Origin of the sequence: Clostridium sp. ZS2-4 (genome assembly GCF_026719745.1) — a bacterium.
Classification (GTDB): Bacteria; Bacillota; Clostridia; order Clostridiales; family Clostridiaceae; genus Clostridium_H.
Genome location: NZ_JAPPRQ010000136.1, coordinates 1 through 103,114, shown reverse-complemented (window position 1 = coordinate 103,114; position 103,114 = coordinate 1). Strand labels below are relative to the sequence as shown.

Below are 103,114 nucleotides of genomic sequence, written 5' to 3'. Positions count from 1 at the left end.
CAGTTTTATAGGTTAATATTTTTTGAAAATATAAAAAAACATGACGGGCTAAGTCCGCCCAAAATAAAATAGGGATAATATTACTTGATAACCAAAGATTGCGCCATATAAATTTTTACTGTGACTTATATGACAAAAACGGTATTAGATTGCTCTAATACCGTAACAAGGTTATATATATTTTCATTTCATGGCATCTGTATCACATCAAATTTAAAAACTTAATTAATCTTTCTGTCTTAGGATTATTGAAAAACTCTTCACTTTTACCATGCTCTATTATTTTTCCATCTGCAATAAACAACATATAATCACATGTTTTCTTAGCAAATTCCATATGATGTGTTACCATAATCAAATCTTTTCCTTCTGCTTTCACTTCATAAATAGCACTTAGAACTTCCTCTGTAAGTTCTGGATCAAGTGCCGATGTAGGTTCATCGCATAGTAATATTTGTGGTTCTGATGATAATGCTCTTATTATCGCAACTCTCTGCTGCTGACCTCCCGACAATTGATTAGGTTTTTTATTCATATGCTCCTTCAGCAAAAACCTTTCAAACAATTTTTCTGTAATTTTATTTGCAATTTCTTTATTTTTGCCATGTACTTTTATTAATGGCAGTTTGACATTTTCTTTTGCTGTTAAATGTGGAAAAAGATTGTATGCTTGAAATATTACCCCTACTGTCTTTCTATATTCATTCAAATAATTTTCTTCATTTTTCAATGTTGTATTATTTATTTCAATGGTACCACTGTCTGTATTTTCTAACCCTGCTATTAATCTTAATAATGTTGATTTTCCTCCGCCAGAAGGTCCTATTATTCCTAATGAATGTATATTTTCAAGCTTCAAGTTTATTTCTTTAAGTACCTTTTTATTATTATAATCTTTACATATATTATTCAATTCAATCCTCATAACTAAATGCCCTTTCAAGTTTTTTAGATATTATGGATATTGGTATAGTAATTAATAAATATCCCACTCCTAAAACTGTTAGATTCTCAAAAGTCCTAAAATTAATAGAATCAACTTCTAATACATTCATTGTAAATTCACTAACTGCTATAACTGATAATAATGATGAGTCTTTTACCAGTGATGATATTTGACCAGCTAAAGCAGGCATTATCCTTTTTACTACTTGTGGAATAATTATATAGATATACTTCTGTAATGTAGTAAACCCTAAAGCTTTTGAGGTTATATGTTGAGATTGCTCTATACTTTCCAATCCCCCTCTTATTATTTCTGTTACATAAGCTCCTGTAAATATTGATAATATAATTATACCTAATAAATATTTATTACTTATTTGAAAAGCTGTAGCAATTATATAGTATAAAAAATAAATCTGAACTAAAAAAGGTGTTCCTCTTATAATTCCTATATATCCTTTTGCAAAATAGTTAAGTGCCAATATTTTTGAGTTTAAGAATAGTGTTGTAATTATTCCTATTATCAATGACACTATCATTGAAAAGAAACTAATTATTAATGTTACCCCAAACCCTTTTATCAGTTTATTTTTATACACAAAGACACCTTTCCACACAAATGTGTAGTCCAATTTATTAATTGAATATATTATTATCAATATAAATATTCCTATAACTATCATAAGATTAATTACTTTTTTTATTTTATTCATGATTTATCCTTCTCTCTATTTAGAGCCAAAAAAGAATGGTATCTTTCTTTTATCAAACTCTTTCTTTATGTCACCTAAATATTTATCTGATAATTTTTCAAAGCCTTTTTGCTCTTCGTATTCTTTTAAAAATGTATTTATATTATTTCTTAATTCAGAATCTCCTTTTCTTAATGCTATTCCCCAGTATTCATAATCATTGAAAGGTTCAAGCAGTGCTTTTGTACTGCTTTCATATTGCTGCCAGTTCTTAAATATAGTCATTTGGTCATATATAAAAGCATCAGCCCTTCCCTGTGCTACTTCTAATACACATGCTGTCTCTTTGTCAAATACCAATATTTCTGCATTTTTTAAATTTTTCATGGCATAAAAATAACCTGTGGTTCCCTTTTTCACCGCTACCTTCTTGCCTTTATGATTTAAATCTTTAATTGAACTAACAGCAGAATTTTTGTTAATTAACAAAGCTAAATATGCTTTACAATAAGGTTCAGAAAAATCTACAGTATTTTTCCTTTCTTCTGTAATAGTCATTGAAGATAATACCATATCAACTTTTTTAGTAGTTAGTGATGGAATAAGTCCTGAATAAGCAATATTTTCAATTTTAACTGTTCTACCAAGGTATTTACCAAGTTCATTAGCTAAGTCAATGCTTATCCCAGAAGGTTTCCCATCTTTATCTGTTGTTTCAAATGGTGGGTAAGCTAATTCCATACCTACAACTAGTGTGTTGTCATCTTTGCTGCTGCAGCCTGATGAAATTATCATTGTAACTATTAGCATTACAATTATCATTGATATTTTTTTCATTATTATTTACCCTCCATATATTTGTAGAACTTTATATTTCATTTTTTTATATTTTATTTTTTATCTTTATAAAATATGAATAAAAGTATATATTGCTATGAAGGCGTTTTTCTTCAATAAAAATTCTGCCTAGTCAACTAACTTTTTATAATTATAAAAATACACTAGAAAAAAGTCAATTAAAGTAACTTTCCACTACTCTAACTGACTTTTTAAAATACTTTTATTACATATAATCACACTTACATGATATAGGACATATTACACTAATTTAAGTTATTAGTTGCGATAATTGCCTTAGCTCTGCTTTCAGTAGCAAAGTCCATAACCGTAATACCAAATTTTCCTGAAGTATTTGCAGTAAAGAATTTTTCCATATTAGAATTTATCTCCTTTGCAACACCATATATATCTGGTATACCAAACGCTAATGGTCTATATCCGCTGCAGTGATTGATATACCACCAATCCCCACTGTTTTGGTTAGCTTCATTGTACATATCTTCAATTTTACACCATTTTTCATCATTATCAGGAACTTTATATTGATCTTGAATTTTTACTTTTGCAGCATTTTCTATGGTAAAAGTAGTATTATCTTGCCACTTTGTTAAATCAATACCTTTGGGTAAATTTACTGCATCAAATCTTCTCATAAGAACTATTTTACCTCTTGCTTTACCTAAAGTAGGAATTGTATCAGTTAAAAGCCATTTATCTGGATTTTTAGCTCTATAATAATCAAATGTTTCTTCAAATGTACGTGTATTTCCTACTGATGTATGCTCTGGTTTTATACACATTATAATAGCTTCACTTGGGTTATTATTTAAAAAAGGTATGCATGCATTTAAGACATCATCAAAATTAATATGTTGATGTACACTTCTGCAAAATAAAAAACTAAATAAGTAATGTTCCAAAAAATAAACATGGCATACTGACCATTTCCGTGTTATATAAAAGTTACCACACAATTAAACACACGTAAGGTTATCAGTATGCCAAATAAAACTACTAATCATATTATATCCATGCTAAAAGAAAAATTTACAACTACTTAAATGATGTAAACTATGGTTTGTATAATCTTATTTGTACGCTTCTAATGTCTTTAATAAAATTTCAGTATCGAAAGGTTTCCTAATATAACTCTTAGCTCCTAGTGCTATACATTCATCTTTCACATTTTCGTGTCCTACTGCTGATATAATAATTACAACTGTTTCAGGATTAATTTTCATTATATCAGTTAACACATGAATACCATCCATCGTAAATTCAGACATGTTCAAGTCTAAGACTACAATATCTGGCTTTTCATTCTTGAATACCTCTATTGCATCCTCTTTACCTGATGCCTCAAATATGTTATGGAAACCTCCTTTTTCAATAATTTTTTTTACAAACATTCTCATATACGATGAATTGTCAACTATTAATACCTTTTTCATATTAAAAACTCCTTTACATCTATGATTTTTAAATACACCCTAGTGAAGCAAATCTTTTATTTTAGCCAAAAGTCTAGCACATTCATCTATTTCCTGTTTCAAAGCTGCCTCCTCTAACTTTATTGCTAATTCATGAATAGAAATTATTCTTAGAGTTCCAGACGAACCTTTTAACTCGTGAGTCACCCCCACTAATTTTTCAAAATCATTGTTATCTATAGCATCATTAATATCTTCCAATAAATTAGGTAGACATTTTATATATTCTTCAAGTATTTCTCTTGCATCATCTTTTTTAAGTCCTGTGGTTTCAACAAAGTAATTAATATTATTCTCTATTATATTATTATAGTCGGTCACAAGCTCTCTCTCTTTAATGTTGGCTTCTATCATGTTAAACATAGTATCAAAATTAATAGGCTTACTCATATAGTCGTCCATTCCAGCATCAATACACTTTTCACAATCCCCCTCCATAGCATTAGCAGTCATTGCAATAATTGTAGTATGCTTTTTCTCCCCTTCAAGCAACCTTATTTTAGATGTACATTCATACCCATCCATTACTGGCATCTGGCAATCCATAAAAACAACATCATAATCTTTTTCTGATACTGCTTTTAATGCTTCCATACCATCCACCGCCACATCACAAGTCATATCATGGGATTTTAGCATACTTATAACGATTTTACGATTCATTTCATTGTCCTCAACCAATAAAATCCTAGGTTTTAATGCATTATTAACTTCTTTAACTATATGCTTCGTTATAACTTGATGTTCTTCTTCATCTTCTTTTTTCAAACCCAATACTATAGCAATACAACCAAGTAAGTCGTCTCTTCTTACAGGTTTACCCAAATATGATGAAAACCCATATTCTTTTGCAGCCTTTGCATCTCCTTTTTGAGTTACTGAGGTTAGAAGTATCAGTTTAGTATCCTTTGCAAAAGGTATTGTTTTTAATGTAGTTGCAAGTTCATACCCACTCATGTCCTGCATTTGGTAGTCTATGATAGCAACACTTATTTTGTTTTTTGTATTTTCATTTGAAAGAATTGTTGTAATGGCACTGGCAGCATCCTTAGCTTCAAATACCTTCAAGCCAGTTCCTTGAAGGTATGAACTAACAATTTTCCTATTATTCATATTACCATCAACAATCAAAATATTCATATCTTGAAGCTTTGCAAACGCAAATTTATGTTCTGAAGCTCCTTTAGCAATCTTCAATCTTACATCAAATTTGAATGTAGCCCCTTCCCCTAGTATACTTTCAACACAAATTTCACCGCCCATCATTTTGACCAATTCATTAGATATCGCAAGTCCAAGTCCTGTTCCACCATACTTTCTAGTCGTAGAAGCATCTGCCTGACTAAAATATTGAAAGATTGTATTAATATGATCCTTATGAATTCCAATTCCAGTATCCTTCACTTTAAAGCTAAGTACAGCTATTTCATTCTCTTCCTCTAAGCAATCAACGGTAATAGAAATGTTACCTTGTTCGGTAAATTTTACTGCATTACTTATAAGATTGTTTAATACCTGCCTAAGTCTTGATGGATCGCCAACAACCGCTTCAGGAACACCTGCTTTGATCATAGTATAAAGTTCAAGACCTTTTTCTGCCGCCTTAGGTGCAAGAAGTGAAACCGCATCTTCAATAGTATTTCTTAAATTAAACCTAATTTTTTCCATGGTTAGCTTTCTAGCTTCTATCTTTGAAAAATCCAATATATCATTAATTATATGTAATAATACCTCTGAAGCAGATTTTGCTTCACGTATAAATTCTTTTTGTTCTAAAGACAGATTAGTTGATTGTAATAATTCTAAAAATCCAAATATTCCATTCATTGGTGTTCTTATTTCGTGAGACATATTTGCAAGGAATTGGCTCTTCGCTATATTTGCTGTTTCTGCCTGTTCTTTTGCCTTGTTAAGCGACCTTTCAGCGAGCCTCTGCTCTGTAATGTCCTCAGCAGTGCAAATAAGATACTTAATATTGCCAGTTTCATCTCTCTGAGGCTTACTTTTAATTTTAAGTAGTCTGTTTTCACCTTTCCAATTCTTAATTTCAAGCTCTTTTTCTGCTGGCTCATTCTTTTGAAACAACTCCCAGTTATTTGCAGAAAACTTATTTGCAGTATCTATATCAAATATGTCATATAAGTCCTGATATTCTAAATCACTTTTCTTCTTGCCAAAAAACCTTGCATGAGCTTCATTAACAGTTGCATAAGAAGTAACATTACTTAAAGCCCAAATCTGTGATTCAGAATTATTAAGTAACATTGCTTGTCCATTAAGTGTTGATTCATATGCTTTTTCCTTTGCAATCCTTGCTCTTGTATATGAAAAAGCCTTTGAAATATCTCTTAATATCTTGATTTGAGCTTCTTCCCATATCATAGGCTTGGATAAACTTTCATAGCCTACGAATCCAATTAACTTGTTTTTGCTTTTCAATGGAACTATAAGAGAAGATTTTATTCCTTCCTTTAAAAAAACTTCTGCTTCAAATACAGCTTCAGAAGGAAATTCCTCCATATTATTTATTGCAACAAAATCATTATTCTTAATCTCACGAATCAACCATGGAAGAGCATAAACTACTTCTTCCTCCTGCGTTTCTCTTTTTGGACTTATATCTTTCTTATTCCATTGACATTCTATTTGCATAAAAGTAGGGTCTTTAGAAAAATAATATATATATATCCTATCCAAATCAAAAAATAAACCGATTTTCTCCAATGATTTTTTTAGCTCAATCTGATAATTAATACTGTCTACATCTAAAAATTTCTGAAAAGTATCATTAATTAGTTTCAGACAATCATTGGAATACCTAACATTTGTGTAATTGCCTTCACCACTCATAAAATCCTCCCATAATTTAAAGTTCACAGGTCTTTGTAATAAAAAGAGTTAATTCTTTTAATAAATCAATTTCATAAGGTTCTAAAAGTAATTTTCCATCTTTATCATATATAACTTTTACCACAGGTCTCATTGGCATTGAGCTGTTTTGCTTTACTACTAAACCCTTTTCATTTGAACTTAGAATAACTCCACTACCTGTTGGAAAAGCAGCTATGTTAATAGTGAATTTTTTCACCATTTCTGCATCAAAATAAATATTGCTCATACCTACAAGATATTCAATAACCTCTTGCACACTTTTACCTTTCTCAGAATTTCTACCTGATATCAAATTATCAAATACATCACATATAGACACTATCTTTGCAATTTGGTTTATTTCATCACCTTTTAATTTCAAAGGATATCCACTGCCATCACTTCTTTCATGATGCATTAATGCAGCTACCTTGACGTATGCATTCCAAACATACTGCTCCCCTAAAAAATCATAACCAACCTTTGGATGCATTAATCTAATATATTTATCTAATTCTTCCTTAGTCTTAAAATCTGCTAAAAGTTTCTTATCATTCATAATTTTTATCTTACCTATATCATGAAGTAATGCACCCGTAGCTATATCTTTAAGCTTCAACATACTGTATCCCATATGAGTTCCTATTATTGTAGACATCACGCAAACGTTTACAGAATGCGAATATATATTATTATCACCTGCACTTATTTCTGCAACATTTATCAAAACATTTTTATTTGATAGTACATCTTCAATGACTGCATTTACCGAATTCATAACACTACTATTATCAGTTTTTCCTTCACGACAATAGCTTTCAATCATTCCCTTAACAGCACATTTACTCATTTGCCTTGTCTTTTCAGAAATGCTTTCTTCAATAATCACATTTTTTGATATGTCATCATCAATGTATACTGAATTAATTCCCATTTCTTTAATTTTTTCAATATAATAAGGCTTTAATTTTACTCCAACATTAAGTAAAACCCTACCTAATTCATCGTAAATCTGCCTTCCAAGGATTTCATCTCCCTTCAGGCTGAAAACACCAACAACTCTCATATATCCCTCCAACTAAAATAATTAATTTTTTACTGGATAGTGAAAAATTCTTATAAAAAATAAATATCTTTCACACTAAAATATAGTATTCCTTTACCAACTAAACACAAAAGAAAAACACCCTCAGTAACAATTATTATTTAATATATTAACACACTCCTATACTTTTAACTACATAAAAGACGTATAAAATAAATACAATTACTCTATATTAACTGCACTTATAGTTAAAGTATCTTTTATTTTTTTCTAGATGTTATATAATATTAACATAATATATTTCAGGGAGGCTTCAGTTTTTTATGAATAATATATTGACAGAAGAAAACATAAAAAAATTAAGAGAAGAATTAGACTATAGAATGACTGTGAAAAGAGCGCAAATAGCAAAAGAAAAATTAGAGGCTGCTGCACATGGCGATAGATCAGAAAATGCAGAATATAAAGAGGCTTGTAGAAACTATAGAGAAAATGATAATAGAATTCAATATTTATTAACTATGATTTCAACAGCAACTGTAATAGATGATAACAATGTTGATAAATCAATATTAGGAATTAATAGTAAAGCTAGAATTAAATTTGTAGAGGATGAGGATGAAGATATTGTATCATTAGTAACTACTATGGATTCATCCCCTGAAAATATGTGTATAAGTATAGAATCAGATTTAGGAAAAGCATTATCAGGCAGAAAAGTTGGAGACATAGTTGAAGTTGATGCTCCCGGAGAAAAATATACAATAGAAATATTAGAACTACTATAAGAACTTATTTCTTAAGCTTAAAAAGCAAGTTGATTATATCCTTGTTCTTGGTTCTGGACTTATTGGTGATAGAATTCCTCCTTTATTACAAAGTCGATTGAATAAAGGAGCTTAAAGTTTTAAACATTTTTATAATGGCAAATCAAATATTGTTGGTCCAATATTTCAAAAAATGAATTTCGTTTCAATAAATAATTCACAATTCCATTGACGAATTATAAATTATAAAGTAAAATGAAATAAATTCAAAGTTAAATTTCAAACACTTAATATAAAAGCCATGATGGGAAGAGTAGTTATTATGAGGTAGTCAAAGCGAATCAGTGGTGGTGAGAGACTGATACGAAGCAAATAATGAAGAACATCCCGGAGCTTCCAAACGAAATTTATTAAGAGTAGTCTTGGACGGAGCCAAACCGTTACAGCTTGGACAGTATCGAATTACTATATTATATAGATTAATTCCGTACTGATTGAAGGGAGCTTTATAGGCTAATTTAGGTGGTACCGCGGAAGTATAAGTCTTTCGTCCTATTTTTATAGGATGAAAGGCTTTTTTTATAACTAAGGAGGAATATTAATATGTGTACAATTATGTGTTATACAGGAACAGATATGAAACATGAAAAATTTGCAGAGGCATTGCAGAGAACTGAATCAAGAGGACCAGATATGACAGAAATTCTCACTTTACCATCTGGTATTTTGGGATTTCAAAGACTTGCTATTATGGATTTAAGCTTTAGCGGAATGCAGCCATTCACAAGAAATACAGATGCATCCATCTGCAATGGTGAAATTTACGGTTTCCGTGAAATCAAAAAAGAACTAATAAAAAAGGGACATAAGTTTATTTCTGATAGTGATTGTGAAATATTACTTCCAATGTATTATGAATATGGACTAGATATGTTTTCAAAATTAGATGCAGAATACGCAACTGTTATCTACGATGGAAAAAAGAACAGTTTCATCGCAGCAAGAGATCCAATTGGAATTCGTCCCCTATTCTATGGCTATTCTCAATCAGGTAAAATCATATTTGCAAGTGAATCTAAAAACTTAATTGGTCTTACACACAAGATTATGCCATTCCCACCAGGACATTATTATGCTGATGGTAAATTTACATGCTATTGTGATATCACAGCAACAGAGGGTGATTATTTCAAGGATGACTTAGAAATTATTTGCAATGAAATTCATGATAAATTTGTAGCTGCTGTTGAAAAACGTATGGATGCTGATGCTCCTGTAGGTTTCTTGTTAAGTGGTGGCTTAGACAGCTCATTAGTATGTTCAGTTGCTCAAAAAATGTATCCTGAAAAACCAATTAAAACATTTGCCATAGGTATGACTGAAGATGCAATTGATTTAAAATACGCACAGGAAGTTGCAGATTACATTCATAGCGATCATACCGTTATTTATATGACAAAAGAAGAAGTGCTTGAATCACTTGATGAGGTTATTAAACTTCTTGGAACATACGATATCACCACAATAAGAGCAAGTATGGGAATGTATTTGATCTGTAAGAAAATACATGAGATTTCTGATGTCAGAGTGCTTCTAACCGGTGAAATTTCCGATGAATTATTCGGCTATAAATATACTGATTTTGCCCCAAATGCAGAAGAATTTCAAAAGGAATCACAAAAGAGAGTCCGAGAGCTTTATATGTACGATGTACTTCGTGCAGATCGTTGTATTAGCTCAAATTCTTTAGAAGCAAGAGTACCATTTGGAGATTTAGACTTTGTAAAGTATGTTATGGCCATAGACCCTGAAAAGAAATTAAACAAATACAACATGGGTAAATATCTTTTGAGACATTCGTTTGAAGGCGATTATCTTCCTCATAATATTTTATACCGTGAAAAAGCAGCATTTAGCGATGCTGTAGGGCATTCTATGGTAGACTATTTAAAAGACTATGCAGAAACATTCTATAGCGATGAAGAATTTGAAAAACTTTGTGAAAAGTATAAATATCACTCTAAACCATTCACAAAGGAATCATTACTATACAGAGAAATATTTGAAAAATACTATCCATGGCAAGCAGAAATGATAGTAGATTTTTGGATGCCAAACAAAGAGTGGGAAGGCTGTGACGTAGATGATCCTAGTGCTAGAGTATTATCAAATTATGGTACCAGCGGTAAATAATTAAGATACCTAAAATACCATGCTTCAAATTCTAGAAACTCTTTATTATAGATTAAAGTTAAACTCTCTTTTACTTGTTATTGGTTAACCATTAATAACCTTATATAACTTAATAAAAAGGTAACTCCTAGAAACGGTAAATATTCTGTAGAAATGTTGATAGACAAAGAACTTTTCTATAAAAAGTTTATAACTCTAAAATGAAAACGATACTTAAAATTTCAGTATGGTTTTCTATGTATGTCTAATAACTTAAATTTTGATACAATTTAGCCACTTTCTCAATAAGATTATTGATTTTATTATCGCTAAATTGTATAGTGTTTCTGCTAAAAGGTGCACATCAACAAGACCTACTCTTCTTTCTGAATTATTTTTCCGCTCGCTATTTCATCTTTCAATAATTCATATACATAACTAGCACTTTCTCTGTAAATACCTGTTTCTGCATCAGTTAACTTTTCAAAAACAATAGAATTATATACTGTTTCCATAGCATCTTCTAATTTATAATTTTCTTCTTCACACAAATACTTTATTAAATCTTCAGTTATACCATCAATAAGTTCTTTAATCACATTCATTATTATTTACCTCCAAAAAATTTTAGATACTGTATAGCTTTTTGGGTATGAAATGAATATTGATTTGAAAATTTCTTATAGCTCATTTCTTTTACTAATACATTAATATCTATTAATCCTCTAGTAAAGATTCTAAACAATAATGCCAAATCATCATCTGCTACTGGTCCTGCAACTATATCATACTTATTATCTATATTGCAATTTTTACTATTTATTTCTTTAAAATTTCTATCCCTATTGTTTAATACACAAATAGCCCATTCTTTTGTAGGTGATTCAAAGGATTTTATATTTAATTTGTTAGATGAAATTATATTTTCATCAAAATCAAATACAGTTACCTGGGGTGTTCCTCCATAGATTTTAGCTACTCTTTTTGCCATTAGTTCAGCTTGTTCTTCAATGGCTGTACAATAGAATCCTTTTCCAAAATCTTTATATGGTCTACATTTATCTAAATTAATATCTGAAATTATTACATTGGAACCATGATACAACTTCATATCAAATATCCCCCATTATTTTTTGAAACTAAAATCATATCCTCTATTGCATCTTCAATGCTTAAAGTATGCTCAATCTCATAATTTTCAATTAAAAAATTTAAAGCATTATATTTTTTCAAATAATTATAGGAATCTTTGTAGGTAACTGAAAATTTATCTGCAAATTCAGCTACACATACAACCATATAATCTATTTTATTTTTTTCTTCCCTACTCATAAAATCACCTTTTCTAATAATATTAAAATAAATATATTAATATTATTATACAACATTTATTTTTTATCTACTATGAATAACTTATAAAATGTAGCTTTTCAAAATAGAAATTTAGTCCCTCATCAAAAGCAAAACATACTACAGAATTATCTACTTTCTCATCAAAACATGTAGCTAAACTCAATAATTTTTTCTTCCTCCATATATTAGTAATTTTATCTTTATTTAATACCATATTTTTATCTCCTATACTTTTTTATTTGATACAGCCACCATGAAAAATACATTCATACACCTTTTTATCATTGTAAAATATTTCCTCATATCCCTCGAACCATTTAAATTCACCTTTAACAATGCAATGATACTTATATTCACCATTTTCATATACCAAAGGTCCACGATATGGATGTTCCTTTGGCACAAGAAGTAATGCCTCTTTTAGAAAATCTCCATTAAATACATCCTCAAGAATTCTTCCAATATAATTCATTGACCAAATTGGTACATCATTCTCCCATAAGGCCTCTGCCCCAGCAAAACTTTTACCACCAATGTATGTATCTATATATTTTAAGTTATCTTCAATATAATGTAGATCATGAGAATTAGGTCTTGAAGGTGATGCTTCTTCTCCTTTTCCTGCATAAGTCTTCTTTTTAGCTCTACATAAAAATTCGATTATGTCTCCACCTATTTCATTTATATGTACTTTTTTATTTTCAAAACAACATCCACTATCATTATCTCTTACTAACTTATCAATGCTAATTTTAAATAAATCACTTAATTGTATTAGCTTATCTAAATCTGGATAGGATTTTCCACCTTCCCATTTTGCAATAGACTGTCTTGATATACCGATTTTTTCTGCTAAATTCTCTTGTGATAATCCTTTTTCTCTTCTTAGCATTTGTAATTTTTGTTGAAAACTCATCTGTATCACCTCTATTCCAGTATACTAAATCAAGTTATTTATTACTATCAATCAACAATAACAATTTTGACAACTATCAGTTGCACCAAATGTTACTGCTGAAAGTACACACCCTCACCATAAAAAATGCTCCCCCCTCACTTCAAAATCTACAGGGGTGTGCATTCAAATAATAAAAACCCAAACTTCCAATCTTAAAACTTTAAAAATCCCAACTTCAACTTCTTTTAAAAACACGAAAAGCCCTTGAAATCGAGGACTTTCTATTATATCAATATTATATTTATGTATGTCTTGAACGTTGAAAAAAGACGCCTCTTAAAGCTGATGTGTCCTTAGCGGCAGGATATACTTTCAGTAATTAATTTTTTGTATATGGTATATCAGATTTTTCTATATCATCTATATCAAATTCTATACTTTCCAGAAATTCCTTAAGTCCTATTTCATTTAAGTCATTACAAGTTGGACTCATAGTAATCTGTTCTATTGTTTCTTTATTTATTGGGATTTCAATATATGGAATTAATTTATTGTTCCTTGTTCTAAATTTTTTAATTTGAGATAGTACATTGTAGCCTTGTTCCATCTCATCGCTCCAATAATTTTGAATACGAGATCTTTAAGAATTAACAGCTATAAATCAAACAAATCAATTGATGAATCAAATATAATATCTTCGTCACAAAAAGCTACTGATATTGCATATATGGCTTTATTAGTATTGGGTACTATCCATGCTTTCTTTGCTTCATTCCATCTGCTACCTTCTATTGTTTTTATTGCTGAAACATTATCATAGCTATAATTAAAGCTTACCATTATATAGTTATCATTAACTTTTCCAATTGTAACAGCCATTATTTTTACCACTCCTTATTAAATTCATAATTTTTAAATATATTATATTAATATTATCATGTTTTTTATTTCTTCTAAATTGTGCACACCCCTTGTACACTTTTGCACACAGGTGTGCATTTTTGTTAATTTTATCCTGTTGAAAGCCTATTTTCACTTTGATTTTACCTTTACTTTTATTTCAAAAAACACGAAAAGCCACTAAAATCAGTGACTTTCTATTGTATCAATATTTAAGTTTATGTATGGTGGAGGCGAGGGGAGTCGAACCCCTGTCCGAAAGTAGTCACACCACAGCATCTCCGAGCGCAGTCAGTAATTTAACATTCCCTCCATGAGACTCCTACTGACAGGATTCTCACTTTAGTAGCTTCATAAATTCCGTTCCATCCTCAAAGCTTTGGATGGCTCGGTTCCCCACTAGTTGGCGCCCTATCCCAAGTCGTGGGACTCTCGGGTAGAACGAGCAGCTACTAGGCTGCTATTGCAAAATTATTTTCTGCGTTTACATTTAGTTCCCAGTTTTTTAACGCGGGTCCAGGAAACCCTCGGCTCGCTTCCGCAGATCAACATACCCCCGTCGAAAGCCAAATACGCCCCCATGTATATATTTAACAGTTAATAATTAATAGTTTTTAGTTATTAATAACTACATATCTACCAATTGTACTAACTGTTTAAATCTTTATCTTAATAATTACATGGAATGTATTAGCATCAACATTGATATATCATGTCGTAAGCTCTCCACTATTTAGTTTTATTATCTATCATTTATTGTTCCTTAGTGCATAATCAATTTTACTACACATATTCTCTTTTGTAAAGTGACATATTTAGTATCTATTTCTTTCTTTTAACTGTCTGTCTATATCTCTTTTTGCAGCTTTTTCAGCTATTGTATGTCTCTTATCATAGTTTTGTTTACCTTTTGCCACACCTAATGCAACCTTGACTCTACCTTTTTTTAAATATAGTGACAGTGGAATTAAAGTATATCCTTTCTGACCTGTATAACCTAATAAAATATCTATTTCTTTTTTATGAAGAAGTAATTTTCTATTTCTTAAAGGATCTTTATTAAATATATTTCCTTGTTCATAAGGGCTTACATGCATATTATATACAAATACCTCTCCATTTTTAACTTGAGCATAGCTATCTTTTAAATTAGCTTTTCCTGCTCTTATAGATTTAACTTCTGTTCCTACAAGTGCTATACCTGCTTCAAAAACTTCCTCTATAAAATAATCATGTCTGGCTTTTCTATTTTGTGCAAGGGTATTATCACCTTTTTTATTTTTACTCATATGAACACCTACTTTATTATACTCAATTGTAATACTTAATTATACATTATTAGCATAATCAAGTCAACAATATGAAAATCAGGAGTTTTACAACCCCTAATTTCTAGGTTTACTTAATTTGCTTAAAATTTCTTCTGATGCTTTTTTAGTATCTTCATAACCTAAAATAGCAGATATAACAGAAATTCCATTTACTCCTGTTTCCATAATCTCTGCAGTATTGTCTTTATTTATACCACCTATAGCTACTGAAGGTATTTTTATTTTGTTGGTAATTTCTTTTAAACCTTCTAATCCTATAGGTTCATCTATATCTTTTTTTGTTCCTGTATAAAATATTGCTCCAATTCCTAAATAATCTGCTCCTAATTTTTCAGCTTCCAATGCCTCTTCTATGTTTCCTGCTGAAATCCCTATAATTTTGTCTTCTCCTAAAATTTTTCTTGCCACTTCAATAGACATATCACTTTGTCCTAAATGCACTCCTGCTGCATCAACAGCCAAAGCAATGTCTATCCTATCATTTATTATTAGTGGAACATTATATTTATCTGTTACCTCTTTTATTTCCTTAGCAACATTATAAAATTCTCTTGTAGAGGCATCTTTTTCTCTAATTTGTACAATAGTTACTCCACCCTTTATTGCTTCCTCTACGCATTCTTTTAAACTCCTGTTCTTTATTATATTTCTATCCGTAATTAGATATAAGCTATAATCTATATTCATTATATTTCTCCTTCTTTCTTTTTATACTGGTAACTGGTAACTGGTTACTGGTTACTGGCTACTACTTTTATAAACTTCCTGCTTTGTTATATAAATCAACAAAATGCCCAACCGGTCCAACTCCTTTTCCTATAGAAAAAGAATTTTTTATTACTTTGCTTATATATTCTTTTGAAAGCTTTACAGCTTCTTCTACCCTGTGCCCCCTTGCAATATAGCTTGCAATAGCAGAAGATAGTGTACATCCTGTTCCATGAGTATTTTTAGTATTTATTCTATCTCCATCAATAGTTAAAAATTCTCCATCATAATATAAAACATCTTTTGCATCATTGCATCTGTGCCCACCTTTAACCAGCACATATTTAGGTTTATATTCTAAAATTTTTAATGCAGCTTTTTTCATATCATCTTCTGAAAATATTTTCATACCTGTAAGTTCTTCAGCCTCTGGAATATTTGGAGTTACTATATCCACTATAGATATTAATTTTTTTAGTTCATCTATTGCCTCAGGCTTTAAAAGATAATAACCACTTTTTGATATCATAACTGGATCTAATACAATATTTTTAATTTTATATTCTATTAATATTTCTCTTATAGTTCTTATAATTTCAGAGTTAGAAACCATACCAATCTTTACAGCATCAACTTGTATGTCATCAAAAATTGCTCTCAACTGTGCTTCTACTATTTCTTTTTGTATCTCTTGTACAGCGGTTACACCTTGAGTATTTTGAGCTGTTACTGCTGTAATAACACTCATACCATAAACACCTAATGCACTCATTGTTTTTATATCAGCCTGAATTCCCGCTCCACCGCAGCTGTCAGACCCTGCAATAGTCAATACTTTTTTCATATACATCATCCACCTTTGTTTATTAAAAGTAAAAGCATATATACAATATTGCATACATGCTTAAATAGAGCCATTGTAACATAAATAAAACTCCTCTACCTAATAATGTAAAGGAGTTTTTAATCACATAAGCTCCTTCATATAGATATCTTAAATCTTCATCCAATCTTTTAAAACAGGTTGGTATCCTATTTTTAATAAGTCTTGTTTTACTTCTTCTACACTTCTAGGATCTATTATTTCAAATTGAGGATCGCTTTGCTCATCTGAAGTATGTCCACCTACTTCAGTAGTTACTCCTGCTGATATCTTATTAACTCCTAATGGTATAAGATTATTTTTAAATTCAGCTTTTTCTCTTGTAGTCATTGTAATTCCTGCTCTTGGCAAAAATAATCTGCTGGCTAATATCATTTGAGTAATATTTTTATCACTTACCTCATGAACATCTGTAAATGTTCCTGCATGTCCTCTTATTCTTGGAAGAGCTACTGCTACATCAACATCAGAATATTTATCTTGGAGATATTTAGCATGAAGTCCTACTTGGAAAAATTCACGCCTCCAATCATTTAATCCTAAAAGAGCACCTACACATACATTTCTCATTTTAGCTCTACAAGCTCTCTCTGGTGCATCCAATCTGAATTTATAATTCTTTTTAGGTCCTGCAAGGTGAACTTTATCATATATTTCTTCGTCATATACTTCTTGATATATAGACATGCTGTCCACTCCAGCTTCAACCACCTGGATATATTCTTCTTCTGTAAGAGAATATACTTCTATCGCTATGGAATCAAAATATTTCTTTAATAACTTAACAGAATCAACTATATAAGAAACTGGTGTTTCTTTTCTTGATGAACCTGTTAAAATAATAATATGTCTTAACCCTGTATCATAAATCTTTTTAGCTTCTTCCTCTATTTCTTCCATTGTAAGTTTTTTTCTAACTATATCATTATCATGATTAAATCCACAATAAACACATTTATTTGCACAATAATTTCCTAAATACATTGGTGTATAAAGAAGTACAGCTTTTCCAAAATTCTTTAATGTAAGCTCGTATGCTTTTTGAGCTATTTCTTCAAGGTATCTTTCAGCTGTTGGAGACAACAAAGCTAAAAAATCATATTCATCTAATTTACGGCTGTTTATTATTCTAAATATATCGTCTTCAGTTATTCTTTCAAAAAAACTTTCAAAATCAAACTCCTTATACTTTAAACATTCTTCATATACACTCATTTTTATAATTCACCTTCTTTATTTAGGAATCCTGTTAAAGGTGAAGATGCACTAGCATATTTTCTTACAGCTCCTGTTTTTGCAACATAAGCCATTCTTCCTGCTTTTACTGCAAAATTAAAAGCTTCAGCCATTTTAACAGGATCTCCTGCAGTAGCTATTGCTGTATTTACTAAAACTGCTGCTGCCCCCATTTCCATAGCTTCAGCAGCTTCAGATGGCTTACCTATACCTGCATCTACAACTATTGGAAGATTTATTTCATCAATTAAAATTTGAACCATTTCTTTAGTTCTTATACCTCTATTAGTTCCAATAGGTGCTCCTAAAGGCATAACTGCTGATGCACCAGCTTCCACTAATCTTTTAGCATCCATTAAATCCGGATTCATGTAAGGTAAAACAATAAATCCTTCTTTAGCTAAAATTTCTGTTGCTTTAATCGTTTCCAAGTTATCTGGAAGCAAGTATTTATTATCAGATATTACTTCAATTTTAATCCAGTTTCCACACCCACTAGCTTTAGCTAATCTTGCAATTCTAACTGCTTCTTCAGCATTTCTAGCTCCAGAGGTATTTGGAAGAAGAATTCTGTCCTTAGGTATGTAATCTAGAACATTTTCCTCTTTAGAAGTTATATCAACTCTTCTTAGTGCCATAGTTATTACTTGAGATTCTGATTTCTCTATAACCTCTGTAAGCATTCTTTTATCTGGAAACTTCCCTGTTCCAGTAAACAATCTATTTTTAAGTTCTACTCCACCGATTTTTAAATTTTCCATAATTCACACTCCTATATATTTTTTTCTCCCATGATTAATCTTAAAACAGTATTAGCTTGATGATTAGCTGCAATAGCAACTCTTGGTGCCATCAATCCACATCCTGGTTTAGCTTCATGAGTTTCATCCCCAATTAAATAAAAATTATCATTAATTTTTTTAGTTATTATAGTATTATTCGAAAAATAACCAGCCATTCCAGAAGCTGCTACTACGATTTTATCGCTTCTTTTGCTCAAAATCATATTAACTAATACAGCTTTAGCCTCAGGATTATCAAAAGCCTCAACTACAATATCCACATCTCCAAAAATATTTAACACATTTTTTTCTGTAATATATTCATTTTTGATTTCTACTTCTACAAAAGGATTTATTTCTGAAATAAGCTGCTTCATAGCCTCTGTTTTACTCATTCCAAGGTGCTTTATCAAATACTGCTGCCTGTTTAGATTACTGGGTTCAACTATATCAAAATCAACTAATATAAGTTTGCCTATACCTAACCTTGCAAGAGATACTGCGGCATTTGAGCCAAGCCCACCCAATCCCGCTATTCCTACACAAGCATTTTTTATTTTTTCATGAACCCTTGGAGTATGTCGTGCAACTAAAAGATTTTCTAGTTCTTCTTTACTTGGAACTTCTCCTTTTTTTATCAGAGTCAGCTTATCATTCTCTTTTAAAACAAAATCTTCTTTTATCATAAATCCATTCAAAATAACAACATCTGCATCTTTCTTAAAAACATCTCTAGCTTGATAAGCTGTAGCATTATCCTTCATGATTACATTTTTTTCATTTAGAAATATATTCATTTAATCATCCCCCACCTACAAAGCTTATAATTTCAACCTTGTCTTCTTGGTTAAGTATAAATTCATAATATTTTTCCTTTGCAATTATTTCTAAGTTAACCTCTACTACTACCTTGTCCATATTTAAATTAAGTTTTTTCAGAAGTTCTTCCATAGTTATTCCTTCATCAAAATTCATCTCTTTACCATTAATTATCATATTTTTCTACCCTCCTCTTATGTTTGTGAATATGTTTATACACTTATAAAAACTTCTCACAATATTCTGATTATAACTTTTGCTGCTTCACTCCAAAACTAAGCTTATTTTATTTTTTTAATTCCATTTTAAATGAATGTTGGTTTTTATATTCATTTAAGACACAGCCTATTTTTCAATAGCTTTGCAGCCATATATGGATCTTCAGCTGCCATAATATAAGACATAACTGCAGCTCCATGGGCACCAGCAGCAATAACATTCTTAATATTTTTTTCATCAATACCGCCTAAAGCTATTACAGGTATATTTACACTTGATGCGATAGATTTAATAAAATCAACACCTCTAGGCTTTAATCCTTTTTTGCAATCTGTTTCATATACATGCCCTGCAAGTATATAATTTGCTCCATTTTTCTCTGCTGATACTGCTTCTTCCAAACTATGTACTGATACACCTAGCAACCCATCAAATTTATATTTTTCTTCCATGAATTTTTTAAATCCAATATGAAATCCTGCAGCTTTTATTTTCTTTGCCACTTCTATGTTTCCATTAATAATTAACCTTACATTTTTATCCGCTATAATGTCTTTAATTTTCTCTGATGCTAACATCAATTCTTCAAAAGACAAATCTTTTTCCCTAAGAATAATAGCATCTACGCCACCTTCAACAGCTTTCTGTACAACACTGTATAAATTGCCATATTTCACAATGTTTCTATTTGTTATAAGATATAACAATTCTAGTCCTCCCCATTTAAAATATACGCCTTTTGTCCTAACCATTTCTCTCTTATTTTTATTAATAGAAAAAATAAAAGCTTACCCGAAGGCAAGCTTTTATATAAATATCTTAAATTTACTCTAATCAAAATCAAAATTAAAATATTATTTGCTTTTCCTACGATAATACTAATTATTTCAGGTTCAAAGGATTCCGATATAAATCGGTCTCAGCCACTTGGCACTCCCAGCATCTTTTACTTTATTAAATTTTACACATACATTATAACTTATTATACTATAATTGTAAAGCTACTAAAAATAGCTTATTCTTTATTATAATAATTGAAATTCTTCAACTTCAGTCTGTTGATTTCCTTTTTCAAATTGCTCTAATTTTGGAGTAGCATTGTCATTATTTTCTTCTTCTATTTTCTGTTTTACAACATCAAAATAAACTTCATGAGCATCCATATCAACCTTGGATACCTTTATTCTTACTTCATCTCCAAGTCTATAAATATTCTTAGTTCTCTCTCCTATTAAACATAAGTGTTGGTCATCATATACATAATAATCATCATCCAAAGTACTTATATGAACTAAGCCCTCTACTGTATTCGGAAGCTCAACAAACATTCCAAAATTAGTAACTGATGAAATTATTCCCTCATATTCTTCTCCTATTCTTTCACTCATATATTCAGCTTTCTTCAAATCATCAACTTCTCTTTCAGCCTCAACAGCAACTCTTTCCATATCGGAGGATTGTACTGAAGCATAGTCAACGGCTTTTTCAAGCTGTTTTATTCTACTTTCATCTATAGTTCCATCTAAGGATTCTTTAATTATTCTGTGAATAATTAAATCTGGATATCTTCTTATTGGAGAAGTAAAATGACAGTAGTATCTTGCTGCAAGACCAAAATGTCCTGAACATTGTGGTGCATATCTAGCTTGCTGCAAAGAACGTAAAAGAAGTGTATTAACTACTGTTTCTTCTTTCTTTCCTCTTACTTCTTCAACAATCTCTTGGAGAGCCTTTGGATGAACCTCTTTGCCCATCTTTACAAAATATCCTAAATTATATGCAAACTCCTTAAATCTTTGAAGCTTTTCTTCATCTGGATCTTCGTGAATTCTATATACGAAAGGTAGTTTAGTCCAAAACATATGTTCAGCTATAGTTTCATTACAAGCTAACATGAATTCTTCAATAATTCTGTTAGCGATAGCTCGTTCATATGGTTTTATATCAATTGGTTTTCCATTATAATCTAAAATTATCTTACATTCTTCAAAATCGAAATCAATTGCGCCTCTTCCTATTCTCTTTCTATAAAGTATCCCACATAACTCTTCCATAAGTTTGAAGTCTTCATATAGATAGTCATATTTTTCTATAAGCTCTTGATCTCCATCTCTTAACATCTTTGTAACATCAGTATATGTCATTCTTTCATTAGTTTTAATTACACTCTTTGTTATTCTATAATCTACAACTTTTCCCTCTTTGTTTATTTCCATAAAGCAAGTCATTGCAAGTCTGTCTACTCTAGGATTTAAACTGCAAATTCCATTGGATAATTCCTTAGGAAGCATTGGTATAACTCTATCAATCAAATAAACTGAGGTAGCTCTCTTTAAAGCTTCTTTATCTAGAGGATTATTTTCTCTGACATAATGAGTTACATCTGCAATATGCACTCCTAAATAATAATTTCCATTGGCTAACTTTTGTATTGATACAGCATCATCTAAATCTTTAGCATCTGCTCCATCAATAGTTACCATCCTTAAATCTCTTAAATCTTCTCTTTTTCCATATTCCTCTTCCCTAATTTCATTTGGTATTTTTTCTGCAAACTTCTGAACCTTTGGCGGGAACTCTTCAGGAAGCTTAAATTTCTTGATTATAGTTAAAATATCTATTCCTTTTTCACCTTTTTTACCCAGTATTTCTTTAACTCTACCTTCTGGATTTCTTCTCTTACCCGGCCATTCAGTTATCTCAACTATTACTATATCTCCAGTTTTAGCCCCATTTTTATCAGCCTTTGGAATAAATATGTCATGATTTATTCTTTTATCCTCAGAAACTACAAATCCAAAGTTTTTGCTATCTTCGTATACTCCTATTACAGTTTTATTTGCTCTTTCAAGAATTCTTATGATTTCGCCTTCGCACTTTTTCCCACTGCTATCTTGTTTAATAATTTTAGCTATAACTCTATCACCATTCATGGCACCATTCATAAATGAAGATGTTATAAATATGTCTGGTCTATCCTCTTCAGGTATGACAAAACCGAAACCTTTCTGATGACCTTGAAGTTTTCCTATGATAAGTCCCATTTTTTCGGGTATACCGTAGAGCTTAGTGCGAGTTTTTATTATTTGCCCATCTTTCTCCATATCTTTCAATGAATCCTTAAACTCATCAAGATCACGCTTAGATATGCCAAACACTCTCCCCAATTCTTGTATGTTCATAGGCTTATAGGCCTGTTCTCGCATAAAATTTAAAATAACTTCTCTAATATTCATATTTTTCCCTCCAATCTTTCTATCCTATTTATAATAAACTATCTTTATTTATTTTTTACTAATTTCAGGTATAATATTCAGAAATTTATTTTATAGGTAACATTGATTTATACTACAATAGTATAGTATATAGGAAATAGAGTCAAACATTTCTATATAGAATAAAATTGCGCGGCAATTTTATTCTAGTAACCAGTAGCTAGTGACCAGTAACCAGTGAAGGAAGTTTTCCTAAATTCAAATAAAGAAAAGAGCAAGAACATAGATGTTTTCTATATTTTTGCTCTTTTTTATGTCTATTTTTATCAATTTAAATTCTTTAATTATTTTTTCTTTCTGGCTACTGGTTACTGGCAACCGGCTACTATAAGAATGTTGCATCGCAACATTCTTATTTAAATAGGTTCAAAAGAATTCCTCCATGTTCTGCTATTACTGCTGCAAAAACTAAAGATACTATTGTCATGAGCTTGATTAAAATATTCATAGCAGGACCAGATGTATCCTTAAATGGGTCTCCTACTGTATCTCCAACAACAGCTGCTTTGTGGGCATTGCTGCCTTTTCCACCATGCACTCCACTTTCAATATACTTCTTTGCATTATCCCATGCTCCACCTGAATTGGCCATCATTATTGCCATTAGTACTCCTGATGATACTGCACCAGCTATCAATCCTCCAAGAGCTTCTACACCAAGGAGTAGACCTATTCCTATTGGTACAACAATTGCAAGTATTCCTGGAAGAATCATTTCTTTTAATGCTGCTGTTGTTGAAATATCAACACATTTTTTATAATCAGGCTTTTCTTCACCTTCCATTATTCCTGGCATTTCTCTAAATTGGCGTCTAACTTCTTCAATCATTTCATTAGCAGCTTTTCCAACAGACTCCATTGTTAAAGAACCAAATAAGAATGGAAGCATAGCTCCAAGTAATAGACCTACAAGTGTAGCAGGCGTTAATAAATTAATAGCACTTAACTGTGTTTTTTGTGCATATGAAGCAAATAAAGCTAAAGCTGTAAGTGCTGCTGACCCTATGGCAAATCCTTTTCCTATGGCAGCTGTTGTATTACCTACTGAATCCAATTTATCTGTAATTTCTCTTACACTTGGTGGAAGTTCTGACATTTCAGCTATACCCCCTGCATTATCAGCAATAGGACCATAGGCATCAACAGCAACTGTTATTCCTGTAGTAGAAAGCATTCCTACTGCCGCAAGCGAAATTCCGTATAATCCCATAGAAATATCACTTGCTCCCCCCATAATATAGAAAGAAAACAACACTCCTATTGATATAAATATTATTGGTGTCATTGTAGAATACATTCCAACAGCAAGCCCAGATATTATAGTAGTTGCTGAACCTGTTTCCGATTGCTTAGCTATCTTTTTTACATATTTATATTCAGAAGCAGTATATATTTCCGTAACTTTACCTATTAACGTACCAACAACCAACCCAGCGAGTATTGCCCCAAAAGCCTTATAATGTCCAAAAATTTTATTACTAAGCATAAATGAAGCCACTATAACAATTATTCCACCAATATATGTTCCTGTATTAAGTGCTTTTTGAGGATTATCACCTTTACTTCTTCTTGCAAAAATAATACCTATTATTGAAGCAATAATACCAACTGAAGCTAAAGTTAAAGGAAACATTATTTTGGTTTGATCATTTGTAAATAGAAAATATCCCAAAGTTAAAGCTGAGATTATTGAACCTACATACGATTCAAACAAATCAGCTCCCATACCAGCAACATCCCCAACATTATCTCCAACATTGTCTGCTATAACTGCTGGATTTCTTGGATCGTCTTCAGGTATTCCTGCCTCAACTTTACCAACAAGATCTGCCCCTACATCTGCTGCCTTAGTATATATTCCTCCGCCTACACGAGCAAATAATGCTATGGAACTTGCTCCAAGTCCAAATCCAGTTATAAAATTAATATCATTACCAAAAGCCAAATAAAATATGCTAAGTCCCAAAACTCCTAATCCTACTACTGATAACCCCATTACTGCTCCACCTGAAAAAGCTATTTTTAAGGCTTTACTTTGACCAGATCTAGCAGCCTCTGCAGTTCTTACATTGGCTTTAGTAGCTACTTTCATTCCAAAATATCCTGCAAAGATTGAAAATATTGCTCCAAACACAAAACAAATTGCAGTTTTAAAGTCTATGGCTAATGTTATAACAACAGCTACTATAACAATAAAAATAGATAAGTATTTATACTCTCTTTTTAAAAACGCCATAGCTCCTTCCTGAATGTACCCAGCTATCTCTTTCATCCTATCATTTCCTGAACTTTCTTTAGTAATTTCATTACTGAAAACAAATGCAAAAACTAAAGCTAAAATTCCACATATAATTGGCAAATATGAACTCATTTTTTCTCCCCCTTCTCCTTTATATTTGCCTTCCCAAGATGCTAAAAATTCTTTAGTTTTGGTAATAATTGTTAATTAAAATTAACTTACACTTATTATACATCATTAAATATTTTTTTTCTATAATTTTAACCTAATTTGTAATAATTTTACATATAATTTAAGCATTTATCTCATATCTGCTGCTTCTATAGGCAGATAGTTAATCGGAGCTGCAACAATAAATAAGAGTTTCTAAACTCCATATAAATATTAAAATTCTCTTTACATTTATTACTGAAAATTACAAAAAATAAAACATATAGACCTTAAAAGGTTTATATGCTTTCTCTTAAATTAATTATGTATTACATTGATAGATATATGCTTTAATTTTATTTCATTAAAGTCAAAGCTATTGTAATTGCAGCAAATAGTACAGCCATAATTACAGTTGTTTTAGCTAATACAGCTTCATATGTTTTTGTTTTATTCTTAGAAAAAAATGTTTCTGCTCCTGAAGATACTAAGTTGAATCCATCAGATTTTCCTGGTTGCTTCAAAATAGTTATTATTAATATTAATGATATAATTATTTGAGCAGCTACTAAAAATGTATGCATCACATACACCTCCTAATTATCCAGCATATTTATGTTAAATTGCTTAATTTACGAAACACTTAATATTTTATCATAATGAAAAAGAAAAAACAATAAAGTAGCTTATGAAAAAATAGAGTCACAATACAAAGTTTGTGACTCTATCCAAATATATTATAATTTTAACATGGGCAAATCTATTAAATCGATAGTTTATTTATATTATTTTTTTATATTATAGAAAGCCTTAAGTCCTCTATATTCTCCCATATCTCCTAGTTCTTCTTCAATTCTTAGTAATTGGTTGTATTTAGCAACTCTTTCACTTCTTGAAGGAGCTCCAGTTTTGATTTGTCCTGCATTTACAGCAACAACTAAATCAGCTATTGTTGTATCTTCAGTTTCTCCTGATCTATGAGATACTACTGCAGTATATCCAGCTCTTTCAGCCATTTCTATAGAATTTAAAGTTTCTGTTAATGTTCCGATTTGATTAAGTTTTATAAGAATTGAGTTTGCAACTCCTCTTTCAATTCCCATTTCAAGTCTCTTAGTATTAGTTACGAATAAATCGTCTCCTACTAATTGAATTTTTCCGCCAAGTTTTTCAGTCATGATTTTCCAACCTTCCCAATCTTCTTCAGCCATACCATCTTCGATTGAGATTATTGGATATTTTTCTACTAAGTTAGCGTAGAAATCAACCATTTCTGCTGGAGTTAAAGTTTTTCCTTCTCCTGTTAATTCATACATGTTAGTTTCTGTATTGAAGAATTCAGATGAAGCTGGGTCTAAAGCTATGAACATTTCTTTTCCTGCTTCATAACCAGCTTCTTTTATAGCTTCAATTATAACTTGAATAGCTTCTTCATTGCTGTTTAAGTTTGGAGCGAATCCACCTTCGTCACCCACACCAGTAGCTAATCCTTTTTTATTTAATATTCCTTTTAATGTATGGAATACTTCTGAACACATTCTTAAAGCTTGAGAGAAGCTTTCTGCTCCTGCAGGCATTATCATGAATTCTTGAAGGTCAACGTTGTTATCAGCGTGTGATCCACCATTTAATATGTTCATCATAGGTACTGGTAAAACTTTTCCGTTTACTCCACCTATGTATTGATATAATGACATTCCTAAGTATTTAGCAGCTGCTTGAGCACATGCAAGAGAAACTCCTAGCATAGCATTTGCACCTAATTTACCTTTATTTTCAGTACCATCTAGTGCTATCATAGCTTTATCTATTGCTACTTGATTAAGTACATTCATTCCTACTAATTCATCAGCAATGATTGTATTTACATTTTCAACAGCCTTTAAAACACCTTTTCCTTTGTATACTGATTTATCTTCATCTCTTAATTCTACTGCTTCAAATATACCAGTTGATGCTCCTGATGGAACTGCTGCTCTTCCTACTGTACCATCTTCTAATTCTACTTCTACCTCTACAGTTGGGTTAGCTCTTGAATCTAAAATTTGTCTAGCATAAACGTCTATGATTTCTACATATTGTTTCATTAAAATCTCCTCCTCAAAAAATATTATTTATGTTACAACAATGAACAAATCTAATTTTTTTAACTCAGCTTTATTCTATGCTGCTCCTTGGCATTTTATTTAATAATACTTTTACCAGTCATTTCTGACGGTATTTCTTCTTCCATTACAGTAAGCATTGTTGGTGCTATATCTGCAAGGATTCCATCTTCTCTTAATTTTTTACCTTTTGCTTCTTCCGATACATAAACAAACGGTACAAGATTTGTTGTATGAGCCGTCATAGGATTACCATTAGAATAATCTATCATTTGCTCACAGTTACCATGGTCTGCTGTGATAAATACTGTTCCATTTTTCTCTAATATTTTATCCACAACTTTGCCTAAACATTCATCAACTGTTTCAACTGCTTTAACAGCTGCCTCTACAATTCCTGTATGTCCTACCATATCAGGATTTGCGTAGTTAAGTATAATTACATCATACTCATCAGTATCTAATCTATTTAATAATTCTTCTGTTACTTCATAAGCACTCATTTCAGGTTTTAAATCATAAGTTGCAACCTTTGGTGAAGGTATTAATGCTCTGTCTTCACCTAGATTAGCTTTTTCAACTCCTCCATTAAAGAAGAAAGTTACATGAGCATATTTTTCAGTTTCAGCAATTCTTAATTGTTTTTTGCCTAACTTACTTATATATTCTCCTAAAGTATTAACATATACTTCAGGTTTGAAAGCAACTTCTACATTTTCAATAGTCTTATCATACTCAGTCATAGTAACAAAAGTCAAATCTAAATTTTCTCTTTTGAAACCATTAAATGCTTTATCATTTAACGCTCTTGTCATTTCTCTTGCTCTATCCGGTCTAAAGTTAAAGAATATAATTGAATCTCCATTTTTGATAACATCTGTAGCTTTATCACCTTTAGTTATAACTGTTGGAAGAACAAACTCATCTGTTTTATTATCATGATAAGAACGTTCTATAGCTTCTTTTGCACTGCTTGCGTATTCGCCTTTACCTAAAGCTAAAGCATTATATGCAAGTTCTACTCTTTCCCATCTATTATCTCTATCCATAGCATAATATCTTCCTGAAACAGTAGCTATACTACCTATACCAATTTCTTTCATATAATCTTCAAGCTCTGCTGCATATTTTATTGCTGATGAAGGTGGAGTATCTCTACCATCTAGGAAAGCATGTACATATACTTTTTCTAACCCCTTTTTCTTAGCAAGCATTAATAAACCTTTTAAATGTTCAATATGAGAATGTACTCCACCGTCAGATAATAATCCTAACAAGTGAAGAGAAGAATTATTCTTAAGAGCATCGTCTACAGCTTTTACTAAAGCTTCATTTTCGAAGAAATCTCCATCCTCAATAGATTTTGTTATTCTTGTAAGAGCCTGGTATACTATTCTTCCAGCACCAATATTTAAGTGTCCAACTTCTGAGTTACCCATTTGACCGTCTGGGAGTCCTACCGCTAAACCACTAGCTCCTACTTCTGTATGAGGATATTCATTCCACAATCTAGTGAAATTAGGATGTCTAGCTGCTTTAACTGCATTACCATCTTCATGGTTTGATATACCAAATCCATCTAAAATCATAAGCATTACTGGATTTTTAGCCATTCTTCTCACCTCCGTTAATCAGTTTACAATAACTAAATTTTCCATATTAGAATTCATTTAACTGTAAACTTTCTGTAGTTTATTTATCAAAATTTACAATCCCTGCAAAATCTTCTGCTTTTAATGAAGCTCCACCGATTAATCCACCGTCAATATCAGATTTTGCCATTTGTTCTTTTATTGTAGATGGTTTAACTGAACCACCATATTGTATTCTCATTTTGTCCGCTACTTCTTTTCCAAACATTTCTGCAACAACGCCTCTTACGTAAGCTATTGTTTCATTTGCTTGATCAGCAGTAGCTGTTTTACCTGTTCCTATTGCCCATATTGGTTCATAAGCTATAACTAATTTTTCAATTTGTTCTACTGTTAAACCAGCTAAATCAAGTTTTATTTGTCTTCCTAAAACTTCTTCTGTTATGTTTCCCTCTCTTTCTTCAAGAGATTCTCCTATACAAAGTATTGGAAGTAAATTATGTTCAAAAGCTTTTTTCACTTTTTTATTTAATGCTTCATCAGTTTCATTGAAGTATTGTCTTCTTTCACTATGTCCTAAGATAACATATTCTACTCCCATTTCTGCAAGCATAGCTGGTGCAGTTTCTCCAGTAAATGCACCACTTTCTTCAAAATGCATATTTTGAGCTCCAACTTTTATATTAGTTCCTTTAACTGCTTTAACTACTGCATCTAAGCATACAGTTGCTGGGCAAACTACTACATCACAGCTTACATCCTTTACTAATGGTTTTAATTCTTCAACTAATTTTAATCCTTCTGAAACAGTTTTATTCATTTTCCAGTTTCCTGCTATAATTGGTTTTCTCATTTTAAACACCCCGCACTTTTTTTGGTTTTAAGTTGAAAATAGCTATTTATTATTCTATACTCTCAACTTTTTGATATTACATTTTATTTTAGTAACCAGTTACCAGTAATCAGTAACCAGTAAAGGATGTTTTGCTAATGCAAAACTTTAAATTTAGTAAAAGAACTATTTACCCACATTGTAGCTTGCTACAATTGTGAATCTAAAAATTAAATTCCACTTACTTCTTTCCATAACTGGTTACTGGCTACTGGTTACTGTGATAAATAGTCTGTTAAGACTATTTATCACTTAGTGCAACTATTCCTGGTAATTCTTTTCCTTCTAAGAATTCAAGTGAAGCTCCACCACCTGTTGAGATGTGAGTCATTTTGTCTCCGAATCCTAATTGGTTAACAGCAGCAGCACTATCTCCTCCACCGATTATTGTTGTAGCATCAGCTTCAGCCATAGCTTCTGCAACAGCTATTGTTCCTTTTGCAAAATTAGCAAATTCAAATACTCCCATTGGTCCATTCCATACAACAGTCTTTGCACCTCTTACTGCATCAGCATAAAGTGCTGCACTCTTAGGACCTATATCTAATCCCATGTATCCTTCTTGGATATTTTGATTTTCAGTTACAACTGGTTCAGTTTCAGCTGAAAATTCAGCTCCAACTATATTGTCTACAGGAAGTAAGAACTTAACTCCTTTAGCTTCTGCTTTTTCAATCATTTCTTTTGCATATTCAATTCTATCTTCTTCTACAAGTGATTTTCCGATTGTATATCCTTGTGCTTTTAAGAATGTATAAGCCATTCCTCCACCTATGATTAATGTATCAACTTTTTCAAGTAAGTTATTTATAACATTAATCTTGTCAGAAACTTTAGCTCCTCCAAGAATTGCAACAAATGGTCTTACTGGAGTTTCAACAGAGTCTCCTAAGAACTGTAATTCCTTTTGAATCAAATATCCACATGCTGCTTCTTCAACAAATTCAGTTACTCCAACAGTTGAACAATGAGCTCTGTGAGCAGTTCCAAAAGCATCATTTACAAAAACATCAGCAAGTGAAGCTAATTCTTTTGAGAAGTTTTCTTCATTTTTAGTTTCTTCTTTTCTATATCTAGTGTTTTCAAGTAAAACAACATCTCCATTATTCATGTTAGCTACAGCATTTTTAGCATTTTCTCCAACTACATTATCATCTGCTGCAAATACCACTTCACATCCTAACATTTCTGAAAGTCTTTTTGCAACTGGTGCAAGTGATAATTCAGATTTTGCTTCTCCTTTTGGTTTTCCAAGGTGTGAGCAAAGTATTACTTTAGCACCATTTTCCATAAGATATTTGATAGTTGGCATAGCTCCAACCAATCTGTTTTCATCAGTAATAACTCCGTCTTTTAGTGGAACGTTGAAATCACATCTTACTAATACTTTTTTGTTTTTAACATTAATATCCTCTACAGTTTTCTTATTCAATTTCATAATGATATCTCCTCTCACTTTTAATGAAAAATATTCATAATTACAAAATTTACAAATTATATAAATAGCTAAACATAATATATGTATTGAATCATCATACTTATTATTCTACACTATTCTTATAATATTTATTATAAGAATAACCATTTCAGGTCTTTTTATGTCCCACCTTTACTCTTTATGTCCCACTTCCATTATAATGTAAAGTAGAAAATTTTAAAATAGCTTTCTAAAAAAAAATTTAAAAGAAGTTTAGAAAAATTTATTTTACATTAATTTTCTAAACTTCTTTTATTAAAATCTTATTGTTTTTTATCTATTATCTTTCTCCCTTAACATATGGAATACCATCTGCTTTTGGCGGAGTAGTTTTTCCTACAAAACCAGCAAGAGCTAACATTGTTAAAATATATGGGAAACTTGCATAGAATTCATTTGGCAAATGTATCATAGTAAAGCTTTGAGCCTGCATTTGGAAAGCATTACCAAAAGCAAACAGCATACATGCCCACATAGTTCCTGTTGGTTTCCAGTTACCAAAAATCATAGCAGCAAGTGCTATAAATCCACGTCCTGCAACCATCCCATCTTTATATACTGGTGTTATTCCTATAGATAATGCAGCTCCACCAAGTCCTGCTAATACTCCTGATAATATAACACACAAGTATCTCATCTTATAAACATTTATTCCAAGTGTGTCCGCTGCACTTGGATGTTCTCCAACCGCTCTTATTCTAAGTCCTAATGGAGTTTTAAACAATACATAGTTAGATACAACTACTAATATAAGTGCCAATATAACAAACCAGTTCAAGTTTCTTAGTATAGGAACTTTACTTAAAAAACCTGGAAGCTTGAAAGATAAACCTTTAACTATATCAGTTTGACCACCAGTTTTAAATATTGGTCCAATTAAGAAACTGGCTAAAGCTGTTGCAAAAAGGTTTATCGCTGTACCTGATATAACTTGGTCAGCTCTTAAATTTATACTTAAAAATGCATGAATTGCTGCCATAGCACCACCAGCTGCCATAGCAAATAACATTCCTACAATTGGACTTCCAGTTAAGTATGATCCTAAAACAGCAAAAAACGCACCCATTATCATCATACCTTCTAATCCTATATTAACTACTCCTGACCTTTCTGAGAAAACTCCTCCAAGTCCTGCAAATATAAGAGGCGCTGCCATTCTCAATGTGGAGGCTATCAATGGTAGTAATATCAGTAATATCTTATCCATTTATTACCTCTCCTTTCTTTTTCTTATCTGCAAAGTACTTAACAATATAATCTGTTGCAACAAAGATTATTATTATCGACTGAATCAAAAATACTATTTCTTTCGGAATATCATTAAATTGAAGCATTGTAGCACTACTCTTCAAAGCTCCAAATAAGATAGCTGAAGCTATGCATCCTACTGGATTGGATTTTGCTAGAAGTGCAACTGCTATACCGTCAAATCCAAAATTAGGGAATGCCATAAAATCTTGACATTGATATGTTATACCTGCTACGTGTGTAGCTCCACCTATACCAGCTAGAGCTCCTGATAACACCATTGCAAGAACTATATTTTTAGGAACATTGATACCACCATATTCTGAAGCTAAAGGATTAATACCAACCCCTCTTATTTCATAACCTATAGTTGTTTTCCATAATAACCAATAAATAAATATTGCAAATATTATTGCTATAAAAATACTTATATTCGCCTTACTTAGATTTCTTAAAGGCATTAATTTTGCACTGTCTTGAATTATTGGAGTAGCAGATTTTCCTGGAACAGCAAAGATAGATTTCTTTATTATCCAGTTTGCAAAAAACATTCCTATATAGTTCATCATAATTGTATTGATAACTTCATTGGTTCCAAATTTAGCTTTAAGAATTCCAGGTATTCCACCCCATAAAGCACCTATTACAATACCACCTATTATAATAATTATTGCATGTACAACTGGATTTAATCCTGGAATTAATCCAAGTATTGCACCAGCAATCATTCCCATGATGAATTGACCTTCAGCACCTATATTGAAAAGACCACATCTAAACGCTATTGAATGAGCAATACCTGTGAAAATTAATGGTGTTACATAAGTAATAGTTGTAAGTGTATTTCTTTCAGTAGCAAAACTTCCCTGCCAAATAATGCTGAATAAATGAGTTAAAGCAGAAAAATATTGAGTTATAGGATAACCTTTAGACCACATTACAAAGAATACTGCTACAAATATCGAAACAATTATTGCAAATATAGGAAATATAAGACTTTTCATTCCATTCTTAATAGAATTTAAAATATTATTTTCTTTATTCAACTTTTTTCACCTCTTTTTTATCTAAGCTTCCTCCTGCCATAAGTATACCAAGTTTTTGTTCATCAGCATCTTTTCTGTCTAGTACACCTACTATTTTTCCGTCATACATAACCGCAATCCTATCTGATAATGCTAAAATTTCATCCAATTCAAAAGATACTAGAAGAACAGCTTTCCCTGCATCCCTTTCTCCTACAAGTCTTTTATGTATGAACTCAATAGCACCAACATCTACTCCTCTTGTAGGTTGAGCTGCTATTAACAAGTCAGGATCTTTAGATATTTCTCTAGCAACAATTAATTTTTGCTGGTTTCCTCCAGATAATGCTGAAGCATGAACTTCATCATTAGGAGTTCTTACATCAAATTCTTTTATTATTTTTTGAGCATAATCTCTAACTTTTTTATAATCTATAACTTTATTTTTACTAAAAGGAGTTTTATGCTGCATTCCTAAAATAGAATTTTCAAACAATGAATATTTAAGTATAAGTCCTCTTTTATGCCTATCTTCTGGAATATGGCCTACTCCACTGTCTATAATTTCTCTAGGGTTTTTTCCAAAAATGTCCTTACCATTCAAAGTTATTTTACCACTCTTAGGCTTTCTAAGACCTGTTATGACTTCCAAAAATTCAGTCTGACCATTTCCATCAACCCCTGCAATTCCTAAAATTTCCCCACCATTTACTACTAAATTAATTCCATTTACAGCTGGTAAATTTCTATTATCATTTGCATTAAGATCATCTATTTTTAAAACTTCTCCTATAAGTTTACTTTCTTCTTTTTCAACTACAAGCTTAACCTTTCTTCCTACCATAAGTTCAGCAAGTTCATCTATGGATGTATCCTTTGTGTTAACTATACCTGTTACTTTTCCACGTCTTATAATTGTAACTCTGTCACTCATGCTCATAACTTCCTTAAGTTTATGAGTTATAAGAATTACGGACTTTCCTTCTGCTTTTAAGTTTTCTATTATAGCACCTAACTCTTCAATTTCTTGTGGAGTTAAAACTGCTGTAGGTTCGTCTAGAATAAGTATTTCTGCTCCCCTATATAAAGCCTTTAAAATCTCTACTTTTTGCTGCTGCCCAACACCTATATCTTCTATAATAGAATTTGGATCAATATTAAAACCATACTTTTGGGCTAATTCTTCAACGTCCTTAACAGCCTTATTTATATCTAATTTTGTACCTTTTTTAGGTTCCATTCCTAATACTATATTTTCTGCTACAGTAAAATTGTGAACAAGCATAAAATGTTGATGTACCATTCCGATTCCTAACTTGATTGCATCATTAGGATTTGTAATATTAACCTCTTTTCCTTTTATGAAAATCTTACCTTTTTCCGGCTGATAAAGACCATATAAAACATTCATTAATGTAGTTTTTCCAGCACCATTTTCTCCAAGTAAAACGTGAGTTTCACTTTTTAACAAAGTAAAATCTACATCCTCATTAGCTATTGTACCTGGAAAGATTTTGGTAATACCTTTCATTTCAATTACCTTTTCCATTGTTGCCCTCCTTTCGTCAATCAAAGCACAATTTAGCATGATATTGAATATCATACAATGTTGCGTTTTTTTAAAAAGCTAGATGTTGGATACACCTAGCTTTTACTATGCCTAGCTTATGAAAAATCATTTTATATTTTTAAAGTTCTAAAATTTAACATCAGTTGTAAATTTTTTAGCATCTTCTGGTTTTTCTGGAACTGTTATTTTTCCTTCTTTAATAGCTTCAGCATATTTGTCTGCCAATTCTATAGCATCTTTAGCAACATGTGGTTTAACTATATTTTTTAACTCTTCTGGAATTTCTCCTCTTGAAGTTGGAGCTATACCAACACCATCTTCTTTAAGTCCAAAAACTCTTATTTCTCCACCTTTGAATTTTCCTTCTGCTACAGCTTTTACAGCTTCATATGTTGCAGTATCAACTCTCTTTATCATACTTGTAAGTATTACATCAGCATACATAGGTTTTTTGTTAGCATCTGTTATTGTTAATACTTGATCTTGGTCAACACCTATAGCCCAAACTTGTTTTCCACCATCTTTTATTTCTTTAGCTGCTTTAAATAATCCTAATCCAACACCGCCAGCTGCATGGAACACTATGTCACAGCCTGCTCCATATTCAGCTTTTGCAAGTTCATAACCTTTATTAGCATCGCTAAAGCTATCAGCATATCTTGGATCCACTTGTATATTTGGGTTTACTGCTCTTGCACCAGCTATGTAACCCGCTTCGAATCTTCCTATTAGTGGTCCTTCTTTACCACCTATAAATCCTATTTTGTTAGTTTTTGTAGTTTTTGCAGCTATTACACCTGCTAAGAATGAACCTTCATGTTCTTTAAAAGTTAGTGATAAAACATTTGGAAGTTCAACTACAGAGTCAACTATTGCAAAATTTTTATCTGTTGCTTGTTTAGCTACTTCTGTTAATGCTTCTGACATTTGATATCCAATTGCAAATGTTAAATTTGAATTTGCATCTAAAGCTAAAGTTTGAAGATGTGGTACAAAGTTTTCTTTTTGAGTTGATTCAAGAGCTTTGTATTCAAATCCAAATTCCTTTTTAGCTCTTTCTATACCTTCATTGGCAGCTTGGTTAAATGATTTGTCATTTAATCCGCCTTCATCAGTTGAAAGACCTATTCTGATGTCTGATTTTTTAGTTTCACCTGCTTTTTTAGGTTGTTCAGTCTTACCTGCGCAGCCAGCAAATAAAGATGCTACTACTGCAACTGTTGCTAGAATTGCTACTAATCTTCTTTTTTTCATAAACCTTCCCTCCTAAGACTAACTTAATCGTTTCCAGTAAAGGTTTTCAATATGTAACCGCTTACCGAAAAAAGTACTACAAATTTGTAATTTTTTCTATCAAACCCTATATATAATATACGATAAAGGGGGTTAAAAATCAAGTATAACTTAATAATTAATTGTACTTATCCTTTTATTATTATGCATAAATCAATCAATAATTATTAAAATTTCAGTAAAATCATAAAAAAAGATTTAAATTCACAAAAAAATAAGTCTTTTTTTATGATTTGTTAAAAATAGGATTATATTTTATAATCTGTCAGATACAAATTTTGTTAAATCTGCATATCTGTTAGAATATCCAGCCTCATTATCGTACCACGAAACAACTTTAACCAATTTATCCCCCATTTTCATAGTTGATAAGCCATCGACTATTGAAGATCTTTCATCTCCTCTATAGTCCATAGATACTAATGGTTCTTCACTAAATCCTAATATTCCTTTCATTTCTCCTTCAGCTGCTGTCTTAAATGCAGCATTAATTTCTTCAACTGAAGCATTTTTAGCTAATGTACATACAAGATCAACCATTGAAACTGTAGGAGTTGGAACTCTTACAGCCATTCCGTTTAATTTACCTTTTAATTGTGGCAATACTAATGCAACAGCTTTAGCGGCCCCAGTAGTTGTTGGTATCATTGATTCTGCTGCTGCTCTAGCTCTTCTTAAATCCTTGTGAGGAGCATCTAATATTCTTTGATCATTTGTATAAGCGTGAACAGTAGTCATTAATCCTAATTCTATTCCAAATTCTCTATCAAGAATCTTAGCAAACGGAGCTAAACAGTTTGTTGTACATGAAGCATTTGAAAGTATATGGTGCTTTGCGGGATCGTATTCCCCTTCGTTAACTCCCATAACAATAGTTTTATCTTCATTTTTAGCTGGCGCTGAAATAAGAACTTTTTTAACTGTCCCCCCGAGGTGAGCTTTAGCTTTATTAGCATCTGTAAACAATCCAGTTGATTCTAAAACTATTTCTGCACCTGTACTGTTCCAATCTATGTTTTCAGGATTTCTTTCAGCAAATATTTTTATTTCTTTTCCATTTACAAGAATAGCACCTTCCTTAGCTTCTACATTCCCTTGAAATTTCCCATAAAGTGAATCGTATTTTAACAGATGAGCTAATGTGGCTGGATCAGTTAAGTCATTTATTGATACTACTTCTAAATCACTGCTGTAGTTTTTTAACAATGCTCTAAACACATTTCTCCCGATTCTCCCAAATCCATTAATTGCAACTTTTTTCATTTTAAATTACCTCCTAGAATAATCTTATTTATATATTTTATATATATCTAATTTGGATTATCTATATTAGTGTTCTCATTTCTTATGCAATTTATAAATTTATATAAAACAAAGACACATCTATCTTGTTATTAATACAAGATAGATGTGTCTTTTTATTTTAGTGCACATACACTGCATTCAATTAAATCAATAACTACATTTAGGACTGTCCTAAATTATTTTGCAAGGTTTGCAAAGTATTTTAAAGTTCTGATTAATTGTGAAGTATATGACATTTCATTATCATACCAAGAAGCAACTTTAACTAATTGTTCTCCATTAACTTCCATTACTTTAGTTTGAGTTCCATCAAATAATGATCCAAAGTTAATTCCTACGATATCTGATGATACGATTGGATCTTCAGTGTATCCGAATGATTCATTAGCAGCAGCGTTCATAGCAGCGTTAATTTCTTCAGCAGTAACTTTTTTATCTAAAGTACAAACTAACTCAGTAATTGAACCAGTTATAACTGGAACTCTTTGAGCATTTCCATCTAATTTACCTGCTAATTCTGGAATAACTAAACCGATAGCTTTAGCAGCTCCAGTTGAGTTTGGAATAATACTTGCAGCTGCAGCTCTTGCTCTTCTTAAATCACCTTTTCCGTGTGGAGCATCTAAAGTATTTTGGTCATTTGTATAAGCGTGGATTGTAGTCATGAATCCTTTAGTTAATCCAAAGCTGTCATTTAAGACTTTAGCCATTGGAGCTAAGCAGTTAGTAGTACATGAAGCACCTGATATAACTGTTTCTTCTCCTTTTAATATATCGTGATTTACATTGAAAACTACAGTTGGAAGGTCATTTCCAGCTGGAGCTGATATAACAACTTTTTTAGCACCAGCTTTTACATGAGCTGAAGCTTTTTCTTTTGAAGCAAAGAAACCAGTACATTCTAAAACGATATCTACTCCTAATTCTCCCCATGGTAAATCAGCAGGGTTTCTTTCAGCAGTAACTTTTATTTCTTTTCCATTAACTATGAAAGCTCCTTCTTTAACTTCGATTTCACCATTGAATCTTCCTTGAGCTGAATCATATTTGAATAAGTGTGCTAAAGTCTTAGCATCTGTTAAATCATTTATTGCAACCACTTCAAATTCTGGGTTGTCAATCATTAATCTTAATGCTAATCTTCCTATTCTTCCAAAACCATTAATAGCTACTTTTGTCATTAAAATTACCTCCTAAATTTTTTTATATCAATTATATTTTTAATATAATTATTTTAACTTTTTTATTTAATTATGTTTATTGTCTTGTTCCTTTTTTATAATACTTATAATCTCTTTAGCAGCGCCTTCATCTGTTATTAAGATATTTTTAGCATTATATCTTTGGACACCAATAATAGCTTCTCCTTTACTCTTTCCTCCAGCAATAGAGATACAATATTCAATGTTTTTAGTGTCCTCGCTCTTAATTCCTGCGGTAGGTGTCGAAAATAAAACATTTCCTTTTATGTCAAAATAACATCCAAAAGCTTCTCCAACAGCACCTTCTTCTTTAAGAGCCTTTATTTCTTCTTCATTAAGACCTCTTTTTTTTGCCATTTCGTCAGCTTTACCAATTCCATAAACTAATACATTGGCTTTTCTAATGCTTTCTTGAACTTCTTTTATACTTTCCTCATTTAGTATAGCATATATCTCAGCATAGTCAACATTTTCCAGTAATTGAAGCATTCTGTAATCAGCTGATAACTTATGCGCAAGTTTAGCAACTAAAGTATTTGCTTGTATTTGCACATTTCTTCCTAAACCACCTCTAGCAGGTACAATCAACAGATGTCTGTACTCGGTTGTTTCTTGCATATTATCAACCATTTTCTTTACTGTTGTACCACCAGTTAAAGCCATTATCATCTTATCTTGCAATAAATCTTTTAAATAGTTTGAGGCGCTTTTTCCCATTTCATCTAAAACAAGTTCATTTTCATCAACATTACCTGGAACAACCATAACATCTTTTAAATCCAAATGCTTTTTCAAAAAATCTTCCATATCCGATAAACCTTTTAACTCATGAACGAATTCTTTTAGTTTTTCTAGAATTTCCTTTCCTTCATGGTTTACTGTCATTCCATCACTATTAATATCTATTAAATTTTGATTTTTTAAGAAACTTACCTCATTTCTTACTATTCTCTCACCAATTCCCAAGTGACTGGCAAGCATTCTTCTCCCTATGGGTTGGTTATAATATATAGTAGTGAGAATATTATATCTTTTCTCCAATAGTTCTAATAACTCTGGTACTACCTTCTTTTGTACTTCTAAATTATATTGCAAACAAAACACCTCTTTGGTCTTTTGACGTCCCACTTGTTTAATTTATGTCCCACTAATATTATAAACGTAATATAGGTTTTTTAAAAGATATTTCAGAAATTTTTTTTTTTTTTTTTTTGAATTTACTTGTTTTGAGTATAAAAAAAGGAAAAGATTTCAAAATCTTTTCCTTTTGCTTGATGATTTTATTCCTATTTCTTCTCTATACTTAGCTATGGTTCTTCTTGAAATATCAATATTTTTTTCTTTTAATAAATCACATATTTTTTGATCTGAAAGAGGTTTCTTTTTATCCTCATTATTCACCAATTCTTCAATTTCTTTTTTGATAATCCTTGCTGATATATCTTCAAAGCTGTCAACTCTTGAAATACCTGTTGTAAATAAATCTTTTATTTTTATGGTTCCTTTATCTGTATGAATATACTTGTCTCTAATAGCTCTGCTTACAGTAGATTCATGTATTTCCAAATTATCTGCAATTTCTTTTAAAGTCATAGGTTTTAAATATTCATCACCTAAATCAAAGTAATCTTTTTGTATTTCCAATATTTTTTCCAGAATACTGTATATTGTATTTTCTCTTTGGTTAATACTCTTAATTAGAAAAACAGCACTATTTAATTTTCCTTTTACAAACTTTACCGTTTGCTTATCTTCTTCGTTGTTTATTATATTTTTATACAATCCATTTATATTAAGCTTAGGTATAGTACCATTGTTCATCATTATATAATATTCTCCATCTATCTTTTTTATATATGCTTCTGGAACTATATATTTTGTTTCCTCTCCAGTATAAAATCCTCTTGAAGGTTTAGGTTCCAAGCTCTTTATTATATCTCCATACTCTTGTGCCTCTTTAGCAGTTATCTTTAATTTTTTAGCAATTATGTTGTATTTATTTTCAGCCAGTAGCTCTAAATACTCATCTATAATTTTTAAAATTTTTTCATCATCTAAACCCTTTTCAATTAATTGTATTTTTAAACATTCCTTTATATCTCTGGCTCCTATACCAATAGGTTCAAGAGATTGTACAATTTCAAGGCATTCTTCTGATAATTCTTCTGAAATAGACAATTCATATGCAATATCTTCTAACTTAGTACTCAAATATCCTCTTTCATCTATATTTTCAACCATATATTCACAAATAGATTTTACATACGTTGTTTCATTCAAATCAATAACTTGCTCCAATAAAAATTCCTTTAATGATTTTTTAGCACTAATAAAATTAAACGGTGATACTTCTTCTTCATTTTTAATATAACTGCTGTGTCCATAGTCATCAAATTCAAAATATTTTATCAGTTTTTTATAATCGATTTCATCATTTATTTTTTCATTGTCATTTTTCTTGTATTCCGCATCTAAAACAGGATTCTCTTGTAGCTCTTTTTCTATATGTCTTTGAATTTCGAAATTAGACATTTGAAGCAATTTTACTGATAACTGCATTTGTTGTGTCATTATTAATTTTTGTTCTTGAGTTAAATTTAATTTAAACTCCATTTTCATATATTATCACCACTTTACATATAGTCCACTAACATTATACCATAAACTTTATATATGAAAAATATGTAAATTTATATCTTTTTTACATATTTCATAGAATTTAATTTTAATATAATATGTTTTTTAACTTTTTTAAAGAAAAACACAAATATAAACTCACTATATATTTGTGTTTTCTTTAAAAATTTATTATATTTTTAATATTTTTCAACATAAGCAATACCACATGCATCTGGTCCTGAATGAGTTCCTACTACGCATCCTACCTCACACTCACTATAGTTGCTTTGTCTACTGTTCAATTCTTCTCTAAGCGCTGGTAAAACATCATAATTGTCTATATGAAGTAATATACATCTTTCTTTGTCATTCATTTTCTCTAATTCTTTCAAAATCCTTCTAATAGCTTTTTTTGTTCCTCTAACCTTGTCCATAACTGCCATTTCACCATTAGCAGATTCTAATATTAACTTAATTCCAAGAAAACTTCCAATAGCTCCAGCAGTTTTAGAAAGCCTTCCTCCTTTTACTAAGTTATCCAAACTTGAAAAGGCATAAGCACTTTTTACATGAGGAATGATTTCATTTATTTTTTCTTCAATTTCATAAATATTATATCCTTTTTCTCTTAATTCTGCTGCTTTAATAACTAGTAATCCTAAACCCGCTGTAACATTCATACTATCTATAACTACTATATCATCAGTTCCCAGCATCTCCTTGGCAATACAAGCAGAACCATATGTACCACTCATTTTAGAAGAAATGTGTATGGAAATTATTTTGTACCCTTCATCTATATATTTCTTATAATATTCATAAAATCTATATGGATTAATTTGAGTAGTAGTGGGAAAAATATCTTCTTCTTTTATTCTTCTTAAAAATTCATGGACATCAATGTCAGCCCCATCCAGATAACTTTCTTCTCCAAAATTAACTACTAAAGGTATAACTTCTAAATCATATTTTTCTATTATTTCTTTGTTTAAGTCTACGGTACTATCTGTAATAATCTTAATCTTTTCCATAGCCTTTCCTCCTATTTCATTCCTGGAAAGCCTAACTGTCTTAAAGCTTCATAAGCTACAATCGATACCGTGTTAGAAAGATTTAAAGATCTTGTTGTTGTTTCCAACATAGGAACTCTAATTCTATTTTCAACATATCTATCTCTAATATAATCAGGTAGTCCTGAAGATTCTCTACCAAATACAATAAAGTCTCCATGCTTATATTCAACTTCATCATGATGATATTTAGTTCCTTTTGTAGTTGACAAATAAATTGTAGCATCTGGATACTTTTCTATCATATCATCAAAGGATTCATGTACCTCTATATCTAACGAAGGCCAATAATCTAGACCTGCTCTTTTCACCTGTTTATCATCTAAAGTAAATCCTAATGGTTTAATCAAATGCAGTCTGCAATTCGTCAACACACAAGTTCTTCCAATATTTCCTGTGTTTTGAGGAATCTCTGGTTCAAATAAAACTATATGCAAATTTGGTCTGTCAATTTTCATTTTTCTTTTCCCCCTTTGAAGTACCACACATTATATATTACCTTAATTACCATATGAGGTAAAGTAAAAACACTGCAAATACTTAACCTTAAAAATAAATTTACAATTTTCTGAATTAATTATAAGACAAATTTTTGAATAGCCTTAGCAACACCATCATTATTGTTTGTATCAGTAACATAATCAGCCTTTTCTTTTACATACTCTTCAGCGTTCCCCATAGCTATTCCCATACCTGCATATTCAATCATAGATAAGTCGTTTTCTGCATCACCCATACAGATTATATCTCCTCTATCGAAACCATAAAACTGCGCAAGCCTCTCTACTGCTTTGCCTTTTGAAACACCTTTTTTCATTATTTCAAAGTTATTAAAATTGGAACTTACTACTTCAAATTCATCATAAGCACTTATTTCCTCTTTAGCTTTTCTTACTTTATCGTAATCTTTGCTAATACATATGGATTTAAGAATTTCATCCTTATATTTTTCAATAGCCTGGTTAAAATCAGAAGCTACCTCCAATTTAATTTTCATATTTTCAGGTAAATCATTGTTTAATTTGCGATAAGCATATTCACTTGGAAATGGCTTATTGGAAATAATAGTATCATGTGTATTAAGGCAATTAAAAAAATCATATTTTTCTATTACAGACCATATTTTTTCACAATTTTCTTTTCCAAGCAAACACTCGTATATTACCTCATCTTTATCTTTTTCTCTAATATAAGAACCATTTGAAGCTATTATGGGTGCCTCTATTCCTATAAGTCCAGCATAATATTTAGCTGAAGTAAACAATCTGCCTGTAGTTATAGCAACTTTTACCCCTTTATCATGTGCTTTTTTTATAGCTTCTTTATTTCTTTCACTAACTATATTTCCACTATTCAACAGTGTGCCATCCATATCTAAACATATCAACTTGTACTTCACTTTAACCTCTCCTTTTTTTATAGCTGTTACTACTTAATATTCCTTTTTTTTAGATTTCAATTACTAATTATAATTTACTATTATTTCAAATTCAATATTATGGCAATACACAAAACACTAATTTAAACCGATACTTTTCTATATTCTTTTATATATTCTTCAAAATCCCACCCTTTCAAAAATTCTTTTGCAGCTCTATATCCAGATTTAAACAAACGTATGCTTTTTTGTTTTGAAATATTAAAATCTGTTACATCTACTCCCAGTGTCGGTATAAATACTGTTCTGCTCTTATCCTCCTGATTTAAACATTTATCATTTCTCTTAGCGCACATTGTATTTGCTACATCCAATAAATAAGCTATAGTATCTGTTTTGCTTTCTAAAGTATTACTTGTAATTACATTTTTAAATTTAAATCCTATAGTTGGGACCTCTGGAATACCATTTATATCAAATATTGAAATCGGATAATTCCAGCATACTCCTCCATCAACAATATAACTAGTGCCACCTTTATACTTTAATTTTATGGGTTTAAAATATAAAGGTATGCTCATACTCATTCTTACAGCTTTTGAAATTTTAAATTCCATTGGATAGAAACCATAATTATAAAGATCGTCAGGAAGAATCAATATTTTCTTCCGTGTTATATCAGAAGCTACAACTTTAAGATTACATTTTCCTTCTTTGCATACATGTTTAAATTTAGAAACCCCTTTCCTTGAAAGCATTTCATCCATCCATCTTTCAAAATAACTTCCAGAATATATAGCTTTTTCTTTTAAAACTCCCAAAGCTTTTCCTACCACTGGAATTTTTTGCACCCTTTCTCTGTCTAAAAATTTCAAAAAATCAGTTTCAGCCATTATATTCTCAATTTCTTTTGCAGTATATCCAGCTGCAATAAAAGAAGCTATTATTGCTCCAACAGAAGTTCCTGCAACCTTTCTCCAATTATATCCCCTTTTTTCAAAATAGTTTAAAGCCCCAATCATTCCTATTCCTCTTATTCCTCCACCTTCAAATACAGCATCGCACTTCATAAAATCTCCCCATTTCTTGTTAAACAATACTTATATTACTATAATATTACTTTTAATATATAATTTGCTTAATATATTTTTATAAAATTTAAAATAAAAAATAATAGATAAAAGCGGTTATTTGTTAAATCAGCGCTTTTATCTATTATTTTAATTCTGCTTACTATTATAGTATTCACAATATGGAGCAATTGGACATTTTTCACATTCTGGCTTTCTCGCCTTACAAATCTTTCTTCCATGCCATATAATATAGTGGTGTGCATCACTCCACATTTCTTTTGGTATATTCTCTCTTAACTGTTTTTCAACTTGGTCAACATTTTTTCCTTCAGCAATACCTATTCTATTTGATACTCTGAAAACATGAGTATCAACTGCAATAGCTGGTACTCCAAATGCATTTGAAAGCACAACATTAGCAGTTTTTCTGCCTACCCCAGGAAGTCTTGTAAGTTCCTCCATAGTACTTGGCACTTGACCATTATGATTATTTATAATAGCCTTGGAAGCAGCTAAAATATTTTTACTTTTATTTCTGTAAAGTCCGCAGCTTTTTATTTTTTCCCCTAACTCACCGTCATTTAAAATTATCATTTTTTCAGGTGTATTGTATTCCTTATACAGTTCTTTTGTTACTACATTAACTCTTTCATCTGTACATTGGGCTGATAATATTGTTGATACTAATAATTCATAAGGAGATTTATGCTCCAATCCGCACTTTGCTCCTTCATAAGTTTCACTTAATATATCCAACACCTTTTTTATACTATCTTTTTCCATTTACATCACCTACACAAAAAAGAGCTAAAACTTAGAATTTCTCTATGTTCTGCTCTTTATATATTCTAAAATTCTTTTTTACTTCTTAGCTGAATACTCACCTCTATATTCTTCTGGTAAAAGCTCAGCTATATTATTCATTAAAAATTCAAGTGCTCTTTCTTCATATTCTCTACCTGTCTCTTCAGCATTTTTCTTAGGTAGAGAGAATGATTTGCCTATTTTAACATTAATATCAGCATAATTAAATTTTTCTTTTTCCATTTTACCTTCCTTATTTATAGGCAAAAGCTTTTCCGTTCCAGTAATCCCCAAAGGCACAATAGGTACCTTGCATATTTTTGCAATTAAAATTATTCCTCTTTTTGCTTTAATTAATTTACCAGTTCTGCTTCTTGTTCCTTCCGGGAAAATAAGCATACTTCCCCCATTTTTAATAATAGAAATAATTCTTTTTATTCCTTCTTTATCAGCAGTATTGGGTTGAATTGGTGTTGTCTTAACTATACTTACTCCCATACTGGTAAGTGAATTACTATTTAACTTTACCCCAGCAACAAAGGTTACATCATCATTTTTTAGAACTCGCTGTAAAATCAAACCATCCGAATTACTTAAATGATTACATACATATATAACTGGTCTTTTAAAATCGCTTAAATTTTCTTCATTTTCTATTCTTATATTAGCATATTTATCTACATATCCATATATTATCTTAGAGGACAAAAACTTAACTACTCCCTTTGGAAGACATCCTATAAGTTTAGTCATAGCTGGTGATATCATTTATCAATTCCACCTTTCTCACTATTCTCCTTAATATACTATATCATAAGTTCAGACTTTTCAAGAGTATATTTTAAATAATTGGAACTAACTCCAGTATAACACAAACTTTTACCCACTGTTATCTATTCATGCATTTACCTATTTCCATATTTTCATACTGATCCATTTTTATTACATTAGGACTTTTCTTTACTACTTTACCTGGTATACCAACCACTGTTGAATTTCCAGGCACATCTTTAAGAACTACTGAATTAGATCCTACCTTTGAGTTATCACCTATAACTATAGGTCCTAAAATTTTAGCACCCGAACCAATTATCACATTGTTTCCAACGGTAGGATGTCTTTTTCCTGTATCCTTTCCTGTACCCCCTAGTGTTACACCGTGATATAGAGTAACATTATCTGCAACCTCTGCAGTTTCTCCAATAACCACTCCCATTCCATGGTCTATGAAAAATCCTTTTCCTATTTTAGCTCCTGGGTGTATTTCTATTCCTGTTAAAAATCTTCCTATTTGTGATATTAATCTTGCCAAGAAAAATATTTTTTTATTATACAATGCATGAGCAATTCTATAAAGTATCATCACATGTACTATAGGATATAGAATTGCTACTTCTAAACCATTTCTAGCCGCTGGGTCATTTTTAACTATATTGTCTATATCATATTTTACTATTTTGAAAAATTTAAGCATTTTTCCACCCTCCATTTGATTAGTTATACTTTATCCTTAGTTTTAAATTTCCACACCCCTATTTATATAAAAAAAGCTTTGTCTCTAAATTCTAGAGACAAAGCTATACTTTGCGGTTCCACTCTACTTGGATATAAAAATCCCAGCTCTTCTTCAAACACCTCTAAATTTACCATTAATACTGTTACTTACACATTAATGTAAGCTGTGCACTCTAAATCGTAAACTTATTTATGTTCTATCACTATAACGGGTGAACCCGCTGCAGCCTACTCAATATTTCGGTGCAAAACTCCAAAGGGCACTTCACATAAACTCAATATAGAAATCTCCCAGCTTACGATTTCCTCTCTGAATATTCAATTTACGCTACTTTCCTTTTTCTCAGTATTTCTTACTATTTCACTAAGGATTATACTTTTATTATATGAAGTGTTAAAGATATTGTCAACCTTATATATAAAAAATTACGCAGTAATTTTTTACAGTAGCCAGTAGCCAGTAGCCAGTAGCCAGTAGCCAGTAGCCAGTAAACAATTATATAATGAATTGCAGCTAGCTGCAATATGGTTAAATAATTCTTCTGCTAAAATTAAAGTTTTGCATTAGCAAAACATCCTTTACTGGTCACTGGCTGCTGATAACTGGTTACTATCAAATAATTCTTCAATCTAAATGAAATTTTACTATCTGCAAAACCTGTGTTTTCCAATAACCTTAATAAGCGGTCTGGACCAAATCCATGAGCTGGTAGCTGTTGCCGGATTAAAATAATATATTGCTCCTCCTGATGGATCCCATCCATTTAAAGCATCTCTTGCAGCTTTAATTGAATCTGGCTGCATTTCTGCATGTACCTGACCATCTACTATAGCAGTAAAGGCTCCGGGCTGATATACAACTGCTGCAATAGTTGACGGGAACTTTGGATTTCTAACTCTATTTAAAATCACAGCACCTACAGCAACTTGACCTTCATAAGGTTCCCCCCTTGCTTCTCCATTAATAAGTCTTGCAAGCAGGATAACATCCTGATTATTTTGTGAAGAGGCTGAAGCTGTGGAATCAGGATTTACAGTTTTAGGATTTATACCCAAAGCAACTAAAGTTCTATTTCCTGTAATTCCATCAACTATAAGACCATTTTTTCTTTGAAAATATTTTACAGATGTATAAGTCTGATAACCATAAATACCATCTATGCCTTTAGTATAATATCCCCATCTTTTCAATTTTGTCTGAATTTCTCTAACTACCTCTCCTCTTGAACCATACTTATATGTTACAGCATTTATAGCATCAAAATAGGGATAAATACATTCTGCCGCAATAACATATGTAAATAATAAGGTCATCACTAAAACGCTTATTCTTTTGAACCCCAACTTTTCCCTCATTTTTTAGCTGCACCTCCTAAAATAAATATACTCATATACCTTTCTATATTTATTTTGTGCAACTTTCTACAAAATACTACATATAAAATTGAGGAAAAAAAATAAGTTAAAAGAAGAAAAAAGAAGTAAATACATATTTTTCACTTCTTTTCTCTTCTTTTAACTATTCTTTAAACCGCTTTTTTTAGCTTTTTTTTAAATTGCTCTGAGAAAACCTCTTCTATTATGTCATTTATAATTACTATTCCCTGAAGTTTTTCTTCATTATCTATAACAGGTATAGTTATAAAATCATATTTTATAAACTTTGTAATAGCAGTTTCCAAATTTTCATCATCAAATAATTTTATTGTTTCTCTTTTCATTATATCCTTCAATTTTAAATTTGAATCTGCAAAAACTAGTTCAGTGAAGGATATAACCCCTTGAAGTTTTTCATTTTGATCAGTTATATAGATATAATGGGATATCTTTTCTTCAGGTCTTATTTCCTTTAGAATTTCTAAAGTCTCTGCTGCTGTTATGTTTACATTAAAAGCTACGAAATCTGTATTCATTATACTACCAACTGTTTCATTTTCATATCTCATCAAATCCCTAACCTTAACTTCATCCTCAGTCTCCAGATTAATAAGCAGTTTTTCAGCCGTTTCTTCATCTAATTCTTCCAAAATATCCGCTATTTCATCATTTGACATATTATTTAAAATATCGGATACCTTAGCTTGATTCATTGTTTCAATTATGTCTGCTTGGATTTCCGGATCAATTTCCTCAAGAGTGTCTGCCGCTAAATGATCATCTAAACTTTCAAGTATCTTATTCCTATATTTTAGATCTACTTCCTCTAAAATGTCTGCAATATCTGCCGGATGCAGTTCAGATATCTTTCTATAGGGTACTGAAATTTTAAGATTATCGTCTATCATTTCCAGTGACTCCACATCATCCCACATTATGACTTTATCCTTAGGCTGTCTCTTTAACATTTTAAAGAAAAACCTAATTACTTTATCCACGGCATACCTTCTACTTAAAGCTAAAAATCCTGTTTCAACAGCTATTACTCTAATTTCTCCACAAATATTAGCTAATCTTAAATCATTAACTCTTACTACTTTTTTACCATTCACATCAACGATTTGCTTATCTAACAAATGTTTTGACAGGAGATAGGAATATGCTCTTGGAATTATATCCTTAACCATTCTTACCTTTATATATATCCTGCCATTCTCCTCATAGAATTCAATATTGCGAAATTCATAATTGTAAACTTCACTGCCTTTTTTTATCTTATATCCTATAGCTTTAGGATATCCATATCCAGTGGTTACATATATGTCGCTAATTTTTCCTATACAGTCATCATATTCGTCGTAAACACTCCTATGAAGTATTTCACTCAAATAGAAACTACTAAGCTTTTTCATGGATATTTCTCCCTTCATATACAGAGGAAAACCCATGCTAAGTTTAGAAAGTATAGTCGCTTTCCAAGTTTAGAGACTAGCTTAAAAGTTCTAATACACTAAAACCCTTAAGCTAATCTCTAAACTCAATAAATTCACTAAACTTCCTCCTTTGTAGCTTCCTCCATATATATTATTCAATTTTAAATTTTTATTTGACCTCCACCTAAGGGGATCACCTTCCATTAACTGTCACCTCTTTTCAAAATAAAAAAGCCTTTCATTCAGGCTCATCTTTCCACTAATACAATTCTATCTTAGCTCAAAATAACTTACCTGAAAGACCAGATAATATTTCTCTTCACTATAAATTATATTATACTTTATTGAAAATGCAACCCACCAAAATAAAATTGCTATGCAATTTTATTTATAGTGACCAGTAGCCAGTGACCAGTGACCAGTAAATATTGATTTGCTAGTTTTTTGTCTTTTTTATTTAATTGAAAGATTTTCTTACCACTGAAAGAAAATCCTCCTTAACTGGCTACTGGTTACTGGTATCTGGTTACTAAAGAAAAGTTCATCGTACTTTTCTTATATTGTTTATATTTTTTCTTCATTATGTTAATATTATTACTAGATTTGGAGGGATACTTTTTATGAAATTAAACAAACAATTTTTACCCATAAGCAAGAAAGATTTAAAAGAACTCAATATAGATCAATTGGATTTCATCATAATAACTGGAGATGCATATGTTGATCATCCTTCCTTTGGTACTGCAGTAATAGGACGCACCTTGGAAAATGAAGGCTTTACAGTTGGTATTATCTCTCAACCTAATTGGCAAGATGTAGAGGCTTTTAGAATTCTAGGAAAGCCTAAATATGGCTTTCTTATAAACTCTGGCAATATGGATTCTATGGTTAATCATTATACTGCTGCCAAAAAGAAACGTAGCACAGATTTATTTTCTCCTGGTGGTGAAACAGGTCATAGACCTGATAGAGCCATTATTGTATACTGCAGCAAAGCCCGTGAAGCCTATAAAGGAGTTCCTATAATAATAGGAGGTATAGAAGCTAGTCTCAGACGTTTCGTTCACTATGATTACTGGGATGATAAACTGAGACGAAGTATCTTAATAGATTCCAAAGCTGATTTATTAATTTATGGAATGGGTGAAAAGACAGTCACTCAAATAGCCAATTTATTAAAATATGGTATGGATATTAAAAATATAACCAATGTTGATGGAACAGTTTTTTCAGTAAAAACTCTAGACAATATTGATAATTATATGGAAGTTCCTTCTTTTGAAGAGTGTGTTGAAAATAAAAAAGCTTATGCTGAGAGTTTTAAATTGGAATATTTTGAACAAGACAGTATAAATGGCAAAAATATTATTCAAAAGCATGGCGATAGATACATTGTTCAGAATAAACCTCAAGAGCTGTTAACTCAAGACGAAATGGATATTGTTTATGACTTGCCATATACTAGAACTTATCATCCAATATATGAATCAAAAGGTGGAATTCCAGCTATTCGCGAAGTTAGATTTTCTATAACAAGTCATAGAGGATGCTTTGGAGGTTGTTCATTTTGTGCTCTTAATTTTCACCAAGGAAGAGCTATTCAACACAGAAGTCAAGAATCAATTATTGAGGAAGCTAAGCTTTTGACAACTTTGGATGACTTCAAAGGATATATTCATGATGTGGGAGGCCCTACTGCAAATTTTAGACATAGCTCCTGTGAAGATCAAAAAGAAAGAGGAGTATGTAAAAATAAACAGTGTCTTTTCCCTAAACCCTGTAAAAATTTAAAAGCGAGTCATAGGGAGTACTTAGATTTACTTAGAAAGGTAAGAAAACTTCCTAAAATAAAAAAAGTATTTATTCGTTCTGGAATACGTTTTGATTACCTTATTGAGGACAAGGACAATACCTTTTTCAGAGAATTATGCGAACATCATATTAGTGGTCAATTAAAGGTTGCCCCAGAACATATAAATGATAAGGTACTTAGGCTAATGGGCAAACCCCAAAATGAAGTTTATGAAAAATTTGAAAAAAAATATTTTGAAATAAACAATAAATTAGGTAAAAAACAATTTTTAGTTCCTTATCTGATATCAAGTCATCCTGGCAGTGATTTGAAGGTTGCAATTGAACTTGCCCTTTATATAAAAAATATGGGTCATGCACCTGAACAAGTTCAAGACTTTTATCCTACTCCTGGTAGTCTTTCAACTACAATGTATTACACTGGTATAAACCCTCTTAATGGTGAACAGGTTTATATACCAAAAACCCATGAAGAAAAGTCAATGCAAAGAGCTCTTCTTCAATTTAGTAAGCCAGAAAATTATAATATAGTAAAGAAAGCTCTTATTAAAGCTCATAGAGAGGATTTAATAGGCTCTGGTAAAAATTGTTTAATACCATCTAATCCTCCAAGGAAAAAAACTAATAAAAATAAATCTAAAAATAATACTAAAAATAATACAGTTAAAAGTAATACTAAAAACAATAACTCTAATACTAAAAACAATAAAAGAACAAAAAAATCAGATAGATAATTATCTACCTGATTTTTTTAATTTATTTACTGAATAATTTAAGGATATTATCCATAATATATCACTTATAGCTATATTTAAGAACACTTCTTTTCCCACAAAAATCAAAATTGCTTCAATTATTAAAATACTAGCAGAGAGTATAACTAAGGAAAGTCCTTTTTTGTTCACATTTTTGTTATAAAGATTCACCGCAAAAATTATGACACACACGTTAAAAAGCATATAAATCACATATGCATACGGTATTTTCATTATTTCTATAAAATATCCATAATATGCATGAACCTTCAAGGTAACAGGACATTTGTAAAGAAAAAAAATATAAAAACACCCTAATAACCCACTAATAAAAAGCATATAAGAAAAATTAATCTTATCATTTCTTATTAATATATAAAATATAATAAAAGCTATCATAGGTACACATATAAAATTTAGAAAATATAATGGTTTCAACAAATATAAGTATCTAATATTTTGTACTATGACCATTAAAAGCATTACTAAATATCTTAATAGCATTCCACTCAAAGCAATAGTACATAAAATTTTCATTTTAATTGGGCAATATCTATTATTTTTCTTAAAACCTTCATATATTACAATGAACATAAACATTATTAATAAAAGATAAATATAAATTTTCAAATTTCCTTCTCCATTTAATTGCTTTTATTAATAATTATTTCATTTCATTCGTAATTATTCATGTTTTTTTATTTTTTAGATTTTACTCCCAAAACCTTAAGACCACCCTGTATACATTCTATGTCAACAGGAAAATCAGGACCTCTCTCACCATCAATATCTGTAACAATTCCTTCATTACATTCTATATGTAGCTTATCTGTTTTAAAATAAATTAATCCCTTAGCACCTTCTAAATGCTCACCTCTTACCATTTTAACAAATAAAGATATTATGTCCTTTATCATTCCAGCTTTTATTATAATTACATCCAACATACCATCTTCAACATCAGCTTTATAGGCAAATTTAAAGTTTCCTGCTGTTTGACCGTTAAATATCATCATCAAATACATATCACCTTCAAAAACCATATGTGCTGAATTTACTTTTATTTTAAGCTTTCTAAAATTAGGTATTTGCTCTATTCCTTTAACATAATAAGCAAGTTTGCCTATGGTATTTTTAAGATTTACATCTGTTTTTTGAGATACATCTGTAAAAAGTCCTGTACTGGCAACATTAATAAAATATTTATCATTTATCCTACCTATATCTAAACTTTCAACCTGACTTTGTAATATTTGTTCACAGGCTTGTTCTACATCAGCAGGCATACCTATAAACTTTGCAAAATCATTTGCAGTTCCTACTGGAAGTATTGCAATAGGCAACTCTATGTCTAATTCTTTCATTATATTTGCAACATTATCTACAGTACCGTCTCCACCAGCTATAAGAATATATTTATATGTATCATCAATTTCTCTGAAAGCATCTCTGAGTTCATAATCTTTGCTTATTCTAAAAGGTACAACTAGATAATCATACTTTTGATGCACTTTAATTACTGTATCAAGATCATCCAATATAGTGTTTTCTCCTGAGAATGGATTGTATATAAACTTAACTTTATCCATGTTAACCTCCCAATTAAATTAACCGATTCTATAAAATTAGCCTTCATTTAGTTTATTATACCTTGAATTAGTTATAATTGACAACTAAGACTACATAAATAAAATTTTACAAAAATAGAACAGTAATGCTAATTATGCATAATACTGTTCTATTTTTATCGAATTTCATTTATAATATCTATTCTTATATTTCTTATCTATTTTCTATTTAATTTTATAAAGTAGGACTACATGGTTCAGATATATTAGTCAAAGCTTCTCCTGCTTCTTCTGTAAAATGTGGTTCCACAGCTAAATCTCCTAAAGATACTATACCAATCAAATGATTATTTTCTACTACAGGAAGTCTTCTTATTTGTCTCTCGCTCATTATTCTTGAAGCCTCATGAACTTCCATATCTGGTGTACCTAAAACTGGATTAGAAGTCATTATACCTCTAACTTTCTCATTGTTTACATTTGCTCCTTCTGCCCCAGCCCTAAGCGCAATATCTCTATCTGTTATTATTCCAATAACCTCTTCTCCATTACATACTGGAACAGATCCAATATCATATTCCTTCATAAGTTGAGCTGCACGTTCTACAGTATCCTCAGCATTTATGCTTGCAACTGTTTTAGTCATTATATCTTTTATTTTCATATAAGACACCTCCTTTATATATTTTAACCAGAGTGTCTATTTTATATTTACGAAATATTAATTTTTTATAAATTTTTATATTTTACTCTTAACCATTTATCTACAATATTATATAATATTGTAGTAAGTATATATTTTTACGGATTAATATTTAGGAGTGATATTTTAATGGCAAAATTAGCAAAAAATGCACTGCCAAATCTTTTTACTTTAGGTAATCTATCATGTGGACTAATATCATTAATAATGACATTTCAGGGTAGTTATCAATTAGCTTGTATTTTTATATTATTAGCATGTATTATGGATAGGTATGATGGACGTATTGCCAGATACTTGAATGTTGTAAGTGACCTTGGCAAAGAATTAGATTCCTTAGCAGATCTGGTTTCTTTTGGAGTTGCACCTTCACTTTTAGTTTTTAATTTGTATAATTTTATGGACTTAGGTCTTAATGGCTACTTATTAGCTTTAATATTTCCTTTATGTGGTGCATACAGACTTGCTCGATATAATTGTACAAACTTCGACGGCGAATTTATGGGAATTCCTATAACTGCAGCTGGAATGTTTATGGCATTATATTCTTTTTTAACTCTTAACAATACAACTCATATTGTGAGAACTGGCTTAATAATGATTTTGCTATCTTATCTTATGGTAAGCAAAGTAAGGATAAAAAAAGTGTGATACAACTATCACACTTTTTATTCTCTAAAGCTCAACTCCTCTTGTATTTCAGTTACAATATGGTCAACATTCATCTTTTCTTTTATAAAATCTGATTTAAACTGACAATATGCCCCATAGTTAAAGCTGGCATCATCTAATATTTTTATAAGATCATCTATAGTTTCCCCTAGCTTCTCAGCTCTCTTTAATGCATCTCTAACATCACTTTTTCTTGATAAAGCAATTTTGTTTAGCTCGTCTGCAGCACCAATTAACAATCTATATGAACTAACTAATTTTCCAAGCAAATCTGTAAGATTATTAACATCTGTATAATAAGTTTCAATTACTTTTCTATGCCCCACTTTATCACCTTGATACTTGATATCATAATAAATATATTAAAAACAAACTATTTTCATACCAAATAATAATATGCCATTGTAATCATTGCATATATAGCTATTAAAATTGCTCCCTCAAGCCAGTATGTTTTTCCATCTTGAAATACGAAAAAAGACATACCTACCGCTATTCCACTCATTAGTATCTGAAAATTACTAAAAACAAAAGTCATTTTCATTCCCATAAAATATGAAAATATTACAAGAAGAGGAGTTACAAAAAGAGCTATTTGGATACTTGATCCTATGGCTATCTCTACACTCATATTTACTCTATTTTGTGCAGCACACATAATGGCTGAAACATTTTCACCTATATTTCCAAGTATAGGTATTAGAATTATCCCTATAAATTCTTGAGATAAATTATAATAATCAACCATGTGTTTAATATTAGATATAAGTTTTTCACTAATGAAAAACAGAAGTGCAGAACTTACTATTATTTCAAGTATTAATATGTTTTTATACTTTGCATCTGTCTTCTTAAGATACTCCTCCTTTTTTTCACTTATTACAAAAAGGTTGCTATGAGTATATAAAGAAAATATAAGTCCCAGTACATATACAGCAATAAGCACTGCTGAAACCTTTATACTTATAGATATTAAAGTATTTAATTGAATCTTACTATATCCATTTAAAGATGCCATTATTACCATAGCAGACATAGCTAAAAGAAACATATTAAAATTAGTTCTTGCTATTATTTTATTAAAAGTTTGTTCTTTATACTTTATACCTCCAATAAAAATTGATATTCCAAGAACTAAAAGCATATTACTTACAATAGATCCTATTAATGCTGATTTAACCATAGGTAGCATTCCAAAACTCACGGACCACATTCCCATCATAAGCTCTGGAAAATTTCCTATGGTTGCTGCTAAAAGACCTCCTCGTTTTTCTCCAATATATTCAGAAATTTTTGAAGTAAGCTCCCCCAGTAAAATAGCAACAGGTATTACCGCTATAGAATATATTATGGTATTTATCAAACTTGAAGAGGTATTTATAAACATAAATACTATAGATATCATTATAAAAACATATAGCTTTTTCATAATATTCATCCATTCCAAACTTATTAGTCCATGTCATTTTATGTTTTCATAATGAAAGTTGTTACTATTTAAATATTAATGATATCTTTTGTTACTATTATTCTTATCAATCTCTTCATATAATTCTGTAATTTGATTTTGTAAAGTTCCATATAAAAGTTTTGACATCAAATCCAAAGCCTTTAATAAAATTACTTTAAATGATTCATTACCTAATTTATCTCCCCCTATCCCTCCATCTATTGAAGCATAAAACATACTAACCTTAACATTGTTATTTGAAGAATTTTGAGGCAACTTATTTAATATTTCTGTAGGAATTATAGTTTCCTCTATATTTTCAATTTCATAATCTCTCTGATTATAAATATTCTTTTTTTCAGATTTTGATATTTCCTGTTGTATTTCTACAGGCAAATTCACTTCATTATAACTATTATCTTTTTCATGCTGTTTAAGGATTATATATATAATTTTTTTTACAGGAGTAGATATATATTTGGGGTCAGTCATCATTTTTTCTATTTTAATAACCATATTCTTTAATTCTTCTTCCGATGGATTGCTTGACTGTTCCAATGTTTCTCTAATTATATTTTTAATATCACTATACTTATTTAAAGCCCATTTATTTAATGCTGCATTAATTGAATCAATAACTTCTTTTCTATCTTTAATTTCTTTCTGTAATTTAATTTTTTTAGAATGTTTAACTGTTAAATTTAATTCATTTGTCAATTGTAAAATTTGATACTGTAATTTTTTAGCCTCATTAGATATAACTTTTCTATTATATAATAAACAATTTAATATATCTCTTGGATTTAAGTCTAATATATTATTAACATTTATATCTTTAAATTTAATATTATTACCATACATGTTATTTGACCCTTTTTTCATGGATGCAGATGTATATTCATTAAACTTTTCATTCATACTTTTTCCTCCTTTTTAGTAGAAATTCCCACTTAACTAAAAAAAGCCTTACTATATTTTATTTAAAATATAGTAAGGTGTGATGGTATAATATAATAAAAAGCTTATACCATTAAGATATAAGCTTTACTAAAGTATATTAAATTAAAATATATCCTTATTTTTAATATTTATAAAAACAGCTTCCTCCAATAAATTCTCTAAGTATAGAGTTATCTTGAACCAATTCTTTTTCTACATCTTCAAAAAAATGTAAAAAGCTTTTTAGTCTCTTAGCTTCATAATATACTGGGCTATCTGGCTTTATTTTCATAAGTTCAGGTTCTGCATATTTTTTTAGTACACAAAGTTCATAAACTAAATTTGAATTAAACATTACATCTGCTTCTTCTTGAAATATAAAAATATTATTTTCCTCTCCTCTTTTTATAGATGACCACATTTTCAAAGTATCCTCTGCACTGTATCCCCTTGACAAATAATCTCTAACTATCCTTCTTATCATTCTTACATCAGTAGTTGATATTCTGTTATGATTGTCCAAATTCAATTGAGTTAACGCATTTATATATATCTTAAATTTATTTTCTCTAGGTATTGAGGCTGTAAGCATCTCATTCAAACCATGAATTCCTTCTATTAAGATTATACCATTTTCAGGAAGTTTAATTGGTTTTTCATGCCATCTTCTTTTGCCAGTTAAAAAATCATAATGTGGAATAATAACGTCTTCTCCCTTTAATAATTGACAAAGATTTTTATTAAAAAGGGGTAAATCTAAAGCATAAATAGATTCAAAATTGTATTCACCATTTTCATCTTTTGGAGTTTTTTCTCTATCTACAAAATAATCATCAAGTGAAATCTCAATAGGTATGAATCCATTTACTCTTAACTGAATTCCAAGTCTTTTTGTAAAAGTAGTTTTACCTGAAGAAGATGGACCAGCAATTAATACAATTTTAGTATTAACCCTTTTATTAATCATATCAGCAATATTTGCAATCTTCTTTTCATGTAATGCTTCTGCCACTCTAATCATAGTAGTTATCTCACCACTATCAACTATATCATTTAAGGATCCTACATCAGCAACATTAAGAATTTCTCCCCATTTTTCTGTTTCACAGAATATTTTAGTTAATTTTTTATAATTAACAAATTCCGGAAGTTTTCTTGGCTGATCTTCTGTAGGAGCTCTAAGTATAAAACCTGGCTCATAATACATTAAATCAAAAATATTAAGACACCCTGTTGAATAAGCCATTACTCCATAAAAATAATCATATCTTCCATCCAACTCATAAAGCTTTAAATTATTAGAATTAACATATTTCAAAAGCCTTATTTTATCCTGCATTCCATATTTGTTAAAAATCTCAATTGCCTTTTGTTTTGTTACAGATATTTTATTGATTATAATATCTTTATCTATAATTTCTTGCATTCTTTTTTTAATTTTTAATATATCACTTCTATTAAGTGGAGCTTCTTTGTGTATTTCTCCAAAAATTCCTTTACTTATAGAATGCTCAATAGTAACCTGAGCATTAGGATATAAATCATAAACTGCTTTTATCAACACAAACTGAAGAGTTTTCAAGTATGCTTTTCTTGCGATTTTATTTGTTATATCTACTCCTTCGAAATAAGCATTTTCATATATAGTCTGACTAAGCTCATGCAATCTTCCATTAACTCTTCCTAGTATGCAGGGAATATCATTTTGCAAATTATTATCTATTACTATTTGATGTAAACTCATTCCTTTATCTACTACAATTTTCTTTCCGTTTTTCAAAGTTAAACTAACTTTCTCCATAATGTTCCTCCTCCCGCACAAAATCTCTCCATATTTTTAACATATTCTTTAAAAATTCAGTCTTATTATTATTATACTTTATATATGAAAAAAAGTGTATTATTCCCATATATATTTTTTGGTTTTTTTGAAAAAATATATATGAGAAAGATTATTTTATTAATAAATTCAGGAGTGATTCTATGTTTATTGTAATGATTAGAACTGCTATTCTTTATATGTTAGTTGTATTAACAATGCGTCTTATGGGAAAACGTCAAATAGGAGAACTTGAGCCTTTTGAACTTGCCATAGCCATTATGATATCTGATTTAGCGTCCCTCCCCATGCAGGACTTAGGAATACCTCTTTTATATGGGATTATACCTATAATTACACTACTCATTCTTCAAACATTAATAACAATTTTAGAATTAAAAAGTGAATTTTTCAGAGAATTAATGACTGGTAAACCTAGTTTAATCATTGCTAATGGGCAAATAGATATAAAAGAACTCCGCAATCAACGATTAACTTATAATGATTTAATAGAAGAGTTACGTCTTAAGGGTTTTTACAATATTCAAGATATAGCCTATGCTGTCCTTGAGACAAGTGGTGAACTGTCAATCATGCCCAAAACCGAAATAACTCCTGCATCAAAAAAAGATTTAAATATACCTGTACAACAAGAAAAACTTCCTGTAACTTTAATTTTAGATGGTAAAATAAATTACAATAATTTAAAAATCATAAATAAAGATATGGATTGGCTGAATTCCAAATTAAGCTCAAATAATATTGCTAATCCTTCAAAAGTTTTTGTAGCTATTTTAAATACTGAAAATAAGATTTTTTTCCAGATGAAAGATTAAATACTAACTGTAAGGAGTATTAAATAAATGAAAAATGTAATAGCCTCATTTATCATTTTTATGATTATGGTTTTCTGTATACTATTCTCAATAAATTATCTTGAAAATACTTGCAACCATTATAAAAATATAATTTGTTCCTTAGAAATTACTATAAAAGACGAAGCATGGGATGAAGCATATAAAACAACTAATATTTTATTGGAGAATTGGAAAAAAGAATCTAAAATCGTTTCAATTTTTATTAACCATGAGTATATAGATGGTATGTATGTGGAATTATTAAGATTAACTCAATATGTAAATTGCAAAAATAAAAGTGATTCTCTCGCTTCAGTACACAGTATAAAGTTTCTAGTGGATGATATTATTGATTTTGAAAAACTCAGTATCCAAAATATTTTTTAAATGTAAACTTTTTCATTTATTTTTTTCCTAAATTCATTTATAATTATAAAGTACTACACTATGGAAAATCTAATAATATTGGGTTATAATAATTGTAGGTGGATTTTGTCCCACGTGGACATTAATCGTCCCTATATATACTATATCATTGGAAGGTGGAATTTATATGGCATTAGTAACAACTAAAGAGATGTTTAAAAAAGCTTACGAAGGGAAATATGCTATCGGAGCTTTCAATATCAACAACATGGAAATATTACAAGGAGTTATAAATGCAGCTAAAGAAAAAAAATCTCCTGTTATTCTTCAAGTTTCAAAAGGAGCTTTAGAATATGCTGGTCCTAAATACTTAAAGGCCATGGTAGATGCTGCAGTAGCTGATACTGGTGTAGACGTTGCTTTACACTTAGACCACGGTCCAGATTTAGAAACTATTAAATTGTGTATCGAAAATGGATTTACTTCTGTTATGTTCGATGGTTCTCACTTCGACTATGAAGAAAACGTAGCTAAAACTATAGAAGTTGTTGAATACGCTCATGCTCATGGAGTAACTGTAGAAGCTGAACTTGGAATACTTGCTGGTGTTGAAGATGAAGTAAGCAGTGACGTTCATGTTTACACTGATCCAGATCAAGCTGTTGACTTTGTTAACAGAACTGGTGTTGATTCATTAGCTATAGCTATCGGAACAAGCCACGGTGCTTTCAAATTTGAAGGAGAAGCTAAATTAAGATTTGATATATTAGAAGAAATTCAAGGAAAATTACCTGGATTCCCAATAGTTCTTCACGGAGCTTCAGCTGTTAATCCTGAATTAGTTGCAACTTGTAATGAATTCGGAGGACAAATTCCATCAAAAGCTAAAGGTGTTCCAGCTGATATGTTAAGAAAAGCAGCTTCAATGGCTGTATGTAAAATAAACATGGATACTGATTTAAGACTTGCTATGACAGCAGGCGTTAGAAAATTATTTGGTGAAAAGCCAGCTGAATTTGACCCTAGAAAATACTGTGGGGCTGGAAGAGACTTAATTAAAAAGATTGTAGAAGATAAAATAGAAGATGTTTTAGGTTCTGCAAACACTTTATAATATACACTTACATAAACAAAGGTGCATTGAATTTTCAAGGCACCTTTGTTTTATAAATTTATTTTTCTGTATAATTGGAAATGTGCTTTATAATCATATTTATACTTCCATCACCATTTCTAATGATTTCAAATCTACTATTATCGTAGTACGCTTCTTCATTTATATATAAATCAATATCCTTATCTATTTTCAATCTTATTCTCTTAAACTTCTTTTCAACCCATTCCCTATCTACGGCAACATTTTCTACTCCACCTTGTTCTTTAACAAATTCAACAAAATTTTGCTTAGTCTCTGTTTCACCTTGAAAAAGTTCTTCTGCTACAGCTTTTACATCAAATTCATCTTCTTCTCTTAATTTTTTCTTAATAGCCGTTCTAACCGACTCTTGGGCCTCTGCATTTTCTTTGAGATTAGTTCTAGTCCATTTTTCTGCTGCCTGAACAAAGCTTTTGGTCTTATCTCTTTCATTATCAATTACAGTACAACCCAGAAAGTTGCTAATAAAATAATTTGAACCATATTCTTCACTATTCTTATTTTTTGTCTGTTTATCTATTACCATAAGATCAAAATGATTTTCTTCCTTCATAGGCTTTATAAAAGTACACTTTTGTAATCTCTGACCACTTGCTGGAAGACCAGCAAATTGAGGTATAATATTTATACCAATTTTATTATCTACAAAATCTACAGTATGAACGTAATTTTTTATATAATCCATTTTTAAAATTCCAAGCAGAGGACCATATTCCGTAGATATAGATAATACTACCAGGTCGCAGGAAGGTATATTCCCCTTAGATCTCATAAGCAAGAACATTTGACTTGCAATCTCTTTAGATACTTCAAGCAAATCATTTTCTCCATATAAAAATTCTTGAGAAATATCTTTAATAACATTTCTCTCCTTATTAAAAACTGCATATTTTAGTTCTTCATCCTTTAAACACTTTTGTATGTGTTTATTCAAAAATGCATATATTTCTTCATTTAAATCTAATTTATATTCATTTAAAATAGCTTCCTCTGAATTATTATCTAAAATATGAACCACTGCTTCATTAATTGTAATTTCATTTATATATTCCATTTTCCTTACCACTCCTAACAAAATAAAAAACACATCCTTTTTAAAAACAGATGTGCACTTATAATTCATTTTTATTATAACACTTAATAAGAAAATTGCGTAGCAATTTTCTTTTTGGCTACTGGTTACTGGTCACTGGCTACTGAAAAGTGCTTCGCACTTTTCTTAAGTTGTGTTATAATCTCAATGTTAAGGAGTGTGATAAAAATGAAAGAAATTGAAACTAGAATTATTAAAATAGATATAGATGCTATCCGTAAAAAACTTCTAGAAATAAATGCTGTAAAGGTTAAGCAGGAAAATCAGGTTAATAACATATATGACTTTTCAGATAAGAGACTTTTAAATTCAAAGGGCTATGCAAGAATAAGAATTATACATAATCAACTTACAAACAGTAAACATATTTACATGACAACTAAAAAACTTTTAAGTCAGGAAAAATATAAAGTTATGGAAGAAAACGAAGTAGAAATTAATGACCCTAAAGAAGGTGAAAATATTTTAACATCTCTGGGTCTTGAACTTATTGAATCCATAAAAAAATATAGAGAAAGTTATAAATATAAAAATACATTGGTAGAAATTGACATAAACGAAAAAAGTTTTTGTCCTTTTCCTTATATTGAAATCGAGACTTATGATGAAGATGAATTAAAAGAGGTTGTAGAATTATTAGGTTATACATTAAAAGATACTACTTCTAAAACTATATATGAAATAATGAATGAATTAGGAAAAGCAGATAAAAATCTAAAAGGATTATAAACATTAATCTGCTAACATATTTTTATATTTATTGAAAAATAAACTATTTTATTTGCTGAACTCTTGACATTTATCCTTAAAGTGCTATAATTATTGTTATCATCGTTGCCCAATAGCCAAGCGGTAAGGCACCTGACTCTGACTCAGGCACTCCGTAGGTTCGAATCCTGCTTGGGCAGCCAAATAAAAAAACGATACTCATTTATTTGAGTATCGTTTTTTATTTCTTATCTTCAATTATTTATCAAATTTAAGGTTTTTCAATAAATCCGCTAAAGCAAAATTTCCCTCATCGTTGTCATTATACTCCGAAAAGTCTTCAGCCTCTTCATTAGCAGCTTCCTTAATACTTAAGCTAATTCTTTTTTCTTCTTCTTTTATGTCTAATATTTTAACTTTCACTCTATCACCAGTAGTTAATACTTGCGATGGTTTTATTATATTTTCATCAGTTATTTGCGTTATATGTACTAACCCTTCTACTCCAGTTTCAAGTTCAACAAAAGCTCCAAAATCCAAAAGTCTTGCAACTGTTCCTTCTATAACTTGATCAACTTTGTATCTATCCTTTATATTATTCCAAGGGTCTTCTTCTACATTCTTAAGCCCTAATGATATTCTTCCTTTTTCCCTATCAAAGTCCAATACATAAACTTCAACCTTATCTCCTTCTGATACTACCTCTGATGGGTGATTAACTCTTTTCCATGATAAATCTGAATTGTGAATTAATCCATCTATTCCACCTAAGTCAACAAAAGCTCCAAACTTAGCAAGTCTGCTTACACTTCCCGTCCTTTTTTCTCCTTTTTTTAGGGAAGCCCAAACTTCAGCTCTTTTAGCTTCAATTTCTTCCTTTTCTACTTCTTTTCTTGATAAAACTATCTTATTATTTTGTTTATCCAATTCAATTACTCTCACCACTAAATTTTTATCAATGAATTTATTTAAATCTTTAACAAAAGAAGCCGAAATATGTGATGCAGGTATAAATCCTCTTATTCCCTTTATATATGCTACTGCTCCACCTTTAACTATTTCACTTACCTTAACTTCAAAATTGGTATTATTTTTTAATGCATCCACAAGCTCATCCCAAACTAAAAGCTTATCAGCTTTCTTCTTTGATAAAACTACATTTCCTTCACCATCATTTATTTTAACTACATAAACTTTAATCTTGTCACCTGCATTTAAAATTTCTTTAAGATTCACTTCCTCATTTGCTATTTCTTCTCTTTTTATTATTCCATCAGTCATATACCCTATATTAACTAAAACCTCATTATCTTTAACTGAAATAACTTCTCCTTCTATTATGTCTCCACTATAAATTGGATTCATGGAATTTTCTATTTCCACTATCATTTCCCTCATTGATTTTTCTTCAAAATTATCAATTGTCATATCCATCATCTCCTTACTTTTTTCCTTATATATTATATATAAGTTGCAACAAATACTATTCATTGTATTAAAACTTCGTTGAAGTTTTTTCATAATTGATCATTAAACAATGAATATTGATAATTGCAATATATATAGTATATCAAAATACATATCAATAATAAACAATTCTGTATTGTTTGTTAAAATTACTCTCACAAGTAATTTTTTATAAATACACTGTGATGTATTTTCCTATTTCTATTATTAATTTTTTGCACATGTATTATTATTTGTATAAATTTTCATATTATAGTGCAAACTACCCAAGAACAATTCATACTAGGAGGTAGTATTTATGAAGACCAAAAAATTTTCTTTTAAAAAAATAATGTCCGTATTTATATCATTATTTGTTATGTTTGGATTTATACTTCCAAGTACTGCAGTAGCTTATAAAAACATTTCTCCATCAGACGTCCATGATTTGATAAGCACTTCAACACCTATGATTATCATAGATGTCAGAACTCCAGAAGAGTATTCTCAAGGAAGAATTCCAACAAGTGTAAACATTCCTCTAAATATATTTAAAAATGAAGTTCAAAGCAAAAATATTCCTAAATCTACAAAGATTATTATTTACTGTCAAAGAGGTGTACGTTCTTCAACAGCAGCTAAAATATTGGATGATTTAGGATATGCTGATGTATATAATCTAGGCGGAATAGACAATTGGCCTTACGAAATTGTAAAAAGATAATATCTTGACAGCATTTCTTATTTAATCTATAATTAGACGCAAAAGAATAATATTTTGCATAGCTTTGACAAGGAGTAGTAATATTTGATTCGATCAAAGAGAGCTGTCGTTTGCTGCAAGACAGTATTGATAAAATATGAACTTACCTTTGAGCTTATCTGTTAAAACAGATACGGTTAAACCGTTATATTTAAAAGTGAGGCTTTATGCCTAATTAGAGTGGTACCGCGGAATTATAACTTTCGTCTCTTGTTTTTGAGACGAAGGTTTTTTATTTTTAAGTTTAAATCAATATATAAATTTTATTTACTGTGTAATAAAAAAGGAGGTTGATTTTTAATGTCAAATTATGGAACATCAATAGATAAAAAGTGGCAGACTAAATGGGAAGAATCAGGTCTTCACAAATTTGATGAAAATGGTAAAGGCGAAAAATTATATGTACTTGAAATGTTCTCATATCCATCAGGTGCAAAACTTCATGCTGGACATTGGTTCAACTATGGACCTACTGATTCTTGGGCAAGATTTAAGAAAATGCAGGGTTACAATGTATTTCAACCAATGGGATTTGATGCTTTCGGACTTCCTGCTGAAAACTATGCTATAAAAACAGGAATCCATCCACATGATTCTACAATTCAAAACATAAAAAATATGGAAGAACAATTAAAAGCTATGGGAGCTATGTTCAACTGGGATCATGAAGTTATTACTTGCCTTCCTGATTATTATAAATGGACTCAATGGGTATTCTTAAAATTATATGAAAAAGGACTTGCTTATAGAAAAAATGCTCCTGTAAACTGGTGTCCTAGCTGTAATACAGTTCTTGCCAATGAGCAAGTTATAGACGGACAATGTGAAAGATGTAGTTCAGAAGTTGAGAAAAAAGCATTAACTCAATGGTTCTTAAAAATAACTGATTATGCAGACGAATTATTAGAAAAAATAGATAGTTTAGATTGGCCTGAAAAAACTAAATCAATGCAAAAACATTGGATTGGAAAATCTAAAGGTGCAGAAGTAACATTTAAAGTTGAAAACTCAGATATCAGCTTTGATGTATTTACAACAAGAGTAGATACTTTAAACGGTGTTACTTATGTTGTTTTAGCACCTGAAAGCCCTTTCGTTGATCAATTGACAACTGAAGAAAATAAAGCAATAGTTGAAGATTATAAAGTTGAAGCTGCAAAGCAATCTGATATAGAAAGACAATCAATATCCAGAGAAAAAACAGGAGTATTTACAGGTTCATACGCAATAAACCCTATTAACGGAAAAAGAGTTCCTATATGGGTTGGTGACTACGTACTTGCAACATACGGTACTGGATGTGTAATGGCAGTTCCTGCTCATGACGAACGTGATTTTGAATTTGCTACAAAATTCAATCTACCAATAGAAAGAGTTATTACAAGCAAAGATGGAAGTGATGATTCTCTACCATTTACTGAATACGGTAAACTAGTAAACAGTGGAGAATTTGACAGTCTTACTACTGAAGAAGCTAAAGAAGCTATAGTTAAGAAATTAGAAGGAAATAGTCTTGGAAGATGGAAAGTAAACTTTAGACTTCGTGACTGGCTTGTTTCAAGACAAAGATATTGGGGTGCACCTATTCCAATAGTTCATTGTGAAAAATGTGGAACAGTAGCAGTACCTGAAGAACAACTTCCAGTAGAGCTTCCTTATGACATTGAATTTACTCCAGACGGTAAATCACCACTTTCTAAAAGTGAAGCTTTCCTAAATACAACATGTCCAAAATGTGGAGGTCATGCAGTAAGAGAATCTGATACTCTAGATACTTTTGTATGCTCTTCATGGTACTATCTAAGATATGTTGACAGTAAAAATGAAGAAAAAGCTTTTGATGTTGATAAAGTAAATGCTATGCTTCCAGTTGATAAATATGTAGGTGGTCCTGAACATGCTTGTATGCACTTGCTATATGCTAGATTTATAACAAAAGCTCTTCGTGATATGGGTTATTTAAACTTTGACGAACCTTTTACTTCTCTTACTCATCAAGGTCTCATACTTGGACCGGATGGTCTTAAGATGAGTAAATCAAAAGGAAACACTATTGCTCCAGATGACTATATCAAGGAATATGGTGCAGATGTATTTAGAATGTATCTAATGTTTGGATTTGCCTATTCTGAAGGTGGAGCTTGGAGTGATGATGGAATAAAATCTATGGCAAGATTTGTAGATAGAGCTGAAAGACTATTAGAAGAATGTAGCAACGAATTGTCTAACAAAGAAAATACAAGAACTTCAATGGATAAAGCAGAGAAAGATTTAAACTATGCTAGACATTATGCTATTCAACACGTTACAGAAGATATTGAAAAGTTCCAGTTCAATACAGCTATTGCAAGAATGATGGAATTTACAAATTCATTATCTAAATATTTAAATGATGAAAAGAATAAGAATATTGCTTTCTTAGAAGAAACAGCATCAGACTATATCAAACTTTTAGCTCCTTTTGCTCCTCATTTTGCTGAAGAACATTGGGAACTTTTAGGTAAAAACTTTTCAGTCTTTAATGAAACTTGGCCAATATTCGATTCTAAAGCATTAATTAAAGAAGAAGTTGAAATAGCTATTCAAATAAGCGGAAAAATTAGAGCTAGAATAAATATTCCTACTAATCTTTCTGATGATGAAATAAAAGAAATAGCCCTTAAAGAAGAAACTATCCAAAGCTTTTTAGAAGGTAAAAATATTTTAAAAGTAATAGTTGTTAAGGGAAGACTTGTTAATATAGTAGCAAAATAAAAAGAAGTTTAGCCGTTGCATACGGCTAAACTTCTTTTTATTTATACATTTTAATACTTCTTTCCGTAGCTTCTAAAAGCTTATCAAGTTCATAAGTTTCTCCTTCTGAAATAAGTTTATTTAATTGATTTCTAAAATTAGACGCTTCAATACTTCTTCCAGAAGAAAATATAGTAAATATGTTATTCATTATATGTGATACTAAGCTTGATTTTACTTCAAACAACTTTTGTGCATCCATAATTTCATCTTTTATTTCAAGCATTTCTTGGTCTAATTTGAATGCCGCATCTGCTGCTCCTTTAAGCTTGTCTTTTATATGTTCTGGTATTCGATGCTTATATTTATAATTTAAAGAGTGCTCAACCGTAGCCCAAAAGTTCATAGCCAGAGTTCTTATTTGAAATTCTGCCAATATTTCCTTAACACCATCAGCCATATTTACAGGGTATTTTATTACTATGTGATAACTTCTATATCCACTTGCCTTTACATCAGTAATATAATCTTTTTCATACATTATCTGCATATCTTTTCTTTGTCTTATTAATTTTACTACTCTATAAATATCGTCCACAAATTGACACATTACTCTTATTCCTGCTATATCTTCTAATTCATATTCTATCCTATCTATAGGAATATTAAATTTATTAGCTTTTTCCAGTATGCTTGATAATTCTTTAACTCTGCCCGTTACAAATTCAATAGGTGAATTTTCATTTTTTTTTCTATATTCTCGTCTTATACTTTTAAACTTTACCTTTAATTCTTCTACCGCCTGATCGTAAGGTATAAGAAATTTTTTCCACTCTCTAACCGCCATATACTTCACCTTCTTTTTTTAAAGTCTTTATAAAATCAAACTTAATTCAGGTACTTTACAATATATTATAATACATAATTATACTATATATAAACGATTTTTTTCCAAAATCAATGTTTTTTCTTAATTTCTTTGATATAATTAATTATATAATGATAACTGATATTTGGAGTGATTACGTGAGTAAAGATATTTTTTCTGGATTAGATCGCCTTGGCTTTAACAACATAGAAACCATAGATCTTTATGGCAAAGATGAATCTCAAACTGACAGTACCTCCCTACAAGAGGAAAAAAAAGAAAAAGATAAAGATTACTTGTATGATAAAAAATTAACATGCCCAGTATGCGGTGAAATTTTTACTGTTAAAGCAATTAAAACTTCATCTTACAGGATGAAAGATAAAGATACTGACTTTTTTATCAGGTATGACCTTATAAACCCATATTTTTATGATGTTTGGCTTTGTAATAATTGTGGATATGCGGCAATGAAAGCTGACTTTGAAAAAATTCGAAACTTTCAAATAGATTTGGTAAAAGAAAATATTACACCTAAATGGAAAGGCAGAGAATATAAAGTACCTTATGATGCGTATGCCGCTATAGAGCGCTATAAGCTTTCTCTTCTTAATTACTTCTATAGTGATGCAAAAGCCAGCAAAAAAGCTATGAACTGCTTAAAACTAGCTTGGATGTGCAGATTAATAGAAGATTCACAAACTGAGAAAGCTTATCTTAAAGAAGCTCTAAAAGGCTTTAATGATGCCTACTTCAATGAAGATTTTCCTATATACGGTATGGACAGATACACTACTATGTATCTGATTGGTGAATTAAGCAGACGTACTGATAATCTGGATGAAGCAATGATATGGTTCAGTAAGGTTATAACTACACCTAGCATAAATAAACGCTTAAAAGAGCTTGCTCGTGACCAAAAAGACTTGATAAAAGAAACTAAATCTGAACATACTGCTAAAGAAAATAGTATTGAAAATATTTCTGATAAGAAAAAAAAGGGCTTCTTTTCTTCAATATTTGGTAAATAAAAATACTGTAAAATAAGAGCTAGAAACATATTCCAGCTCTTATTTTACAGTATTTTTATTGGGTCAAAATTTATATAATCACAAGAAGTAACTATATATTCTATTCCATCATGTTCACCTTCATAAACCTTTTTTAATGAAGGTCCATGCAAATGCCCATATATAACTTTTTCTACTCCATATTCTTTAAATATTTGTGTAAAATCTGATTCCTCAAATCTATCATTAACTGGTGGAAAGTGAACCATAACTATTATCTTTTTATACCCTGCTTTTACAGCACTATCCAAAGAAAGCTTCAACCTGATTTTTTCTCTACTATATATTTTTTTATCTTGTTCTGAATATCTATCTTGCACAGGTGGATTCCAGCCTCTAGTTCCACATATGGCATAGTCCTCATATGTGGAAAAGTTGTTTTGAATAAAATTTATATCCTCATAAAGTGAATTAAGTTTTTTTATACTTCCCCACCAATAATCATGATTACCTTTAGATATAATTTTTTTTCCTGGAAGACTATGAATCCATTCAAGGTCTTTCATACCGTCTTCCATCTTCATAGACCACGATATGTCTCCTGCTATTAAAACTATATCATTTTCTTCAATCTTATTAATCCAGTTATCCTTTATTTTTTCATCATGCTTATACCACTTTTCTCCAAACACATCCATTGGTTTGTCACAGGTAAAGGCTAAATGTAAATCCGATATTGCATAAAGTCCCATTTCTATCACCTTCCATCTGCCAATTTATCAACATCCATTACATATGCTATCACTTCAGCTACTGCCTCATATAATTCTGCTGGTATATTGCTTCCTACATCTACATTTGTTAATAGTTCTGCTAACTCTTTATTATAAACTACTGGAACCTGGCTTTTTTCAGCCTCTTCAATAATCTTATCTGCTACAACACCCATTCCTGCTGCCGTAACCATAGGTGCTTCATAATTCATTTCATATTTTAATGCAGCAGCTTTTTTTCTTTTATCATCCTTCATTTTCTATCACCATATTACTTTCTAAACCTTTAAATTTATTCTTGTAAGCTCATTATCTTCAAAGAAATCTCTACATTCAACTATATTGGATTCTACAATCTTTTCGTCAACCTTCACATTTGACACATATCCCATATCATTCAATTTGTTTATTATTCCTTCTTTGCCTAATTCTAATACCTTTATCCAGTCTTTTTCACACTTAATATCAATATTTATATTTTTATTTAGCACTTTGATGTATGCATCTATAATCCCCATGTTTATAGTTTTAACTGAAGCCACCAATTTTACATTACTGGAATCAATCTTTTTACCTTTATTTCTTTCATCCTTAATAATAAGCTTACAAGGATATTCTCTTTCATTTATATTTAAGGGAACATCTAAATAATAATATTGATTTGATATAGAGTTAAAAACTTTGAAATCATTCATCTTGCTATGTAACGTTTGCACTATCTTGCTAAACACTTCAGGTTTTTCACTATTATTTTCATTAATAGCTTGTTTTATTAAATTTCTCATTTCATTAGTTTTCTCTCTTATTTCTTCTTTAATCTTATGAGGAATATCCACATTTCCCTTCTCAAGCCCTATAACTTCAACTTCTTTTTTTATATTTTCATTTTTTTGCAAATTATTATTTAGCTTTTCTGAACTTTGTTTATTTATAACCTGATTTTTAACCTCAGTACCGTCTTCCAAAATTTCACCCTTTAAATTTTCAGCAACCTCTTCTGAAGAATCTATTTCTAACAATTTTTTTAACATCTCTTTCCCATCTATTTCTCTAGAATCATTTAAATTGTATGCCTTTTGGATGTAGGAATTTCTTTTCAAAGAACTACTTTCAGTGGTATTTTCGGTACTTTTTTCAGTGCTGTTTAAAGTAGTTTCTCCATTATTTTTCTCTTCATCTATATCTACTGTATCCTTAACAAAAGTCGTTTCACCTTTAATCCCTTGTTCAATTTCTTTACAGTTAACTCTACTATTTAATTCATTACTAATTTCATTAATAAGCTTATTGCTAAGTTCATTACTAAGCTTATTATTAATTTTATCATTAAGCTCATTACTAAATTCATTATTAACACTAGTTTCTAAATCCATTATTTCATTATATAAAGACATAGGCTCTTTCACTATTTTATTGAAACTTATAATATTATCTTTTGTTAACTTAATATCATTCTCTATTAATGTAAATAAATCTTCTGAACTTAAATTTTTAAATTCTGCAAAAAAACCTTTCAATGTATCTTTTATATTTTGTCCTTTTGCACTATTTATGTCAATACCCTTGTTACTAACATATTTTAAAATAAAACTTTCCTCTTCCGAACTGTCTTGAAGAATTTTATTTTGAAAATCTAATAAGGTCTTAACTTTAGAAATATTCTCTTTAGTTAACGGCATTTTTGATTTAAGCATTTTTTCTAAAAGAGCATAATCTTCTTTTTTAACCTTTAGTCCTTGTTCTTCTAAAATATCGCTTAATAAATTTTGTGTTTCACCTTCACCCTCACTATTTAACAGTTTAAGAATAAGTTTTCCATCTTCGTATCCATCTACTTCAAATTTTACTAGTCCATTTGGTGTGAAATTTATTGACTCTTTTATATTAGCTGAAAATTGCCACCCATCTAGAAGTTTTAGTATTGCTTCGCCGGAAAGCTTATCTAAATTAATGATTCTTGCTGTAAATTTTTCTCCTAGCTCAAAGGATAACTTTTTATGAATCCTCTTTGAATTTACATTATATGCACTATTTATATTCCAAATACCAGCCACAAATTTCACTCCCCTTTTTATATGGTACCAGGTACTTACATTATTATTTATCGTTATAAATAAATATATCTATACTATTTTTAGCCTCTCCTCGTTATTATACAAAATTTTTTCCTATAAAACAAAAGAAAATGCCTAACTTTAGACATTTTCTATAATTATACGTTTTTTAATTTCAACATTCTTATTTTAATACTATTTTGTAGTATTTTTTCTTACCTTTCTTTATAAGAACCATTTCATCTTTAAAATCTTCCTGTGAAAGAACAGCATTTGGATCTTCTACTTTTTCATCATTAACTGAAAGTCCACCTTGTTCAATTAATCTTCTGCCTTCTTTCTTAGATGGAATTACTTTTCCACTTAAAAGTATATCAAGTATTGAAGAACCTACCATATCTTTTGTAATTTCAACAGTTGGAACGTTGCTCATGTCTATGCCGCCCCCAAATAATGCCTCTGCTGCTTCTTGAGCTTTTCTAGCTTCTTCTTCACCATGTACTAATTTTGTAACCTCATATGCTAAAGTCTTTTTAGCTTCATTTATCGCCGCATCTTGAAGGCTTGCAAGTCTTTTAACTTCATCTATTGGTAAGAAAGTAAGTAATGATAAGCATTTTTCCACATCAGCATCATTTACATTTCTCCAGTATTGATAAAAGTCATATGGAGAAGTTTTTTCAGGATCAAGCCATAAAGCTCCATTTTCTGTTTTACCCATTTTTTTACCTTCACTATTAGTTAATAATGTACAAGTCATTGCATAAGCTGATTTTTGCTCTTTTCTTCTTATAAGATCCATACCTGCAATCATATTAGACCATTGATCATCTCCACCTAATTGCATTACACAGCCATATCTTTTATTTAATTCATAGAAATCATATCCCTGCATTAACATATAGTTAAACTCTAAGAAAGATAATCCTTTTTCTAATCTTTGTTTGAAACATTCTGCTGTAAGCATTCTATTTACTGAGAAATGTATTCCAATATCTCTTATGAATTCTACATAATTCAGGTTTAAAAGCCAATCTCCATTATTAACTAGTATAGCTTTATCATCACTAAAATCTATAAATTTTGAAAGCTGCTCTTTTATAGAATCTACATTGTGTTGAATTTGTTCTTTTGTAAGCATTTTTCTCATATCAGTCTTGCCACTAGGATCACCAATCATAGCTGTTCCACCACCAACTAAAGCTATGGGTCTGTGTCCAGCCTTTTGCATATGAGACATAAACATCATTGCAATAAAATGTCCTACATGAAGACTATCTGCAGTGGGGTCAAATCCTATATAAAATGTTATTTTTTCTTTCCCTAATAATTCTCTTATTTCTTCTTCGTGTGTAGTTTGTTTAATGTATCCACGTTCAACTAAAGTATCAAATACATTTTTCATTTTTATGTCCTCCTCTTTTTCAGTAACCAGGTACTATTAACCAGTCCCCAGTAAATATATTAATTTTTGTAAATAAAAAATCCCTTTATATCTAAGATATAAAGGGACGAATTTTTCCGTGGTACCACCCAAATTGAAATGCATGAAACATTTCCACTTTTTCCCCTATAACGTAGGGACTTCCGTAACAACCTACTAAGCATTCATGCTTTTCAGCCTAAGATTCAGGAATGTATTTCACTATGCTTCTCAACTAGTTTCCACCAACCACTAGCTCTCTTTATGATTTACACAACTACTTCTTTCCATCATTATCTTTAAGATATTGCAATTTACGTATTATTATATACATAATTTTTTATAAATGCAAGCATAGAATAAAATTGTGAAACAATTTTATTCTATGTCCCAGTCGCCAATCCCCAATCCCCAGAGAAGGACGTTTTGCTATGCAAAACTAAAATTAAAATAAATCAAAATAGCCTTAAAAGTATATATGATCTATCCTTAAGTTTATCTAATTATTTTTATCTTTTTTCTTTATGCTGGAGATTGGTGATTGGCGACTAGGGACTGTAAGAAAAGTGCTTCGCACTTTTCTTACACTATGTAAAGACTGCATACAAACACTGACTGTTCTGTATGCAGCAATATACTTGATAATTAACTATGCGACATATTTTTTAATAAAATCAGGCATGATATCCTTTTCAATACTTATATTTAGATAGAAATCAACATTATGTTTGTGAGCTAACTTTTCCATATCATAAAATAAATGTGCAGTATCTTCAACACTTCCATCTACAATGTTAAGCAATCCATCAACGTATATAGTACTAACATCATAGTCTTCTGAAAGAATACCACACAAAAAACCATAAAAATTGCTATAATTTTTTAACTCAAACTCATCTGTTGAAATAAATCTAATTCTTCTATCTAACTGGAGTATGTGTCTGCTATCATCATCAATATAAACTATATTTCCTTTAGACATATTGATTTTTTCATTTGCGGATTGGATTAAAGCTTTAGTTTTACCTGAACCTTTCTTGTCACAAAAAACATGTAGCATGTTAACCACTCCCTTTTAAAATTTTATAAAAATATCCTTAATTTATTATATAATATTCTAAATTTTCTTTCAATATTCTCCAGTTATCATTTAAAATTTATTCATATAAAGGTATTTATTCCCGGAAAAATAACTTTAAAATTATTTTCCTTTAAAGAATTTACAAACATTACCTTACCATATTTCTTAAATGCTTTTTTCATTCTTGTAAATCCTCTTCCAGATTGAGCAAACCTTTTATTATCATCTAATGTTATTAACTTTTCATAAATCCACATATTCCTTTTTATATAGTTATGAGAAAAACCATTTTTATCATTCTTTATCAATATACCAGGACTTATAACTCTTACACTATTGTAATCTATAACAACTTCAATCTCTTTATCAACAATAGTATAATCCCTATATAAAACGGCGTTCTTTATTGCTTCATAAACAGCTCTATAAGGATAATAAGGTGTGAGAATTTTCAATAAATATTCTTCACTTTTATCAATTACCGAAAGTAAATCCCCTTGAATTATTATTATTTCATCCAGCTCTTTATTTACCTTATTAACTATTCTAATCATATTATTAGGCATATATAAATAATTACTTCTTGAAAATACTAATAATCCTCCTAATGTTGCATAATATTCTTTTTCTTCTTCATCCAAAAATATCATTCTAGTATTTTCCATAAAAGATACTCTATTTTCATCATTTATATCTATTCCATGAAGCATAAAATATTTATCTACTAACTTAAATTCCAAGCTATTGATACTACTCTTTACAATAGGAGTAAGCTCTATATTCAAATTCATATTTTCTTGGAAAGAAGAAATTAATTCCTGTTTTCTCATTGTATCTGTTGTTGAGCCACGTCTAATATAAAAAGCTCCATTTTCTCTAAATTGATACGGTTTTTGACTACTTTGATATATTGTAATTACCGCTACCTTTTTATTTTCATAGTCTATACACTCTAAAGATATTGGAATTGGTGGATCACATCTTGAACTTACAATTTGCTGTATTTGCTCTTCAGTAAAAGACAACCTATCTACCCCTATTACTCTCTTTGTTTTATCCTCAATTCCTATAATCAGATAACCTCTTCCACCTCTTGAATTAGCCAATGCACAAATATCTTTTGCAAATTCTTTTTTTCCACTTTCAGTGTTTAAATCTATTTCCTGCTTAAAATCTAATTTAACGCCTTCCTGCCTTTTTAAAAGACTTGTTAATTTTTTTTTATTCATACATCCCAACCCTTAAATTCCTATTTATTATATATTATTCAAAAAGACGATGAATTGCATCGTCTTTATTTATTCACAACTTTATTTTTACCAATTTTTTTAGCCGCATACAATCTAGCATCAGCAATACTTATTACATCTTGTAAATTTTCTCCATCCTTTGGATAATAGCTAATACCAAAACTTGCTGTAATTACAACTTTTATATTACCATATGTAATAACATTTTCACTAATATTTAATCTTATATTGTCTACTTTTTTATAAACCGCCTCTAGATCTTTACCCGTCTTTATATATATTACTATTTCTTCCCCACCGTATCTAGAAACAATGTCATGCTTTCCTACATTGTTCTGTATAATCTCTGTTGTTTGCATTAAAACTTCATCACCAAATTGATGTCCATATCTATCATTAGTTTTTTTAAAATTATCCAAATCTATCATTACTATAGCAAACTCTCTGTTAGCATTTTCCTTTAATTTATTTTCCAATATATCAAAAAAATATTTTCTGTTATATATTCTGAGTAATGGGTCTCTTATGGAATTTTCTCTTATCTGATTATATAGAGCATTATTTTCTAAGGCAATAGCTATCTGGTTAGCTATTGTAGATATAAATGTTATATGTTCATGATCAAAAAAATTATTTAGGGCATGTTCAACTATAATATATCCTATAAATTTTTCTCTTAGCCCTATTGGTACTCCTATCAATGAATGTATATCACTACTTTGTGAATTCCTACCAAACAATGGTGTTTTAGAATTCATAATAAACGGATTCTCATTTATTAATTCTTTATAAAATTCTTCATTATAAAATTTAAACATTTTATCTTTATGATTAGTAGCCTTTATAACTAATTCATTATCACTCATTAAATAAATAGACGAATAAGTAGCTCCTAATATTCCAATTATCATATCATTTATCATAGGAATTAAATTTTTTTTACTAAGATATGAATTTATATATTTACTGATTTCCACTATATTAGTCATTGAATCTAGTTTCTTTTCTAATTTTGCATTTTTTTCACTAATAATTTGAATAGTGCTTTCAGCAAAATTCTGATAAGTTTCAAATTCGTCTTTCAATTTTAAATACTTTTCTTCAAAATCCCCACTTTTAAAATCAGTGTAATATTTATTCATAAAATCTCACTTTCCCACAGAATTTAAATTGTTACTTTTATTTCCTAATATCATTCTACAATAAAAATAAAATTTCTTCCAGTTTAAATTCTTATATAAAAAGCTTGCTGCAATTATACTCTACATACCCATAATTTTAACTCCTTTGTAATGGAATATAATCTCCATTTCAAGCTAAATTTAAATTGGTATTAATGTACAATTGGCAGCAAGCCTACAAAAATAATTTTATTTAAATTTCTAAGTATATAATCCTATTTCTAATTATAAAGATATATTAGCTCTTTTTAATGCTTTTTTTAAAGTTATACTTAATGGTAAACCTATAATGATACCTGCAACTACTTGAGATATATTTCCTGGTATATCTTTTATTGCTAAAATAAATGCTTGATTTAAAGTAGCTGTTTTCAGTAAAATAAATCTTGCCATAACTACTCCACTTAAATAATAAGCCGCAATCATAAAAATACCTGCAATAGAAAATGCAAATAAATTATTCCATATATTTTTTCCATCCTGTCCTTTTCTATAAGCAATACTTCCTGCAATGTAACCCATTACTCCTTTTATTACAAAAGTAAATGGCGCCCAATGACCATAACCAGTTAAAATATCAAATAAAGCCATTCCAATAGCTGATGAAGCTGCCGCTTTCCTCTTCCCTAACAAAATAGCTGCTAAAAATATCATACTATCTCCTAAATGAACTACTCCCATAAATGATGGAATATGAAACATAACTGTAGCCACATATGTTATAGCCGCCATCATTCCCACCTGGATAATATCGTTTATTCCTGTTGAACTTAGTCTCAAATCTCTGTGTTTATTTTCCAACATAATCACCTCCATTAGCTTTTTCATATATTTATTAATTATATTTAAATACAATTTTCTTGCAAATGTATCGATACAAATCCGCAACAAATACTATTTATTCAGAATTGCTAGCCATCGGATAAATACCTAAAAACTTGTTAATAATAATATATATAAAATTAATGGAGGGTTTAACATGAATTTTCTTAGATGGGTAGGAGGAGTTATCCTTTTATTTTGGTTGATTGGTTTAATATTTAGAATTGGTGGAAGCGTAATAAACTTTTTACTTGTTTTCGCCTTAGTTGTTTTTGTCATAGATGCTTTATTTGGAAAAAGAAAGTCAATGTGACCTTTAAACTCATGAAGCTTTACTTTAGTTTCATGAGTTTAAGTCTATTTTGAGAGGAGTGAAGGCTGCTTAGAGTAGCATATATTATGATATTAACTTGTGAAAATACATACTGGAACTCTATAAACAAAGGTTATAAGAAGTATCCTTCTTTAACTTCTAATCAAAAATGTGATGTTGTAGTTATAGGTGGCGGCATATCAGGATGTTTAACTGCCTATTATCTTTCGCAATACAACATAAATACAATTTTGATTGAGAAAAATTTAATAGCTCATGGCAATACTGCAGCTAATCCTTGTATTTTGCAATATGATTCAGGTACAGAATTATATAAACTTATTGATCTTATAGGCGAAGAAAAAGCTGTAAGAGCTTATAAACTGTATCAAAAATCCATCGATGATATTGAAAATATACTTTATAATATAAAACAGTATTGTGAATTTAAAAGGATGGATAGCATATACTTATGTAGTAATCCTGATTCTGAAAACAATATAAAAAAAGAATTTGAACTAAGAAAAAAATTTGATTTTACCATAGAATATCTGTCCCAAAATCAAATAGAAGATAAGTTTTCTATTGCATACCCTTATGGCATATATTCAAAGAATTACGATTGCATACTTGATCCTTTTAAATTTTGTCATGTCCTTTTGAAAGCAGCCGCCTTAAAAAACACAAAAATATATGAAAATACCTCTGTATTAAACTATGATTATTATTCAAATAGCATAAAGGTCAATACAAGCAATGATTTTCATATCAATTGCAAAAAAATTGTATTTGCTAATGGTTATACAGCCTATAATCTAATTAAAGATAACTCTCTTATAAAATTAAAAACAGCTTGCTCTATAGCAACTACTCCTTTAACTAATTATAATTATAGTAGTTGGTATAATAGCTGTTTAGTACGTGAATCAAAGTTTCCTTATTTTTATATAAGGCCTAGTGCTGATAATAGAATTATAGCCGGAGACTTTGATTACAACTTAAATAACATCAATGACTCCACAATAAGTATGGAAAATCAAGCCTTTAGTATACTTGAAAAACTAAAGACTATACTTCCTTACATAAGTGATTTAAAGATAGATTATTTTTGGTCTAGAACCTGGTGCGAAACAAAGGATAGTCTTCCATACATTGGAGAACACCCTGACTTTCCTAAATGCTATTTCAATCCAGGCTCTGATAGAAACGAAATTTGCTCTAGTCTCTTAGGCGCACAAATTATAAAAGATCTTATTTTATATAATAGCAGCCCTGATGCTGATATGTTTAGTTTTAATAGAAAAAGTGGAGAATAATGTTGCACAGCAACATTATTCTCCACTTTTTCCTATATCAGATAGTACAAGTCCTTTATTATGATCAAGTGCCCAGCTTATTCCCCAATCACTTGTAAATAATAATAAGTCATTGTCTTTTAAGTCTTTTACTACCTTTGTATCACTTGTTACACTTAAATTTTCCGGCATTCCTTCTATTTTTTCAATCCATCTTATATTTCTAAACGCCAATCTTTCCATTTTTATATCAACATTATATTCATTCTTTAATCTGTATTCTAAAACTTCAAATTGAAGCACACCTACAACTCCTACAATTATCTCTTCTACTCCTATATGAAGTTCTTTAAATACTTGTATAGCCCCTTCTTGTGCAATTTGAGTTATTCCTTTTATAAACTGCTTTCTCTTCATAGTATCTACAGTTCTTACTCTTGCAAAGTGTTCTGGTGCAAATGTTGGGATGCCTTCAAATTTAAACTTATTAGATGCAGGACATAGTGTATCACCTATTCCAAATATACCTGGGTCAAATACCCCAATTATATCTCCTGCATAAGCTTCATCCACTATTTCTCTTTCTTCTGCTAAAAATTGTTGTGGTTGAGCTAATTTAATTTTTTTGCCCTGCTGAACATGATATATTTCCATGCCTTTAGTGAATTTACCAGAACAAATTCTCATAAATGCTATTCTATCTCTATGTGCTTTATTCATATTTGCTTGTATCTTAAATACGAAAGCTGAAAAATCTTCATTTAAAACGTCAATTTTTCCTATATCCGAATTTCTTGAAAGAGGTGGTGGAGTAAGTCTTAAAAATTCTCTTAAAAATGGTTCTACACCAAAGTTAGTTAATGCACTACCGAAAAATACTGGCGTAAGTTCCCCATTTTCAATTTTTTCTATATCAAATTCTTCTCCAGCTTCATCTAAAAGTTCTAATTCCTCAACTAATTTTTCATGTAAATCTTCTCCGATTAGTTCTTTAATGTTTTCATCCTCTAAAGAACCTTCTACTATATTTACTGCGCTTTGACCATGGTTTCCACCTTGGAAAACTAATATTTGTTTTTTTTCTCTATCATATACACCTTTAAAATCAGCTCCACAGCCTATGGGCCAATTCATTGGATAGGATTTTATTCCTAACTCACTTTCTAATTCTTCTAATAAATCAAAAGCATCCTTTGTTTCTCTATCCATCTTGTTTACAAAAGTAAAAATAGGTATCTCTCTTAAGCTACAAACATGAAATAACTTTCTTGTTTGATCCTCAACCCCTTTAGCTCCATCAAGTACCATAACAGCACTATCAGCAGCCATTAATGTTCTATATGTATCTTCACTGAAGTCTTGGTGTCCAGGAGTATCTAATATATTTATACAGTGATTCGCATAATTGAATTGCATAACAGATGATGTAACAGAAATTCCTCTCTGCTTCTCTATTTCCATCCAATCCGATACAGCATGCTTAGCTGCTCTTCTAGCTTTAACAGATCCAGCTTCACGAATTGCTCCTCCATATAATAGGAGTTTTTCTGTAAGTGTAGTTTTACCCGCATCCGGGTGAGATATTATAGCAAAAGTTCTTCTTTTTTCTATTTCTTTAATAAAATCTGCCACTTATTTCTCCTCTTTCTCCTTATAATTTTAAACTTTCCATTATGATTTTAACTTTATTATATATAACTGTCAAACATAATAAAAGGTTTGCTGTAATTTGCAAACCTTAAGCTTCTTTTTCTTCTTGCCCTATTCCAATTATATCCATTATTTTTTTTGATCTTTCCTTAGTTGAACCTTCTACAACTGTAAAAGGTACGTTTTCTGCTGTTAGAAATTGCTTTATTGCTTCGTCTACATCTTTTGCTATCTCTTCATCCTGCCATCTAACTCCATCTTTTACATATCCAAATTCTCTTGGAACAAAAAATATGTGGTCATAATTAGGAATATCTTTTAGAGCTAAATAATATAAATCTTTCAATATTTCTATTTCTTTTTTTGTCCTTTTCTTCATTCCGAGCATAAATCTTCCATATACATAAGGAATAAAAGTTGCATAATCTGTTATGGCATAATTAAAATCATTCAATTTTTCTTCTCTTTTCATTTGTCCTATATATATACCATATTGTTCAGATATTGATTCTATCATACCTTTATCTCTAAGGTAATCTGTAGAATATTCTGATTCAGCTCCAACTGATAGTCCAATTATTTTCATATCTACATATAATTGCTGTATTAGCGTAGTTTTGCCACAACGTGGTCCACCTAATATTGCTATTCTTATAGGCATATCCTAACCTCCAAAATAATTTCATACCATTCTAAATTATATCAATTAAACTATAATATTTCAACTTGAACTAAAACTTATCCTAATATTATTAATTTTAATATTAAATGTTATAATATTTGTGTTAAAATATAAACTTGGAAATAAGACTTTTCAATTTTGTGGTAGGTCATTATTTATCCCGCGTATATTGAACTGTTTTAATATACAATCTCACCAAAATTACTAGATACTCATATTAATAAAATCGGAGGTTTATATATGTATAAGTTAATTGCACTAGATATGGATGGAACTTTATTAAAAGAAGATAAAACTATATCTGAAGAAAACTTTGAAGCTATAAAAAAAGCTAAGGAAAAAGGAGTTAAAGTTGTTTTATCTACTGGAAGACCTAAAAAAGGAATAGAAAAATATCTAAAGGAATTAAATTTAATTTCTGATGAAGATTATTGTGTAACATATAACGGTTCTGTAATTCAAAACACAGGAACAGCGGAAATCATTTCTAAAAAATTACTTACTTCTGAAGATGCACATTATTTATATTCTTTAAGTAAAGAATTAGATATAAATATTCATGCCTTAACTCCAACTTCATGTATTGCACCTAAATTAAGCAAATACACTGAGCTTGAAGTTACAATGAATGACATTGATTTTGAAGAAGTAGATTTTACAACATTAACGGACTCTACACCTGTTGTAAAAATCATGTTTGTAGACGAGCCTGATAAATTATCCGAGGCAATCTCTAAACTTCCTGGCGAAATATATGAAAAATATACTGTTGTGCAAAGTGCACCTTTCTTCTTAGAATTTTTAGACAAGACCGTAAACAAAGGTACAGGTGTTAAAGCTCTTGCAGATAGCTTAGGAATAAATAAAAATGAAGTCATCTGTATAGGAGATGCTGGTAATGACATTCACATGATTCAATATGCTGGATTAGGTGTAGCTATGGGTAATGCTTTTTCAGGAGTAAAAAAGGTTGCAAATTATATTACTTATACTAATGAAGAAGACGGTGTAGCTCACGTTATAAATAAATTTATACTAAATACTCCTAATTTCTTTATTGAAGATAATCAAACAGTAGATGACCAAGCTGTATAATTTAAATTAGCTTTTTATAACTTAAAAATTATAGGAGGGTCAATATGTACAAACTAATAGCAGTCGATATGGATGGTACATTATTAAGAAATGACAAAACTATCTCAAAAGAAACTTATACTGCAATTGAAAGTGCTAAAGCAAAAGGAGTTAAAATTGTTTTATGTACAGGACGACCTATACAGGGAGTACAAGGAACTTTAAAATATTTAAATTTGATAAGTGATAGTGACTATGTTGTTACTTGTAGTGGCGCTGTTGTACAATGTACAGGTACTAGTGAAATAATTTCACAAACTAATTTGACACCAAAAGATGCAGCATTTTTATATAATCTTTCAAAAAAATTAAATATAACTTTAAATGCTGTAACGCCAGATTATCTTATAACTCCTACATTAAACTTTACAACAGGTGTGGAAGCTTATCTAACAAACCTGCCTGTAAAAATTGTAGACTTTGACACTTTAAATGAAAATATCCCTATAAGAAGAATTGCTTATATAAATGAAACCCAACCCTTTATAGATAAGATAAAATCTTTGGTTAAACACTTGGATGTTAAATACACTGCTTTAGATGTTTTTAATAGAAATGATAGTTTGTTTTGCGACCCAAACAATCTACCTGATGAATTGTATGAGAAATATACTGTACTAAAACCTTCCTCAAATACTTTAGAAATATTAAGTAAAAATGCTAATAAGGGCACAGGTGTTGCTGTCCTTGCAGAAAAATTAGGTATAAAAAGATATGAGATTATTTGCATAGGTGATTCTGGAAATGATATTGACATGATAAAATATGCAGGACTTGGAGTTGCCATGGGAAATGCTTTTCCAGAAATAAAAAAAATAGCTGACTATGTAACTCTTACTAACGAAGAAAATGGAGTTGCTCATGTTATAAATAAATTTATACTAAAAAAAGAAGAAAAAGCCGTTTAATGAGAATGTTGCGAAGCAACATTCTTATATTCCCCAGTCGCCAATCACCAATCCCCAGCGTAAAGGAAAAAAATAAAAACAATTAGGAACAATTAGATAAAAATAAATTAAAATAGACTTAAAGATAGATTATATCTACTTTAAGTCTATTTTGCTTTATTTTAATTTTAGTTTTGCATTAGCAAAACGTCATTGTCTGGGGACTGGGGATTGGCGACTGGTTACTAGAATAAAATTGCTTCACAATTTTATTCTATCTTGGAATAAATCCTATCTTTTTCTGTACTTTTCTAAGTGTCTTCATAGCTGCATAATTTGCCTTTTCTGCACCTTTTTTATAGATACCTTCAAGATAAGTTTTATCTGAAAGTAGTTCTTTAACTCTTTTTTGAATTGGTTCTAGTTCTGAAATTATAGTTTCAGCAACATCTTTTTTAAATTGAGCGTATCCTTGCCCCTCATATTCTTTTTCTATGTCTTCTGGAGTCTTCCCTGTAATTACACTTAAAATAGTAATTAAATTTTTAACTCCCGGCTGCTCATCTGAGTATTTAACAACGCCAATGCTATCTGTTACAGACCTACTTATTTTCTTTCTTATAACTTCTGGTGGATCCATTAAAAGAATATATGAGTTAGGGTTATCAGATGATTTAGACATTTTTTTAATTGGTTCTTGTAAATCCATAATTTTTGCTCCTGCCTTAGGAATATATGGATCTGGTATCTTAAATGTAGGACTGTAAACATTATTAAATCTCTCTGCTATATCACGTGTTAATTCCAAGTGTTGTTTTTGATCTCCACCAACTGGTACTAAATCCGTTTGATATAATAAAATATCTGCAGCCATTAATACTGGGTAATTAAACAATCCTGCTGATATATTGTTTCCATATCTTTGAGATTTGTCTTTATACTGAGTCATTCTGCTCAATTCGCCCATGTAAGTATTACAATTTAAAATCCATCCTAATTCACTATGAGCTGGTACATGTGATTGAATAAACAATGTATTTTTTTCTGGATCAATCCCAGCAGCAATATATATAGCTAAGACTTCTAAAGTTCTTGCTCTTAAATCTTTAGGAACTTGCTTTACAGTTATAGCATGTAAATCTACTATGCAATAGTAGCATTCATACTGATCTTGAAGTTTAACCCAATTTTTCAATGCTCCTAAGTAATTTCCTATAGTAAGCTCTCCTGATGGCTGTATTCCACTAAAAATAACTTTTTTTGCTTCTTGCTGTTCCATTATTATCCCTCCATTTTTGTTTAAAATTAATATGTAGAATTTTATTACTTGCAACAATAAAAAATAAAAACAAAAGCCCTACATAACATTTTTTGTTATATAGGGCGTATTATACACGCGGTACCACCTAAATTCAAAAAGCTAAAGCTTTTCCTAATTGCAGATACATTGCAAATATCCTGCCTTTGTAACGTAAGGCTAACGTCTAAAACTACTTAAAAATTCATTTAGAATCTCCAAGACCCATTCAGCTTAAGCATAACTGCTGCAATCACACCATCTGCAACTCTCTTTAAATCTGTTTTTAAGCCTACTTACTTCTCTTCACAGATTTTTACTATCTATTTTTTATATAATATTCTCATTATAAATTTTTGTCAAGTATTAATTAGTTTTTTCACTTTTCCAAAGCCCATGTAAATTACAGAATCCTCTTGCATATAAAACTTCTTCTTCAACCATAAATACAGCTTCTGGTTTTTCTCCTGGATTTAAGAATTTTCTATACACTTTATTTTCAGTGTGTACTTCTATCCATTCAATATAATGCTTATCCATCATTGGATGCTCCACTTCCCCAACTTTAACCTTAACTCCGCCTTGAATTTTTTCAATAACAGGTACATGTTTCTCATTAGCTGCATCTACACTATTTTCTTTCATAAGCTTCATTAACCTTCCACAACAAGACATTTGTCCCCCACCTGTATGAACCATCTCTGCCATGTTACCACAAATCTCACATTTATAAACTTCTCTTAATACTGTCATTTTTACTCCTCCTTAAACAACATTTATTATTTCTTAATAATTATATTCTACAAGCATTTTATTTTTCCTTCTTAAAATTATAAAAATTTTAAAATTTATTTCATAATTATTTTTTCTTTTAGTGGAATACTAAGTTTTGAAAAGAAAAGATAAATTGTGAAAGGGGTTTAATAATGAAAAAAAGCAAGAAAAAAAATATACAAGAAAATATGCAATCCAGTACAGTATACGGTCCTCATGAAAGAGGTTTTCTTGAAGAAAAACCAAAAAGAATAAAAGCACATTCTCAAGTTGACTATACAGAACTTCCTGATCCTGTAAGAGATCCTATAGTTTCAAATGACATATCAAATGCTGAGTTTGATTATACTTACAATGGAGGAGAGGATATATAAGAAAAGTGCGAAGCACTTTTCTTTAGTAACCAGGTACCAGTAACCAGTAGCCAGGCTATGTTGATTTTCTTCCTTATGTCAGAAAATCTTTAAATTTAAAAGTTATTTCAAAATAAATACGTTTAGCCTTACATTAAGTAATATATCTCTTGAGTTATCGCTCTAAGATAAAAGCTAGTGAAAATTTTAATCTAAAATTTTCACTAGCTTTTAAACTTTTAATTTATTAAAAGATTTTCTGACGAAAGGAAGAAAATCCTCCTCCACTGGTTACTAGTTACTGGCTACTGGTTACTAGAATAATGTTGCGTCGCAACATTATTCTATATTACACCATTCTTCTACAGCTGCCACTTCTGATTTAAATGCAACTTCTACTTGGTGAACACCTGATTCTAAGTATGGAATTATATTATCTTTCATTACTTTTCCATCTAATTTAATTTGCTCTTGCTCACCTTTTGTAACTTTTATTATATATTTGCATTCTCCTCTATTATACTCAATTTCAAACTCATTCCACTCTTTTGGAATAGTAGGTTCTATAACAAAACCTTTTTCGCCTTTAAATTTGAGTCCCAGTATTCCTTCAATAGCTACTCTGTACATCCAACCTGAGGTACCTGTATACCAACTCCAGCCTCCTCTTCCTATGTGTGGCTCTCTACCATATACATCTGCTGTCATTACATATGGTTCTACCTTATATCTTTCGCATCCATAATAAGATTTTGTATGATTTATTGGATTTAGCATATTGTAAATCTTCCAAGCCTTATCACCATATCCAAGCTCCGTCATTGCAAGAACTACCCAAGTTGCTGCATGAGTATACTGTCCTCCATTTTCACGAACTCCTGGCACGTATCCTTTTATATAACCTGGTTCTTCCCTACCATTTTCAAAAGGAGGTGTAAGCAAGAATACCATTCCTATATCTTCTTTAATAAGATATTTTTCTAAGGCATTCATAGCCTCTTTAATTCTCTTCTTATCTCCTGCCTTAGAAATAATAGCCCAAGATTGAGATAAAGAGTCTATCTGACATTCATCATTCTCAATTGAACCCAATGGAGAACCATCGTCAAAATATGCTCTTCTGTACCAATTTCCATCCCAAGCATTCTTTTCTAAGTTTTCTTGTATAAAGTCCTTCATTTCATCGTATCTTTGAACCCTATACTCATCACCTTTTACTTTACATATCTCTTTAAAATCATCTAATATACTGTATAGGAACCATCCAAGCCATACACTTTCACCTTTTCCTTTGTTTCCTATTTCACTCATTCCATCATTCCAATCTCCCGATCCCATGAGTGGTATATTATGAGGTCCAAATTTTAATCCTCTTTCTATTGCTTTTATACAGTGTTCATAAATAGAACCTTTTTTATCTGATCGCTTCGATATAGTATATCTTTCATCTTCCCCTTCAGCTAACGGTTTATCTTCAAGATAATAAGCTTCTTCATCAAGTATACTGTAATCTCCAGTTCTCTTTATATAATCTGCTGTAACATATGGAAGCCATAATAAATCATCTGAGAATCTAGTTCTTATACCACTATCAACCCCTGGATGCCACCAGTGCTGCACATCTCCTTCTAAGAATTGTCTGGAAGCACTATATATAATATGTTCTCTGGTCATATTAGGATCAACATAAGCTACTGCCATCATATCTTGAAGCTGATCTCTGAATCCATAAGCTCCTCCTGATTGATAGAAAGCACTTCTTGCCCAAATTCTACATACTATTGTTTGGTACAACAACCATCCATTTAACATTATATCCATTGTTCTATCAGGAGTTTTTACTTTAATTGTATGAAGTAGTTTTTCCCAGTAATCTTTAACATTTTTTAGTTCTTCTTCTACTCTTTTTATGTCTTCATACTTTCCAATTACCTTTTCAACAGCCTCTATACTCTCATCTTCTCCAAGCATAACTATCAAAGTTTTTTCTTCTCCTGCTTTAATTGTAAACTTAACATTTTGGCAAAGACAAGGATCATATCCTCCTCCAGTTGTATTAGACAATCTAACTCTCTTCAAAGCTTCTGGATCTTCTATACTTCTTCCTCTTCCTATAAACTCTTTTCTATCTCCGGTAAAGCTCTCTTCTTCTCCTCCTGCAATCTTTAAATACGCATGCAGATTTCCAAAATGTTCGCTATATGGATTTTGAGCTGAAATATATTTTTTCTTATTATTTAAAGAAGTTGCTATATGAATAGATGTATGCTGTGGTACAACACCTAAAACGGTTTGTGCATAATAAGTTAAAGATAGTCTTCTATCCATAGTAGAGTTATTCTTTAAAGTTATTTCACATAATTTAACATTATCATCTTTAGGCACAAACATTGTCATTTCTCCAACTATACCATATGCTTCGTGCTTGAAATTAGAATATCCAAAGCCATGCTCTATTATATATTCTCCGCTATCCCTGATTGGCTTTGCTGTAATGCTCCATATGTCTCCGCTTTCCTCATCTCTCAAATAAGCAGCTTCTGATGGTGTATCACTTACCCAGTCATTTGACCAAGTTGTTATCTTATTTTCTCTACTATTTTTATACCACGTATAAGCTGAGCCGCTTTCCGAAACATGAAAGCCAAAATTTCTATTTGAAACTACATTTATCCATGGTGCAGGAGTATTTTTTCCATTCTTTAATTTTATAACATATTGATCATTCTCTAAATCAAAACCACCAATATCATTAAAAAAGTAAAGTTTATTTTCTATAAATTTATAAGACTTAAATACACAGGTTCTATTAACAACTGGAAGAAGATCCATTTGTTTTTTCTGCTTCGTTTCTGTTTTAATTTGATTTACTACAAGACCTTTATCACCTTCTATAACTAATTTTGAAATGGCCATTAGCAAATCAATATCTTCCTTTTCAATAGTAGCCTTATTATATAAGAATACTCCCCCTGATTTATTTTGTTTATCTCTTGCATGACTTGTTGCAATTACATCTCTAATAGAATCTTGAAGTGGTTGAGTATATGCTGTTTCTTGTAAATTTAATATTACAAGATCAACTTTCAACCCTTTTATACTCCAATATTCATGAGCATTTAACATTTGCCTTATCATATCTTTATGTTTATTTTCTTTTACTACTGCAAGAACAATAGGTATATCTCCTGAAATACCATATTTCCACAAAGATGATTGACCTCTTTTTATATTCCTTATATATTCTGAACGTTCTTCAAATAGTGGACTTAAATATAATATTTTAGAAGCCATTGATTGATAAAGATTAGCTTGCAGTGATTTAATACCTAGGTATTTCATTTCAACCGCATTTTGTGTCAATGCAAGTTCAAATGCTCTATTGACATTATTAAGTTCTCTGTATTTTTCAGCAATCTCAATTGCATCTTCTTTTGAATCCGCAACTGCTGTAGTATATGCAATTATGCAGGTTTCTCCTGGTTCAATTCTAACTCTCTTTCTCATACTTATGATAGGATCAAGTACAGCACCCACAGTATTTTGTAGTGGGGTATCTCCTTCCATGGCATTTGGGAAAGTCAAGTTTTTTCCTCTTCCTGTAAAATTAACTCTACTTGTTTCATATTGTACTGTTCCTACGGAGGTTCCTTTTAAAGCAATAGTCTGAATAACAAAAGGCTTTTTCTGTCCTTTAGCTCTCGGTCTTCTATTTGCAATAACACATTCTGGATTTTGAATAAATTCTGTTCTTATGAAAAGATTCCCAAAAGCTGGATGCACTATATCTGAATTTAACGGCGCTAAAGTTACCTCACAATAGCTGGTTATCTCTATAATTTTAGTTTCATTTCCATGATTAGCAATAGATATCCTTCTTACTTCTGCATCATCTTCATTTGATACTGCGATTTCCGTATAAGTAGAAATGTCTCTATCTTCTCTTTTGAATTCAGCTTTATCCAAGGAAAATATAACTTCATATTTATCACCTTCATTTTTGCATGGCTCATAAGTGTTACTCCAATATTTATTGTCCTTAACATTCTTAATATAAAAGAACATTCCACTGCTGTCTAAGGTTACATCTTCTTTCCATCTATATATAGTCATATCCTCTTTTTTTCCATAGCCACTTCCACTATTTGAAATCATCATAGAATAACTTCCATTAGATAACAAATGAGTCTCTGGCATATCTGTATTGGCTGTATTGAATTTTCTAACCATAATATTTTGTTTATCGTAAGACATATCTGAAGCTTCAAATCTATGTTCTCTTTCATATACAATTCTGTTTGGCACCTTTTCTTGAAGCAATAATTCAGTAGCCTTTACCTTTGAAATATTATGAAACCTCTTTTGAAGTATATTATCTTTCAATACATTATCTAAAGCCATTAAGCTCATACCTTCGTGATGAACCATAAAGCATTTTACTATGGAATTTTTATTTCCCTTAGGTATTCTATCTTTTGTATAATCTACTGCTTCATAAAAACCATATCTGTCTTCTAATCCTTCACCTATAAGTCTTTCCATATTATATATAGCTCCTTGCGCATCTACTTGAAGTGCCATAACAGTAGAATATGGAGATATTACAAGTTCATTTACAAGACCTCTCTTAAGTCCTATACCTGGTATACCAAAAGCCTTATATTGATAATTCTTACTTACATCAAAGCTTCTAAAAGCTGATTCTGACACTCCCCATGGTACCTTTTTGCTTCTGCAATATTTTTTCTGTCCTTCTACAACTGCCTTATAAGTTGCATCCAAAAGTGTATCTGGATATGCTTTCATAATCAATAAGGGCATCAAATATTCAAACATTGTTCCACTCCATGAAACCAATCCTTTGCTTTTTCCCATTATAGTCATAGCTCTACCAAGCTTAAACCAATGTTTTTGGTCTATATCTCCTTTTGCTATGGCTACAAAACTTGCTTGCCTTGCTTCTGAAGCCAATAGGTCATAGTAACTTTTACCCAAACTATCTTTTTCCACATCATAACCAATGGCAAACAGACCTCTCTGTTTATCATAAAGCATTGTAAAATCTGTGTCCTCAGACATCCTGACAGCAATTTGTTTTAATTCTTCCATAGCACTTAAAACTTTTTCAACAGCAACTTTACTATTACTTAATAATTTTTGTAAATCATTATTGTACTTTTTAGATTTTAGCACTAAGTTATCTGTTTCCTTGACAAAAGAATTTAAAGGAGTTTGTAATGCTAAAGAATTTAACTTTCCATATAATTCTCCTATTTCATCTCTATTTTCAGTAACTAAATCAATCCATGGTAAAACTCTCTGCATTTCACCTAAAGCTTTAGCAGCAGTATTCTTTACTTTATTGTTCCAGTAAAGTTTCTTATCCTTTTGAGACTTTTCTATATCTACTGCTTTACTAAAAATATCAGACAATATTTTTTTCCAAGAAACTATATCAAAATTTGCACTACTAATTTTTTTGATTATATCTCTGTACGTATCCTCTAAACCTAACTCTTTACTAATTTCTTCATTGGCCAATGAAAGAGTATCACATATTCCTTTCATCATATTTTTATTTATCAATGGAATATTTTTATACTCCTCTAAACTTTCACCTAATAGCCATAAATATCCAACCAAATTACCACTGTCAACAGTTGAAATATATTCAGGATTTAATGTATTCATAGTTTCAGTATCGTACCAATTATAAAAATGTCCTTTATATTTTTTTAACTTATCCATAGACTTTAAAATATTCTTTAATCTTTGAAGATTTTCTTCTAATCCAATGTATCCCAAGTCATAAGCTGTCAAATTAGATGTTAAACCCATAGCAATATTAGTTGGAGATGTCCTTCGTGCAACCCCATTTGGAGGATTCACCTGATAATTATCAGGTGCCAGCCAATTATCTTTTTCATTTACAAAGTCTTCAAAATAAGCCCAAGTTTTTCTACTTATTCTTCTAAGCATTTTTTCTTGTGAAGCTGTTGCCTTAAACTCTTCTTTCTTAGCATCTTTACTTATATAATAAGCTATATATGGATTTATAAACCACAAAGCACAGGATGGTATCATAAATATCCCCGAATTTGGAGATTTTGAAAATGCTGCTAAAAGAATAACTACCGAAATTAAACTTGATGGCCACATAGAAGACACATAGTTACTTAAATTTTTTCCTGATTTTGCTTCTACATCAGCTGCTGGTTGCCACTCTAAAAGATTTTTCTTACTAATGGACAGTCTGTAAACAGTTCTGATTATTGCATCTACCATTAAATATGCTGTATATGGTAGAAAACAAAATATTAAAAATACTTGCTCTACAACGTTTTTTCCATCTTTAATCTTTCCCGATAAGCTTATGCCGCGAATGGGCGAAATAACAGTTTCAGTTACATCAAATAATAATGGACATAGCAAAGCTAAAATTGCTGCAATTATCCACTTATCCGTTCCATCTGGTAAAAAGTTAAATGATAGTGCAAACAAAAGTATAATAGAAGGTGCAAGCAAGCTTCTTCTTAAATTATCAAGCATTTTAAACTTAGATAAAGTTCTTAAAGATTCTCTATTGTTAAACCAAGGAAGTAACTGCCAATCTCCTCTAACCCATCTATGAAGTCTTTTAGTACTGGCATTGTAATAAGCTGGGTATCCATCAATTAATTCTATGTCAGTAACTAATGCACATCTAGTATATTCGCCTTCGAGTAAATCATGACTTAATATAGAATTTTCTGGAATTCCACCATTTAACATGTGATTAAATACATCAATTTCATATATTCCTTTTCCTGTAAAAATACCTTCTTGAAATAAATCTTGATATACATCTGATACAGCAGTAGTATATGTATCTATGCCTGTTTCTCCAGAAAAAATTCTTGAAAACAAAGTTTTATTTGCACTAACTGTACCGACACTTATTCTAGGCTGCATTATTCCATATCCTCTAACAACTCGTTTTTTATCTTTTTCAATATGAGGAATATTTAAAATATGTGCCATAGCTCCTATTAATTTCTTTGCTGAATCTCTTGGAAGCTGTGTATCACAGTCTAAGGTAATAACATACTTGGCTTTTTTAAGTTTACTAATGTCGCCACTTATGACATCATAGCTGGTTTTATTATTTCCTCTAATTAGCTGATTAAATTCCATGAGTTTTCCACGTTTTCTTTCCCAACCAAGCCACTTGCCTTCTTTTTCATTATATTGTCTATATCTGCTAAAGAAATAAAATATATCTTCTCTATCTTCAGCATATTTTTTATTAAGCTTTTTTATCTCCTTTAAAGCTGCTTTTACTATTTCTTTATCTTCTTTTTCAGTTTTAATACTGCTGTCCTTGAAATCACTTAAAAGAGCAAAATATAAATTTCTATCTCTATTACCTAAAAAATACACTTCCATATTATTTACTAATTCATGTACCTTGTTAACATTATTTATAATAGTAGGTATTACAACTATCGTTCTATTTTTTTCACCTAGCCCTTCTTTAAACTCTATTTTTGGTACAAGTTTAGGAGTTGTTAAGTGATTAACATTCCAATTTAAAATAGATATTACAATTTCACTACATGGAATCAAAAGCACTGCCGCCGCTATAATATATCTCCATAATATTCTTTCTGTATCGTTAAAATAGCTAGCTACCATGAATACAGCCATTGTAATTACTGTAAATACGATTATTGTTCCAATATAATACCCTATAGCATGTTTTTTAATATTGTTTTTAGTCCCTTTTATACCTTTATCTTTAAAATTACTTTTTGTTTTTAAGCAATCTGTGCCTTTATCAACAATATAATATCCTACATGTTTTTCATAATCTCTATCATGGTCTTCATTTGCCTCTACTGCACACTCAACAGCCTTTTTAGCTACAAAAGACTCTGGCTTTTTTATATTCTTAGCAATTTCTTCAATTCTATGTCTGTAATAGTCTCTAGATTCAAAATCCATCTTGTCATAAATATTAGCCGGGTCCTTTTTTAAAATATTTTCTACAATACTAACTTTTTCAAAGCTTTCTCTCCAATTTATAGCCTCTACTTCTCTAATCGAGTTAATACAATTTCCCATTGAAAACTGATAATCAGCTTGCTTGTGATGTTCCAAATTTATCATTTTTTCTGAATTTGTTTCCTGAATTTCTAATTTTTCATCTATCCATTTATATGCTTCTATATAGTCAACCCCATTATCTCTTAACACTTTCAGAAGTCTCTCAGTAAAATGACATGTAAACAGTATATCTTCATTAGCAATCTTCTCAAGTTCTTCTTCAATTTTTTTATTACTTAAAGCATCAATTAATCTATCAGCTATAGTATCTGCTCTTCTTTTCTCCTGTTGAGAAAAAACTATATTTTCTGTAATCTTACTTATATTTTGTATTAAAGCTATTCGAAGCATTATAGGCAGTGCCCAAAGTTCTCCACTTGTAAGTACAGTATTAGTCTGATATGCTTTTATGAACTTTTCGATAGTATCTTCATCCATTTTCCCATCAGTATGCGATACTAATTCTACTGCAATATTGTATATTCTAGGATATCCTTTCATTATACCTCTGTCTATAACAGGCAAATTTTTGTAATATTTTTCCGGCATATTTTGTTTTATATGTTTATATTCTTTTTCTACCAGATATAAATTATCTAACAGCCATTCTGCTGCAGGTGCTACTTCTTTTTTACTTCTTACATCTTTATCAATATATTCATATCCCTTTATTATACTGCTATACCTTTTATCTAAATTTTTTATAAGTTTTCTTTTATAATTAATATTTTTTGAGCTTGAATAGTGATTGGATATTTCTAAAGCATGCTTTTCTAAATCTTCTTTGTTAACGTCTATAACTGGAATATCCTCTAAAATATTTTCCTCAGTCTTCTTATTGTTATAAAATATTATGTAAATCAATGCGACTAATACTGCAAGTATAAGTACTATTACATAAGTCATTTCAGTCACTCCTTTATTATGTTTATCTCCATAATTAATAAAAATTTATGCCTAAGTATTGTTCCCATAAACAGCTAATATTAAACAAACAAAAAATAAATAAAGGAGATATGCTGAAAAATTTCAGTATATCTCCTTTATTTAAAATATATATTTAATTGAATTTGAACTGTCTATTTATTAAATTTTATAATCCTAATTCATTTGAAATCAAGTCTTCATAGGATTGACGTCTACATATAACTTTTGCATTTCCATCTCTAACTAAAACCACTGCTGCTCTTGGTATCTTATTATAATTGCTAGCCATGGAATATCCATAAGCTCCAGTAGTCAAAACAGCAAGAATATCCCCGCTTTTTGCCTCAGGTATCTCCACATCATTAAGAAGTATATCTCCTGATTCGCAGCACTTTCCACAAATAGTTACCTTTTCTTTATGAGAATAGTTTGTTCTGTCTGCTATTACACATTCATACTGTGCATTGTATAATGCTGGTCTTATATTGTCAGTCATTCCGCCATCTACAGCCACATATTTTCTCACTTCTGGAATTTCTTTTATAGAACCTATAGTATATAAAGTTGTTCCTGCATTTCCCACAATAGATCTTCCAGGTTCTATTGTAAGAATTGGTAGTGTCATATTAAGTTCTTCAGCTTTTTTGTTAGCTTCTTCAAGTATAGCTTCACAAAACTCTTCTACTTCTCGAGGGTCATCTCCTTCTTCATAGTAAATTCCAAAACCTCCACCCAAATCCAACTCCTTAATTTCATATCCCAATTCTTCTTTGATTTCCTTAATCAATGTCATCATTATATTCACTTCATCACGGTAAGGTTGAATATCGAAAATTTGTGACCCTATATGACAATGAAAACCTATAAGCTCTATATTTGAAAGTGAGTTTGCCTTTTCAACTGCTCTTTGAGTTTGATTTTGCAACAGTGTGAATCCAAATTTTGAATCTATTTGTCCAGTTTTAATATACTCATGAGTATGTGCCTCTATTCCTGGTGTTATTCTTAAAAGAATTTTTTGAGTTTTGTTATATTTTTCAGCTATTTCATTTATCTTTTCAATCTCATAAAAATTATCAGCAACAAATCTTCCAACTCCAAGCTTAACTCCCATTTCTATTTCTTCTGGAGTTTTATTATTGCCATGAAAATATATTTTTTCCATAGGAAAATTAGCCTTATATGCTGTATATAACTCTCCCCCTGAAACTACATCCAAGCATAAACCTTCCTCAGCTATAATTTGACACATTGCAATAGTCAAGAAAGCTTTTCCAGCATAAGCTACTCTGTTAATTCCTTCCTTAGCCCCAAAACTTTCATAATATCTTCTGCAATTATCACGAATAAGTTGCTCATCCATTACGTATAACGGTGTTCCACATTCCTCTGCAAGCTTACCAGTACTAATTCCACCTATATATAATTGGTCATCTTTTATCTCCATACTTCCAAACAATCTCATTTTTATAGCCCTCTTTTCTAAGTATTTTCATTAACCTATAAATAAAATTCTTTTGCTACAATTCCTATTGCTTTTGTCTTATCCTTTTGACATATTGCACATGTAATTCTAATTTCTGATGTTGTAATCATTTTTACTTCTATATTATTTTCACTAAACATCTTAAACATCTTTGCTGCTACACCAGAAGTATTTTTCATACCTATTCCTACAACTGAAAATTTAGTTATATCATCATCAATTGATATATTTTGTATTTTTGAAAAATTCTTAATTATCTCCATGCATTCTTCTTGTTCATCTTTGGGAATAGTAAAAGATACATTTACCTTTCCATTGACAGGAGCAGTTTGACTTATCATATCTATACTAATATTTTTATTTCCAATAACCTCAAACAAGTTAGAAAGTATATTTACATTTGCATCTATTTCTTTTAATGTTACTGCAATGTCATCATCACTTGTTGCAAGCCCCGTTACAGGTTTACTCTCTAAATTCATTTTATTTACCCCCCTGATAATTGTTCCCTTAATATCACTATTACTTAACCCTACATATACTGGAATTTCATATTTTTGAGCAAGCTCAATAGATCTGGAATGCATAACTTGAGCACCTAAGCTGGATAACTCAAGCATCTCCTCGTAATCTATAACCTCTATTTTCTTTGCTTCTTTATATTTTCTAGGATCTACATTATAAATCCCATCTACATCAGTATAAATCTCACAGAATCCATTAAGCTTAACTGCAAGAGCAACAGCTGAAGTATCTGAACCACCTCTGCCTAAAGTTGTAATATCACCATTCTCATTAATTCCTTGAAAACCTGCTACTATTACAATCTTTCCCGCTTTGATGCTTTCCATTATTTTTGTAGCATCTATATCATCTATTAAACACTTTCCATACTGACCTTTAGTTTTTATCCCTATCTGATATGCTGAATAACTTACTGAATCATATCCCAAGTCCTTAATAGCCATTGATAAAAGAGCACAAGACATCATTTCACCTGTTGATAAAAGTGCATCTAATTCTCTCTTATCTGGATTATTAGAAATACCTTTTGCCAAGGCAATCAAATCATCTGTTGTATCTCCCATTGCAGACACAACAACCACCAGATCGTCACCTTTATTTTTTCTATTTATCAATGTTTTTGCAATTTTCTTGATTTTTTCCGTAGAAGCTACAGAACTTCCTCCATATTTTTGTACTACAATACCCATATTATAAGCCCCCTATTATAGTTGACAGATGACTGTCAATTCTTAACTGCATTAGCCCCTTGCAATTATTTCTTAATAATAAAAAATAATTGCAACAAGGAACACCCCTGCTGCAATTATATAATAATATCCGCAACTCAGTGTACCTTGTAGCTCTTCACGTAAATACTTACGCGACAGCCTTGCACATATTTTATGCAAAGCCAGAAAATAAATTTGCCAATTTATTTTCTTCGGCCATAATTCCTTTCTTTGCTTATCAACACTTGCTAGCTCCAAACAAATACTCTTAATTACAGCGCCTCTACCCTAGGCAACTAACTCTTTTATTAAATTGTACTCAGTTTATCACAATAATTTAAATTATGCAACACTTTATTTTAGAAAATTTCCCAGTAGCCAGTCCCCAATTCCCAGAAAAGATCAAGAATAGTTAGATAAAATTAGAGTGGATTTTAAATATAGATTATATTAATTTTAGTTTTGCATTAGCAAAACGTCCTTCTCTGATCACTGGAGATTAGGGACTGGTTACTATAATAAATTATTTTTACAAACCAGTTAAGATTATTACAAATACGCAGTATAATAATTATATAACCAACTTATATCTAATACTTAATCACTGTTTACTGGCACCTATCATCTGGTTACTGACATAACTATTTATAAAAAGATAGGAGTGTTTCAATGAATAAAAGAGAAGAAATGCTGGCAAACGATAAAATCAGTAGTATTCTTTTTAAATTAGCTCTCCCGGCTACAATAGCAATGCTTGTAAATGCATTATATAACATTGTGGACACCATTTTCATAGGTAGAGGAATTGGTACTCTAGGTATTGCAGGAGTTGCAGTACAACTGCCAATACAAATGATTATCCTCTCTTGTTCTCTTCTTATTGGAATAGGCTCAGGTTCAATGCTCTCAAGGAGTCTTGGAAAAAAAGAGCTGGAAAAAGTAAATTATATTGCCTGTAATTCATTTTTATGTATCGGTATTATCGGAATTACCTTTTCAGTATTTGGATATATATTTACTGCCCCTATTGTAAAATCCTTCGGTGCCACTAAAAATATACTTCCTTATGCAAGAGATTATGCAAAAATAATGTTCCTAGGAAGCTTATATTTTCCATTTTGTGTTTCTACAAATAGCTTAATCAGATCTGAAGGAAATTCAAAAGACGCTATGATATCTATGATTATTGGATTTATACTGAATGTTATACTTGATTATATTTTTATATTTGTATTTAATATGGGAATCAAAGGGGCTGCCCTAGCAACAATTTTGTCAAAATTAGGTTCATTTATATATATAATTATTTATTTAAATAGTAATAAAACCTCCATAAAGATAAAAGCTAGATATTTCATTCCTCAGAAGAATATTATAGGAGAAATTCTATCAATAGGTTTTTCTGGCTTTGCAGTACAACTATCTGGAAGTATTGTTACAATTACTTTAAATCATTGCCTTGCATATTATGGTAGTGACTTGGCAATTGCAATTTATGGTATCGTATACAAAATAACTTTATTCCTATTTATGCCCTTAAATGGTATGATTCAAGGTATGCAGCCTATTATTGGATATAATTATGGCTGTAACAATATAGCTAGAGTCAAACAAACGCTCAAACTAACCATTACTTTTACAATACTATTTACTATGATGGGAATGCTTGTAATACAATTTTTTTCAGGTAGGATTTTAGGTGTGTTTAATAAGGATAACTTCTTATTATCGGAAGGAATATTAACTTTAAGAATTGTAATTATGATGACTCCTTTTATAGGAATTCAAATGACTGGATTAGGTCTTTTCCAAGCTCTTGGCAAACCTCTAACTTCTTTTATTCTTTCAATATTAAGACAAGTAATAATATTTATTCCTCTTGTTCTTCTTTTACCAAACATTAAAAATCTTGGGATATTAGGAATTTGGATTTCATTTCCTATATCTGATTTACTTTCAGCAATTATTACAATATTAGTTTTTAAAAAACAATCAGGTAAAATTTTCAAACAAAATACTGATTCAGTCTCACTATAACCCAAAATTATTTACTAAACCAACTTTGGGTTAGTATATTTTTTTTTCTATGCTGTCTATCTCTCTTTCTATCTATAATCTTTAAAAAATGCTTTCTAATAATTTTTCTTATTATTCTTTTTAAATTGAACCCTCCTCCAGCAGCTACATTTTCTTGTCCTTGTGAAAAATTTATTACTTTTTTATTAATAAAGCTAAAAAATTTAAAAGGTTTATTATTATCTTTAAATGTGCTTTTACTTACATTATATATTTTATTTATTTGTCCATTATATTGAAAAAGATTGTGCTGCAACATCTGATCTTTTAATTTACTTTCCTCAGCTTTGCCTACTAAAGTTGACCAACTGCTAAACAATATAGAAAATATTAAAAAAAGTATCAATATCAATTTATTCATATTGCTCCCCCAATAATATATTTTTCTTCATTACACAGTATACTTTACATTAATTTATAAATAGTTACAATTTAATTACAAATTGGAATAATTTCAGTCACTACTTTTTTAATTTTCCATATAATACTATTGTGTTGAAATAATTTGATAGAGGTGTACGTTTTTATGCAAACATACTCAATGTGTCCTATGCATCAAATGTATGATATGCAGTCGATGAAATCAATGTATGATATGAAACAAATGGACTATATGAATTATATGTATTCTATGTCCCCTATGCAATCTATGTACGCTATGTATCCAATGGACTATATGAGTTCTATGTATTCTATGTGTCCTATGTGTCCTATGTGCCCTATGCAATCTATGCAATCTATGCAATCTATGCAGTCAGTACAACCAATGTATTCTATGCATCCAATGGACCGCATGAGTTACATGTATCCTATGCAACCAATGGATTATATGCATACCATGAATCCTATGATGGATATGGAAGAAGACGACTATGATGACGATTAAATAAAAATTTAGTTACCTAAGTTTCGTACAAACAAAACTTTATTAGTTTCCATATTATAGTTTCCAAAAAATAAATAGTGGATAATACCAAGCCTTGAAGTATAATTTTCTTACCACAAAAAAATTAAGAAAGGCAGGT

At 30.3% G+C, this 103,114-nt stretch carries 90 protein-coding genes, 1 tRNA gene, 1 other RNA gene, 1 pseudogene, 2 riboswitches and 5 other annotated features; of the genes and pseudogenes, 20 read left to right on the top strand and 73 right to left on the bottom strand.

All coding sequences use genetic code 11. The features are described 5' to 3' along the window. Positions 1-202 precede the first annotated feature (202 nt). The 7 genes from OIO11_RS17085 to OIO11_RS17055 all read right to left on the bottom strand — a co-directional run bounded on the left by OIO11_RS17085 (position 203) and on the right by OIO11_RS17055 (position 7,904). On the bottom strand, positions 203-913 hold the full coding sequence (locus OIO11_RS17085) for an amino acid ABC transporter ATP-binding protein (protein WP_268072688.1): 711 nt from the start codon (positions 911-913) through the stop codon (positions 203-205). A gap of 1 nt (position 914) precedes the next feature. Beyond that, a complete protein-coding gene (locus tag OIO11_RS17080; protein WP_268072687.1) occupies positions 915-1,658 on the bottom strand; it encodes an amino acid ABC transporter permease in 744 nt (247 codons plus the stop codon). A 15-nt stretch (positions 1,659-1,673) separates the two neighbouring features. Then, positions 1,674-2,474: a transporter substrate-binding domain-containing protein gene (locus OIO11_RS17075; protein WP_268072686.1), complete on the bottom strand. Its 801-nt coding sequence runs from the start codon at positions 2,472-2,474 to the stop codon at positions 1,674-1,676. A 266-nt stretch (positions 2,475-2,740) separates the two neighbouring features. Further along, positions 2,741-3,397 carry a phosphatidylinositol-specific phospholipase C domain-containing protein gene (locus OIO11_RS17070; RefSeq protein WP_268072685.1) on the bottom strand — a complete coding sequence of 219 codons (657 nt, stop codon included), beginning with the start codon at positions 3,395-3,397 and terminating at the stop codon, positions 2,741-2,743. Positions 3,398-3,565: 168 nt separating this feature from the next. Next, on the bottom strand, positions 3,566-3,928 hold the full coding sequence (locus OIO11_RS17065; RefSeq protein WP_268072684.1) for a response regulator: 363 nt from the start codon (positions 3,926-3,928) through the stop codon (positions 3,566-3,568). A 39-nt stretch (positions 3,929-3,967) separates the two neighbouring features. Further along, positions 3,968-6,817: a response regulator gene (locus tag OIO11_RS17060; protein ID WP_268072683.1), complete on the bottom strand. Its 2,850-nt coding sequence runs from the start codon at positions 6,815-6,817 to the stop codon at positions 3,968-3,970. A gap of 16 nt (positions 6,818-6,833) precedes the next feature. Further along, positions 6,834-7,904 carry an HD-GYP domain-containing protein gene (locus OIO11_RS17055; protein WP_268072682.1) on the bottom strand — a complete coding sequence of 357 codons (1,071 nt, stop codon included), beginning with the start codon at positions 7,902-7,904 and terminating at the stop codon, positions 6,834-6,836. A 302-nt stretch (positions 7,905-8,206) separates the two neighbouring features. On the opposite strand from OIO11_RS17055, the gene OIO11_RS17050 reads away from it, so the two are divergent. The 3 genes and pseudogenes from OIO11_RS17050 (at position 8,207) to asnB (ending at position 10,843) form a co-directional block, all read left to right on the top strand. Next, positions 8,207-8,671 (top strand): GreA/GreB family elongation factor, encoded by a 465-nt coding sequence (locus OIO11_RS17050; RefSeq protein ID WP_268072681.1) that lies wholly within the window; start codon positions 8,207-8,209, stop codon positions 8,669-8,671. A 22-nt stretch (positions 8,672-8,693) separates the two neighbouring features. Next, positions 8,694-8,780, top strand: a pseudogene (locus tag OIO11_RS17300) (YdcF family protein); the annotation flags it as partial. Positions 8,781-8,942: 162 nt separating this feature from the next. After that, positions 8,943-9,208: a binding site (T-box leader), on the top strand. Between the two features lie 45 nt (positions 9,209-9,253). After that, the gene (asnB, locus tag OIO11_RS17045; protein ID WP_268072680.1) at positions 9,254-10,843 is read left to right on the top strand and encodes an asparagine synthase B; all 1,590 of its coding nucleotides are present in this window, start codon (positions 9,254-9,256) and stop codon (positions 10,841-10,843) included. A 353-nt stretch (positions 10,844-11,196) separates the two neighbouring features. Here the strand turns inward: asnB and OIO11_RS17040 are convergent, their stop codons facing one another. The 40 genes from OIO11_RS17040 to OIO11_RS16845 form a co-directional block, all read right to left on the bottom strand. Further along, a complete protein-coding gene (locus OIO11_RS17040; RefSeq protein ID WP_268072679.1) occupies positions 11,197-11,427 on the bottom strand; it encodes a hypothetical protein in 231 nt (76 codons plus the stop codon). A gap of 2 nt (positions 11,428-11,429) precedes the next feature. Beyond that, entirely contained in the window at positions 11,430-11,933 is a 504-nt protein-coding gene (locus tag OIO11_RS17035) for a DUF3990 domain-containing protein (protein ID WP_268072678.1), read from the bottom strand. Continuing rightward, positions 11,930-12,154 carry a DUF3791 domain-containing protein gene (locus OIO11_RS17030; protein ID WP_163253057.1) on the bottom strand — a complete coding sequence of 75 codons (225 nt, stop codon included), beginning with the start codon at positions 12,152-12,154 and terminating at the stop codon, positions 11,930-11,932. The genes OIO11_RS17035 and OIO11_RS17030 overlap by 4 nt, the downstream gene beginning before the upstream one ends. A 70-nt stretch (positions 12,155-12,224) precedes the next feature. Beyond that, positions 12,225-12,389 carry a hypothetical protein gene (locus OIO11_RS17025; RefSeq protein WP_268072677.1) on the bottom strand — a complete coding sequence of 55 codons (165 nt, stop codon included), beginning with the start codon at positions 12,387-12,389 and terminating at the stop codon, positions 12,225-12,227. A 21-nt stretch (positions 12,390-12,410) separates the two neighbouring features. Then, complete coding sequence (locus tag OIO11_RS17020; protein ID WP_268072676.1) at positions 12,411-13,091, bottom strand: DUF5680 domain-containing protein; 681 nt, start codon at positions 13,089-13,091, stop codon at positions 12,411-12,413. Between the two features lie 361 nt (positions 13,092-13,452). Further along, complete coding sequence (locus OIO11_RS17015) at positions 13,453-13,680, bottom strand: hypothetical protein (RefSeq protein ID WP_268072675.1); 228 nt, start codon at positions 13,678-13,680, stop codon at positions 13,453-13,455. 47 nt (positions 13,681-13,727) lie between these two features. Continuing rightward, entirely contained in the window at positions 13,728-13,952 is a 225-nt protein-coding gene (locus tag OIO11_RS17010) for an integrase (RefSeq protein ID WP_268072674.1), read from the bottom strand. A gap of 246 nt (positions 13,953-14,198) precedes the next feature. Further along, positions 14,199-14,553, bottom strand: a transfer-messenger RNA (tmRNA) gene (gene ssrA, locus OIO11_RS17005). A 235-nt stretch (positions 14,554-14,788) separates the two neighbouring features. Beyond that, a complete protein-coding gene (smpB, locus tag OIO11_RS17000; RefSeq protein WP_268072673.1) occupies positions 14,789-15,262 on the bottom strand; it encodes an SsrA-binding protein SmpB in 474 nt (157 codons plus the stop codon). A gap of 96 nt (positions 15,263-15,358) precedes the next feature. After that, positions 15,359-15,991 (bottom strand): thiamine phosphate synthase, encoded by a 633-nt coding sequence (gene thiE, locus OIO11_RS16995; RefSeq protein ID WP_268072672.1) that lies wholly within the window; start codon positions 15,989-15,991, stop codon positions 15,359-15,361. Positions 15,992-16,058: 67 nt separating this feature from the next. Further along, positions 16,059-16,856 (bottom strand): bifunctional hydroxymethylpyrimidine kinase/phosphomethylpyrimidine kinase, encoded by a 798-nt coding sequence (thiD, locus tag OIO11_RS16990; protein WP_268072671.1) that lies wholly within the window; start codon positions 16,854-16,856, stop codon positions 16,059-16,061. Between the two features lie 150 nt (positions 16,857-17,006). Then, complete coding sequence (thiH, locus tag OIO11_RS16985) at positions 17,007-18,110, bottom strand: 2-iminoacetate synthase ThiH (protein ID WP_268072670.1); 1,104 nt, start codon at positions 18,108-18,110, stop codon at positions 17,007-17,009. Positions 18,111-18,112: 2 nt separating this feature from the next. After that, complete coding sequence (locus OIO11_RS16980; protein ID WP_268072669.1) at positions 18,113-18,892, bottom strand: thiazole synthase; 780 nt, start codon at positions 18,890-18,892, stop codon at positions 18,113-18,115. Positions 18,893-18,903: 11 nt separating this feature from the next. Next, positions 18,904-19,710, bottom strand: a complete 807-nt coding sequence (thiF, locus tag OIO11_RS16975; protein WP_268072668.1) for a sulfur carrier protein ThiS adenylyltransferase ThiF — start codon at positions 19,708-19,710, stop codon at positions 18,904-18,906. Positions 19,711-19,714: 4 nt separating this feature from the next. After that, positions 19,715-19,909, bottom strand: a complete 195-nt coding sequence (gene thiS / locus OIO11_RS16970; protein WP_268072667.1) for a sulfur carrier protein ThiS — start codon at positions 19,907-19,909, stop codon at positions 19,715-19,717. Between the two features lie 152 nt (positions 19,910-20,061). Continuing rightward, complete coding sequence (gene thiE, locus OIO11_RS16965) at positions 20,062-20,658, bottom strand: thiamine phosphate synthase (protein WP_268072666.1); 597 nt, start codon at positions 20,656-20,658, stop codon at positions 20,062-20,064. Positions 20,659-20,797: 139 nt separating this feature from the next. Next, positions 20,798-20,899: riboswitch (TPP riboswitch) on the bottom strand. A 77-nt stretch (positions 20,900-20,976) separates the two neighbouring features. Continuing rightward, on the bottom strand, positions 20,977-23,187 hold the full coding sequence (gene rnr / locus OIO11_RS16960) for a ribonuclease R (RefSeq protein ID WP_268072665.1): 2,211 nt from the start codon (positions 23,185-23,187) through the stop codon (positions 20,977-20,979). 391 nt (positions 23,188-23,578) lie between these two features. Continuing rightward, positions 23,579-25,597, bottom strand: a complete 2,019-nt coding sequence (locus tag OIO11_RS16955; RefSeq protein WP_268072664.1) for a sodium-translocating pyrophosphatase — start codon at positions 25,595-25,597, stop codon at positions 23,579-23,581. Positions 25,598-25,971: 374 nt separating this feature from the next. After that, positions 25,972-26,199: a preprotein translocase subunit SecG gene (gene secG / locus OIO11_RS16950; RefSeq protein ID WP_268072663.1), complete on the bottom strand. Its 228-nt coding sequence runs from the start codon at positions 26,197-26,199 to the stop codon at positions 25,972-25,974. A 201-nt stretch (positions 26,200-26,400) separates the two neighbouring features. Continuing rightward, on the bottom strand, positions 26,401-27,702 hold the full coding sequence (gene eno, locus OIO11_RS16945; protein ID WP_268072662.1) for a phosphopyruvate hydratase: 1,302 nt from the start codon (positions 27,700-27,702) through the stop codon (positions 26,401-26,403). 95 nt (positions 27,703-27,797) lie between these two features. Continuing rightward, positions 27,798-29,333: a 2,3-bisphosphoglycerate-independent phosphoglycerate mutase gene (gpmI, locus tag OIO11_RS16940; protein ID WP_268072661.1), complete on the bottom strand. Its 1,536-nt coding sequence runs from the start codon at positions 29,331-29,333 to the stop codon at positions 27,798-27,800. A 79-nt stretch (positions 29,334-29,412) separates the two neighbouring features. Continuing rightward, the gene (gene tpiA, locus OIO11_RS16935; RefSeq protein WP_268072660.1) at positions 29,413-30,165 is read right to left on the bottom strand and encodes a triose-phosphate isomerase; all 753 of its coding nucleotides are present in this window, start codon (positions 30,163-30,165) and stop codon (positions 29,413-29,415) included. A gap of 280 nt (positions 30,166-30,445) precedes the next feature. Further along, positions 30,446-31,642: a phosphoglycerate kinase gene (locus OIO11_RS16930; RefSeq protein WP_268072659.1), complete on the bottom strand. Its 1,197-nt coding sequence runs from the start codon at positions 31,640-31,642 to the stop codon at positions 30,446-30,448. Positions 31,643-31,961: 319 nt separating this feature from the next. Continuing rightward, positions 31,962-32,888, bottom strand: a complete 927-nt coding sequence (locus tag OIO11_RS16925; protein WP_268072658.1) for an ABC transporter permease — start codon at positions 32,886-32,888, stop codon at positions 31,962-31,964. Beyond that, positions 32,881-33,933 carry an ABC transporter permease gene (locus OIO11_RS16920; RefSeq protein ID WP_268072690.1) on the bottom strand — a complete coding sequence of 351 codons (1,053 nt, stop codon included), beginning with the start codon at positions 33,931-33,933 and terminating at the stop codon, positions 32,881-32,883. Before OIO11_RS16920 ends, OIO11_RS16925 begins: the two co-directional genes overlap by 8 nt. Positions 33,934-33,967: 34 nt before the next feature. After that, positions 33,968-35,503, bottom strand: coding sequence for an ABC transporter ATP-binding protein (locus OIO11_RS16915; RefSeq protein ID WP_268072657.1), 1,536 nt, complete (start codon positions 35,501-35,503; stop codon positions 33,968-33,970). Between the two features lie 147 nt (positions 35,504-35,650). After that, positions 35,651-36,778 carry a BMP family lipoprotein gene (locus OIO11_RS16910; RefSeq protein ID WP_268072656.1) on the bottom strand — a complete coding sequence of 376 codons (1,128 nt, stop codon included), beginning with the start codon at positions 36,776-36,778 and terminating at the stop codon, positions 35,651-35,653. A gap of 294 nt (positions 36,779-37,072) precedes the next feature. Next, complete coding sequence (gene gap, locus OIO11_RS16905) at positions 37,073-38,080, bottom strand: type I glyceraldehyde-3-phosphate dehydrogenase (RefSeq protein WP_268072655.1); 1,008 nt, start codon at positions 38,078-38,080, stop codon at positions 37,073-37,075. 218 nt (positions 38,081-38,298) lie between these two features. Continuing rightward, entirely contained in the window at positions 38,299-39,303 is a 1,005-nt protein-coding gene (gene gap / locus OIO11_RS16900; RefSeq protein WP_268072654.1) for a type I glyceraldehyde-3-phosphate dehydrogenase, read from the bottom strand. Between the two features lie 66 nt (positions 39,304-39,369). Continuing rightward, positions 39,370-40,419 (bottom strand): sugar-binding transcriptional regulator, encoded by a 1,050-nt coding sequence (locus OIO11_RS16895; protein WP_268072653.1) that lies wholly within the window; start codon positions 40,417-40,419, stop codon positions 39,370-39,372. Positions 40,420-40,575: 156 nt separating this feature from the next. Next, positions 40,576-41,937: an RNA polymerase factor sigma-54 gene (gene rpoN, locus OIO11_RS16890; RefSeq protein WP_268072689.1), complete on the bottom strand. Its 1,362-nt coding sequence runs from the start codon at positions 41,935-41,937 to the stop codon at positions 40,576-40,578. 203 nt (positions 41,938-42,140) lie between these two features. Beyond that, entirely contained in the window at positions 42,141-42,974 is an 834-nt protein-coding gene (locus OIO11_RS16885; RefSeq protein WP_268072652.1) for a DegV family protein, read from the bottom strand. Positions 42,975-42,985: 11 nt separating this feature from the next. Next, positions 42,986-43,471, bottom strand: coding sequence for a tRNA (uridine(34)/cytosine(34)/5-carboxymethylaminomethyluridine(34)-2'-O)-methyltransferase TrmL (gene trmL, locus OIO11_RS16880; protein ID WP_268072651.1), 486 nt, complete (start codon positions 43,469-43,471; stop codon positions 42,986-42,988). Between the two features lie 119 nt (positions 43,472-43,590). Continuing rightward, positions 43,591-44,412, bottom strand: a complete 822-nt coding sequence (locus OIO11_RS16875; RefSeq protein ID WP_268072650.1) for a Cof-type HAD-IIB family hydrolase — start codon at positions 44,410-44,412, stop codon at positions 43,591-43,593. 122 nt (positions 44,413-44,534) lie between these two features. Then, positions 44,535-45,461, bottom strand: a complete 927-nt coding sequence (locus OIO11_RS16870) for a patatin-like phospholipase family protein (RefSeq protein WP_268072649.1) — start codon at positions 45,459-45,461, stop codon at positions 44,535-44,537. 150 nt (positions 45,462-45,611) lie between these two features. Next, positions 45,612-46,247, bottom strand: coding sequence for an endonuclease III (gene nth / locus OIO11_RS16865; protein ID WP_268072648.1), 636 nt, complete (start codon positions 46,245-46,247; stop codon positions 45,612-45,614). Between the two features lie 78 nt (positions 46,248-46,325). Further along, positions 46,326-47,036 carry a lysophospholipid acyltransferase family protein gene (locus OIO11_RS16860; RefSeq protein ID WP_268072647.1) on the bottom strand — a complete coding sequence of 237 codons (711 nt, stop codon included), beginning with the start codon at positions 47,034-47,036 and terminating at the stop codon, positions 46,326-46,328. A gap of 121 nt (positions 47,037-47,157) precedes the next feature. Beyond that, positions 47,158-47,742: a serine O-acetyltransferase EpsC gene (gene epsC / locus OIO11_RS16855; protein WP_268072646.1), complete on the bottom strand. Its 585-nt coding sequence runs from the start codon at positions 47,740-47,742 to the stop codon at positions 47,158-47,160. Positions 47,743-47,832: 90 nt separating this feature from the next. Continuing rightward, positions 47,833-48,137 (bottom strand) — a binding site (T-box leader). A 291-nt stretch (positions 48,138-48,428) separates the two neighbouring features. Continuing rightward, positions 48,429-49,139, bottom strand: coding sequence for a spore cortex-lytic enzyme (gene sleB, locus OIO11_RS16850; RefSeq protein WP_268072645.1), 711 nt, complete (start codon positions 49,137-49,139; stop codon positions 48,429-48,431). A gap of 170 nt (positions 49,140-49,309) precedes the next feature. Beyond that, on the bottom strand, positions 49,310-50,572 hold the full coding sequence (locus tag OIO11_RS16845) for a magnesium transporter (RefSeq protein WP_268072644.1): 1,263 nt from the start codon (positions 50,570-50,572) through the stop codon (positions 49,310-49,312). Positions 50,573-51,213: 641 nt separating this feature from the next. On the opposite strand from OIO11_RS16845, the gene OIO11_RS16840 reads away from it, so the two are divergent. Continuing rightward, complete coding sequence (locus tag OIO11_RS16840) at positions 51,214-53,139, top strand: YgiQ family radical SAM protein (protein WP_268072643.1); 1,926 nt, start codon at positions 51,214-51,216, stop codon at positions 53,137-53,139. Here OIO11_RS16840 and OIO11_RS16835 read toward each other — a convergent pair whose 3' ends face one another. From OIO11_RS16835 to OIO11_RS16825, 3 genes are all read right to left on the bottom strand, one after another. Next, on the bottom strand, positions 53,140-53,310 hold the full coding sequence (locus OIO11_RS16835; RefSeq protein ID WP_268072642.1) for a hypothetical protein: 171 nt from the start codon (positions 53,308-53,310) through the stop codon (positions 53,140-53,142). A gap of 548 nt (positions 53,311-53,858) precedes the next feature. Then, a complete protein-coding gene (locus OIO11_RS16830) occupies positions 53,859-54,749 on the bottom strand; it encodes a YegS/Rv2252/BmrU family lipid kinase (RefSeq protein WP_268072641.1) in 891 nt (296 codons plus the stop codon). 214 nt (positions 54,750-54,963) lie between these two features. Further along, on the bottom strand, positions 54,964-55,392 hold the full coding sequence (locus OIO11_RS16825) for a CBS domain-containing protein (protein WP_268072640.1): 429 nt from the start codon (positions 55,390-55,392) through the stop codon (positions 54,964-54,966). A 168-nt stretch (positions 55,393-55,560) separates the two neighbouring features. On the opposite strand from OIO11_RS16825, the gene pssA reads away from it, so the two are divergent. Then, complete coding sequence (pssA, locus tag OIO11_RS16820; RefSeq protein ID WP_268072638.1) at positions 55,561-56,082, top strand: CDP-diacylglycerol--serine O-phosphatidyltransferase; 522 nt, start codon at positions 55,561-55,563, stop codon at positions 56,080-56,082. A 17-nt stretch (positions 56,083-56,099) separates the two neighbouring features. On the opposite strand, the gene OIO11_RS16815 is transcribed toward pssA, so the two are convergent. The 4 genes from OIO11_RS16815 to OIO11_RS16800 form a co-directional block, all read right to left on the bottom strand. Further along, positions 56,100-56,429: a hypothetical protein gene (locus OIO11_RS16815; protein ID WP_268072637.1), complete on the bottom strand. Its 330-nt coding sequence runs from the start codon at positions 56,427-56,429 to the stop codon at positions 56,100-56,102. Positions 56,430-56,482: 53 nt separating this feature from the next. Next, positions 56,483-57,532, bottom strand: a complete 1,050-nt coding sequence (cax, locus tag OIO11_RS16810; protein ID WP_268072635.1) for a calcium/proton exchanger — start codon at positions 57,530-57,532, stop codon at positions 56,483-56,485. Positions 57,533-57,607: 75 nt separating this feature from the next. Then, positions 57,608-58,471, bottom strand: a complete 864-nt coding sequence (locus OIO11_RS16805) for a hypothetical protein (RefSeq protein WP_268072634.1) — start codon at positions 58,469-58,471, stop codon at positions 57,608-57,610. A 163-nt stretch (positions 58,472-58,634) separates the two neighbouring features. Continuing rightward, the gene (locus OIO11_RS16800; RefSeq protein WP_268072632.1) at positions 58,635-60,293 is read right to left on the bottom strand and encodes a nucleoside kinase; all 1,659 of its coding nucleotides are present in this window, start codon (positions 60,291-60,293) and stop codon (positions 58,635-58,637) included. Between the two features lie 182 nt (positions 60,294-60,475). Between OIO11_RS16800 and OIO11_RS16795 the strand changes: the two genes are divergently transcribed. The 3 genes from OIO11_RS16795 to fba all read left to right on the top strand — a co-directional run bounded on the left by OIO11_RS16795 (position 60,476) and on the right by fba (position 62,648). Beyond that, entirely contained in the window at positions 60,476-61,147 is a 672-nt protein-coding gene (locus OIO11_RS16795) for a YetF domain-containing protein (RefSeq protein WP_268072630.1), read from the top strand. Positions 61,148-61,174: 27 nt separating this feature from the next. After that, positions 61,175-61,555, top strand: a complete 381-nt coding sequence (locus tag OIO11_RS16790; protein ID WP_268072629.1) for a DUF4363 family protein — start codon at positions 61,175-61,177, stop codon at positions 61,553-61,555. A gap of 166 nt (positions 61,556-61,721) precedes the next feature. Next, positions 61,722-62,648, top strand: coding sequence for a class II fructose-1,6-bisphosphate aldolase (gene fba / locus OIO11_RS16785; RefSeq protein WP_268072627.1), 927 nt, complete (start codon positions 61,722-61,724; stop codon positions 62,646-62,648). 58 nt (positions 62,649-62,706) lie between these two features. Here fba and OIO11_RS16780 read toward each other — a convergent pair whose 3' ends face one another. Next, positions 62,707-63,744: a nucleoid-associated protein gene (locus OIO11_RS16780; RefSeq protein WP_268072626.1), complete on the bottom strand. Its 1,038-nt coding sequence runs from the start codon at positions 63,742-63,744 to the stop codon at positions 62,707-62,709. 207 nt (positions 63,745-63,951) lie between these two features. Here OIO11_RS16780 and OIO11_RS16775 point away from each other — a divergent pair, with 207 nt between their 5' ends. Together OIO11_RS16775 and OIO11_RS16770 are read left to right on the top strand one after the other, a co-directional pair. Then, a complete protein-coding gene (locus OIO11_RS16775) occupies positions 63,952-64,512 on the top strand; it encodes a class IV adenylate cyclase (RefSeq protein WP_268072625.1) in 561 nt (186 codons plus the stop codon). 106 nt (positions 64,513-64,618) lie between these two features. Further along, a tRNA-Gln gene (locus OIO11_RS16770) sits at positions 64,619-64,694 on the top strand. Between the two features lie 55 nt (positions 64,695-64,749). Here the strand turns inward: OIO11_RS16770 and rpsA are convergent. Next, positions 64,750-65,919 carry a 30S ribosomal protein S1 gene (gene rpsA / locus OIO11_RS16765; protein WP_268072624.1) on the bottom strand — a complete coding sequence of 390 codons (1,170 nt, stop codon included), beginning with the start codon at positions 65,917-65,919 and terminating at the stop codon, positions 64,750-64,752. Between the two features lie 337 nt (positions 65,920-66,256). On the opposite strand from rpsA, the gene OIO11_RS16760 reads away from it, so the two are divergent. Continuing rightward, positions 66,257-66,661: a rhodanese-like domain-containing protein gene (locus OIO11_RS16760; RefSeq protein WP_268072622.1), complete on the top strand. Its 405-nt coding sequence runs from the start codon at positions 66,257-66,259 to the stop codon at positions 66,659-66,661. A 55-nt stretch (positions 66,662-66,716) separates the two neighbouring features. Beyond that, positions 66,717-66,914: a binding site (T-box leader), on the top strand. Positions 66,915-67,000: 86 nt separating this feature from the next. After that, a complete protein-coding gene (gene leuS / locus OIO11_RS16755; RefSeq protein WP_268072621.1) occupies positions 67,001-69,454 on the top strand; it encodes a leucine--tRNA ligase in 2,454 nt (817 codons plus the stop codon). Between the two features lie 37 nt (positions 69,455-69,491). Here the strand turns inward: leuS and OIO11_RS16750 are convergent, their stop codons facing one another. Beyond that, a complete protein-coding gene (locus OIO11_RS16750) occupies positions 69,492-70,280 on the bottom strand; it encodes a GTP pyrophosphokinase (RefSeq protein ID WP_268072620.1) in 789 nt (262 codons plus the stop codon). Positions 70,281-70,459: 179 nt separating this feature from the next. Here OIO11_RS16750 and OIO11_RS16745 point away from each other — a divergent pair, with 179 nt between their 5' ends. After that, a complete protein-coding gene (locus OIO11_RS16745; protein ID WP_268072619.1) occupies positions 70,460-71,332 on the top strand; it encodes a DUF2225 domain-containing protein in 873 nt (290 codons plus the stop codon). Positions 71,333-71,376: 44 nt separating this feature from the next. On the opposite strand, the gene OIO11_RS16740 is transcribed toward OIO11_RS16745, so the two are convergent. From OIO11_RS16740 to OIO11_RS16705, 8 genes are all read right to left on the bottom strand, one after another. Continuing rightward, the gene (locus OIO11_RS16740; RefSeq protein ID WP_268072617.1) at positions 71,377-72,063 is read right to left on the bottom strand and encodes a metallophosphoesterase; all 687 of its coding nucleotides are present in this window, start codon (positions 72,061-72,063) and stop codon (positions 71,377-71,379) included. A gap of 5 nt (positions 72,064-72,068) precedes the next feature. Then, the gene (locus OIO11_RS16735) at positions 72,069-72,341 is read right to left on the bottom strand and encodes an EscU/YscU/HrcU family type III secretion system export apparatus switch protein (protein WP_268072616.1); all 273 of its coding nucleotides are present in this window, start codon (positions 72,339-72,341) and stop codon (positions 72,069-72,071) included. 21 nt (positions 72,342-72,362) lie between these two features. Then, a complete protein-coding gene (locus OIO11_RS16730; protein WP_268072615.1) occupies positions 72,363-74,138 on the bottom strand; it encodes a hypothetical protein in 1,776 nt (591 codons plus the stop codon). 184 nt (positions 74,139-74,322) lie between these two features. After that, a complete protein-coding gene (gene tyrS / locus OIO11_RS16725; RefSeq protein WP_268072614.1) occupies positions 74,323-75,543 on the bottom strand; it encodes a tyrosine--tRNA ligase in 1,221 nt (406 codons plus the stop codon). 99 nt (positions 75,544-75,642) lie between these two features. Continuing rightward, positions 75,643-75,864, bottom strand: a binding site (T-box leader). Between the two features lie 346 nt (positions 75,865-76,210). After that, complete coding sequence (locus tag OIO11_RS16720) at positions 76,211-76,621, bottom strand: hypothetical protein (RefSeq protein ID WP_268072613.1); 411 nt, start codon at positions 76,619-76,621, stop codon at positions 76,211-76,213. Between the two features lie 101 nt (positions 76,622-76,722). Beyond that, complete coding sequence (locus tag OIO11_RS16715) at positions 76,723-77,871, bottom strand: AlbA family DNA-binding domain-containing protein (RefSeq protein WP_268072611.1); 1,149 nt, start codon at positions 77,869-77,871, stop codon at positions 76,723-76,725. 65 nt (positions 77,872-77,936) lie between these two features. Next, on the bottom strand, positions 77,937-79,034 hold the full coding sequence (locus OIO11_RS16710; RefSeq protein ID WP_268072610.1) for a sensor domain-containing diguanylate cyclase: 1,098 nt from the start codon (positions 79,032-79,034) through the stop codon (positions 77,937-77,939). A 264-nt stretch (positions 79,035-79,298) separates the two neighbouring features. After that, complete coding sequence (locus tag OIO11_RS16705) at positions 79,299-79,877, bottom strand: ECF transporter S component (protein ID WP_268072609.1); 579 nt, start codon at positions 79,875-79,877, stop codon at positions 79,299-79,301. A gap of 175 nt (positions 79,878-80,052) precedes the next feature. Between OIO11_RS16705 and OIO11_RS16700 the strand changes: the two genes are divergently transcribed. Both OIO11_RS16700 and OIO11_RS16695 read left to right on the top strand, forming a co-directional pair. Continuing rightward, a complete protein-coding gene (locus OIO11_RS16700) occupies positions 80,053-80,208 on the top strand; it encodes a DUF5670 family protein (RefSeq protein ID WP_268072608.1) in 156 nt (51 codons plus the stop codon). An 86-nt stretch (positions 80,209-80,294) separates the two neighbouring features. Beyond that, complete coding sequence (locus OIO11_RS16695; RefSeq protein ID WP_268072607.1) at positions 80,295-81,524, top strand: NAD(P)/FAD-dependent oxidoreductase; 1,230 nt, start codon at positions 80,295-80,297, stop codon at positions 81,522-81,524. A gap of 15 nt (positions 81,525-81,539) precedes the next feature. Here the strand turns inward: OIO11_RS16695 and OIO11_RS16690 are convergent, their stop codons facing one another. Both OIO11_RS16690 and OIO11_RS16685 read right to left on the bottom strand, forming a co-directional pair. After that, on the bottom strand, positions 81,540-83,135 hold the full coding sequence (locus OIO11_RS16690; RefSeq protein ID WP_268072606.1) for a peptide chain release factor 3: 1,596 nt from the start codon (positions 83,133-83,135) through the stop codon (positions 81,540-81,542). Between the two features lie 106 nt (positions 83,136-83,241). After that, on the bottom strand, positions 83,242-83,814 hold the full coding sequence (locus OIO11_RS16685; protein ID WP_268072605.1) for an ATP-binding protein: 573 nt from the start codon (positions 83,812-83,814) through the stop codon (positions 83,242-83,244). Positions 83,815-84,075: 261 nt separating this feature from the next. Here OIO11_RS16685 and yidA point away from each other — a divergent pair, with 261 nt between their 5' ends. Further along, complete coding sequence (gene yidA / locus OIO11_RS16680; protein WP_268072603.1) at positions 84,076-84,930, top strand: sugar-phosphatase; 855 nt, start codon at positions 84,076-84,078, stop codon at positions 84,928-84,930. A gap of 44 nt (positions 84,931-84,974) precedes the next feature. After that, on the top strand, positions 84,975-85,877 hold the full coding sequence (locus OIO11_RS16675) for a Cof-type HAD-IIB family hydrolase (protein ID WP_268072602.1): 903 nt from the start codon (positions 84,975-84,977) through the stop codon (positions 85,875-85,877). A 253-nt stretch (positions 85,878-86,130) separates the two neighbouring features. Here the strand turns inward: OIO11_RS16675 and trpS are convergent, their stop codons facing one another. Next, the gene (gene trpS, locus OIO11_RS16670) at positions 86,131-87,135 is read right to left on the bottom strand and encodes a tryptophan--tRNA ligase (protein ID WP_268072601.1); all 1,005 of its coding nucleotides are present in this window, start codon (positions 87,133-87,135) and stop codon (positions 86,131-86,133) included. Positions 87,136-87,232: 97 nt separating this feature from the next. Continuing rightward, positions 87,233-87,472 (bottom strand) — a binding site (T-box leader). Positions 87,473-87,519: 47 nt separating this feature from the next. Continuing rightward, positions 87,520-87,906 (bottom strand): desulfoferrodoxin, encoded by a 387-nt coding sequence (locus OIO11_RS16665; RefSeq protein ID WP_268072600.1) that lies wholly within the window; start codon positions 87,904-87,906, stop codon positions 87,520-87,522. Positions 87,907-88,079: 173 nt separating this feature from the next. On the opposite strand from OIO11_RS16665, the gene OIO11_RS16660 reads away from it, so the two are divergent. Further along, positions 88,080-88,301 (top strand): hypothetical protein, encoded by a 222-nt coding sequence (locus OIO11_RS16660; protein WP_268072599.1) that lies wholly within the window; start codon positions 88,080-88,082, stop codon positions 88,299-88,301. A gap of 318 nt (positions 88,302-88,619) precedes the next feature. Here OIO11_RS16660 and OIO11_RS16655 read toward each other — a convergent pair whose 3' ends face one another. The 3 genes from OIO11_RS16655 to OIO11_RS16645 all read right to left on the bottom strand — a co-directional run bounded on the left by OIO11_RS16655 (position 88,620) and on the right by OIO11_RS16645 (position 99,992). Then, a complete protein-coding gene (locus OIO11_RS16655) occupies positions 88,620-97,271 on the bottom strand; it encodes a GH36-type glycosyl hydrolase domain-containing protein (RefSeq protein WP_268072597.1) in 8,652 nt (2,883 codons plus the stop codon). 187 nt (positions 97,272-97,458) lie between these two features. Further along, entirely contained in the window at positions 97,459-98,757 is a 1,299-nt protein-coding gene (gene lysA / locus OIO11_RS16650) for a diaminopimelate decarboxylase (RefSeq protein WP_268072596.1), read from the bottom strand. 35 nt (positions 98,758-98,792) lie between these two features. Next, positions 98,793-99,992: an aspartate kinase gene (locus tag OIO11_RS16645; RefSeq protein ID WP_268072595.1), complete on the bottom strand. Its 1,200-nt coding sequence runs from the start codon at positions 99,990-99,992 to the stop codon at positions 98,793-98,795. A gap of 142 nt (positions 99,993-100,134) precedes the next feature. Next, positions 100,135-100,307: riboswitch (Lysine riboswitch) on the bottom strand. A 375-nt stretch (positions 100,308-100,682) separates the two neighbouring features. Here OIO11_RS16645 and OIO11_RS16640 point away from each other — a divergent pair. Beyond that, positions 100,683-102,050 carry an MATE family efflux transporter gene (locus OIO11_RS16640; protein ID WP_268072594.1) on the top strand — a complete coding sequence of 456 codons (1,368 nt, stop codon included), beginning with the start codon at positions 100,683-100,685 and terminating at the stop codon, positions 102,048-102,050. Positions 102,051-102,057: 7 nt separating this feature from the next. On the opposite strand, the gene OIO11_RS16635 is transcribed toward OIO11_RS16640, so the two are convergent. Next, positions 102,058-102,450, bottom strand: coding sequence for a hypothetical protein (locus OIO11_RS16635; protein WP_268072593.1), 393 nt, complete (start codon positions 102,448-102,450; stop codon positions 102,058-102,060). A gap of 165 nt (positions 102,451-102,615) precedes the next feature. Between OIO11_RS16635 and OIO11_RS16630 the strand changes: the two genes are divergently transcribed. Then, positions 102,616-102,975 carry a hypothetical protein gene (locus tag OIO11_RS16630; protein ID WP_268072592.1) on the top strand — a complete coding sequence of 120 codons (360 nt, stop codon included), beginning with the start codon at positions 102,616-102,618 and terminating at the stop codon, positions 102,973-102,975. Positions 102,976-103,114 lie beyond the last annotated feature (139 nt).

Bases quoted from the DNA above. Each gene is read 5' to 3' on its own strand.
- thiS (WP_268072667.1), bottom strand. From the start codon at position 19,909: ATGATAATTAATGGTAAAGAGATGAATTTTGATGAAGGAATAACTATG.
- trmL (WP_268072651.1), bottom strand. From the start codon at position 43,471: ATGAAAATTGACAGACCAAATTTGCATATAGTTTTATTTGAACCAGAG.
- yidA (WP_268072603.1), top strand. From the start codon at position 84,076: ATGTATAAGTTAATTGCACTAGATATGGATGGAACTTTATTAAAAGAA.
- nth (WP_268072648.1), bottom strand. From the start codon at position 46,247: ATGGAAAAAGATAGTATAAAAAAGGTGTTGGATATATTAAGTGAAACT.
- OIO11_RS16740 (WP_268072617.1), bottom strand. From the start codon at position 72,063: ATGGGACTTTATGCAATATCGGATTTACATTTAGCCTTTACCTGTGAC.
- rpoN (WP_268072689.1), bottom strand. From the start codon at position 41,937: ATGGAGTTTAAATTAAATTTAACTCAAGAACAAAAATTAATAATGACA.
- gpmI (WP_268072661.1), bottom strand. From the start codon at position 29,333: ATGGCTAAAAATCCAGTAATGCTTATGATTTTAGATGGATTTGGTATA.
- OIO11_RS16910 (WP_268072656.1), bottom strand. From the start codon at position 36,778: ATGAAAAAAAGAAGATTAGTAGCAATTCTAGCAACAGTTGCAGTAGTA.
- epsC (WP_268072646.1), bottom strand. From the start codon at position 47,742: ATGCTTAAATTTTTCAAAATAGTAAAATATGATATAGACAATATAGTT.
- smpB (WP_268072673.1), bottom strand. From the start codon at position 15,262: ATGAGTAAAAATAAAAAAGGTGATAATACCCTTGCACAAAATAGAAAA.
- OIO11_RS16710 (WP_268072610.1), bottom strand. From the start codon at position 79,034: ATGAATAAATATTACACTGATTTTAAAAGTGGGGATTTTGAAGAAAAG.
- OIO11_RS16645 (WP_268072595.1), bottom strand. From the start codon at position 99,992: ATGGGTATTGTAGTACAAAAATATGGAGGAAGTTCTGTAGCTTCTACG.
- OIO11_RS16660 (WP_268072599.1), top strand. From the start codon at position 88,080: ATGAAAAAAAGCAAGAAAAAAAATATACAAGAAAATATGCAATCCAGT.
- gap (WP_268072654.1), bottom strand. From the start codon at position 39,303: ATGACAAAAGTAGCTATTAATGGTTTTGGAAGAATAGGAAGATTAGCA.
- sleB (WP_268072645.1), bottom strand. From the start codon at position 49,139: ATGAGGGAAAAGTTGGGGTTCAAAAGAATAAGCGTTTTAGTGATGACC.
- tpiA (WP_268072660.1), bottom strand. From the start codon at position 30,165: ATGAGAAAACCAATTATAGCAGGAAACTGGAAAATGAATAAAACTGTT.
- OIO11_RS16705 (WP_268072609.1), bottom strand. From the start codon at position 79,877: ATGTTGGAAAATAAACACAGAGATTTGAGACTAAGTTCAACAGGAATA.
- OIO11_RS16720 (WP_268072613.1), bottom strand. From the start codon at position 76,621: ATGCTACATGTTTTTTGTGACAAGAAAGGTTCAGGTAAAACTAAAGCT.
- OIO11_RS16715 (WP_268072611.1), bottom strand. From the start codon at position 77,871: ATGAATAAAAAAAAATTAACAAGTCTTTTAAAAAGGCAGGAAGGCGTT.
- OIO11_RS17080 (WP_268072687.1), bottom strand. From the start codon at position 1,658: ATGAATAAAATAAAAAAAGTAATTAATCTTATGATAGTTATAGGAATA.
- OIO11_RS16825 (WP_268072640.1), bottom strand. From the start codon at position 55,392: ATGAAAATAAAAGATATAATGACTAAAACAGTTGCAAGCATAAATGCT.
- OIO11_RS16830 (WP_268072641.1), bottom strand. From the start codon at position 54,749: ATGGATAAAGTTAAGTTTATATACAATCCATTCTCAGGAGAAAACACT.
- OIO11_RS16805 (WP_268072634.1), bottom strand. From the start codon at position 58,471: ATGAATGAAAAGTTTAATGAATATACATCTGCATCCATGAAAAAAGGG.
- rpsA (WP_268072624.1), bottom strand. From the start codon at position 65,919: ATGACAATTGATAATTTTGAAGAAAAATCAATGAGGGAAATGATAGTG.
- OIO11_RS16640 (WP_268072594.1), top strand. From the start codon at position 100,683: ATGAATAAAAGAGAAGAAATGCTGGCAAACGATAAAATCAGTAGTATT.
- OIO11_RS16700 (WP_268072608.1), top strand. From the start codon at position 80,053: ATGAATTTTCTTAGATGGGTAGGAGGAGTTATCCTTTTATTTTGGTTG.
- OIO11_RS16675 (WP_268072602.1), top strand. From the start codon at position 84,975: ATGTACAAACTAATAGCAGTCGATATGGATGGTACATTATTAAGAAAT.
- OIO11_RS16840 (WP_268072643.1), top strand. From the start codon at position 51,214: ATGAAATTAAACAAACAATTTTTACCCATAAGCAAGAAAGATTTAAAA.
- OIO11_RS17060 (WP_268072683.1), bottom strand. From the start codon at position 6,817: ATGAGTGGTGAAGGCAATTACACAAATGTTAGGTATTCCAATGATTGT.
- OIO11_RS16885 (WP_268072652.1), bottom strand. From the start codon at position 42,974: ATGGAAAAGATTAAGATTATTACAGATAGTACCGTAGACTTAAACAAA.
- OIO11_RS16780 (WP_268072626.1), bottom strand. From the start codon at position 63,744: ATGGAATATATAAATGAAATTACAATTAATGAAGCAGTGGTTCATATT.
- OIO11_RS16915 (WP_268072657.1), bottom strand. From the start codon at position 35,503: ATGGAAAAGGTAATTGAAATGAAAGGTATTACCAAAATCTTTCCAGGT.
- pssA (WP_268072638.1), top strand. From the start codon at position 55,561: ATGGCAAAATTAGCAAAAAATGCACTGCCAAATCTTTTTACTTTAGGT.
- OIO11_RS16750 (WP_268072620.1), bottom strand. From the start codon at position 70,280: ATGGCGGTTAGAGAGTGGAAAAAATTTCTTATACCTTACGATCAGGCG.
- rnr (WP_268072665.1), bottom strand. From the start codon at position 23,187: ATGAATATTAGAGAAGTTATTTTAAATTTTATGCGAGAACAGGCCTAT.
- OIO11_RS17075 (WP_268072686.1), bottom strand. From the start codon at position 2,474: ATGAAAAAAATATCAATGATAATTGTAATGCTAATAGTTACAATGATA.
- OIO11_RS16860 (WP_268072647.1), bottom strand. From the start codon at position 47,036: ATGATATCACCAGCTATGACTAAACTTATAGGATGTCTTCCAAAGGGA.
- thiF (WP_268072668.1), bottom strand. From the start codon at position 19,710: ATGAATATATTTCTAAATGAAAAAAATGTAATCATGAAGGATAATGCT.
- OIO11_RS16655 (WP_268072597.1), bottom strand. From the start codon at position 97,271: ATGACTTATGTAATAGTACTTATACTTGCAGTATTAGTCGCATTGATT.
- thiH (WP_268072670.1), bottom strand. From the start codon at position 18,110: ATGAGTGTATATGAAGAATGTTTAAAGTATAAGGAGTTTGATTTTGAA.
- gap (WP_268072655.1), bottom strand. From the start codon at position 38,080: ATGAAAAAAGTTGCAATTAATGGATTTGGGAGAATCGGGAGAAATGTG.
- OIO11_RS16760 (WP_268072622.1), top strand. From the start codon at position 66,257: ATGAAGACCAAAAAATTTTCTTTTAAAAAAATAATGTCCGTATTTATA.
- thiD (WP_268072671.1), bottom strand. From the start codon at position 16,856: ATGAAAAAAGTATTGACTATTGCAGGGTCTGACAGCTGCGGTGGAGCG.
- asnB (WP_268072680.1), top strand. From the start codon at position 9,254: ATGTGTACAATTATGTGTTATACAGGAACAGATATGAAACATGAAAAA.
- OIO11_RS16845 (WP_268072644.1), bottom strand. From the start codon at position 50,572: ATGAAAAAGCTTAGTAGTTTCTATTTGAGTGAAATACTTCATAGGAGT.
- OIO11_RS16665 (WP_268072600.1), bottom strand. From the start codon at position 87,906: ATGACAGTATTAAGAGAAGTTTATAAATGTGAGATTTGTGGTAACATG.
- OIO11_RS17025 (WP_268072677.1), bottom strand. From the start codon at position 12,389: ATGGTATTAAATAAAGATAAAATTACTAATATATGGAGGAAGAAAAAA.
- OIO11_RS17035 (WP_268072678.1), bottom strand. From the start codon at position 11,933: ATGAAGTTGTATCATGGTTCCAATGTAATAATTTCAGATATTAATTTA.
- OIO11_RS16630 (WP_268072592.1), top strand. From the start codon at position 102,616: ATGCAAACATACTCAATGTGTCCTATGCATCAAATGTATGATATGCAG.
- OIO11_RS16930 (WP_268072659.1), bottom strand. From the start codon at position 31,642: ATGAAATTGAATAAGAAAACTGTAGAGGATATTAATGTTAAAAACAAA.
- OIO11_RS17055 (WP_268072682.1), bottom strand. From the start codon at position 7,904: ATGAGAGTTGTTGGTGTTTTCAGCCTGAAGGGAGATGAAATCCTTGGA.
- OIO11_RS16980 (WP_268072669.1), bottom strand. From the start codon at position 18,892: ATGGAAAATTTAAAAATCGGTGGAGTAGAACTTAAAAATAGATTGTTT.
- OIO11_RS17020 (WP_268072676.1), bottom strand. From the start codon at position 13,091: ATGAGTTTTCAACAAAAATTACAAATGCTAAGAAGAGAAAAAGGATTA.
- OIO11_RS17015 (WP_268072675.1), bottom strand. From the start codon at position 13,680: ATGGAACAAGGCTACAATGTACTATCTCAAATTAAAAAATTTAGAACA.
- thiE (WP_268072672.1), bottom strand. From the start codon at position 15,991: ATGAATATAGATTATAGCTTATATCTAATTACGGATAGAAATATAATA.
- OIO11_RS17010 (WP_268072674.1), bottom strand. From the start codon at position 13,952: ATGGCTGTTACAATTGGAAAAGTTAATGATAACTATATAATGGTAAGC.
- cax (WP_268072635.1), bottom strand. From the start codon at position 57,532: ATGAAAAAGCTATATGTTTTTATAATGATATCTATAGTATTTATGTTT.
- OIO11_RS16955 (WP_268072664.1), bottom strand. From the start codon at position 25,597: ATGAGTTCATATTTGCCAATTATATGTGGAATTTTAGCTTTAGTTTTT.
- OIO11_RS16925 (WP_268072658.1), bottom strand. From the start codon at position 32,888: ATGGATAAGATATTACTGATATTACTACCATTGATAGCCTCCACATTG.
- lysA (WP_268072596.1), bottom strand. From the start codon at position 98,757: ATGAGATTGTTTGGAAGTATGGAGATAAAAGATGACCAATTATATATA.
- OIO11_RS16775 (WP_268072625.1), top strand. From the start codon at position 63,952: ATGAAAGAAATTGAAACTAGAATTATTAAAATAGATATAGATGCTATC.
- trpS (WP_268072601.1), bottom strand. From the start codon at position 87,135: ATGGAACAGCAAGAAGCAAAAAAAGTTATTTTTAGTGGAATACAGCCA.
- eno (WP_268072662.1), bottom strand. From the start codon at position 27,702: ATGAAACAATATGTAGAAATCATAGACGTTTATGCTAGACAAATTTTA.
- OIO11_RS17050 (WP_268072681.1), top strand. From the start codon at position 8,207: ATGAATAATATATTGACAGAAGAAAACATAAAAAAATTAAGAGAAGAA.
- OIO11_RS16695 (WP_268072607.1), top strand. From the start codon at position 80,295: ATGATATTAACTTGTGAAAATACATACTGGAACTCTATAAACAAAGGT.
- OIO11_RS16920 (WP_268072690.1), bottom strand. From the start codon at position 33,933: ATGAAAAGTCTTATATTTCCTATATTTGCAATAATTGTTTCGATATTT.
- OIO11_RS16790 (WP_268072629.1), top strand. From the start codon at position 61,175: ATGAAAAATGTAATAGCCTCATTTATCATTTTTATGATTATGGTTTTC.
- tyrS (WP_268072614.1), bottom strand. From the start codon at position 75,543: ATGAAAAATGTATTTGATACTTTAGTTGAACGTGGATACATTAAACAA.
- OIO11_RS16800 (WP_268072632.1), bottom strand. From the start codon at position 60,293: ATGGAGAAAGTTAGTTTAACTTTGAAAAACGGAAAGAAAATTGTAGTA.
- OIO11_RS17065 (WP_268072684.1), bottom strand. From the start codon at position 3,928: ATGAAAAAGGTATTAATAGTTGACAATTCATCGTATATGAGAATGTTT.
- OIO11_RS16795 (WP_268072630.1), top strand. From the start codon at position 60,476: ATGTTTATTGTAATGATTAGAACTGCTATTCTTTATATGTTAGTTGTA.
- OIO11_RS16870 (WP_268072649.1), bottom strand. From the start codon at position 45,461: ATGAAGTGCGATGCTGTATTTGAAGGTGGAGGAATAAGAGGAATAGGA.
- OIO11_RS16635 (WP_268072593.1), bottom strand. From the start codon at position 102,450: ATGAATAAATTGATATTGATACTTTTTTTAATATTTTCTATATTGTTT.
- OIO11_RS16735 (WP_268072616.1), bottom strand. From the start codon at position 72,341: ATGAAGGATGATAAAAGAAAAAAAGCTGCTGCATTAAAATATGAAATG.
- leuS (WP_268072621.1), top strand. From the start codon at position 67,001: ATGTCAAATTATGGAACATCAATAGATAAAAAGTGGCAGACTAAATGG.
- OIO11_RS17030 (WP_163253057.1), bottom strand. From the start codon at position 12,154: ATGAGTAGGGAAGAAAAAAATAAAATAGATTATATGGTTGTATGTGTA.
- secG (WP_268072663.1), bottom strand. From the start codon at position 26,199: ATGCATACATTTTTAGTAGCTGCTCAAATAATTATATCATTAATATTA.
- OIO11_RS16685 (WP_268072605.1), bottom strand. From the start codon at position 83,814: ATGCCTATAAGAATAGCAATATTAGGTGGACCACGTTGTGGCAAAACT.
- OIO11_RS17040 (WP_268072679.1), bottom strand. From the start codon at position 11,427: ATGAATGTGATTAAAGAACTTATTGATGGTATAACTGAAGATTTAATA.
- fba (WP_268072627.1), top strand. From the start codon at position 61,722: ATGGCATTAGTAACAACTAAAGAGATGTTTAAAAAAGCTTACGAAGGG.